This window comes from Hyphomonas jannaschiana VP2 (assembly GCF_000685215.1).
Classification (GTDB): domain Bacteria; phylum Pseudomonadota; class Alphaproteobacteria; order Caulobacterales; family Hyphomonadaceae; genus Hyphomonas; species Hyphomonas jannaschiana.
The window spans coordinates 284,482-394,430 of the sequence record NZ_ARYJ01000003.1 but is presented as its reverse complement, the minus strand read 5'-3'; the positions used below and the strand labels follow the sequence as shown (position 1 = coordinate 394,430).

The following is a 109,949-nucleotide window of genomic DNA, read 5'->3' as shown; positions in this document are numbered from 1 at the left end:
ATGACCAGTCATGATTATAACGGACTATAACTGACTATACCGGACTATACCGGACTATACAGGATCAGAGGCGGCCCTGGACCCATTCGCGAGTGAGGAAGCCGTCGATCAGGTCGCAGACGAGGCCCAGTTCCGACAAGGCCGTCGAGAAACGGCGCGGGTCGACCAGCGGCTGGAAGACCGAGCCGGCCTCGAACTGATTGTCCGCTTCGAGGGCCAGCGTCATGTGGCCCTGATCGAAGAGGCCGCGCAGCTTGCCGCCTGAGAAATGCCGCTCCAGCGCGATGAGCCGCTCCATCCGGTCCGGCGAGAGCAAGGCGCGCGCCTCCACCTGGTCGCTGGAATAGACGGTGAAGGCTTCGTCGAGCTCCCGGGAAATCAGGTCGACCTTTTTGAGATCGCCCGCGCCCTTGCCGCGCTTCCACCAGCCGGACCGGGCCATCAGCGTACGGCCGGAAAAGGGCTGGGGGTATTCAATATGGATGAGGATGCCCTGGAACACGGTCTTGCTGTTCTTGCCGCCGGTATCGAGCTTTGCCTCAACGAGGGCGAATTTCGTACCGGCCCGTTCGCCTTCGATCAGGTCCTCGAATTTGCGCCGGCTGTGCCCCGGCAGGAGGGCCGCGTCTTTCAGGAGCTGGTAGGCCGGGGTCGGCGGCGGCTGGCCGGCCCCGTCATGGGTGGTGACCTGGATGTCCCCGAACAGGGTGGAGATGGTCTTCGCCTCCCCCTTCTGCGGCCCGGCGATGGTTTCCATCAATTCCTTGCCGCGGGTTTTCAGGGACTGGAAATCCTCGATGCCGGAGAGGTCCGGGTGAAGGGTTTCGTAGTTGAAGCCAAACGGCTTGCACGCCGCCTTGAGGATCAGGTCCTTGGTGGCGGACTTCAGGGAATAGACCTTCAGCCAGTCAAAGCCGGAAATGAGGACGACAATGATCGCCCCCAGGAAGAAGGACAGCGGAAAGAGAAAGCCCGCTCCCCCCGACAGCACCATGATGAAGAGCGCGAGCGGCACGGCCACGAGCAGCCCCAGAAAGGTGCGGGACTTCGCCCGGGAAATGGTTTGCTTGCGCACCGCTTCACGCGCGCCAAGTTCCGGGGCGAGTTCGGTCTCCCAGATGCGTTCGGCGTCGGCAAATTCGGGCCGCTGGCTGGCCAGCAGGCTCAGCGGCCGGGCCCTGCGGATCGCATTGTCGATATGGCTGCTGTTACCGATGTCCATGGCGAGTCCCCCTGCACCCTGTCATGCCGTGCAGATGCGCCGGAATCCAGCCCGTCCTGGCCGGTGGGGCGCGATCAGGCCGTCGCGGCGAGGCGCGGCCCGGCATAGGTGATGCGGTTCCGGCCGGTCGACTTGGAGACGTACAGCGCCTTGTCGGCAGACTCCACAACGCGGTCGAAGGCGGCATCCGGGGTCAGCATTTCGTAACCGAAGCTGGCCGTGACCGAGATCTTCTCGCCATTATAGTCGATCTCCGTGTGTTCCAGACGCTCGCGCAGCCGGTCACAGACCAGCCAGGCCTGGTCCCGGTTGACGCTGGACAGGAGCACGACAAATTCCTCCCCGCCCCAGCGGCCGAGCTTGTCGAACGGCCCGCGCAGTTCGGAATAGGCGATTTCGGCAATCCGCTTGAGCAGCGCATCGCCCGCCTGGTGGCCGTAGCGGTCATTGACGCGTTTGAACTGGTCGAGATCGAACAGGATGAGCGCGGCCATGCCGCCCATGCGGCGCTGGCGCTTCATCTCGTCTTCGGCGGAAATGCGGAAGAAACGCCGGTTCAGCAGGCCGGTCAGCGGGTCGGTCGAGGCCAGGGATTCGAGCTGGCGCTGGTACCGCTTCAGCTGAAACTCGTGCTGGGAAGCGATCGTTGCCGTCGGGATGGCCACGCAGGCTGCGACAACCAGGTTTGCGACGAGGAAACGCTGGGGATCTTCCAGCACACCAAGACGGTAGACGAAAACGGAGAAGGTGAACGACAGGCAGAGCGCTGTCGTCGCAACGAAAACGAAAAAGGTCAGCGAGTCTTTTATGTCCCGTGCGTAGGCGCTCATTCGATCCCATCTCCTGGTTATTATGCCCGTCTCCTGCCGGGTTGTGGCGTAGTTATTACATGGAATGGCTACGATGACGCGAAACCGGGCCGGCAAATTTGGCGCCCCGGCTTCAGACTTTTGAAACGCCTCGAGGAAGCGCCAGGAGACGTTGGCACAGGGGTTCCGGCGCTGCCCGGACGTGAAAAAATTTTGCAATTATCCAGTTGACGCTCTTCGGTCCGGGCCCTACCTCCGGTGCACCGCTAGCAGTCGGCAAGGGTGAGTGCTAATTCGCTGCTGCAGGCTGCTGGCTCCCGTGAGATCTATTCAAACTCGCATTCAAGATTAGAGGGCAAACAGCCATGAAACTTCGTCCCCTGCACGATCGCGTCGTCGTACGTCGCGTCAAGGAAGAGGAAAAGACCAAGGGCGGCATCATCATTCCCGACACGGCTAAGGAAAAGCCGCAGGAAGGTGAAGTGGTCGCTGTCGGTAAAGGCACAACCGGTGAAGATGGCAAGACCATCGCTCTGGACGTGAAAAAGGGCGACCGCGTCCTGTTCGGCAAATGGTCCGGCACGGAAGTCTCCGTCAACGGCGAAGACCTGCTCATCATGAAAGAGAGCGACATCATGGGTGTGCTGGAGAAGTAATCTCCGCCCCTGAACGCTTTCCAGAAATACAGCAAATTCAAAGAGGTAACTCGAAATGGCTGCAAAACACGTAGTTTTTGGCGCTGACGCCCGCGAAAAGATGCTCAAGGGCGTCGACACGCTGGCCAACGCCGTAAAAGTGACGCTCGGCCCGAAAGGCCGTAACGTCGTCATCGAAAAATCCTTCGGCGCCCCGCGCACCACGAAGGACGGCGTCACCGTCGCAAAAGAGATCGAGCTGGAAGACAAGCTCGAAAACATGGGCGCACAGATGCTGCGCGAAGTCGCTTCGAAGGCCAATGATGTGGCAGGTGACGGCACCACGACGGCAACCGTTCTCGCCCAGGCCATCGTCCGCGAAGGCATGAAGCGCGTCGCCGCCGGCATGAACCCGATGGACCTGAAGCGCGGTATCGACAAGGCTGCGGCCGAAGTCGTCAAAGACCTCGCTCACCACTCCAAGAAGGTGAAGACCAACGAAGAGATCGCCCAGGTCGGCACCATCTCCGCCAACGGCGAAACCGAAGTCGGTGCGATGATCGCTGAAGCCATGGCGAAAGTCGGCAATGAAGGCGTCATCACGGTTGAAGAAGCCAAGTCGCTCGAAACCGAACTCGACGTCGTCGAAGGCATGCAGTTCGACCGCGGCTACCTGTCGCCGTACTTCATCACCAACCCGGACAAGATGATCGCAGAGCTCGACGACTGCTACATCCTGCTGCACGAATCGAAGCTGTCCAGCCTGCAGCCGATGCTGCCGATCCTGGAGCAGGTCGTTCAGTCCCAGAAGCCGCTTCTGATCATCGCTGAAGACGTCGACGGCGAAGCCCTGGCCACCCTCGTGGTCAACAAGCTGCGCGGCGGCCTGAAAATCGCTGCCGTCAAAGCCCCGGGCTTCGGCGACCGCCGCAAGGCCATGCTGCAGGACATCGCTGTCCTCACCGGCGGCCAGGTCATCTCTGAAGACCTCGGCATCAAGCTGGAAAACGTCGGCATGGAAATGCTCGGCACCGCCAAGCGCATCACCATCGACAAGGACAACACGACCATCGTCGACGGCGCCGGCAAGAAGAAAGACATCGAAGCCCGCGTGTCCCAGATCCGCAAGCAGATCGAAGACACCTCGTCCGACTATGACCGTGAGAAGCTGCAGGAACGCCTGGCGAAACTCGCTGGCGGTGTTGCCGTGATCAAGGTCGGCGGCGCAACCGAAGTCGAAGTGAAAGAGCGTAAGGACCGCGTCGACGACGCCCTGAACGCAACCCGCGCCGCTGTCGAAGAAGGCATCGTCCCGGGTGGTGGTACGGCCCTGCTCCGCGCCTCCAAGAACATCGACGTCGTTGGCGACAATGATGACGAGAAAGCCGGCATCGACATCGTCCGCAAGGCGCTTGAAGCTCCGGTGCGTCAGATCGCCGAAAACGCTGGTGTCGAAGGTTCTGTGGTCGTGAACACGATCCTGCAGACCAAGTCGCGCTCGCACGGCTTCAACGCCCAGACCGAAGAATATGGCGACCTGGTTGCCATGGGTGTCATCGACCCGGTCAAAGTTGTCCGTTCGGCCCTGCAGAACGCCTCCTCCGTGGCTGGCCTGCTGATCACGACGGAAGCTGCGATCGCCGAAGCGCCGAAGAAGGAAGCTGCCGGCGGCGGCATGCCGGACATGGGCGGCATGGGTGGCATGGGCGGCATGGGCTTCTAAGCCCCGCCCGGACACTTATCCGGAAAACAAGGCGGCCTCCCGGAAACGGGGGGCCGCTTTTCTTTTGGGACCGGCACGCCTCCCCCGGATTGGTCAATCCTGACCTCTTACCCAACGGAACGATTGCGGGGCGCCCTTCCACTCCGTAGCATTGGCACAGAGCTGGCGAAGACCGGCAGGAGGAGGAAATGATGAGCTCGCAGGATTTCTGGAATCTCGGTGATTTGCTGGACGCGGTCGGCGCGGCGCTCGGGCCGGACGATATTGCCCTGGTCCATGGCGACCGGCGCATCACCTGGCCGGACATGACGGCCCGCTCCAACCGGATGGCGCGCAACCTGCTGGCACGGGGCGCGAAGACAGGCGACAAGGTCGGCTTCTATCTGCGCAACCAGCCGGAATACATGGAAGGGCTCGCCGCCTGTTTCAAAGGCCGCCTGACGCATGTGAACGTCAATTACCGCTATCTCGAAGACGAGCTGTTCTACATCTTCGACAATTCCGATGCGACGGTCGTGTTCTTCGATGTCGAGTTCATGGACCAGGTGAAAAAGGTTCAGCCGCGCCTTCCGAACGTAACCAGCTGGGTCCAGATCGGCGGCGGCGAGACGGCGGACTTCGCCGTGGCCTATGAAGACCTTGCCACACAGGGCGACCCGTCCCCGCTCGGTTTTCCCCGGTCCGGCGATGACCTGCTCTTTCTCTATACCGGCGGCACGACCGGCATGCCGAAAGGCGTGATGTGGTCCCACAAGATCTGGCGCCAGGCCGGCATGGAAGGCGCCGAAGCGCAGGGCCTGCCGGTGCCGAAGAACATTGAGGAACATGTCATGGCGGCGCAGGCGCTAGGCCGGCATGTCCGCAACATTCCCGCATGCCCGCTCATGCACGGCACAGGCTTGTTCACGGCCATGGGCTCATTGGTCGGCGGGGGCACCATCGTGACCCTCACGGAAAACAAGCATTTCGATCCGCAGAACCTGTTCGAAACCATCGAACGGGAGGGCGTGACCAATATGGCCATCGTGGGCGATGCGTTCGGCAAGCCGATGCTGGCCTATCTCGACGCCAATCCCGGCAAGCACAAGCTGGACACGGTGGTGGGCATCATCTCGTCCGGTGTCATGTGGAGCACAGAAGTGAAGCGCGGCCTGCTGCGCCACATGCCGAACGCTGCCATGACCGACAGTTTCGGCGCCTCTGAAGCGGTCGGCTTCGGCACATCCATCATGACTGCGGACGGCGAGGTGAAGACGTCGAAGTTCACCATCGGCTCAAAGTGCAAAGTGTTCACAGAGGATGGCCGCGAAGTCGTGCCGGGCAGCGGCGAGGCAGGCTTTATCGCCCGCGGCGGCGCGGTGCCGCTCGGCTATTACAAGGATCCGGAGAAAACCGAGAAGACGTTCAAGACGATCAACGGCGTGCGGTACTCCGTACCCGGAGACTGGTGTACCGTGGAACCGGACGGCACGATCACCCTGCTCGGCCGGGGCTCAAATTGCATCAACACCGCTGGTGAAAAGGTCTATCCGGAAGAAGTCGAGGAAGCCCTGAAGGCGCATGACGCCGTGAAGGACGCGCTGGTCGTCGGCGTGCCGGATGACAAATGGGGCCAGGCCATCACGGCCGTGGTGTCGCTCGACGGACAGGCCGACGAGGCCTCCCTGCGGGAGTTCGTGAAAACGAAGCTCGCCCATTACAAGGCGCCGAAGCGGATCCTGTTCAAGGACGATCTCGGCCGCGCGGTGAACGGCAAGGCGGACTACAAGTCCATCAAGGCGTTCGCGCTTGCAGAACTCGGCATTGACGCCTGACCGGTAACGGTCAGGCCTTGCGGCGCCGCAGGGACCGGAAGACCGCATCGGCCCGTGCCACCAGCGCGCCGTCCTCGGTCTTCATGTCCGCCATGACGTGAACAAGGTCGCCATCCACGCCTTTGACCTGCGGGTGCGCTTCCAGCCAGCTGCCTTCCGGCACGATGCCCATGAATTCCATGGTCAGCTTGATTGTCACGGACATGCGTTCGGTCGCAGACCACACAGCCCAGGCCAGCGCGCTGTCGGCAAAGGCGCAGATCATGCCGCCATGCATGAAGCCCATGCCGTTGCAGTGGCGGTCCAGCACCCAGATGCCGCTGCGAAGGTCGCCCTCGCCCGTTGCCAGGTAGGACGGGCCATTATGGATCGAGAATTTGCCGCGCGTGGGGCGCGGCGCAAAGCCGGGCGGCGGCGGCTTCAGCGCGCCGTCTTCGCTCATTCGTCAGCGTTGCCGAAAATGGGGTGGATCACTTTATCGCCGGGTTCGATGCCCAGCTCCTCGGCGCGGCCGCCATTCAGCTCCAGGACTGATTTCACCGGCACGCCGGGCGTGATGGTGCGCAGGGAGCCGGGTACGGTCTCACGTGCGATGGCGATGACCTTGCCTTGCGGGTCCATGAACAGCATGTCCAACGGGATCAGCGTGTTCTTCATCCACATCGCCGCTTCGCGCGGCTGGCCGAAGTCGAACAGCATGCCCGCATCCGGGTCCATGCTCTCACGGTTCATGAGGCCGGTGGTGATTTCTTCCGGTTCGTCGGCGATCTCAACCGTGAAGGCGTGGGCGCCATTCGCGGATTCGATGGTCAGCGGGCTGGTTTCCAGCTCGGCCAGGGCAGCCGGCGCGGAAAGAACGAGGGCGAACGCGGCCATGCCGCTGACAAGAAAGCGTTTCATGCCTCATGGTTTAGCCGCCGCTCAGACCAGCGGCAAGCATTCGTGGCGGTTGGAATGTGTCGTCAGCGCGGCTTCAGGCTGGTGACGTGCTCGCCCTTGGCGCCGTCCTCGATGATGGCCTCCAGAGCGGTGCCCGGCTCGATCTCTTCATGGCCCGCTTTGCGCAGCACAACGGCATGGACGAAAATGTCCTCATCCTTGCCTTCCCGCTGCACGAAACCATAGCCGCGCGCCCGGTTGAACCACTTCAGGGTAACAGGCTCATAAGCCGGCTCCACGCCCAGCTCCCGCGCCACGACGGCCTTCGGACGCTCCATTTCGATAATGCTGGCGGTCTGCCAGCCGCGTTCGGTCTGCATGGCGTTGCAGACGATGCGGGCGCCCTCATCGGCATAGGTTTCGCCATAGGAACGCAGGCAGGTGATGTGAATCATGACATCGCCGGTCAGCCCCGGGTCCGAGGTCGATTCCGCCACGATGAACCCGTAGCCCTTGGCGCTGTCGAACCATTTGACGCGACCGATCACACGCACCGTTTCAGGCGTGGGGGCCGACTCTGATTCTGATCTTGCAGCTATTCCCGTCATCAACCCTAATTCCCCTACGACGCAACGTAAGAAATGTTAACGCGCTTGTCACGCGATCTTCACACGATAATTCGCGCAATCGGCCGGTGAGCGTTTAATGGTCAAATGTGGAGAAAATTGGTGGCCGGCGCAGAGCGGGTCCATTTCCCATCACGCGGACTGGCTGGCCTCTTCCGTTTCGCCTGCCTGTTCGGCAATTTCCGCTTCATGGTTCTTCATCGCGCGCAACTCATCGCGCAGGCCAAGATACAGACTGAAACAGCACGCCAGCAGGATGAAGGTGAACGGCAGGGCCGCCGTGATCGTGCCCGCCTGCAGCGATTGCAGGACATCCGTCCCCCCACCGTAAAGCAGTGCTGATGCGGTCAGCCCCAGCATGCAGGCCCAGAACACGCGCTGGGTTACAGGCGCATCCGTCTTTCCGCCGCTGGTAATCGTGTCGACCACAAGCGCCCCGGAGTCCGCCGACGTGACGATGAAGACGACCAGAAGGAAAATCGCGATGATTGAGGTGATCTGCGCCAGGGGCAGGTCTGCCAGCATCTGGAACAGGACAAGCGATGCGCTGGTCATGCCGTCAGCCAGTTCGCCCGTACCCGATTGGTTGAGGGTCAGAGCCGTTTCGCCGAACGCGGTGAACCAGATGACGCAGATGGTGAAAGGCGCCAGCAGAACCACGCCGAAATATTCCCGGACAGTCCGCCCTTTCGAGATGCGGGCGATGAACATGCCGACAAAGGGTGACCAGGAGATCCACCAGGCCCAGTAGAAGATGGTCCAGTCGTGGAACCACACGATGTCAGGACGATCCACCCAGTTGGTGAGGGCTGGTGTATCGGTGATGTAGGCCCACAAATTCTGGCCGAGGCCTGTGAAGATGAGGATGGTCGGCCCGGCGATGACGACGAAGATCAGCAGGCCAAAGGCAATGCTCATATTGATATTGCTGAGAAGCTTCACCCCGCCATCCATGCCGCGCAGGACCGAAAGCACAGCCAGGCCAGTCATGAAGACGATCAGGGCGATCTGCAGGTAGCGGTTCGGCTCGAACCCGAAAAGATATGCGATCCCGCTCGAGGCCTGGGTCGCACCGATCCCGATCGTTGTAGCCAGGCCAAAGACGGTCGAGACCACCGCGAACATGTCGATGATGTGCCCGGGCCAGCCCCAGACGCGCTCACCGAACACATGGTAACAGGCAGACCGGATGCTGAGCGGCAGCCCCTTGTTATGGGCAAAGAAGCCAAGCGCCAGCCCGACAATGGCGTATATCGCCCAGGGGGCCAGCCCCCAGTGGAAAATCGTGGCACTGAAAGCAAGCCGCTCGGCCGCAGGCGTTTCAGGGACAGCGTTCAGCGGGGTGCCATACCAGTCGGTGTAGTAGGCAAGCGGTTCGGCTGCGCCGTAGAACATGAAGCCCACGCCCACACCGGCCGCAAACAGCATGGCAACCCAGGAATGGGTCTTGAATTCAGGTTCGGCCGCCGCCCCGCCCAGACGAATTTTTCCGAGGGGGCTAAAGGTGAGGTAAAGCACAAAAGCGAAGACGATCAGCGGTGTCACCGCAAACAGCCAGTCTGCCCGTTGCAGCGTCCAGGTCTTGGCGGCTGTCAGATATTGCGTCGCCGATTCCGGGAACAGCAGGCTCATTGCCGAGAACAGAACGATCAGGCCTGCGCTCAGGAAGAAAACCGGGTTGTGAACGTCAAGCCCCGCGATTTCGACATTGTCCTGACCGACTTCGTAATCGGTCTCGTATACAAACAGAGTTTCCTCTTCGGAGGTCTCTGCTTCGGTCGCATCAACATCCGCGGCGTTCGGTTCGAAATCTTGGGCCATAAGCGGCTATTGCCGTAATTACGTCGATAGTCAAATTATCGGACTGCAGACCACCAGCAACCAATCCATAAAATGTGGACTTTGTGTAACAGATTGCACCTAATCCTGAGTTATATTCACCTCCAGCCCTTTAGATTATCGAAATAACCCGTTACCTCGACCCTATCGAGCAGCCACGATTCGAATGCTGCGCGCCGCTTTGTTGTGCGCGCCACGGCTGGAGCTGACCCAAGGGGAAGATAATGAAGAAGTTCAAATACGGTGCGTCGCTTCTCGCGATCGCCGGCATTGCCGCGTCACATGCACAGGCCCAGGAAACCGCACCGGCTCAGCCGGCCGCGAAAGTGAAGCGCCTTCAGGCCGTGACCGTGACGGCCACCAAGCGCGCCGAAAGCGCCCAGAGCATTCCTGTTGCTGTGACGGCGCTCGGCGAACAGGAGCTTGAAGCGCTCGGCGTGAAAAGCTTCAATGACTATCTGATCCAGCTGCCGGGGGTGACCGCTGGCGGCGCTGGCCCCGGCCAGAACACAATCTATATCCGCGGCCTCGCCTCGACGACGCCGAACCTGACGGTTGCTGGCGTTGCGGGCCTTGCCCCGAATGTCAGCTTCTATCTCGACGAACAGCCGCTGGCCCAGCCGGGCCGCAACCTCGACGTCTACGCGGCCGATATTGAGCGCGTGGAAGTCCTCTCCGGCCCGCAGGGCACGCTCTTCGGGGCCAGCTCGCAGGCCGGTACGGTCCGCATGATCACCAACAAGCCGTCGCTGAACGGCTTCGATGCAGGCTTCAGCGCGTCCACCTCGTTCACCGATGGCGGTGAGATGAGCAACAGTGTCGAAGCGATGGTCAATCTGCCGGTCAGCGACAAGTTCGCGGTCCGCGGCGTGGTCTACACCGACACGCAAGGCGGCTATATCGACAATGTCGGCGGCGTTCTGACGGCGGAAGAGTCTGCCCGTTTCCGTCCGGAAGGCACTGTTCGCGCAAACGGCGTTCCGGTGAATGCCCAGCGCGCCGGCTTCCAGGCAGGTGCTGACCTGTCCAACGTCAATTTCATTGCTGCCAACAACGGTACGATCGCCGAAAACGACATCAATGACGTGACCTATCAGGGTTTCCGCCTGAGCGGCCTGTATGAAATCAACGAGGACTGGGACATCCTGCTCCAGCACTCGCAACAGCAGATCGATGCCGAAGGTGTGTTCTCCGCCGATCCGGAACTGGACGATTACGACATCGTCCGCTTCACGCCGGAAAGCACCGAGGACAAGTTCAGCAACACCGCCTGGACGGTGAACGGCCGCCTCGGCGCCCTCGAAGCCATCTACACCGGTGCGTATACTGAGCGGACGACGGAACAGGTGGTCGACTATTCGGACTATCTCTTCGTCGGCCAGTACCTGCCCTACTATATCTGCGACTATTCGGTGACCTATCCGGCCGCCGGTGTTGCCCCGACGGGCACATGCTACGCGCCGAACCTCTATGTGACATCGGACAGCGAAACCAAGGTCCAGACGCACGAACTGCGCTTCAACACGCCGGAACAGTATCGCTGGCGCGCAACCTTCGGCGGCTTCTTCAGCGACCTCGAACTGGCTGAGCGCAACGACTTCGTCTATCCGGGCTCGACCCAGGTCGTGTACACGGACGGCACTGTCGGCTTTGCACCGAACTATCCGCTGACAAATACCGATGCCACCGGCGAAATCGGAAGTGCCTATGCGGGGTATTACAGCGAACCGGGCCCGTTCCCGGCGGGCGTGATCTTCCGCAACGACGTGAAGCGGACGGACAAGCAGTTCGGCATCTTCGGTGAAACCTCGTTCGACATCACCGATCAGTTCTCGCTGACCCTGGGTGCGCGTTATTATGATGTCGAAGTGGACCTCGAAGGCAGCGCCAACTCGTCCTTCTACAACCTGTACACCGAAAGCGACCAGCAGGTCTTCGGTACCAATATCTCCTACATTTACGGCCCGGACAGACCGGCAGGCAACCCGGACAAGGCCGCCACAGACGGCATGATCTACAAGGTCACCGGTGAGTGGACGCCAACGGCCGACCTGCTGTTCTATGCCACCTATTCGGAAGGCTTCCGGGCCGGCCTGCTGAACCGCCCGGGCGGCACGCAGGGACCGGGTGGCTATGTGGTGCCGTATGCGGTGGATACGGACGAAGTGAAAAACTATGAGTTCGGCTGGAAAACGGAACTCTTCGACAATTCGCTCCGCTTCAACGGATCTGCCTTCTTTGTCGAGGTCGACGGCCTGCAGACCACCATCTTCGATCCGTCGATCGTGAACCTGTTCTTCTCGGACAACGCGGCGAATGCGGAAATCAAAGGAGTCGAAGGTGACTTCACCTGGGCGCCGTACTCCATCGAAGGCCTGACGGTCGCCGGTGCCTTCTCCTTCCTGGATACGGAAATCACGGAAGTTCTGGTGCCGACCAACGACGTCGTCAAAGGATCTGACCTGGCGTTCGCGCCGTCCTATCAGGGCAATCTGCGCGTTCGCTATGAGTGGGATCTCGACCAGCAGATCGCCGGCCAGTCGCTGCGCGCGCACGTGATGCCGCAAATCGTCTTCTCGGATGACTCCTTCACGGATGTGATCGAGATCAACAAGATGAAGCTCGACGGTTATACGACGCTTGGCGCCACCGCCGGTGTGACGGGTGACAACTGGACGGCCGAACTGTTCGCCTCGAACCTGACGAATGAGTATGCAGCCCTCAGCGGCAGCTTTGTCTATGACCGCGAACGCGTCACGCCGATGCGGCCACGGACAATCGGTTTCCGCTTCTCCTACGACTACTAGGACAGGCTGAGACTTGATCCTGAAGCAGCGCCCTGACACTTTCAGGGCGCTGTTTTCTTATTGAGGAATACCCGACGCAATGACCGACCTGGCCGCCCCCGAAAATGCCCTGCAGCAGGCGCAGAAAGCCATTCAGGCTGGCGATTTCCAGGCCGCGTCGAAAATCACCGGCGACATTCTGGCAACACAGCCCCAGAACCGGGACGCGCTCTACATGGCGGCGGTCTGCGCCCGCTATCAGAACCGGCATGATGACGCGTTTGCACGCCTGGCTGAGCTGAAAGCCGCCTCGCCGGACTATGGCCGGGCCTGGCAGGAAGAGGGCCACCTGCGCCGGAAACTGGGGGACAATGCCGGTGCCCTGACCGCGTTTGAACGCGCCACACGTTACAACCCGTCCCTCATCGCCAGCTGGAATGCGCAGGCTGACCTGCATACCGCAGCTGGAAACCCTGTTGCAGCGAGCAGTGCGCAGGCCCAGGCCCAGCGCCTGCAAACCCTGCCCCGCGAACTTCTGGCGGTGACCAATCATATCCATGAAGGCCGTATCTTCCGGGCGGAGGAGATCGCGCGCGCCTTCCTCCAACGCAATCCAACCCATGTGGAAGGCATGCGCCTGCTGGCCGACATCGGCTCCCGGCTGGGCGTTCAGGAAGACGCCGACTTCCTGCTGGAAAGTGCCGTGGAGCTGGCGCCTGACAATATCCAGCTGCGGCTCGACTATATTCAGGTCCTTCGCAAACGTCAGAAATTCGCCGCAGCGCTGGAACAGGCGCAGATCCTGATGGACCGCGATCCGGACAATCCGGTCTTCCAGTCCCACTATGCCATTGAGAGCATGCAGGCCGGGGACTATGAGACGGCGCTCGACTACTTCGAACGTGTCCTGAGCGTGCTGCCAGATGATCCGGCCACGCTCGTATCCCGCGGCCATGCCCTGAAGACCTATGGCCGCACAGACGACGCCATCACGTCCTATCGCCGTGCAGCGGAAGTTGCGCCGGGTCATGGTGACGCCTGGTACGGCCTGGCCAATCTCAAGACCTATCGTTTCAGCGATGCCGAGCTTACGGCCATGGAAGCGGCCGCAGCCTCCCCGGATCTGGATCATGCGTCCCGCATTCACATCGCCTTCGCCCTCGGCAAGGCCCGGGAAGACCGGAAAGACTATGACAAGGCGTTTGCGGCTTATGCCAGCGGCAATGCCCTGAAACACCAGACGGTGCGCTACACGACCGAACAGATGCAGGCAGAATTGTCGGCGCAAAAGACGCACTGCACGCGAGACCTGTTTGAAAAACAGTCCGGCAAGGGGTGCCCGGCGCCGGACCCGATCTTTATCGTGGGCCTGCCGCGCGCCGGGTCCACGCTGATCGAGCAAATCCTGGCCTCACACCCACAAGTCGACGGCACGCTGGAACTCCCCAACATCCTCTCGCTGGCCCACCGGCTGCGCGGCCGAAGCCAGATCACGGACCGGGATCGCTATCCGCGCATCCTTCATGAAATGAGCGCGGAAGACCTCTGCGCGCTCGGTGAAGACTATATCGAGAATACGCGCATCCACCGGCAGGGCGCGCCCTTCTTTACGGACAAGATGCCGAACAATTTCCGGCATATCGGCCTGATCCACCTGATCCTGCCGAATGCGAAGATCATCGACGCGCGCCGCAACCCGATGGATTGCTGCTGGTCGGGCTTCAAGCAACTCTTCGCGGAGGGGCAGGAATTCACCTACAGCCTGGATGACATCGGTCATTACTATCGCGCCTATGTCGACATGATGGCGTACTGGGAGTCCGTCCTGCCGCCGGGGCGCATATTACGGGTCCAGCATGAAGACGTCCTTGATGACCTCGAAAGCCAGGTTCGCAAACTGCTGGATTATTGCGGCCTGCCCTTTGACGAGCGCTGTGTGAACTTCCACCAGACGGAGCGCGCTGTCCGCACGGCCAGCTCTGAACAGGTCCGCCGCCCGATCAACAAGGCCGGACTTGAACAATGGCGCCCATATGAGGCACATCTTGGCCCACTGAAATCTGCGCTGGGTCCGGGCCTCGCGCCATCTTAGGTTTGAAGCCATTGAGTACACGATCTGAAGACGCGCTTATCGCCTTGAGGAGGATCCAGCGGATGACCGAGCTGGCATCCAAGCGCCTCGCCCGGACGGCTGGACTAACCCCGTCACAGCTGAGCGTGCTGCGCATCCTGACGGAATTTCCCGAAGTTTCGGCGGGCTATCTCGCCGAAGCCACGCAATTGAAGCACGCTACCATCACCAGCCTGATCGACAAGCTCGAAGCACGGGGCCTTATCTCGCGCCGCAAGTGCGATGAAGACAAGCGCCGGGTCTGGTTACGCCTCTTGCCGGAGGGCAAGGCCGCGCTGGCGGATGCGCCTGATCCGTTGCACCAGATATTCTCAGAACGCTTCAATGCCCTGCCGGACTGGCAACAGGCGATGCTGATTGCCTCGCTGGAACAGGTAACCAACTTGCTGGATGCCGAAAACCTGGATGCGGCGCCCGTTCTTCATGTCGGTGAACTCGACAAGGAGCCCTTGTAGACTGCGGCAGCTCAAATCCTGAACGCGCGCAATTGCATCCGATCAGGCTTCTGGTTTGCACCATGCTGTCTCCGGCATGCCTTTTGGCAAGCTATGCCGGAAACGGTTCTTTTTGCGGCCAGACCAATCCGCCAGCCAACTATTCGATCCGCCGGGCTTGACGTGGCCGCCGGTATGCCAAGTCTTCCGATGAAATCGTGCGGGAGATTCTGGCCTTAAGATGCTGAACAAGCTTTTCGATCTCGACGCCCGGGGAACGACCGCCCGAACGGAAATCATCGCCGGACTCACAACCTTCCTGGCGATGTCCTACATCATCTTTGTGAACCCAGATATTCTGGCCAATGCGGGCATGGACAAAGGCGCCGTATTCGTCGCGACCTGCCTGTCTGCCGCGATCGGCTCCGCAATCATGGGGCTTTATGCCAATTACCCGATCGCCATTGCGCCCGGCATGGGGCTGAACGCCTATTTCACCTATGGTGTGGTGATTGGCATGGGCCTGCCCTGGCAGGTCGCACTGGCGGCGGTGTTCCTGTCCGGCCTGATCTTTGTGGCGCTGAGTTTGCTGCCGATCCGCGAATGGATCATCAATGCAATTCCGCTGGAATTGAAGATGGCAATCTCCGCCGGCATCGGGCTGTTCCTTATCATCATCGGATTGAGCGGTGTCGGCATCATCGTCTCTCACCCGGCGACAATCGTCGGCCTCGGAGACCTGGGCCAGACACCTGCGCTTCTGGCGATCATGTGCTTCTTCCTGATCGGCATTCTGGAAGCCAGGAAGGTGCCGGGAGGCATCCTGATCGGCATTCTGGTCACGACGGTGACGGGCGTCCTGATCGGTGCCGCGCCGCCTCCGGGACTGGTCTCCCTGCCTCCCTCAATCGAGCCGACCCTTTTTGCCCTCGACTGGTCCCAGGCGCTGGAGGTTGGCATCGCGGTCGTCGTCATCTCCTTCCTGTTTGTGGACATGTTCGATACGGCGGGCACGCTTGTCTCTGTCGCGCACCGGGCAGGCCTGCTGGACGAGAAAGGACACGTCATCAACCTTCGCAAAGCCCTGATTGCAGACAGTACCGCGACGGTTGCAGGTGCTGCACTCGGAACCTCTTCTGCGACCAGCTACATTGAGAGCATTGCCGGCGTGAAAGCGGGAGGCCGCACGGGGCTAACGGCCGTGACAGTCGCTGGCCTGTTTTGCCTGGCCCTGTTTTTCGCGCCGCTGGCCAGCGCAGTGCAGCCCTACGCCACCATGCCGGCGCTTGTTTATGTCGGATGCCTCATGACCGGTGGCCTGACCCATGTGAACTGGTCGGATCCGACGTCCTATATGCCCGCAGTCATCACAGCCATTGCCATGCCGCTGACCTATTCCATCGCGAACGGCATCGGCCTCGGCGTCATCGTCTATGTCGTCCTGAAAACCGGCGCAGGCCGGTGGAAAGACATCAGTCCCGGCGCGCTCATCCTGGCCGCAGCCTTCCTGACCAAATTCATCTTCCTCGACTCCGTCTGACCCGAAAGGCGCCCCTTCATGCTGCACGCTCTTTCCGGCAGGTTCGCTGCATGTCTGATGCTCGCGACCATCAGCCTTGCTGGCGCCTGCGCGACGCCACCATCCGAGGCGACCCCCGAACCGGCGGCAAGCGCCGTCCGGATTGTTGCGGATACGCGTGCTCGGATCGCTATCGCCACGGCGTATGGTCCGGAATTCCGGGTGCTCCTGCCCTCACTTGAACAGGCCGAGGAACACAAGGTCCAGGGCGTCTCCTATTGGACCGGGGAGTTGGAGGGTCAGCCGGTTGTCCTGTTCAAAACCGGGGTGAGCATCGTCAACGCCACCATGAACACCCAGCGGCTGGTGGACGAATTCAATATCACGCACATCGTGGTCAGCGGCGTTGCCGGCAGCCTCGATCCGGACCTGTCCATTGGCGACGTCATCGTGCCGGAACGCTGGGCCAAATATGATGAAGCGACATATCTGAGGGAAACGGAACCTGGCATCTACAAGGCACCATTCCCCGGCGTTGCGCCCATGGCCCCCACATTCGGCTTCATGGGAACGCGCGGTGTACGAATTGCCACCGCCGATGACCCGGCACCGGCACCACGCCTGTGGTTCAGTGCAGATCCCGGCCTTTTGAAGATCGCCACCGCAGCATCTTCCCGGACAGAACTCACGCGCTGTGACAAGGAAAGCCAGTGCCTTCCGTCCGAGCCTGTCATCCGGATAGGCGGCGCAGGCCTTTCAGGGTCCGTGTTCATGGACAACAGAACCTATCGCGACTACCTGCACGATACGTTTGATGCGCAAGTGGTCGAAATGGAAACGGCCGCCATTGGCATGGTCGCCTACGCCAATGGCATTCCCTTCATCGCCTTCCGGAGCGTTTCAGACCTGGCCGGGGGCGGAGAGGCCAGCCAGAACGAAATACGGGCATTCGAACACCTCGCCGCGCAGAACTCTGCCGCTCTGGTGTCCGCATTCCTGCGCCAGCTTGCCAGCCCGGAAAGCTCCGGAACCAATTAGGACTTTCGCGTTCCGCTTGTTGGAATGTCCTTGAACGGCACATTCTTGTCGACACGAATATCGCCTGGCAGTCCGAGAACCCTCTCGCCGATGATGTTGCGAAGGATCTCATCCGATCCCCCTTCAATACGGGTCGCCGGAGAGCGCATGAGAATGGACTGGAAGCGGCCGTTCTGCGGACTCGTCTCATCCCACTGGACGCCTGCCTGTCCCTGAAGGTCCAGTGCGTAGATCGCAAGATCCTGCAATGTGGCCCCCGCGACAAGCTTGCCGATGGAGTTTTCCGGTCCCGGAGTCTCGCCTTTGGACAGGGCCGTAATGGCACGCATGCCAGTATATTTCAGGCCGCTCTGCCGGACCGCGAATTGAGCGAGCTTCGACCGGACAGCAGAATCCTCAACCGCGGGCTTGCCATCAATTTCGGCCTCCATGCAGAACCGGAACAGTTCCGGAAAGCCGGTGGACATGCCCGAGCCAATGGACAGGCGCTCGTTCATCAGTGTGGTGAGAGAAACCTCCCATCCCTGCCCGACGGCCCCCAGTCGCTGTGCATCCGGAATGCGGACATCCGTGAAATAGACTTCATTGAACCCTGATGCACCGTTTGCCTGCTTGATTGGCACGACCTTCACACCCGGCGTCTTCATCGAAAGGAAGAACATCGTCAGGCCCTTGTGCTTTGGCACAGTCGGGTCCGTCCGCGTGATCAACAGGCCCCAGTCTGAATTCTGGGCACCGCTGGTCCAGATTTTCTGGCCGTTTATGATCCAGTCCCCGGAGCCGTCATCTGCTTTCACGGCGCGCGTCCGCAGGCCAGCCAGGTCAGAGCCGCCAGCAGGTTCGGAGAAGAGCTGGCACCAGACCTCTTCGCCACTTGCGAGCGGCGGCAACAATTCGCGCTTCTGCTCTTCCGATGCCCAGGCCATGACGGTCGGCCCGCACATGCCGTGGCCGATCGTGAACAAACCGCCAAGAGCCGCGTAGGGCCCTTCTTCCTGGCCCCAGATAACTCGTTCAATCGGGGTGCGCGCGGCGCCGCCATATTCCTTCGGCCAATGCAGGCAGGCCCAGCCGGCATCGAATTTCTTCTTCTGCCACGCCTTGGCTGCAGCAATCGGGTCTTCGCTTTCAACGGCGTTGGACCCAAAATTGGCGCGGCGTAATTCGTCTTCCAGATGCTTCGGTGCGTTCGCATCGATCCAGGCCCGGACTTCCTTACGGAAAGCTGCTTCTTCGGGTGTGTCTTCGAAATCCATGTCCCTGCCCTTCCTTATGCCGCTGTTTCTGCGTTTCTGGCGCCCATGCGCTCAATCAGTTCGCTTTCCCACGTGGAGAGCGATCCGAGCGCCAGGGCCAATGCGTTGGATCGCCGGTAATACAGATGGCAATCGAACGCCCAGGTGAAGCCCATACCGCCATGCACCTGAATGTTGTTCTTGGAACAATGCTGGAAAGCGGTCGTTGCCGACACACGAGCCGTAGCTGCCGCAATCGGCATTTCTGCGGGGCTCGCACCAAGGGCCCAGGCACCGTAATAGCAATTGGACCGTGCCAGCGTGGCAGACACATACATATCGGCCAGCATATGCTTGATCGCCTGGAAAGAGCCGATCGGGCGCCCGAACGCCATACGTTCCAGCGCATAATCGCGCGCCATTTCCATGGTGCGGTCCGCACCACCCAATTGCTCAAACGCCATCAGGATCGCCGCCCGGTCCATCACCTGCGAGGCGATATGCCATCCATCGCCTGAAGGCCCCAGGCGCTCAGCCGGAGTGTTGGTGAACGTGATGCGTGCCTGACCTCGCGTCGGATCAATGGTTTGCAGTTCTTCCCGAACGACGCTGCCATCGTCCAGCGCAACCAGGTAGAGGGATATTCCGCCTTCCTCGTCACGCGCCGCGACAACGGCGAAATCTGCATCGCATCCATCTGCGACCGGCGTTTTCGTACCCGAGAGTTTCCCATTCGATTCGCGGACCATGATCTTGTCCGGACTTGCACGCCCCTGCCCCTCGACCAGGGCAAATGTGCCTATGGCCTCACCGGACGCAAGCTTCGGCAGCCACTCAGCCTTCTGGCTGTCGGATCCGGCCTGCATCAGGAATTCCGCAGCCAGATAGATCGACGAAGAAACCGGCACCGGCGCCAGCACGCGTCCGAGCTCTTCTGCCACAACACAAAGCTCGAGGTGACCAAGCCCTACACCACCATATTCTTCCGGGATGGCGGCGCCGAGCAGGCCCATTTCCGCAAGCCCTGCATAGAGCGGTTTGTCATAGCGCTCGCTGCCTTCCAGTACGGCCCGGACCGTTTCGGGCGGACACTTTTCGGCAAGAAAGCGGCGCACCTGATCGCGCAGCTGCTTCTGCTCGTCTGAGAAGTCGAGGTTCAAGTTTGCCTCCTAATATTATGTTTCATCCAAGTGTCAGAGGCTGCCCGGGATGGGTCAAGCCATGCCGCAAAGGCATAGGCGCGAATTTACTTCGCAGGCCTCAGGAGTAGTTAGGTTTACGCTTTTCGAAAAACGCCGCGATCCCCTCGGCGAAGTTCGGATCGTTCGCCGTGAGAATCTGGTTTCGGTCCTCAATCGCCATCGCAGCTTCCAGACCGGAAACATCGACCGCAATATTCAACCCGTCTTTTGTCAGGCGCAGTCCAAGCGGTGTCGCATGCAGCATGTCCTCGGCGAAGGCGTCCGCTTCTCTGCGCAGTTCGCTGCCATGAACCACGCGGTTTGCCAGTCCGATCTCCATGGCGCGCTGCGCAGTGATAAACCGCCCGGTCAACATGTACTCGCTGGCAAGAGACATCCCGACCATGCGAGGCAGGAAGTAGGAAACGCCCATATCACAGGAGGAAAGCCCGATCCGGATGAAAGCGGCATTCATACGCGCATCTTCGGCCAGAATGCGAATGTCGGATGCGAGCGCGAGCGCGAAGCCGCCTCCACTGGCCGCGCCCTGAACCAGGCTGATAATCGACTGAGGGCACCGCCGCATCGCCACATAGATCTCGGCAATGGACCTCTGATTGTCCAATCCCTGCTCGATACTTCTTTTGCCCTGGCTTCCTGAAGGCTCCTTGAGGTCCAGCCCGGCACAGAATGCGCGGCCGGCACCTTCGAGGATGACCACTCGGACAGACCGCTCGAAATACAGGGATTGGAACACGTCTCTGAGTTCTGAAACCAGTTGCGGGTTCAACGCATTCAGCCGGTCCGGACGGTTCATCCGGATGGTCAGAACCTCACCAGCCTGCTCCAGAATCAGGGCCTGATAGTCGGATTTCATGGTCTTTCACCTTCATCTTTCTTCCCATGAGTGTGAATGGACATACGCCGGGCAAGCAAGACCTGCCCTAGCGGAATGACCTTCCGTAGGCCTACGATCCAGACGAAATACTGGCTCAGCAACATTCCCCAAGGGCAGGTTCCGTCAGTCTTTTCAGATACCGCAAAAGCGATCTAAAAAGCTTGTGATCCGGGGCAGATACTTCGTAACCTTATCTCTGCTCCGACTTGCCCAAAGACTGAGCCCACAGCACGAACAAGACACGATGAGCTTCATGACCAGCACGACGACCAAATACCCTCACCTCTTTTCGCCACTCCGGATCGGCGCCGTGACAGTCAAGAACCGGGCGATCATGGGATCAATGCATACCGGGCTGGAAGAGCAGGAAGACGGGCACATCCGCATGGCGGAATTCTTCGCCGAACGGGCCCGCGGCGGCGTTGGCCTGATCATTACCGGCGGCATTTCCCCGAATGAAGAAGGCGGGTTGGGGGCCAAACTCTCAAACGCCGAGGAAGTCGCCCGACATCGTGTCATCACGGATGCCGTTCACGCAGCAGACCCGGACGTGCGCATCTGCATGCAGATCCTCCATTCCGGACCGCTCGCGCCGCATGACAAATGTGTCGCTCCCTCCCCGGTCAGGTCGCGCATCGCCCGGTTCGTTCCCAACGAACTCGATGAAACCGGAATCGAAAAACAGATCGCGGACTTCGCCAATTGCGCAAAGTGCGCCCAGGATGCGGGGTATGACGGGGTCGAGATTATCGGCTCTGCCGGTTATCTGCTCTCAACCTTCCTTGTCGAGAAAACCAATCTGCGCACAGACCGGTGGGGCGGCTCCTTCGAAAACCGCATGCGGTTCCCGCTGGAGATTGTCCGCCGGAGCCGGGCAGCAGTTGGTGAGGACTTCATCATCATCTTCCGCATCGCCGCCATGGACATGCTGCAGGGGGGCATGTCGTGGGAAGAAGTCGTACAGCTTGCCCACGAGTTGGAAAAGGCCGGCGTATCGGTCATCTCGACCCACTTTACCTGGCACGAATCCGCCGTGCCCACCATTGCCACCATGGTCCCACGCGCGGCCTTCACCAGCGTGACCGGCCGCCTGAAAAAGCAGGTCTCCGTTCCGGTGATTACAAGCAACCGGATCAACATGCCGGATGTCGCGGAGGCCGTACTGGAGCGCGGAGACGCAGACCTTGTCTCGATGGCCCGACCGATGCTCGCCGACTCCCAATTCATGAAAAAGGCCGCTGAAGGCCGCGAAGACGAAATCAATACCTGCATCGCCTGCAATCAGGCCTGCCTTGACCACACCTTTGGCGGAAACCAGGAAGTGAGCTGTCTCGTCAACCCGCGCGCATGCCATGAGACACAGCTTGTCTACAAACCAACGAATGCTCCGAAGCGCATCGCTGTGGTAGGCGCCGGCCCTGCAGGACTGGCCTATTCCACAATTGCGGCCGAACGCGGACACAAGGTGGACCTGTTCGATCAGTCCCCTGAGATTGGAGGCCAGTTCAATCTGGCCAAGAGAATTCCGGGAAAAGAAGAGTTTTATGAAACGCTTCGCTACTTCAAGCGCCAGATCGAGGTGACTGGCGTGAACGCGAAGCTCGGAAAACGCGTGGATGCGGATTTTCTCAAATCCGGCGCTTATGATGAAATCGTTCTGGCGACCGGCATTGCCCCACGGACTCCCGGAATCAAAGGCATCGATCATCCGAGCGTGGTTGGCTATATCGATGCCATTCTCGGCAACAAGCCGATCGGCAAACGCGTTGCCATCATCGGCGCCGGTGGCATTGGCTTCGATGTGGCGGAGCTGATCACCCATGTGGGCAAGTCGTCTGCGCTCGACATCGACAAGTTTGCCAAAGAGTGGGGGATCGATTTCGAGAACCACCCGAGAGGCGGCGTCACAGGCGTGGAGCCGGTGGTTGAGGAATCTCCCCGGGAAGTCTGGCTGTTGCAGCGCAAGGACACTGCCGTTGGCAAAGGACTGGGAAAAACCACCGGTTGGACCCACCGTCTGACGCTGAACCGGAAAGGCGTAAAAATGGTTCCGGGCGTCACTTATGAAAGCATTGACGATGCCGGGCTGCATTGTCTGGTCGATGGGAAGCCGATGACACTGGAAGTGGATACAATCATCCTTTGTGCCGGTCAGGAGCCCCTACGTGACGTGTACGACGCATTTGAAGGCTCCGCCGAGAATGTGTCCCTTGTCGGCGGGGCATACGAAGCTGCCGAACTCGACGCCAAGCGCGCAATCAATCAGGCGGCCAGACTGGCTGCGCAGGTCTGATCTCCGCAGAAGGCCGCATATTCTCTGTACTGTTTTCGCATGTGCTGCCATGCTGGTGTCCGGCTATTATCAAGCCACACACTCACAACAGCGACTTCAAGCGCGACAGAATGGTCCTCGCCTGGCGAAATAACGTCATGAAGGCTTGAGCAAGGCCAAAAACGCCCTATGGGAGTATTTGGTGATCAGGCGGGGTGAGTTGGCCAGCAAGTGCGGGATCGGGGAACATGACATACGTCCTTGCGATGTTTGTAAAAAAAATGATCGATCAGTCGCCAGCTTCGCTGAACCGGTCGGATTTGTTCGCAAGTACAGGCATTACCGAAGCCGAGGCGTCAAATCCGGCCACGATGGTGCGTGACACCACCTATTACACTCTGCTTGAAACCATTGCTGCCGCCGAAGCTCCTGACATCGGCTTTCACCTGAGAACTTCGGCTGCCATGACCTGCGCGGACTTTGGCGCTGTCGGGCTTGCCTGGAAGTCTGCGCCGACCCTGCGCCGGTCTTTCCGGCGGATGGACCGCTATGCGCGCGCGTACAACACAACCGCGACGTTCCGGCTCGTCGAGAAAGACGGGATCTGCATGTGGACCCACCAGCGGACGGAGCCCGAACGGCTGGGCATGCACCTCTCCACCGAGGGAACACTGGGAACCTATGTCGCGATGTGCCGCGAAACGACTTTTCCGGAAAACAAGCCCCAGGCCATCCAGTTTCGTCACGCCGAACCCGCGGGATCTCTTGCGGCCCTGGAGGCCTATTTCCGCTGTCCGGTCACCTTTGGCGCAGACATTGACGCAATCATCCTGCCTGAAGAGCGGCTGGATCAGCCAAATGCCGTCGGGGATGAAAGCATCTGGAAGTTCCTGACATCCCATATTGAAGAAACACTTGTCGAAGAACCGACAGAAAGCGCGCTTGACCGCCGGGTCGTCCTTCAGATCGCCAACATGCTCAGCGAAGGTATCCCCACCCTCGCCGACATCGCCTTATCCCTTGGCATGAGTGCCCGAACCCTGCAGCGCCGCTTGTCCGAACAGGGTTACACATTTCAGGCACTGGTCGACGAGGCCCGCCGGCAGATGGCGGAAAAATTCCTGTCCGACACACGCTATTCCATCGCCGAAGTGGCTTTCCTGACCGGCTTTTCAGAACAAAGCGCTTTTACACGCGCGTTCAAACGCTGGGCCGGTCAGACGCCCGGCTCTTTTCGCGACGGAACACAGGAGCGCAGGATCTGAGCCTCGCTCAGAGGACATAGTGATCGCCTGATGCCCTCACGGTGATGTCCCCGATGGAAACGCCTTTGGGCTGATTGATTGCATGGATGATCTGGTCGGCGATAAATTCAGGATCCAGCACGACATAATTCATCTGTTCGGGATCCACGTTGGAAGCGTCCAGAGCTCCGTCCCGGTACTGTCCGATAAGTTCCACATATTCACCGGCATTCTGGCCAACGATACCGATCACGGCGGCGGGATTGACAACACCGGCACCGAGCCCTGTCCCCGGCACGCCGGTCGGCTTCACGATCGTCACCTTGATCTTGCCCCGCGCTTCAACCCTCAGGGATTCCGACAGGAAGTTCACGGCAGATTTGGTCGCCCCATAGACAGCTGCGCCATAGGTCGGAAAATTGCCGTAGATGGACGAGACATTGATGACGTGCCCCTCTCCCTGCGCCATCATCTGATCGAAGACACAGACAATACCGTTGAGCACACCTTTGAAATTGATGTCGATACAACGATTCCATTTTTCAAGCGCGGCCTGATGGTCAGCATAGAGAGCAAGCGGCATGATGCCGGCATTGTTCAGCATGACATCGACCCGCCCATAGGCGCTTGTAGCGGCGCCTGCCAATGCGTTCATCTGCTCAATGCTGGTGACGTCAGCAGGAACTGCCTGCGCAATTCCGCCTGCGTCGCGTATGTCCACGACGCTTTTCTCTAAAGCTGCTTCGTCAATATCAGCACAGGTGACCTTCGCACCGAGAGCCGCAGCCTTGGCACTCACCAGCTTCCCGAACCCGCCAGCCGCACCCGTAACGATGATCGATTTGCCTTCGACGTAGTTTTTCTTGTCCATTTTGTCCCTCCTGCTGAACCAATGCCGATTTGCGATGGTCAGGAGGTCATATCCTTTTACTATTCCAGGCTGCGGTCCAAGAGGTGTCCTCGCGGCACAAGCCACTCAACTTCCGTTCAGAAACGGAGACGTGAGGGCCCGTGAGACCAGATATAAAAAATTTTGGGCCGCCAGGGAGTGCAATGCCGGAACGATTGGCTTAGTCTTCACCCAAGGGAACAGTGTCAGGAAGTCGGAGCAAGAAATGGCTACTCTCAAGATCAACGGACAGGTAATGACGGTGGATGTTGACGAGTCGACCCCGCTGCTCTGGGTCCTGCGGGAGCAACTTGGCCTGACCGGAACCAAATATGGCTGCGGAATCGCTGAGTGCGGCGCCTGCACCATCCATATCGATGGCCAGGCCGTCCGGTCCTGCGTCTATCCCGTGGGCGCACTCTCCGGAGAAGAAGAAATCACGACAATCGAAGGCCTCTCCGAAGATGGGAGCCATCCGGTCCAGCAAGCCTGGGTCGAACTTGATGTACCGCAATGCGGGTATTGCCAGCCCGGCATGATCATGGCGGCTGCGGGCCTGCTGAACGAAAACCCGGACGCCACAGACGAAGACATCGACGCAGCCATCACCAATATCTGCCGGTGCGGGACATTCACACGCGTCCGCAAGGGCATTCACCTGGCCAAAACGAAGAAAGCCTGAGGAGGATTCGAAACATGACTTCTATAGCAGGCATCTCCCGCCGCGGATTTATCGTCGGCACAGGCGCCACCGGACTGACAATCGGTATTCTCTCAGCTTGCGCTCCGGGCGATAAAGACGCCCCGGCGGACGCCGGCCCGCCACCACCGGAAGTGAACGCATGGGTCCATATCGGCACCGACGATGTGGTCACGATCCGTATCGCCCGCTCGGAAATGGGTCAGGGCACTCTGACCGGCTTGGCTCAGCTGGTCGCCGAGGAGCTGGAATGCAACTGGGACTATGTGAAGACCGAATACCCGACCCCGGGCGAGAATCTTGCGCGTGACCGGGTTTGGGGCGACTTCCTGACAGGCGGCAGCCGCGGGATCCGCACCAGCCAGGACTATGTACGCGAAGGCGGTGCAGCTGCACGCATGATGCTCATTCAGGCCGCCGCCAACCGCTGGGGTGTGCCCGCCGAAGAATGTTCTGCCGCCAAAAGCATCATCACCCATGACCCGACCGGCAAGACCCTGCGATTCGGCGAAGTTGTCGCAGATGCTGCGAAACTGCCGGCGCCGGAGGCTGTCACGCTGAAAGATCCTTCCGAATGGGAGCTGATCGGCAAGCCGGTTAAACGGCTGGACACGGTCGACAAAGTCACCGGGAAACAGCTCTACACCACTGACATGAAGATGGACGGCATGCTGAACGCTGCCGTCAAAGCGGCACCGAAACGCGGCGGAACGCTGAAATCATTCGATGCAGAGGCTGTCAGCTCAATGCCCGGCGTGAAAGCGGTGGTGAAGGTCGATGACACCGCCGTGGCCGTAGTGGCCGACTATTGGTGGCAGGCAAAGACGGCGCTCGATGCGTTGCCCATCGAATGGGAAGCTGGCGAAGGCTCCAACTTCTCAAGCTCTGCCTTCGAGGCAGACCTCATTGAGGGGCTGACGGCCAACGAAGCCTTTGTGGGCAACAAGGTCGGCGATGTCGACGCGGCTTTTGAAGGGGCCGCGCAGGTCATCGAAGCGCGTTACAATGCCCCCCACCAGAACCATGCCTGCATGGAACCCATGAACGCCATCGCGCTGTGGACGGCAGACAAGTGTGAGGTCTGGTGCCCGACCCAGAATGGCGAAGCCGCACTGGCCGCTACATCGGAAGCCGCAGATCTGCCGATCCAGCAATGCGAAGTCTATAAACAGCTGCTCGGTGGCGGTTTTGGGCGCAAAGGCGCCACGGATTACATCTCGCAAACCGTTAAAATCGCAAAGCAGATGCCGGGGACTCCGATCAAATTGCTCTGGTCCCGTGAAGAAGACATGGAGCAAGGCTTCTACCATCCGACCACCAAAGCTCGTTGCCAGGGCGCACTGGATGCGGACGGCAATCTCCTTGGCCTGAAAATCCGGATCTCTGGCCAGTCCATCCTGGCAGGCATCATGCCTCAGGCTCTGGTGGACGGCATGGACATCGTCGTGTTCCAGGGGCTGCTGCCCTCTGGCGTCGATCCCCGCGTCGAAGACCAGACGATCAAGTACACTTTTCCGTCGCTGCTGGTGGATCATGCAATGCGAAACCCGCCTGTCCGGCCGGGTTTCTGGCGCGGTGTGAACGCCAACCAGAATGCCATCTATCTGGAATGCTTCATGGACGAGCTGGCGTATGCTGCAGGCCGCGATCCATTGGAGTTCAGGCTGGCGCACCTCAAGGACAGCCCGAAAATGGCGGCCGTCCTGCAAGCGGTGGCTGACAAGTCCGGATGGGGCGCCGATGACGGATTGTCCCGCGGGCTCTGTGGCTTCTACTCCTTCGGCAGCTATACTGCGGCCTGTGCGGAAGTGACTGTCGATGACGATGGCGCCTTGAAGATGCACCGCATCGTCGCCGCCACTGACCCCGGCTACGCTGTGAACCCGCAGCAGATCGAAGCACAGGTCTTCGGCTCGTTCGTCTACGGTCTTTCAGCGATGCTGCACGAGGAAATCACCTTCGAAGAAGGCGAGGCACAGCAGAAGAATTTCAATACCTACAATTCGATGCGGATTGCCGAAATGCCGGACGTTGAAACCCTGGTCATGCCATCCGGCGGCTTCTGGGGCGGTGTGGGCGAACCCACAATCGCCGCTGCACCGCCGGCCGTGCTAAATGCAATCTTTGCTGCGACCGGCAAGCGTATCCGGCAGTTGCCCCTCAAGGACCAGGCACTGAGATAGAGATGCTCAAGCCGTCAGTAAAGCTGACCGCGTTCGCTTTGTTCACGCTTCTCGTCAGCGCCTGTGAGTCGGCGCCGGCCGGAACGCAGACTGAAGACGCCTCCGGTGAGGTTGCCGATCTCAGCGCGCCAGCCATCCTTGCGCTCTCCTGCTCCGGATGTCACGGGCCGCAGGGCGGCGCGATTGCCAGCCTTGAAGGACGAACGTCAGACCAGATCCGCCTGTCCCTTCTGCACTACAAGTCTGATGTTGACGGCGGCAGCGTCATGCATCGCATGATGCGTGGCTATACCGAAGCAGATATTGACGCGATCAGCACCTATCTTGCGGAGTCGGTTACGGAATGACGGACGCTTTTCTCAACAGACGCGATCTCCTGCTGTCGCTCTCCGGAGTAACCGCCTTTGCGGCTTTGCCTTTTCCGGCCGCCGCACAAGTCCGTGCCCGCCTTGTCGTTATCGGAGGCGGCTTTGGCGGCGCCACGGCAGCACGCTTCCTGAAACGCGCCATGCCATCTGCGTCCGTCACGCTGATAGAGCCGAACGCGGATTATTATGCCTGCCCCTTCAGCAATCTGGTGATTGCCGGCATGCGTGACCTTTCAAAGCAACGCTTCGGCTATGATGCGCTGAAAGCCGAAGGCATAGACATCGTTCCTGACGCGGCCGTCGATGTCGATCCTGTGGCCCGGACAGTTTCGGTAAAATCCGGAGACACCCTTCCTTACGACAAACTCGTCCTGTCACCGGGAATCGATTTTCGCTGGGGCGCCATCGAAGGGTATGACAAGGCCGCTGCCGATCTGATGCCTCACGCGTGGAAGGCCGGTCCTCAGACCGTGCTGCTTCGTAAGCAGCTTGAGGCTATGGAAGATGGCGGCCTTGTCGTTATCTCAGTTCCGCCTGCCCCGTTCCGCTGCCCGCCGGGCCCTTATGAGCGCGCCAGCCTGATCGCCCACTATCTGAAAACGCACAAGCCGAAATCACGCCTTCTGATTCTGGACGCGCAGGACAAGTTCTCGAAACAACCCCTGTTTGAACAGGCATGGAGTGATCTCTATCCGGACGTAATAGAACGATACGGCGCCAATGAATTCGGCCGTGTCGTATCGGTCGCGCCGGCATCAGGCATTCTGTCGACAGAGTTTGAAGACATTCGCGCCGACGTGGCCAATGTCATTCCGCCCCAGCAGGCCGGTGCGATTGCCCACAAGGCCGGTGTGGCCGACATGACAGGCTGGTGCCCGATCGATCCCTTGTCTTTCAGTTCGACGCTCCAGCCTGACATTCACGTCATCGGCGACGCGACAATTGCTTCCCCCATGCCGAAATCAGCCTTCTCGGCCAATCTGCAGGCCAAACTTTGCGCCTTGCAGATCACGGCGATCCTCTCGGGCCAGGCGCCTGAACCGACGACCCTGACCAATACCTGCTATTCCTATCTCTCGGACGACACGGCCGTTTCGATTACGGGTGTCTACACGAATGCCGACGGCACGCTGCAATCAGTTCCCGGGTCGGGTGGCCTCAGCCCGCTGATGGCTGAAGACATCATCCGACATAATGAAGCACTGCAGGCGAGGACCTGGTTCCACACAATTACCGGGCAGACATTTGGATGAAACCGGCCGCTGCAGCCGCCTTGCTGTGCCTCCTTGTCCCGTCTGCGTGCAACCAGGCCTCGAATGACCGGCTGGCAAGTCCGGTAACAATTGTGGGAGACGCCGTTCCAGCCCCGCTTGAGGGCCGGCAAGGTGATGCGCAGCGCGGGCAGCAGGTTTTCACGTCGCGAGACAGCGGGCATTGCCTCCTCTGCCATCAGCTGGCCAGCCTCGACGCTGAGTTTCAGGGCAATGTCGGGCCGCCCCTGACCGGTATCGGCGACCGTCTGGATGCAGGCCAGATCCGGTATCGCATTATTGACGCCCAAACCATTTGGCCAGACACTGTGATGCCATCCTACTACCGGACAGACGGGCTTCGTCAGGTCGGCGAGGCGTACAAAGGCGCACCCGCCCTTAACGCTCAGGAAGTTGAAGACCTGGTCGCCTTTTTGGAAACGCAGACAGACTGATGCAGACAGGCCATAAGAAACAGACAAGGCAGCTCCTGACGCGCCGTGCCATTCTGGCGTCGACAGCCGCCGTGGCTGTGGGCTCTTTTCTTGCTCCAGCCGCCTTTGCCACTCCGGAAGATGCAGATCAGGCCATCCGCGAGCTTTTCGGCGACCGCCCCATCAATGAAGGCCGGGTTACCGTCACCCTTCCGCCGATTGCGGAGAATGGCAATTCGGTGCCTGTGGGGGTCACCGTCACCAGCCCCATGAGCGAAGACGATTATGTGAAGCAGATCGTCATCCTGTCTCCGCGAAATCCCATCGCAACCATCGCCCGGTTCCAGTTGGGTCCGCACGCCGGCCGCGCCGACATCTCCACCCGTGTCCGGATGGCGGGGACACAGACCCTCCGCGTCGTGGCCGAGATGAGCGATGGCACGCTCTGGTCCGGCACGGGCAGCACCTATGTCACGCTCGCAGCGTGCATCATCGGCTGAGGGAGGCGCGCCGACATGATCCGCATATCCGCGCCCGACACGGCCACCGCCGGTGAAATCATCGAACTGAAGGCGATGATCCAGCATCCCATGGAAACGGGCTACCGCCGTGACTCCAAGGGTGAAACAATCCCGCGGAACATCATCAAGCAGTTCCGCTGCACCTATGATGGCAACATCATCTTCGAGGGCGAGTTCTTTCCGGGCATCGCAGCCAATCCCTTCCTGACCTTCCACGCCCGCGCGACCCGCACGGCCATGATCGAATTCAGCTGGACAGACCAGCATGGTGAGCGCTGGAGCGAAGAACGGTTGCTGACTGTGTCATGAGGCGGCTTGTCGCCCTCGCGCTTCTTCTATCGGCCTGTGGCGGACAGAGTGGGGAGTATGCGCAGCAGAGCCAGATTCCTCCAGAGGCTATCCAATCCGGCTACACATTCCTCCAACCTGAGACGCAGGCTCTGCAGGACGATGATTTCGCCAATCCGGGCTTCCTGTGGGTGGACAAGGGCGAGACCTTGTTCAACCAAATCCCGGAGACCGGCGCGCCTGCCTGCGCTTCCTGCCATGCAGCTGACAATCGCCCGCTCTCAGGCGTCGCGGCGCACTATCCCGTGATGGATGAGGAAACGGGGAAACTGATGAACATCGAAGCACGCATCAATGCCTGCCGCGAGCGTCATCAGGATCTTGCCCCGCTCGACCATGAAAGCGATGCGCTCCTCGGACTGACGGCCTATGTTGCAAGTCTCGCGCGGGGCGTGCCCATATCCGTCAATATCGATGGTCCGGCCAGAAACTATTATGAGGCAGGTAAAGACTATTTCTTCCTTCGCAAAGGCCAGTTCAACCTTGCCTGCAGCCAGTGTCATAACGACAATTGGGGCAAGAAACTGCGCGGCGACACGATCAGCCAGGGCCATGGAAACGCGTTCCCGGCATACCGCATGGAATGGCAGACCTTCGGATCGCTTCACCGACGCCTACGCGATTGCGATTCCGGCATTCGCGCAGAGCCCCTGGACTACGGGTCGGCGACTTATATGGCGGTGGAACTCTACCTCGCAAAACGGGCGGAGGGGCTGGCCATGGAATCCCCGGGGGTGAGGCGATGAGGGCAAAGGACAAACCCGGTCTCAGCATCCGGATCAACCTGCCCGGCGGCGGGCGCTTCGGCCCGGGCAAGGCTGCCCTGCTCGACGCGATTGCAGAACTCGGTTCACTCAACAAAGCCGCCAGTCAGCTGGGCATGTCCTATCCGCGGGCGCGCAAACTGGTCGAGGAAATGAACCGGGACTTTGATACGCCCCTCGTCCTTTCCAGCCAGGGCGGTACGGACGGCGGCGGCTCCCGGCTATCCGAGACGGGCCAGAAATTGCGGGACGTATACCGCCAGCTCTGCCAGCGGTCAGACGCGCACAATAAAGCGCTACTTGAACAAATCGGGCAGTTCACAAAAGGGAAATAGGGCTGTCGCATTATAAATGACCGTTTATAATGCCTCTCATGTCCGGATCCGCTCCCCTCTATGCCGAACATCCGCAGGATGTGCTGGGCCAGTGGCTTGCATGGCGGCAGGAAGGGCCGGTTGCACTTGTCATGGTCGCATCGACGGAAGGCGGCAGCGTCCGGGCACCGGGCGCGCTGATGGCCGTGTCGGCATCGGGCCAGAAGTGCGGCTATATTTCCGGCGGCTGCGTGGACGCAGATGTCGTCCTGCAGGCCCGGCAATCCATCGAAGACGGCAAGCCCCGGTCGCTCCGCTATGGCACCGGGTCGCCTTTCATCGACATGCCACTGCCCTGTGGCGGCGCAATCGACATGATAATCCTGCCGGATGCAGACGCGACGGAGATTCGCCGTTGCCACGATGCCCTGGTCGCACGCCAGTGGGCTTATCTCTCCCTGCCTGGTCTGGACGCCCCCTTCTGCTACACACCAAAGCTCCGCATCCGGATCGCCGGGCGCGGCGCAGATGCCCTGGCACTCGCGCGCCTTGTCCGGGCAAGCGGTTACGGGCTCTCGCTTCAATTGCGCGATGGCGAAGACATTGAAGAGGCCAGGCGGGACGGGTTCATGGATGCCGCAGCCTTGCAATCGCCGGACAGTCTGCCGGGGCTCACCGACGACCCATGGACGGCCTTCATCCTGATGTTCCACGATCCGGACTGGGAGGCAGCCCTGCTGAAACAGGCGCTTTCCGGAAAGGCTTTCTATGTCGGGGCGGTCGGCAGCCGAAGGACCCAGGAACGCCGGCGGGCGCGCCTCGCAGAGGAGGGCCTCCCCGCCATCCGGATAGACCGTGTGCGCGGCCCCATCGGTCTTGTTCCCTCCATGCGGGACGCCTCAATGCTCGCCGTTTCCGCACTTGCTGAAATCATTGCGGCCTACAGGGACGCGCAGCACAATCCATTTGCGCAGACGGCAGTCCTCCTCCTCGCTGCTGGGCAATCAGCGCGCTTTTCCAATGGAGATAAACTTCTGGCCGACCTTGACGGGCGAGCCGTCCTCAGCCATCCGGCGAGCCTGCTTCAGGACACCCCGGTCGCAGCACGGATTGCCGTTGTCAGTCCCGGTCAGGAGGGACGGCGGCACCTGCTTCAGACCACAGGCTGGCAGACCGAAGAAAATCCAGACAGCGCTGCGGGGCAATCAACCAGCCTGAAGGCCGGCATTGCCGCCATACGCGCAATCCCCGGGGTCGAACGTGTCCTCATCCTTCTGGCAGACATGCCTTTTGTCTCCGAAGCGCATTTGTCCGCCCTTCACAGGGCCATGGCACCGGAGACAGATGCCGTCATGTCCAGTATGGGAGACGTGTTATGTCCGCCTGCCATATTCTCGGCCCGTACTTTTGATCCGCTCTCGAACATAAGTGGTGATGCCGGAGCAAAAAAAGTTTTCAATTCGCTGAGTATCACCGAAACGGTTTCCATTCCCGAAGACGAAGCCATCGACATTGACACAATTGAAGACCTGGCCCGCGCTGCCAGCGCACAGCCCGCATAGGAATGCACGCCTTGGTCTATATCCTCCCTCTCCTCTTCTTTGTAACAGCAGCCCTCTATGCCAGCGTCGGCTTCGGTGGCGGCTCGACATATAATGCCGTTCTGATCCTGTCTGGTGCGGACTTCCGGATTGTCCCGATCATTGCACTTGCCTGTAACATCCTCGTCGTGACCGGAAATACAATCCGGTACGCGATGACAGGTAATCTCGACTGGCGGGCGCTCCTGCCGGCGCTCGCCTTGTCGGTCCCACTTGCCTGGCTTGGCGGGCGTGTGCCGGTCAGTGAATTTGTGTTCTCCGCCCTGCTCGGAGTCACACTCCTCCTGACGGGACTGTCCATGCTGTTCCAGCGCCGCTGGAAACGCCCGGCGGATACGCCTGTCACTTCCCGCGCCCTCGTTCTGATGCCAGTGGGCGCGGCAACAGGCTTCCTGGCCGGACTCGTCGGGATCGGCGGCGGCATCTTTCTCGCCCCCGTCCTTTACTGGATCCGGTGGAGCCATGAGAAAGCCATCGCAGCTGCCTGCAGCCTGTTTATCCTGCTGAACTCCATGTCCGGGCTCGCCGGACAGGCCGCCAAGCTCAGCAGCGTCGGAACGCTGCAAATGGCCAAGCCTTACCTGCCGCTTCTTCCCGCAGTCCTGATCGGCGGCTGGCTCGGCAACCGCTTTGGTGTTCTGAAAATGCAGCCGGATCACCTTCGTCAGGGAACGGCCGTTCTTATTCTGATCGTGGCCGTCCGGCTGCTTTACAAAGTGTGGAGGACGACCTAGCCCGATGACCTCGACCTCCCCTCCCCCACTGCTCGACAAGTTTGGCCGTCAGGTCACCTATCTCCGGCTATCGGTCACAGACCGGTGCGACCTGCGCTGCAAATACTGCATGGCCGAAGCCATGACTTTTCTCCCGAAGAAAGAGCTTCTGACACTTGAAGAACTGGAATTCGTGACACAGGCTTTCATCCGGCGCGGGGTCCGGAAGGTCCGGATTACAGGCGGCGAACCGCTTGTCAGAAAAGGCATCATGAGCCTGTTCAGCCAGCTCGGCGCTCAACTGGGCCAAGGTCTCGAAGAACTCACCCTGACGACCAATGCCACACACCTTTCACAATATGCAGACGGTCTCGCCAGGGCCGGCGTGCGCAAGGTGAATGTCTCACTCGATACGCTGGATCCGGCGCGGTTTGTCGACATTACACGCCGGGACCAACTGGATCAGGTTCTGGAGGGCATCGCTGCGGCCAAAGCGGCAGGCTTGAAAGTGAAGATCAATACGGTCGCGCTCAAACACCAGAACATGGATGAAATCCCGGACATCATCGCCTGGGCCCATGGCGAAGGACACGACATCTCCCTGATCGAAGTCATGCCGCTTGGAGACACCGGAGAAGACCGGTTCGACCAGTATGTTCCGCTCGACATGATCCAGCAGCAGCTTGAGCAGCGCTGGACCCTGGCGCAGGAAACGGAGCGGGATCCGCTGGCAGGCCCGTCGCGCTATTTCCGCATCCGGGAAACCGGCGGCCGGGTCGGATTTATCACACCCCTGACGAACAATTTCTGCGCCGGATGCAACCGGGTCCGCGTCACTTGCACCGGGCGGATTTACATGTGCCTCGGCCAGAACGACCATATCGACCTTCGCGCACCGCTCCGGGAATCCAGCGATCCGGCAAAGGCGCTGGATGAAGCACTCGACGCAGCGCTCTTCGCAAAGCCGGAGAAGCATGACTTCTCGATCCACTCCCCCGGCCAGGCACCAACCCTGCCGCGGCACATGTCCGTGACGGGAGGTTAGCGATGGCGCGCATCCTCTATTTCGGAAAACTGTCCAGCATTTTTGGCGAAATGTCCGAGACGGCAGACCTCCCTGCTTCAATCTCGGACACGGCAGCGCTCCGCACCTGGATCGACCAGACCCGGGGCTTTGACGGCGTACTCCTGCATCCGAGCGTCCGGATCGCGGTGAACAATGAAATTGTCCCGGACCCGTCGCCGGTTTCAGACACGGACGAAATTGCATTCATGCCGCCGGTTGGGGGTGGGTGATCATGATCCGCGTGATTGACCAGCCCTTTCGGATTTCCGATGCCATTGCCGAGTTTGAAGCACAGGCAGCGGGCGCCGGTGCCATCGTGACATTCTCCGGCCTCGTTCGCCCCCGGGCAAAAGGAGAAGAGGTCAGCACCCTCCACCTGCAAGCCTATTCTCCCATGACAGAGAACGGCATCCGGGACGCCGTAAATCGGGCAAAAGAACAATGGCCGCTGACGGCCGTTCAGGTCACCCACCGGATTGGCAACATGTCTCCGGGCGAGGCGATTGTTTTTGTGGCCGCCGCCTCCGTCCATCGCCGCGCCGCGTTCGAGGCAGCTGATTTCCTGATGGACTACCTCAAGACCGAAGCAGTGTTCTGGAAGAAGGAAGTCACGCCATCAGGCGTCCACTGGATTGAACCGCGAACAGAAGACTACCACGACCGCGAAAGATGGAATGAAGCAAAAGGAAGCTGAGCCCAATGCATGGCATCAATGAAAGCCTCGAATTCAAGCCGGTGCGGATTGCTGTCCTCGTCGTCAGCGACACCCGCACGCTCGACACTGATACATCGGGCGCAACCCTCGTCCAGCGGCTGGAGAGCACGGGGCACATTCTCGCAGACCGTAAAATCCTGCCGGACGACAAAGCCGCGATCCGGGCACAGGTCTCTGCCTGGATCGCCGATCCGGAAATCGATGTCGTGATCTCCAGCGGCGGCACCGGACTGACTGGCCGCGATGTGACACCGGAAGCCATCACGCCGCTGTTCGACAAGACGATCGAGGGCTTCTCCGTCATCTTCCATCAGGTCAGTTTCCAGAGCGTCGGCCTGTCGACGCTCCAGTCCCGCGCGGTGGCCGGTCTCGCTTCAGGCACCTTTATCTTCTGCCTGCCGGGCTCCACCGGTGCCGTGAAAGATGGCTGGGACAAGGTCATTTCCTTCCAGCTCGACAGCCGCCACAAGCCCTGCAATCTGGTGGAGCTGATGCCGCGCCTCATGGAGCATGAAGCATGAGCGAGCTCACCCATATCGGGCCGGACGGTCATGCCCGGATGGTCGACATCGGGGCCAAGCTGGCAGCCGAGCGGGTGGCCGTTGCTCGCGGCCAGATCAGTATGTCCGCCGAAACCCGGGCGCTGGCCCTCAACCGGGAGACAAAGAAAGGCGACCCGATCGCCATCGCCGAGCTCGCCGGCATCATGGCCGCCAAGAAGACGGCAGACCTGATCCCGCTTTGCCATCCGCTGCCGCTGACCAATGTTGAAGTCAGGATCACCCCTGCAGAGCCTGACGCGCTGGAGGCCACAGCAACCGTTCGCACGACCGGGAAAACAGGCGTGGAGATGGAAGCCCTCACTGCGGTCTCGGCGGCCTGCCTTACACTCTACGATATGTTGAAGGCCGTGGACAAGGCGATGGTCATTTCCGGCATCGAACTCCTCAGCAAGACCGGCGGGAAATCCGGCGACTATCACAAGGAAACCCCGTGAGCGGACTCATCAGTGTTGACGACGCCCGCCGCGCGCTGGCCCCGCATGCCCTGGATGCAGGTGAGGAGACGATCGGCATAAACGATGCACTTGGCCGGATCCTGGCGCGCGATGTGCTGGCCGGAACGACCGCTCCGCCGGCGGATGTGTCTGCGATGGACGGCTACGCCGTCCGTCTGGCAGATACGAAAGATACCGGCAGCCAGCTGCGCGTGACCGGAGAAGTTCCGGCAGGTACATTGCCGACCCATGCGATTGGTCCCGGCGAAGCCATGCGCATCTTCACCGGCGCGTCCTTGCCGGACGGCGCCGACCACATCCTGATCCAGGAAGAAGCCGAGCGGTCGGGGAACCATATCCGGGTGACTGTTCCGCAATCGGCACACCAGCATATCCGCAAGGCAGGGCGGGATTTCTCGGCAGGCGATGTGCTCGTCCCGGCGGGCATCTGCCTGACACCGGCGGACCTTGGCCTGACCGCTGCGGGCAACAATGCGACTGTCACCGTGCGCCGCCGACCCCTTGTCGCCATTCTCCCAGGCGGGGATGAATTGCTGCCCCCTGGCAGCGCGCTTTCGCCGGGCAAGATCATCGACTCCAATTCCGCCGCGCTCGCCGCGCTTGTGCGCAGCTGGGGCGGAGAGGCGCTCACGCCCGGCATTGCGGGGGATTCCGTCGCCGCCATCCGGGCAATGATCGATGCCGTAAATGAGGCAGACCTGATCCTTCCGGTGGGCGGCGCCTCCGTTGGCGACTATGACTATATGAAAGCCGCCTTTACGGAAGCTGGTGCGGACATCCTCTTCTCCGGCATTGCCGTGCGCCCCGGAAAGCCGACCTGGTTTGCGCGGCTGGGCCAGCAGCGTGTGCTGGGCCTCCCCGGCAATCCGGCCTCCGCCTTTGTTTGCGCACAACTCTTCCTCCGGCCCCTGATGATGAGCACTACGGGTCCGGCAACTGTCTTCAAAGCGGCGCTCGAAACCGGTCTGTCCAAGGCGGGGTTCCGGGAAACCTATCTGCGCGCCGTCTCCCGGCAGCAGGATGGACAGACGATTGTCGCGCCGCTCGCCGATCAGGACAGTTCATTGTTGCGTCCGCTGCAGACGGCCAATTGTCTGATCCGGCGCATGCCGAACGCCCCGGCATGTGCGGCGGGTGACACAGTGGAATGTGTCAAACTGGATTGAAGCCTCCTTTGAGCTGCCATCCCGGAATTAGCGCCGCAGATCTCCGGGACCCAGCACATCCGCCCGGACACGCTCCCGCGCTCCGGCAAGGTTCCTGATTGTGGCGAGGTTCAACTCGTGTTGAAGCTGGGCCAGTCTTTCAGGGCTTCGATCAGCTGCACGGTCAGCCCGCCTGAGACAATCCCCAAGGCGGTGGGCATGGTGTGGGTTTTCGGGATCGGCGCGATGAAGGGCCGGGCTTCACCGTTAGCCTTCCAGCGCTGGATCGTGCGGGCGAGGCATCTCGCGCGGCGCTGGCGGTATCTCAGCGTGTCGAGCATCGCTTCCCAGCGCGCGATCAGCGGCGCAGCGGGCACGGGGGCACGTGTCGGCACAATGATCGGGCCATGCAGGAAGTCCGGCGCTTCGGTGGCGGGCACGGGCAGGACGGAGAAGAACGCCTTGCGCGGCTTCGGGTCGCCTTCTGTCTTTTCAAAATAATTGCTCACCGGGCGCGGCGTAAGCGGCGCCAGCTCCACCTGCAGCGCCATGAGAAATATCAGACGTCGGAGCAGAATTCCCAACCGTTTCAGTTCCGCCGACACACGGCGCTTCACTGTCTTCGAAATCATCTCCGGCTGCCTGAACAGACCCGCATTCACGCCGGTCTCTGCGACGGCGCGGGCGATCGTGCGAAAGGCATGAGGGAGGAAATCGGTGAGGTCTGTCATGGCGGGGAGACTGCCATGGGCGCTTATCAGGTTGGATAGCCATACAGGATCTGGCCAGGACCAGCCCGCAGCTATTGAAGCAGCGTGGTGGACAAACTCGGCACAATCCGCACCGAGTCATCCGGATAAGCAAACCCGGTTCAGGACGGCGTCATGCCGACGGCAAAACACGTCATGGACAGTGATCCGAGTGTGTATGTCTGCAGGAACGCGCCGGCCGTGCCTTCGCCTTCGGCAGCAATGCCAGCGATGTAAGCCAGCGGCAGGAAATGGTCCGGTGTCGGCACAGCGCGGGAGAAACCTGGATGGCTTGCCACCTGTCCAAGCCCGTCCGGGTCTGCTGCCATCTGGTCGATCACGGCCTGATCGAACGACACAGCCCAAGCTTCCCCGGACTCCGGCTTGGCCGGTTGCAAAAGACGGAGATTGTGAACCACATTGCCGCTGCCGAGGATGAGGACGCCCTCCTCGCGCAGAGGCGCCAGCGCGCGACCTAGCCGGATATGATATTCCAATGGCTGCATAGAGTTGATCGACAACTGAACAACCGGGATGTCCGCATCCGGGAACATATGGGCAAGCACGCTCCAGGTGCCGTGGTCCAGCCCCCACTGATCCCGGTCAAGGCCGGTCCAGTCCGGCTTGATCAGTTCAGCGACACGGCTGGCGAGCTGAGGTGCGCCCGCCGCAGGATATTGGTAGTCGAACAGGGCCTGCGGGAAGCCGTAGAAATCATGAATGGTCCGGGGAACGGGCATCGCCGTGACGGCCGTACTGCCGATAAACCAGTGCGCTGACACACACAAAATGGCTTTGGGTCTTGGAATATCCCGGCCGAGAGTCTGCCAGACTTCGGTATACTGATTGGTCTCAAGTGTATTCATCGGACTGCCATGGCCAATGAACAATGCCGGCATTTTGCTCACGATCTTTCTCCGTGTTCCGGTCCGGTCTGAAGCGGCCGGCTTCGGGGAAGATGGGAGACACGCGCACAATCCACCACTCAAGAAGTCAGTTTAACGGGCATGCAAAAGCGTATATCCCGCACCTGAAGCAGACAGGCGCACAGAAACGGGGCCATACACCTTACGATGCCGGACCGGCCTGCCCCTCCGGATCGAGCCGATGCGCGTTCTCTTCAAATGCCGCGATCAATGCATCCATCGTCGCACGTATGCGCGGCGTTTGCCGCATGTCGGAATGTACGCCAAGCCAGATGTCCCGCCTGAGATCGGGCGAGGCCGGCAGGACCCGCACAAGCCGGTCATCCTGGTCGGCCAGGAATCGCGGCAACAGCGCCACCCCGCCCCCTGAGACCGCGGACCAGAACAGGACTTCGCGGCTGTTGGAACGCATCCTGATCGTGCCGGTTGGGAACTGTTTCTCGATCCAGGTCGCTTCCGGCAGATGGGATTGATCGTCCAGCACGGAAATGAGCCGCGGAGCCGACATGTCCGCGTGCTCCAGATAGTCCGGACTGGCGAAAAAGTTCAGGGCAATCGCGCCAATCTTGCGCGCGACGATCTGGTTGCCATTGAAGGGCACCACCCGGACGGCGATGTCCGCTTCCCGCCGCGCCAGGCTCAGCGCCTGAGACGCCGGTGCCAGTTCGACATTGATGTCCGGATGCTCTTTTTGCAGGGCAACCAGCGCAGGCGTGACGAAGGCCGTCGCCAGCGTATCCACCGTGGTGACACGGACATCGCCTTCCATTTTGATGTCGCCGCCGAAAATCAGCCGCTCTGCGGCAAGCGCTTCCTGCTCCATGCGCTCGGCATTGGCCAGTACGCTTTCACCAATCGGCGTCAGGACGAACCCGCCCGGCGTGCGCTGCAGAAGTTTCGCCCCGAGTGTCTCCTCCATGGCGGCCAGACGGCGGCCGACCGTGGGCTGCGTCAGTCTGAGCGCCCGCGCAGCGCCCGACAGGCTGCCCTGACGCGCGATTTCCAGAAAAGTATGAAGATCATCCCATTGCATCCAGCTGCTATACATAAACGCATAGCCACTAGGCAAACATTTCTCATTCCGGGGGCTGGGTGCCGACCATATCTCTCAGCCAGCAGACACACGTCCAAACATTCAGGAGCTCATCATGTCTTCGATAAAGAAAGTGGCCGTCATTGTTGGCAGCCTTCGCGCAGAGTCCAAAACCCGCCAGCTGGCCAAGGCGATCATCGCCGAAGCGCCGGAAAACCTCCGTTTCGAATTCGTCGAAATCGGCGACCTCGCCATGTATAATGAGGACTTGGAAACAGAGACACCTCCGGCCGCCTGGACGCGGTTCCGTAACCAGATCCGCGAAGTCGACGCCGTGCTGTTCGTGACACCGGAATACAACCGCTCAATGCCCGGCGCCCTGAAAAACGCCATCGATGTCGGATCACGCCCCTATGGACAGGCCGCCTTCGCCGGGAAGCCCGCCGCCATTGTCACCGCTTCACCCGGCGGAATTGGCGGCTTTGGCGCGAACCACCATCTGCGCCAGTCCCTCGTCTTCATGAACATGCCGGTCCTGCAGCAGCCGGAAGCCTATATCGGTGATCTGTGGAACCTGTTTGACGATGCCGGCAATGTGAAATCGGAAGACACCCGGAAATTCCTGGGGACGATCGCCAAGGCCTTCGCCGACCTGATCTGACCTGGAACAATATCCGGAAACGGCGCCGTGCGTGCCGTTTCCGGTTCTCCTGCTCAACGCCATCCGGTATGCCCGGCGTCAGACAAGGCCGGGCTGGCTGCTAAAGGTCAGCTTCGAGGCAGATGCCTGCGCCAGACCAGGTGCGCAATGATGAACAGGCTGAATGAGAGAACGGTCAGGGACAGGGTGCTGACAGATACCCGCAAGAACAGGTCATAGGCTTCGGGAAACAGGCTGACCAGTGCCGGACCAATGCCCATGCCGGCAAATGCGAGAACCGGCAACAGGGACGTCACGCGTTCCGTGGCGTCGACTTCCGAAACGATCCCCATCATCAACGGTAATCCTCCACCCCATGCGAACAGGAAAAGGCCGCTTGCCGCATAGAAGCGTGCCACGCTCATATCATCCGCAAACAGAAACACACTCAGGGCAACTGTGAGGCAGACCGTCAGCACGGGCCCGATCCGTCCAAACCGGGAAGTGATGAGCGCCGCCAGCAGAGATCCGGCGATTGCCGCAATATTCCCGACGGCCAGGGCCAGTCCAATGGGGCCATCTGAAAGTCCGGCTACCGCCCCCAGCACACCCGCGAAGACCCAAAGCACCCCCACTGCGGCTGAAAAGACGAAATAGGAGGCCGCCTTCAACAACGCGTCCGGATGGAGCATCGGCGCCTCTGTGACCGTCCGCACCTCCGGTGCGACCGTGAACGGACTTTGCCGCAACGCCAGACTCGCCGGCACGAGCAGCAGCTGAACCGCCGCCAGGAACAGACCGACAGGCAGGAGCGCAGACGCCCCGCCGAGCGCGGGAATAGCCAGCAGGACAATGACGGCAATCAAGGCCTGCAGGGTCAGGATGAAGGCAAAGCCGCGGTCTGCATTCTTCGATGCGCCGACAATGGCCGCGGACAGTGCAAGCAGGATGCCCGCGCCAACACCGGCAAGTGCTTCCATCAGAACGGCGCTGTTGAAGTCCGGCACCAGGGCCACACCCAGCTGTGTCAGACATGCCAGAAAGGCTGCGGATATGGACGTCAGCCGGAACGGCAGACGTTTCAGCCATATCGTGACACACAAGGACCCGGCCGCCGTGCCGAGCAGATTGGCAAGCCCGACCAGGCCTGAATTGATCTCCGCGGCCCCATAAGCCTCCGCAATCAGGCTCGCCAGTAGCGGCATCGCAACGACCTGCGTGACGCCGAGGCCACCGATCAGGATCGCCGCGAGCACCTCAGCCCGGGCCGGGCCGGAGTGCTGCAGCGCGCCTCTCCCGGTAGCCGCGTTCATCAGCCTGCATCCGCCGGCAGAATCTCACGCCCCAGAATATGGTCGGCAGCCTTCTCCGCCAGCATCAGGGTCGGGGCATTGATATTGCCATTGGTGATATTGGGGAACACGGAGGAATCCACCACCCGAAGGCCTTCCACACCGATCACCCGGCATTCCGGGTCAACCACGGCAGCCGGGTCATCCGGGCTGCCCATCCGGCAAGTACCGCATGGGTGGTAGGCGCTCTCAACTTCCCGCGCGACGAAGGCATCAATGTCGTCATCGCTCATGCAATCAAGGCCCGGGGTAATTTCCCCGCCATTGAAGGCTTTAAGGGCTGGCTGAGAGAAGATCTCCCGCGTCAGGCGGACGCTGGCGCGGAAGGCTTTCCAGTCAGCATCACTGGACATGTAATTGAACTGGATGGACGGGGCGGCCAGCGGGTCTGCTGACGCCAGCCGGACAGCCCCTCTCGCCGCCGTGCGCCCCGGTCCGATATGGGCCTGGAACCCATGAGCCTGCACAGGCTGGCTGCCATCATAGCGGATCGCTGCAGGCAGGAAATGATACTGTGCGTCGGGATAATCCGCCTTGTCGTCCAGCCGGACAAAACCAGCCGTCTCGAAATGGTTGCTAGCCCCGATGCCGGTTTTTGTCAGCAACCATTGCAGGCTAGCGAGGCCTTTGCTGACCGGGTTCATGTAGCGGCGCAGCGTGATGGGCCGGGTGCAACGGGACTGGAGATAGATTTCCAGATGATCCTGCAAGTTCTGGCCCACACCGGAACGCTCGCAGACCATGTCGATGCCATGCGCATTGAGTTCGTCCTGCGGGCCGATGCCTGAGAGCATGAGTAGTTTTGCCGAATTAAATACCGACGCGCTGAGGACGACTTCCTTGCGTGCGAGGAGCACACGGCGCTCTCCCTTGCAGACCAGTTCGACGCCGATTGCCTTGTTGCCCTTCCAGAGGACCCGGCAGGCGAGCCCGTGGTAGAGTTTAAGATTCTCCCGATTCCGGGCAGGCTTCAGATAGGCATTTGCGGCGGACCAGCGCCGGCCTCTCCAGATGGTCTGATCCATCGGACCAAAGCCGTCCTGATGCAGACCATTACAGTCCGCGGTCCTGTTGAAGCCAGCTTCCTGAGCCGCATTCATGAAGGCCTGGTCAAGCGGGTGTTGCTGTTTCGGGACCGTGATGTGCAGAGGGCCTTCGGTGCCGCGAATGGCCGGATCGGCGCCCTCGACGTTTTCGAGCCGCCGGAAATACGGGGCGACATGTTTCCCGCTCCACCCCGCCGCGCCCTGAGCCTCCCAGGCATCGAAGTCCTTGGAATTTCCGCGGATATAGACCAGCCCGTTGATCGAGGATGAACCGCCCAGAACTTTCCCGCGCGGTGCCGCCAGTCTTCGTCCGCCGATATGCGGTTCCGGCTGGCTGCGATACCCCCAGTCGTACCGCTTCATGTTCATGGGATACGACAATGCAGCCGGCATCTGAATGAACGGCCCCATGTCAGAGCCGCCATATTCCAGCAAGGCCACATCGTGATTGCCGCAAGCCGACAGGCGGTTCGCCAGAACACAGCCTGCCGAGCCAGCCCCGACGATCACATAGTCCGCCGTTCCGATTTCGGGAGATCCGGCCATTCCTACTGGTCCAGGATCGCTCTTGGGCTGCCGACTTCATACATGTTTATGACGCCGCCACCCCGGCTGGTGCCGTCATAGATGTCGTAGCCAAGCAGGCTTTGCGCACGTTCCGGCAACTGACGGATTCTTTCCAGAGGAACACCCAGAAAGCTGTTCTCGACCGGTACCAGCCAGCCATGGCAATAAGAGACGGACAGCCCGCGCCGTGGCACGCCACTGACATTCTTCCCGCCGCCATGGAGGGTCTGACCGGTAAAGATCGCCACCGAGCCCGGCGACATTACCGCCTGTGTGATTTCCTCCGGCTGGGGCTCGCGGTCAATGTCCCATTTATGGCTGCCAGGCACGACCACCGTCGCACCGTTTTCCGCCGTGTAATCGCTGAGTGCGATCATCACATTGATTACGAGCGGCGCGGCGCTTTGAGCCGCTCGTGGCCAGGAATCGTCATCCCGGTGAATCGGCTGGGCCGTCTCTCCACCACGGATCTCGATCAGCTCGGCTGCGCTGAGACGATAATCCGTGCAGTTCGGTTTAAGCTGCTGGTCCATGACCTCCAGAATCCGCACATCCGTGAGCACGGGCGCGAAACTGTCGGCTTTGGCCGCAATACCATGAAGACGTACGGTGTAGCCGCCGAGGAAGTCGTCATACATATTGTTCTGAACACGCGGACGGCTGGCCGCAACAAAGGGTTCAAGCTGCTCGTTGAGCGCTTTGATCAGGTCCCCGGAGAAAAAGTCTTTCACGATGACGACGCCATCTTCTTCGAGCGCCTGGTTGATTTCGGCACCAGTTGACGAGCCTGACAGCTGCTTCACGGTCGCACCCATTTGTTTCCCTCCCGGCATTTTCCATTACGAGAACGCACAATCGCAAAATCACCACAAAATGTAAATGGTCAAGCAATTACATTTATGCTTAGCTGTATGTTCCAGCGGCCTCACAGCACAGACTTCCCTTTGGCGGTACGAAAACCTGTGCAAGAGACGATGCACACTACCTTAAGCCAGACAGGGGTCATGACGACACTGCCACGCCAACGCCGCCACCGGAATGAAAGCCAGAGCCATCTGGTCGATGCGACCATTTCGGTGATCTACAAGTACGGGTTCCACGAGGCCACCGCCCAGCGGATTGCCGAGGAAGCCGGACTGTCCGCCGGCAACATCCACTATCACTTCGGATCGAAGGAAGAGTTGTTTGCCGCCGTCATGCGGCAACTGATGTCGGACATCAGCGACACACTCGTTCGCGAACTCGGAAAGGTCGACACACCGCTGGCGCGCGCCCGTGCAATCCTCCATGCCAACCTGTCCGAACCGCTCTACACCCAGCGCAACTGCTTCGTCTGGCTGCAGTTCTGGTCGGAGACAGCCCGGTCGGAAGAACTGGCCCGGCTCGAGCGGATCAACGCCCAGCGTTTTCATCGCAACCTTCTCGACGCCCTGAGCAAACTGCTCGTGCGGGAAGATGCGGAAAAGATCGTGCAGGAACTCGTCGCCATGGTCGACGGGCTCTGGATTCGCAAGGCGCAGGACAATGATGCGGTCACACCTGAAGCCGCCCAGGCCATCGTCTTCGGTTATCTGGAGCGGCGCCTTGGCTTTGCTGCGGCTAAAGGCTGAACGCCATGGGACGAGCCGAGAAAAAACTGCTGCGCAAGCAAAGCCTGATCGAAGCGACGATCATTTGCGTGAACAAGTATGGGTACGCCGAATCCACCATTCAGAGGATCGCGGCCGTTGCTGGTCTGACAGGCGGAACCATTTACCGGCATTTCGACAACAAGCACGACCTGTTCGAAGCCACGATGCGGCACCTGTTAAAACTCGTCCTGACCGAGGAGCAGCGCGCCGTCGCCGTGGCGCAAACGGACACAGACCGTCTGAAGGGCGTCATTTCATCAAAGTTTGCACCAGCTCTCTTCAACTCGGAATTCTGCACGGTCTGGCTGCATTTCTGGGCGCATGCCCAGTCAAATCCGGGCTTCTCCCGGATCGAACGCCTCAGCGACCGTCTGCTGCGGCGCAGCCTGAACCGCTATGCGAAAAGGTTTATGCCGCCGGAAGACGCCGAGGCGTTTGTATCGGAAATCTCACTGATCGTGGACGGGCTCTGGATCGCCCACGCCCAGCGTGGTTCGGAGCTGACCTCCCAAATGGCAGATGAAATTGCCCAGGGTTGCCTGCGATCTCATCTCCAGCCGTAGCGTTGGGAGGCCTCACGCCTCCCAGTGCAGCGGCCAGTCACCCTCCAGGCGCAGGTCTTCTCCCACCGCGTCCTCGATCAGCTTGGCAACATGAAGCTCACCAACGTCGCCGCCATAGGCTTCGGCAGCATCCGCGAAACGTTCGCGTACGCGCGAACCGATCGGGATCGGAACATTTCCGCGCTCCGCCAGCGCAGCGCACAAACGCAGATCCTTCAGGCAGAGATCCAGCGTGAAGGATGGATCATAGTGGCCGGCAAAGATCGACGGGGCGTCATGCCTGGCGACAAAGCTGTCACCGACACTGTCCTTGATTGCATCCCAGAGGACATCCAGCGGAACGCCTGCACGCTTGCCCAGCATCAAGCCTTCCCCGATCACGGCCGCATGCGTGAACCAGAGATAATTGGTCACTAGTTTCACGGCATTCCCGGTGCCGAGCTTGCCACACCGTATCACGCGGCCCATCCGCGCAAGGATGGGTTCGCTGACATCCAGCGCTGCCTCATCTCCGCCTGCAAACAGGGTCAGCTCGCCCCGGCGCGCGCCATCGACGGCCCCGGTCACCGGCGAATCGACCGTCTTCACCCCCATCGCGGCCGCCTGCTCAGCCAGCTCGATGACAAGCCCCGCATCATTGGTGGTCGTATCGACCCAGATCGTGCCTTCACCGAGTCCTTCGAAAACGCCATTCTCGCCGCGCATGACGCGGTCGACCACATCCGGCTTGGGCAGTGAGGTAATGAGGATGTCAACATCTCGGGCACACTCCGCCGGAGTTTCAGCCCATCTGGCCCCGCCATCAATGTGCTGGGCTGCGCGGGCCTTGTCGATGTCGTGCACTTTCAGGTCCAGACCTGAGCGCAACAGCACCATGGCCATGTTTGCACCCATATTTCCGAGACCGATAAATCCGATACGCATGATTCCCCTTTCCTGAACGTGCGGCTGAAAACCCTCGCCAGACGCCGAATTGACGCCCCTGAGGGCAGGTTGACCGTACGCAATTGACAAAATGTAATTGAACGTGCAGTTATTTTTTGTATCGGTAGTCGACCAGACGAATATCCGCAAGGGAAAAGGAAGCGCGACGTGAGCTACGCCATAGACTTGTTCATCGACGGCAAACGTGTGGCCGGTGAAGGCGAGACGGAGTTCGTATGCCGTAATCCGGCAACAGGCGCCGAGATCGGCAAATTCCGTGAAGCCAGCCCGGCGCAGATCGAGGAATCGATCGCATCCGCCACAAGGGCCCAGAAAGTGTGGGCCGCCATGCCCGCCGAGGAACGCGGACGCATCCTTCGCAAGGCCGCGCAGCTGCTGCGCGCACGCAATGACGAATTGGCACGCATAGAAGTTGAGGATACGGGCAAGCCAATCGGCGAAGCGCTGGCGGTCGACATTCAGACCGGCGCCGACGCGATTGAGCATTATGCCAATCTGGCCGGCAGTCTGGCCGGGGAATACCAGGATTTCGGCTACGGCTTCTACTACACACGCCGCGAACCGATCGGGGTATGCGCCGGGATCGGTGCATGGAACTATCCGCTACAGATCGCCTGCTGGAAGTCCGCCCCTGCCCTCGCCGCCGGCAATGCGATGATCTTCAAGCCGTCAGAGCTGACCCCGATCAATGCTGTGCACCTTGCCGAAATTTATATCGAGGCAGGCATGCCGCCCGGCGTGTTCAACGTGCTGCAGGGCGAACGCAATCCGGGCGCGGCGCTGGCCGCCCACCCGGCCGTCGAAAAGGTCTCGCTGACTGGCAGCGCGCCCACCGGGCGTAAAGTCATGGAAGCCGCCTCCCCGCGCCTCAAAGAGGTCTCCCTGGAACTCGGCGGCAAATCCCCTCTTATTATCTTCGAAGACGCCGATCCGGAACATGCCGCCCGGCTCGCCATGTACGCCAACTTCCTGACCCAGGGCGAAATCTGCGCCAACGGCACACGCGTGTTCATCCATTCCAGTATCTATGACGCCGTGCTGGATGAAATTGTGAAGCGCACCAAATCGCTGAAAGTGGGATCACCAGCCGATCCCGAAACGCAGATCGGCTCACTCATTTCCATGGACCATCTGGGTGTGGTGAACGGATTTGTCGATCGCGCCCGCGAAGCCGGCGCGAATGTCGTTTGCGGAGGGCATCGGGCAGAGGTGCCCGGTCACGAGCATGGCGCCTTCTACGCACCCACCGTCATCGCAGATTGCACGGATGATATGGAACATGTCCGTGAAGAGATTTTCGGCCCGGTTATGAGCGTCCTCAAATTCGAAACCGAGGACGAGGTCATCACACGCGCCAATCAGTCGGACTATGGCCTGGCAGGTGGCGTGGTCACGAAAGACCTGACACGCGCCCACCGCATCGCCGCCAATGTGCAGACCGGCATGTTCTGGATCAACACATATCAGGCCCAGCCGATGCAGATTCCCTTCGGCGGATACAAACAGTCCGGCATCGGCCGTGAAAACGGCTGGGATGTCCTCGACGCGTACACACAGAAAAAGAGCGTCTTCGTGCAAATGAAACCCGAAGAGCTTCCATTTTAATGCCGCCAATCGCCGATCTTTCGTGATGCGGAACAGGGAGAGAAAAAATGAAAAAAATTGACCGTTTACCCCTCGTGGTGGGGCTTGCATCCACGATTGCCTTGTCAGCAGCTGCGCCGGCCGTCGCGCAGGAAGCGGAGCAGGCAGACACGCGCAGCCGCGTCCTGCAGACGGTCGAAGTGACCGCCGAGCGCCGGGAAGCCTCCCAGCAGGATGTGCCGGTCACCGTCACATCTGTTGACGCACGCATGCTCACCGAAGGCGACTATCGTACCAGCGAAGACCTTGCCCAACAGGTCCCCGGTCTGCAGATCAAATCTTCTTTCTCCGCTTCCAACCCCACGATCTTCATCCGCGGTGTCGGCATCAATGACTTCAATCCCGCCAATAGCGGCGCAATTGGCGTCATGATTGACGACATGTTCTACAACTCTACCACGGGTCAGCTTTTTCAGTTGTTCGACCTGGACCGCGTCGAAGTTCTCAAGGGGCCGCAAGGAACCCTCTATGGCCGCAATACGACCGGGGGCGTGCTGAGCGTGCACACGAAAAAGCCTGGCTTTGAGCAAGGGGGCTACATCAACGCAACGGCCGGCCGGTTCAATCAGCTGGACCTCGAAGGGGCTGTGACCCTGCCCGTAAGCGACAAGCTGGCTTTCCGTATCTCAGGCGTTTCCAATTCGCGAGACGGAACACGCGATATATCTTTCCCGGATGGCACCAGCGCAAAAAAGAACGATGTCGACTTCCAGGCCGGCCGTCTTCAGATGCTGCTGGAACCGACCTCCGATCTCAGCATTCTCGGGAAACTTGAGTACGGCAAAAGCAGTGCCACATCGCGCTCTTATGAAAGCCAGGGTCTCATCAATTTCGCAACAGGTGAGTATGGCCTGACCGATTATAACGGCGTATGCGGCGGTCGTGGCGCAGCGGTCTGCGCAGATGCCTTCGGCTATACCGACGATGCGGATCCCTATTCCGGTGCAGAAAACCTGAAAGACACGCCTGAAGAGGTCGAAGCCTTTACCGCAAGCCTGCAAGTGGAGTGGGACCTTGGAAACTGGGCACTAACATCGGTTACGGGTTATCTCGACACCGATCGCGAAGCGATCCTCGAAGTCGATGCGTCGCCGAACCGCCTTGTCGAAGAATACATCAAAGACGGCTCGGAGCAGTTCAGCCAGGAACTTCGTCTGGCCTCGGAATGGGACGGGCCCATGAGCTTGATCCTCGGGGCGTTTTACCTGCAGGACGAGCTGAATGGACAGGATTCTTTTGAAATCCTCGCTGACGCCAATCCGACGCCGGATGCCCCCTATTTCGATGCCGCGAATTTCATTCTTCGAACGGATCGCTTCTACACGCAGAAGACAGACACGTTCGCACTCTTTGCCCAGTCCGATTACGAACTGACCGACCGCCTGACGGCAACGCTGGGCGCCCGCTTCACCTGGGAAGAGCGCACGCTGGACCACGTTGCGTATGCCGGGCCGGTCAATGCCGTTCCCCTGGACGGTGACATGCCGGTCTATGCGACCCTGCTGGACACGTCTTTTTTCGAAACAAACAAACTCAGCTTTGAGGAACCGACATTCCGCGCCGCCCTCTCCTATGACGTCAGTGATGACGTGATGCTCTTCGGGTCCGTTTCACGCGGGTTCAAGAGTGGTGGATTTAACACCGGCGCCACATCGGATCCCATCGAAGCCTCTGTTGTCGACCCCGAAAAGCTGATGGCTTACGAGGCAGGCATCAAGTCAGAATGGTTTGATCGGACCCTGCGCGCGAACGCGGCAGCCTTTTACTATGACTATTCCGACCTCCAGGTCTTCGGTCTCGCGCCGGGCGCTGTGCCGACGCAGACTCTGTTCAATGCCAAGGAAGCCGAGATCAAAGGCTTCGAATTTGACGTGACCAGCGTTCCGCTCGCCGGCCTCGAACTTGCACTCGCGGCGACCTATCTCGACGCAGAGTATACCGACTTCGTCACCCCGATCGGGCAGGAATTCTCAAGCAACACAATGGTTGCCGCGCCGGAATGGAGTCTTGTGGCCCGTGGCCGCTACGAAACCGGACCGATCTGGGGAGACCTCGGCCTCGTCGCCAGCGCGGATGCCTCTTATACCGGCGATCAGTACTTCGATACGCAGAATACCGACCGCATCGGGCAAAACGCCTATTGGATTGCCAACGCCCGTCTGGCCTTGCAGCCGGATGACGCACGCTGGGAGCTTGCGGCCTTTGTCAAGAACATGACCGATGAGGAATATCTCGTCGACGCGTTCGACGTCGCAGACTTCGGTTTCGATGAATTGGTGTATGGCGACCCCCGCACATATGGCGTGAGCCTGACCTACCGCTTTGGCGCCGAAAGATAGCCGCTCAACGCCAGCCTTTGAGGTTGCGTGGATGAACATAAGGGAGACTGCTTAGCGAGTAGCAACGCAGTCTCTTTTTTGTTTCAAGTCCAAACAGAACAATTGCTTATCCCGATCACAGTCGTACCGACACCTACCGTGGGCTGACGTTAAACCGGGTTTCCACCGAATTTATTCTGGGCCGCTCTTGTGCCGCTCGGCGTTGTGCCGAGATTCTGCCTGTACACACGGGAGAAATAAGGTGCGCTGTTAAAGCCCCAATTGAAGGCAATCTCGGTGATCGTCATGTGATTGAGTGCGGGGTCTTTCAACGATGACTGGCAAGCCAGTAGTCGCCGCTGTAAAATCCATTCGGATAAGGTGAAGTCTGACGCTTCAAATAGCTTATGAAGATACCTGGGACTGATCCGGAAAACGTCAGCGATCGTCGCGGGCGAAAGATTTGGATCGCGAAGATTATTGACGATGTAGTCCTGAACCCGGCGAAGCATGGTCTTGTGAATGGATGACTTGTATTCACCCGCCTTGTCCGGGCGGATTGCAGCGCTCACAAGGTCCAGCGTAGCCGCTTCCGTGCTGGCATGTTCGATGTCGTCGGACGTTGCCAGGACCACGCTGAGCGCCTGAAGGTGCGAAGCCAGAAGAAGACCGAGCCCAGAGCGCCCATTGATACGCTGGGCGCAAACATCTTCGATATTGGAAGAATAAAGCTTCAACTTGTTATGAGGAACAAGAACCGAAATCTGCCGCACGGCACCGGTAGAACTGAACTGCGCTGGCCGTGAAGCATCCCACACTGAAATGTCTCCAGGCTGAAGGTCAATCTCATGACCATCCTGGATCAGCCGCTGCCCCCCCGCCAACATGAGAATAACCCCGAAAAAGACGTCATTGGCACGCTGGATCTGACTGGCCGTGCGCTGTCCAGACAATCCGAATCCAACCTGAACGTCTGTAAAATCGGTATCGCCCATGCGTGCATGTCGGAACTCGGCATCGCACCCCGGGACATCCGGGCGTTTCAAGTCCCAGTTCGAATGAACCGCACAAAGGCGCTCACAAAAGTCGTTAAAACTCGCATTTTCCAGACGAATTCGGCGCGCCTGCTGAGAGGCGCTGTCCTGCAGCTCCGCCATGAATTCCTCCCGATATCCCTTTTCTTATGAGGCCCACAATAGGGCCAATTCGCCTCGACGCAAAACGCCTGGCCACTTTGTGCGCCTCAAGGACAGACAAACGGCCTTCACAGGCAAGCAGGACGCGAAAATCCCATGGCAAATGAAGAAAATAAGAAAAAATAGGGGAAACAGTGCCTTGGCCGACTATCTGATGCAGGATCTGGAATTGCGTGTACCGGAAATTCTCCGATACGCAGGCCGTAGGCATGGCGACCTGAGCCTGTTCTCACTGGATGAGGATGGCATTGCACGCTCCCAAACCTATGCGGAGACACAGGCCCGTGTCGAAAAGCTGACAGGGGCGCTGGAGGCAATGAAGCTGCCTGCGCAAAGCCGGATCGCCTCCCTGGCGTTGAATACTCGGCGACACCTGGAGCTCTACTACGGCGTGACATCCGCGGGTCATATTCTCCATACGATCAATCCCCGATTTACAACTGAGCAAATTCTCTTCTCAGTCAGCCAGGCTGAAACAGACCTCTTGTTCTTCGACCCGGCTTTCTCGGCACAGGCCGAAGCAATCATTGCCAGCCGTCCGCAGGTGCGCGACTGTATCGTTCTGGCAGAGTCAGGACATCTCCCGGCACAGAGTTCACCCGCACTGACAGACTATGAAAGCTTCATTTCTGATGCGCCCCCCAGCGATGGGCCAACCGGCTTATCTGAACGCGACGGAGCGTTTCTTTGCTACACGTCCGGGACAACCGGCGATCCCAAAGGGGTGCTCTATTCCCACCGCTCCTGCCTGATCCACGCCCTGGCAGCCAGCGCTCCGGGAAACTTCAACATTGCGCCAACCGATGTCATCCTCCCCTGCGCGTCAATGTACCATGCGACAGCCTGGGCCCTACCGATGACAGCGCCGATGAATGGTGCTCGTCTCGTCTTGCCCGGAGCAAGGCTGGATGGCGCCTCATTGCTGGACCTCTGCGAGGCCGAAGGGGTCACGCTCGCGTGGGGCGTACCAACAGTCTGGAAGTCGGTGCTCGACGCCGCGATAGCGCAGGGACGAAACCTGCCCAAGCTTGAGAGGGTATTCATGGGAGGGTCCGCCGTACCACCGGACCTCAAGCGTGCTTTCGCCGACAAGCTCGACGTGGAAGTGGTTCAGGTCTGGGGCATGACGGAAACGAGCCCGATGGGAGTGATCTCTACTCTGAGCAGTCGCGCAGCGGCGTTACCCGACGATGACCGCGCTACCCTTCTATCACAAAAGCAGGGACGCATACCGTTTGGCGTGGATCTGAAACTGCTGGACGAAGCGGACAACGAACTCCCGCAGGACGGACAGACCAGTGGCCGGCTGATGATCCGCGGCCCCTGGGTCGTAAACCAGTATTTCGGACATGAGAAACCGGTTACCACCGAGGATGGCTGGTTCGACACCGGGGATGTCGCAACGATCGATCCGCTTGGCTATATGCAAATCACTGATCGTACGAAGGACATCATCAAGTCTGGCGGAGAGTGGATCAGTTCGATCACACTGGAAAACACAGCGATTGAGCATCCGCTTGTGGACATGGCCGCTGCGATCAGTCTGGCGCATCCCAAATGGGATGAACGCCCTTTGCTCGTCTATACGACACGGCCTGGTACAGATGTCTCCGAAGTCGAAGTACTGGAGTTCCTGAAGTCACAGCTGCCGCGTTGGTGGGTGCCAGAAGCAGCCGTGGTGGTGGATGGCCTGCCACTCACAGCTACCGGAAAAGTCGACAAGAAGACTCTCCGCACCGCCTACGCAAAATTCTATCAAAACAATCAATAACAAAACTGAGAGTCTGGGAGGATTCCGTGAAAAAGACACTGACTGCATCTGCCGCGATTGTCGCTCTGATCATTGCTGCGCCATACTCGGCCGCTATCGCGCAGGATGCACCCGATCAAGCGGGTCAAGCCGACCAACAAGAGGCAGCGCCTCGCCGCCTGCCATCCGTCAGCGTCACGGCGCGCAAGACGTCTGAAGACATTCAGGACGTGCCGCTGTCTGTCTCTGCATTTGATGCCGAGGCAATCGCCGATTTCGGCTTCACGGATTCTCTTGCGATCGACGACCAGGTGCCAAACCTGGAAATCAAGACATTTGGCGGTAATCCAAACATCTTCATCCGGGGCGTGGGAAACAACGACTTCAACGCGACAACCGTCTCACCCGTGAGCATCTATTCCGACGATGTCCTGCAGGGACTGACCGGGGGGCAGATGATGCAGATGTTCGACCTGGAACGCGTGGAAGTATTACGCGGGCCTCAGGGCACCCTGTTCGGGCGTAATACAACTGGGGGGGCAATAAATTTCCACTCCCGTAAACCGGGCAACACCCAGGAGGGCTATGTCCGTATGGGAATTGGCAGCTATAACCGCACTGAGCTTGAAGCTGCTGCGACTGTCATTGCGGTCGATGGCAAGCTTGCCACACGTTTTGCGGGCAAGATGGTTTCGGACGACGGCGACCGCCGGAATTTGTACAATGGCGAGCGGGCCAATGCGACGGATCTCGCCTCGGTGCGCGCAATCACGCGCTACACCCCCAACGATGACGTCGAAGTCCTGTGGAATATCCACTATGGCAAAGACCGTTCAGACTATCAGCAAGGCAAACCGGTCGGCGTCATCAATGGCGGCAATGTGCTTGGTTATGTCGACCCGGTCCCGAATGATGCCAAGTACATCAATGTCAACCGGACGGACAATCGCCACCACGCAGACACATGGGGCACAAATCTCGCTGTTACCTGGGATTTTGGCGACTACACGCTGAAATCGGTGACGGGCTATGAGGATGTCGAAACTGACTATCTCGGCGACATCGACCAAAGCCCGCTAAGCCTGGATGAACTCCGCTTTCAACAGGATGGCGACCAGATCAGTCAGGAATTTAACCTGTCCTATGACGGAGGTGGGGACCTGACCTGGATTTCAGGCGTATACTTCCTGAAAGAAGACTTCCATTATCGCACTTCGGGTCCTCTTTTCGGCGATGTGCCGAGTGCCACACTGCCTCTGGACGCCCAATCCCAGCGTGACACGAAAACTTACGCCATCTATGGCGAGGCATCTTATCAGCTGACCGACGCCTTCTCGATCACGGGCGGTCTCCGGTACACTTCTGAAGAAAAGGATGCGACACTCGACAGCCTGCTGACATATGGTGCCTTCGGCACTCAGCCTGCTGGCCTGACAGTACCGCTCATTCCTGAAACGAACCGTTCCGACGAATGGGACGCCTGGTCTGGCCGGGTGCTGGCCAAATACGAATTCGGCGCAGACAGCATGGTTTATGGGAGCATCTCTCGCGGTTTTCGTTCGGGCGGCTATAATCTCGGGGCATTCTTCGATCCGAATGAGTTCACAAAAGTCGATCCTGAATATCTGACCTCCTACGAACTGGGCCTGAAGACAACGATACTGGATGATCGACTACGCGCGAACATGGCAGTGTTCAGATACGACTATACCGATCTGCAGGTATTTACCTTCACCCAAGGCTCCAGCACGGCCAACCCGATCGTCATCGCTCTTGAAAACGCTGCGGACGCTGAGGTTTCCGGCTTTGAGGGCGAGTTCACGGCCGTCCCAGTCGACGGCATGAACCTCTCGCTTGGAATCGGGTATCTGGATGCAAACTACGAAAACTACATGTCGCTGATCGCTGGGGATCTCAGCGGCAACCGCCTGCCCGGCGCACCGGAGTGGAACATAAATTTCGCGGGCCAGCAGGATTTCACAATTGCAGACCGCTGGGTCGTGACCCCGCGCCTTGAATACGTTTTTGTGGATCAGCGTTACTTCGACCCGAACGAACTGGAAGCCATCAGTTCAGGCGGCTCGCATGAGCTGCTCAATGCGCGCCTGTCCATCGCACCGGAAGAAGGCGGATGGGAAGTCGCACTCTGGGCCAAGAATATCGGCGACGAACAATACGTCGTCGATGCGGCTGACCTGACGGCGACCTTTGGGTTCATCCCCACCTATTACGGCCCTCGTGAAAGCTGGGGCCTTGAAGCCCGCATCGAATTCTAACGACCAAACCTGGAGACCCTGATATGCGCGAAGAAGAAGAACTGCTCTACAGTCCGAAAGACCTAGCTTGGCACAGCCTGGGCAACGGAGCCTATTACCGTCTTTTGCGGGTAAGCCCCGAGACCGGACAATTTTCGATCATTCTGAAGCTTGATGCCGGCGGAATGTTTGCAGGTCACTATCATCTCGGTGCCGGCGAATTCCTGATGCTGAAGGGCGAACTCAAGTACAAGGACAGCACCGCGAAAGCTGGCGACTGGGGCTATGAACCTCTCGGCGCAGTTCATGCGGACACGAATGTCGATGTCGAGACAGAACTGCTCTTCATCGGCTACGGCCCGATCGCGTTCACGGATGAGAATGGCAACATTGCCCAGGTCCTGGACGCGCGGCTCCTGAGCGACGTGGCAGAAGGCAAAATGGAACCGGTGTCCTTTACTGTCGACGCCTGATCCCACGTTTGTTTCCTCCTCGAACTATCCGGGATACCGGTCTCTCTGAATGGCCGGTATCCCTCTTTTCCAATATGGGAGCGCCCGAATGGCAGACCTTACCGGGAAGACCGTCATCATCACAGGAGCAGCCAGCGGCATCGGCGCTGCTGCCGCTCGTGTTTTTACGGAAGCGGGTGCCCGCGTGCTCGGCCTCGATATGAACGGGGAAGGCGTGTCGCGCCTCGCTGATGAAATTGGTGCAAGCTTCATCCCTGAGACCGGCGATGCAACAGACCGGAGTATGCTGGAAATCCTGGCCACAAAAGCCCGGCGGGAATTCGGTGGTCTGGACATCGCGCTCCTGAATGCAGGGGTCGATGGGCCCATGGCGAATATCCTCGAAATTGATCCCGCGGACTTCGACAAGGTTCTCCGCATCAATGTCCGCGCCGTATTCGAAGGGGTTCAGGTATTTGGTGCCACGATGAAAGACCGTGGCGGGAGCGTGGTTATCACGTCTTCCGTTAATGGCTTGAGGGCCTTCGGCAATACCAGTCCCTACACGACGAGCAAGATGGCAGCCATGGGGTTGACCCGCGCGGCCGCGAATGATCTTGCGCAATTCGGGATTCGAGTGAATACGATACACCCTGGTCTGATCAATACGCCGATGCTGCAACGTGCCGAGGAAGGCTTGGCCCCAGGACATCAGGCGGAATTGCGGGAGACGCTCTCTCAGACTGTTGCGATGAAACGCGTGGGACATCCGGAAGAGATCGCTCGTGCCATGCTGTTCCTGGCAAGTGATGAGGCGAGCTATATTACCGGCGAATCCCTGGTTGTGGATGGCGGCTTTACACGCTTGCTGAGCATGTAGGATCAGCGTCGGCCATCATCGCACTCACCCAGTCATTGGCAAGTGCTGCCGGATCCTCACCTGCCCGACCTGTCGCTTCCTCCAATGTAATGCAGGCGGATTCCGGGTAGGCTTTGTGCGTTCCCAGATGGGTCTCGAACACTTCCACAGCGTGAAGCGATGGCGCAAGCGGGCCGTTCAGCCACAGACAGGCATGTGCGAGGGTCGTGTCCATCCCGGCCCGGCTCCGCCGGCGCATGGCCGTGCCCGCGAGCTTGCGGTCTCCGGCGAGAAGATTGAACCGGCCGTCACAGGGCGCATCTGGTGCTGCACCGGTCCGGACACCCGTAACACCGAGCCTTTCCGCGGCACCAGAAAGTGATGCCGTGAAGCTGCGATAATGAGCATCAATCCCGCTTGTTCCGCGAGGTTCGCAAATCAGCCGTGTCACACACAGCACCTGACGTCCATGGAACACACACGAGCCGCCGGAAGCACGGAACAGAACACTCCAACCAAGGTCGCCCGCCGCCGCCATGGCCGCGTCAATCCCGGTATGCCGGCTGTAGGCGCGGGGCACGACCAGACATTGCGACTGCTGCCAGAAATATAGTTGCGCCTGCGGCTTCCCCTCGTTCGCCACGGCCTCAAATTGCATGGCTTCGAAGTCCAGCCCACCCGGCGTCCGATAATACCTGACGCAGTTACGCTCAGGGCTTTGCACGGAACTGCTCAAGATGCCGGCAAAGCTGGTCTAGGAACTGACCGGCCGGCTCTCCATCCACAATCCGGTGATCAGCTGTCAGGGATAGCGGCAGCATGCGGGCCGCCTTGGGATGACCAACTTCATCAACAACAGCTGTCTCCACCAGGCGACCAACGCCAAGCAGCGCGATCTGGCCCGCATTCAGGATCGGCGTGAAATAGCGCACACGCGTATGCCCCAGATTGGACAGCGTAAAACTGCCCCCCTTCATTTCGGACACAGCGAGCTTGCCGACCTGCGCCCGCTCGATCAGATCGCGTCGCCTGTCAGCTATGTCACCAAGTGGCATGGAGCCCACATCCCGCAGAACAGGCGTCATCAGCCCCATCGGGGTCGAGATTGCCAGCGAGAGGTCGATGGATTCATGCCGCGTGATCGAAACATCATCGGCCACACCGTTGAAGTCCGGATATGCTTCCAGTGTCCGGGCAATGGCATGTATGAGGCAGTCTTCGAGGCTGATAGCCTGCCTGGCCGTCTTCCACGCACTGCGGCGAGCCATCAGATCCGTGACGTCCGCATCTCCATGATATGATAGCTGGGCGGTAGAATGCAGAGAGGCGAGCATACGCTCAGCAATAATCTTTCGTACACCGCCGATGCGCTTTGGCAGTCCTGGCTCTACGGGCGGCATGTCAGCTACTCACCGAAGCAATCACGGCACCTTTCTTTACCGGCGTTTCTGCCGGCACCGCAATTTTCAGAAGGCCTGAGGCAGGCGCAGTAATCTCCGTCGATACCTTCTCGTTCATGACCTCACAGACAACATCGCCACTCTCGACCTTGTCGCCATCATCGAAATACCAAGTGGAGATGGCACCTTCGCTGTCATCATCCCAGCAGTCTTCAGGAATACGGATCTCAGACATGTGCGCTCTCCTTGAGTAGTTTGCGAGCCGCAGTCACGATCTTGCCCGCATTGGGCAGTACGGCATGCTCCATTTCGGGTGCAAACGGCACTGGAATGTCCGGATACGATATACGCTTCAGCGGTGCCTTCAGGTGAAGGTCATCCTGCTCTGCAACGTTGGCGAGGATCTCAGCGCCAACGCCATAGGAATGATAATCATCGTCCACACTGATAAGCGCGCCGGTTTTGGCAACGGATCTGATAATTGTTTCCCTGTCGAGCGGCGCGATGCTCCGCAAATCGATGACTTCTGCCTCGATCCCCTCTCCTTCCAATTCGGCCGCGGCATCAAGCGCCAGGTGCACAGTGTGCCCGAGACCGACCAGTGTAATATCCCGGCCTTCGCGGACAATGTGCGCATGGTCCAGCGCTATCGTATAGCGCTCTTCTGGCACGTGCGTAATCGAACGCGGAACAGTCCCCAGCCACCCCATACCCTGAAGCGCCTTGTGGAACATGAAAACCACCGGATTCGGATCAGAGATCGCAGCCGCCATCATGCCCTTTGCATCATAGGCGTTAGACGGAATAACTACCTTGAGACCCGGCAAGTGGCCGAAGGTTGCAAAAAGCGCCTGCGAGTGCTGGCCGGCGTCTCCATAGCCGCCACCGACAGACGTCATCAGAACCATCGGACATGTGACATTGCCGCCCGAGAAATAGCTTTGCTTGGCAGCCAGATTGTATATCGCGTCCATGCATACGCCAAAGAAGTCAACGAACATCAGCTCGACAACTGGCTTCATGCCAGCGGCTGCCATTCCGACCGCCGTACCGATAAATGCCGTCTCGGAGATCGGCGTGTCACGCACACGGTCAGGGCCGAACTCATCAAGCAACCCCTGCGTGTTGCCGAACACACCGCCCAGTTTGGCGATGTCCTCCCCCATGACCAGCACTTCCGGACTCGTACGCATTTCCAGGGCGATGGCCTCAGACATGGCTTTCGCGATTGTCAGTTTACGCTTCTTTTCCATCACTGTGGCTCCTCACGCAAAGACAGTTGTGAAGGCATCTTCCGACACGGGTGCAGGAGACTGGCGCGCATGTTCGAAAGCGGCGGAGACGCGTTGCTTCGCAACCTGCTCAATCTTGTCCAGATCAGCAGGCGGTATGTCCTGGTTTTCCAGGCGGGCCCTGTAGAGCTTGATCGGATCACGCGCATGCAGGGCGTCCTTTTCGCCTTCGGGACGATAACCTTCCGCATCTCCCATAAAGTGCCCTTCCAGGCGTATCGTTTCGATCTCTATCAGGCTCGGCCCTTCCCCGGCACGCGCACGAGCAACGGCTTCACCGGCAACATCGAACACCAAGTCCGGGTCGTTGCCGGGGACAAACACACCCGGCATGCCGTAAGCAACTGCCCTGTCAGCATTCCGTTCAATGGCCGTGGCAGCACGTTTGGCAACCGAAATACCATATGCATTGTCTTCAATGACAAAGACGACCGGGGCGTTCCAGACAGCGGCCAGATTCAGCGTTTCATGGAAGGCACCCTGATTGGCCGCGCCCTCGCCAATGAATGCCACCGCCACATGTTGTTGGCCACGCAGCTTTGACGCCATGGCAGCGCCAACGGCTGGCCCCATGCCTTGCGCGATGATGCCCGAGCAGCAGAAATTCACTGCCTTATCGAACAGGTGCATATGTCCGCCACGGCCTCCGGACAGCCCATTGGCGCGCCCAAAGATCTCACTCGCCATGGCATTGAGATTCACCCCCTTGGCGATGGCAGTATGATGCGGCCTGTGTGTCGCGGTGACACTGTCTTGCGGCGCCAGATGCGCACACACGCCAACAGCGCAAGGCTCCTGCCCGTCCGACAGATGCATCTCACCTGGAAGAGGCCCCTTGGCCATGTTGAAGACAGGCTGTTTTCCTTCGAAATAGGCCCGTTTGATGAGATCTTCGAAATGACGGCTTTCGACCATCTTCTCGTACATCCAGAGTTTCTGTTCCTGTAACGGCTTCAATGCGTCCTCCACGCAGAATGGTTACAGCAGCATTAGATGTTGTACGGGAACTTGCTGTTCCGAGAGAGAACTGACGTTGAACCAAAGTGCAGTTTGTTCTGGCTGGACGATTCTTTCGTCTCGCAAATGATAGTGATGGTTACGTGGACCTAGCCGTCAGGGGAGACATCACCTCCTGGACAACCATGACACATATTGATCGAGCCAGTCTTCCGCAGTGCTTCCCTTTCGCAACGTGCCGAAGCCGTGACCACCGCCTTGATAAAGATGGAATTCCAGACGTCCCGTTTGGCCATACCAGTTTTCGGGCAGGGTAAAGCCACCTTGTTGAAACAGCGGATCGTTCGACGCGATGGCGACAAAAAGCGGTGGTGTGACAGCAGCATGGATCGGCCGCATCATTGGTGGATAGAGCAGCGCCGCCGAGCTGATCTCGAGATCAGCTGGCGGTGCTTCCAGCGCCTTGATGACAGAAAGTCCGCCAGCAGAAAAACCGATCAGGTTCACCTCGCCGGTCGTGCAGCCATAGTCCGGGCAATGACGCGAGACGAATGTCATGGCGCGTTGCAGGTCTTCTATGGCAGGCGGATAGGCAGGCAGCTCGCGCTTGCCCATACCGGCAAATTGCTGCGCCATGAGGGTCAGGAACTCTTCAGGATCTGCAGGGGTCGAGCGGGTTCGATAATTGAGGACAAACGCGGCATAGCCCTCGTCAGCCAAACGCTGAGCCACAGGGAATCCTTCATTCTCCACGGCAACGAAATAGTACCCGCCGCCAGGCACCACGATCACTGCCTTGCCGTTGGCCTTCTCCGGTTCCGGCAGGACCGGATAGAGCTCTGGCCGCGTTGTGTTTCTCACAGTCAACTGGTCAAGGAAGTCTTCCCATTGCGCCTTGTCTTCGACATTCTGCAGCAAGGGGAGGCTTGCTGTGTCCGGTGCCTGAGCGGGCACGGGCGGCGACGGCAGTTCCCGGCCAGCTGGCGTTTCAGGCACTTCCTGCGATGCAGCGTGGCATGCGGAAGAAACCGCCACAACAGCAGCGATCATAAGTATGTGCGTCCATGCCTTCATCTTAATTTCCAATATCTTCCGTTTTGTTCGAACTAGCGCTTTCCCCGGCACACCTCATGGCGATGTCGCTTTCTTTGTAGCCATAGCGGATAGCGCGGGCCTCGACGCAGGCCGTCTCCGGAACGCGGATGCCTTCGGTGTAGATTCTCCATCTGACTGCAGCATCTTCCGTATACCGCCAGGCAAGGGAAGCCCCTGGGGTATTCCCGATCAACTTCAAACCGACTGACGAATCGGATGGTGCTTCAAAAAAAATATCTGGAACCGCAGTCACCGGCTGCTCGCCACCCGGCCACATTTGCTCAACCATTTCAGCTTCAGGCATAGCGGACATGTCCGGCGTGCGCGCGAGCCAGCTATCCATGGCAGAGGCAAGACGGGTTTTCACATCTGCATAGGCAGCGTTGTCCGCCAGATTGACAGTTTCTTCCGGATCATTCCTCAGATCGTAGAGTTCAGTTGGGGCACGCGGCGTATCGAAATAGGTTTGCTGTATTTCTGTAAGACCGTCCGCATCTCGCAAGTGCTCCAGAGCATGCATCGATCTAAGGTTCTCCCGGAAGGCGACTGGCTGTAGGAGCGGCACGTCAGGCTGATAATTTCGGATCAGCTTGTAACGGCTGTCCCGGACTGCCTTGCTACGGTCCATCCAGGCGTCCATGCGATCGCTGGCTGCAAAGACATAGCGATTGTGCGCGTTCAGTCCGGATCCCAGGAAATCGCGTCCTTGCAACCAGCCAGGTGTTGGTGCGCCTGCCGCTGACAGGATTGTCGGCGCCAGGTCCACGAAACTGACCAGATCGCTTCGTTCGTGCCCCGCATCGTGACGATCCGGGAAGCGGATCATCATCGGCACACGAATACCGGAATCGTATATCGACCGCTTCGCCCTTGGAAAGCCATCACCATGGTCGGTCGTGACGATCACAACCGTGTTGTCCGCCAACCCGTCACGCTCAATATCCGCAAGGAGCAGGGCGAGCTTTTTCTCCGTGAACGCAATATTATCGTACTGTGTTGCAATCTCTGCCCGGACTTCCGGTACGTCTGGCAGCCAAGGCGGCACGATGACCGTTTCCGGGTCCGTAACGTGCTTCTTTCCCGCCAATAGTCGTGCGTTTCTGGCAGCCACTGTGCGGGCAAGCTCTGTGTCATGAATCGGCGTTTCCGGAAAAAGAAAGGACTCATGTGTTGTCGCGAGCGTGACCATGCCGAAGAAGGGTTGCCCGGGGGCCCGCCCCTGCCAGCTGGCCGTCTCACTGTCCTCATCCCAGATCGTGAAGGGCGTGCCGAACTGGTAGTCCTTCTTGTTGGAGATCACCCAGCCGCCATAGCCCACGAAGGTATAATAGCCCGACTGGCGCAGCAGTTCCGGAAACGCCTTCACATCTGGTGGCGGCACCGCGCTGTACCCGATTTCAAAACCGGATGGTGCGCGCTCGGTTCCAAATGCGTGGGTTCGCATATGCTGCGCACCAAGCGTCTGCTGATGCACGCCTGTAATCAGGGACGCTCTGGAAGGCGCGCAGACCCCTGCAGTCGTGAATGTATTTGGAAAGCGGACGCTTTCTTCAGCCAGCGCATCAAGCACTGGCGTCGTTGCAATCGGATCACCGAACGCACCGACCTTCAGACTCATGTCCTCAAAAACAACTAGCAGGATATTCGGACGCTCCGGCTCTGCCCGGACGGGAGGTGTCGCCTGCTGGCATGCAGCGATGCACACCAGAGTGAATAATATCAGCAAACGAATAAACACGCCTATGCTTCCCCCTGTCTCAGCGACTCGACAATTTGACCATGTTGGGCACCCTTCATGGGATAGAACTGCACAATAAGCGCCGCGGCGACCATTCCAATCACTGGCAGGCCGAAACTGAGTGTTCTCAACCCTTCCAGGGTCTGCGGCGTCTGCTCTGCATTTGCGACATAGCCAATGGCCTGGAGGAAAAGTCCAACTGCGCCAACCCCCAGCCCGGATGCAGCCTTCTGCGAAAACTGGAAGAGTCCGAAGAAGATGCTCTCATCCCGCACGCCTGTCTTCCACTGCCCATATTCAACCGTATCCGGAAGCATCGCCCAGAAGGCTACAATCGTGGCGGCAGTACCGACCCCAGCCATGACAACGAACGCGCAGAAGAGAGGTTTGGCTTCCGGCACAATTATGTACAGAGACAGGAAGGCAATCGCATTGATGCCAAGCCCCAGAGTCAAAACCAGTGGCTTGGATGTACGCCGGGCCAGGAACGTCCAGCCAAGCACAGCCGCAGCTGCGGCTATGGTGTAGAGTGTCAGGACCTCCCGCACCATACCGGCCTCGCCGATCACATAGCGCGTGTAGTAGACGATCGATTTCGTAAAAACGGTTGAGGCGAGAACATTGACGACCACGCTGGCAAACAGCACCCAAAAGGCAGAATTTCCTTTTATGGCCTTGAGGGTCGACGTCAGGTCCAGATTGATCCGGTCTGTATTGATCTGCTCGCTAACGGACAGGAAAGTGAAGATGAAAACGATCTCCGCAAAAACTGCATAGACGAGCGCCGTCATCATGTAGCCTCGTACGAGGTCGCCACCACCAAGTTGTCCCGCAAGCCATGGGGTAAGGAAAGCAGTCGCGATGGCGCCCAAGGTTGCAAACTGCATCCGCGCTCCCGAGAGAGACGTTCGCGTCTCACTGTGCGTCGTCATAGCGGCACTGAGAGAAGCATAGGGCACGGCGAAAACCGTGTAGACGGTCCGGAAGAGGAGATGCGTCAGAAGGCAGGCCAGGACCGGCGTCCCCGGCCAGAAAACCGGCGCTGCGAACAGCAGCACGAAACTCGCCCCCAACAGCGGGCCGCCGAACAGAATATAGGGCCGGTAGCAGCCAAAACGGGTCCGCGTGCGCGATGCAATCGCCCCCATGACCGGATCTGTCACCGCGTCCCACAAAAGCGCAACCATGAAAAGCGAACCCGCAATCCCCGGCGCCAGGCCAACAACATCGGTGTAGTAGTAGAGCAGATAAAGGTTCAGGCCCGTGTAGAACAGATTCAGCCCGAAGTCCCCGGCACCATAGCCGATGATGGCCCCTATCCGCAGACTTCCTGCCTTGAACGTATCGCCCATCTGCGTTGCCTTCCCACTTTCTTATCGCACCGCTCTAGCGCAATTGTTCATCCAATTGGAAGATTTTTGTGTTCAGATATGCAGAATTCTGAGTTTCGGGCTAAGTGTCTGCCTTCTCGCCCATTGGTAAATTGGAGAAAACCGGATGCCTGACAAGAAGGCCCGCAAACCCGTACAGGCAAGAGCAGAAGCGACAAAGGCGCGGATCCTTGAAGTCGCCCGGTATCATTTCGCAGAAAGAGGCTTCGACGCCGCCAACACGCGCGACATTGCAAACGATGCGGAAGCCTCGCATGCGATGATCCGCTATCACTTCGGAACCAAAGACAATCTCTGGCGGGAAGCGGTTGCTGACATGTTCGAGCGTTTGCGGGCCGAACTCGGCTTCCAGAATGGCGCACCGCCCGAAATGGACACGATCGACGGATACCGGGAGTTTCTCCGGCGCTATATATACTATTGCGCAAAGCACCCGGAACACGCCCGTATAATGATCTCCGAATCTGTGCGTGGCGGCGAGCGGCTGCACTGGATGGTGGAGAACTTTATTCAGCCCGGCCATGCCGCATATGCTGGCCCCACACGCAAACACATGGAAGAGGGCCGCCTGCCGTTCGCCTGGCACCCTTCCCTGATCTTCATGATCACCTCAATCTGCCAGATGCCTTTCGTTCTCGCGGCTGAAGCCCGCGAACTCTATGGCGTCGATATGCTTTCCGCCCCAGCGATCGAGGCCCACATCGACTCGGTCTTTGCCTTCCTTCTGCGGGATCCTTCGCGAAAGCGCGCCGATTGGCCTGTAACACCGGACTGGCTGAATAAGTAAAAAGTGCGGGACCGGGGCGTTGACAAATCTGCGCCCGCATGAAATCCATCCACTTGGATGAAAAACTGGATGAAGCCAGTTTGCCCGGGAGGATATTCATGCTTCATTATCGACTGGCCATCACGGCCTCTTGCATCGCACTTGGCACTTGCCTTGCCGCCCCCGCCTACGCCCAGGACGAAAGCGGAGAAACAGAGCGCAAGCTCGACACAGTGATGGTTACGGCGACCAAACGCCCCGAAACCCTTCAGGACGTCCCCGTCGCAGTTTCCGCCCGTTCTGGCGCTGATCTGGAAAATTCGGGGGTTTCTTCAATTGAGGGCCTTGCCACTCTCGTCCCGTCCCTGACATTCACGCAGAGCTCAAACGAACTGAATAGTTCGGTACGTATCCGCGGTGTCGGAACTGAAGTCTTCTCTTCCGGCGTCGAGCCGAGCGTTTCCTTTGTGGTAGATGATGTCGTGCTGGCGCGTCAGGGCCAGGGCTTCCAGGACCTGGTCGATGTCGAACGGGTCGAAGTCCTGCGCGGGCCGCAGAGCACCCTGTTCGGGAAGAACGCCTCGGCCGGTGTCATCTCGGTCACCACCCAGGCCCCGACACGAACCCTGAGCGGCAAATTCGACGCTCTGATCGCCGAAAACGAGGAATATGCGCTCCGCGGTACTGTCGCAAGCCCGATTTCTGAGACGGTCCTCGGCCGGCTGACCGCTTTCACAAAGTCCCAGAAGGGTCACATCAAGAACGTCTCCGACGGGCGGAACCTGAACGGCTATGACAATTGGGGCGTACGCGGAAAAATTCTGGTACAACCCAGTGACGCACTAGATCTCACCTTCATTGCGGATTACCGCGACACGCAGCAAGATTGCTGCGCCTATCAGATCCGCGATACTTCAACGGCCCTGAACCCGGTTGTCGGCGCCACTCTCGACGCACTGCTCGACCCGGTCGTTGCAAGCCCGGAGAATCGCCAGACCAAACTGAACGCCCCGGTCTACAACAATTCCGAACAATGGGGCTTGTCCGGCAAAGCAGAATACCGGTTTGGCAATGGCTACACTTTCACCTCGATCACAGCGTATAGGGAGTGGGATTTCGAAAATAACATCGATGTGGATGCATTGGATTTCGAAGATCCGATCCCGGGCGTCATCACTTTCGATCTGAACAGTGGTCAGACCAGCCTGTCCCAAATCTCGCAGGAATTCCGCCTCGCCTCTCCCCAATGGGATAATTTCGACTATGTGATTGGTGCCTACTTGTTCCAGCTGAATCTCGACCGGTCTTTCCGGCGCCGTATCGAAGCCAGAACCGCCTTAGGCGTGGTAGGCCAGAGCGGCCAGTTCAACGGCTCGGTCGGTAACAAGAACTATGCGGCCTTCGCCAGCGGAAACTATCACTTCGGTCAGGGCACGACGCTCTTCGGCGGCTTGCGCCTGATCAACGAAACACTGGACTACAAAGTCTACCGCGATCCGACGAATGTCCTCCAACCGGGTGACTTCCCGCTGGGTGGCTCTGCCGGCACACCGGCGGACATTGATGGCGATACATCCGATACGGCTCTCGTCGGGGACATCGGCCTCCGCCAGCAATGGAACGAAGATGTCATGACCTATGTTCGTTATGCGCGCGGATATAAGGGCCGGGCCTTTGACGTGATCTTCACCGCGCCACAGAACACGCAATATGTGGATGCAGAGCAATCCGACAGCTATGAGGCCGGCCTGAAAGTGCAAACCGCAAATGGCCGTCTGCAGTTCAATGCTGCCGCTTTCTGGACAGATTATGAAGACTTTCAGGCTCAGGAACGCGATGTTGCCGCGTCTACGGTCGTTGTGGCCAATGCTGGCAAGGTCAGCACCAAAGGGATCGAACTGGACGCGACCGCACTGCTGACGGATACGACTCTGCTGCAGGGCGGGATCGCATATACGGATGCCAAGGTCGACAGCTTCCCTTTTGCACAATGCTACCGGGGGCAGACGGTGGCTGAAGGCTGCATCAACGGTGCACAAGACCTTTCAGGTGAAGACCTTCCGAACTCGCCAGACTGGCGCTTTACGGCCAGCCTTCGGCAGGACATTCCGCTGGCAACCCTGCCCTTCGATGGATTCTTCCAGCTCGATGGCAGCTGGCAGAGCGATGTCCAGTTCCAGATCGATCAGAACCCGAACACGACGCAGGATGGCTACGGCCTGCTGCATCTGAGTGCAGGGATCGAAGACGACGATGGAAGCTGGACTGCCTCGATCTATGTCCGGAACCTGCTGGATGAAACATATGCGTCCAACATCTTTGCGGACCCACTCTATCCAGGCGTGATCAGCCAGTATCTGCCGCGCGACTCCGAGCGCTACTTCGGGGCCCGTCTGACAGCTTCCTTCTGACACCTCCGAACTCTCACCGGGGCCGGGTCACTCCGGCCCCGTATTTCTCTCTGATAAGAAAGCACCCGGATGCCAGACAATACGAGCTGTCACGGCGACATCTTCCACTCGATGACCATTGAAGAAATCGTAGCGGAGTTAAGCCTCGAAGAAAAAGTCTCCATGATGTCTGGCAGCGGATTCTACAGTATACACGCAGAATCCAAACAATGGGGCGCCAAGCCGTATCCCGCCGGTGGCGCAAATGAGCGTCTTGGCATTGAAGGATTGAAATTCAGCGACGGGCCGAGAGGTGTTATCGTTGGACATTCGACCTGCTTTCCTTGCTCCATGGCACGCGGGGCAACCTTTGACCGGGATCTAGAATGGCGTGTCGGTGAAGCGATGGCGCTGGAAGCGCGCGCCCAAGGCGTCAACCTTCTCGGACAGGTCTGTGTAAACCTGCTGCGTCATCCAGGCTGGGGACGTGCGCAGGAAACCTATGGAGAAGACTCCTACCACCTCGGAGAAATGGGCAGCGCTCTTTCGCAGGGTACGCAACACCACAACGTCATTTCAACGGTGAAGCATTTCGCTCTGAACAGTATAGAAAACACCCGCTTTAACCTGGATGTAAGAACAGACGAGCGCACGCTCCGGGAAATCTATCTTCCGCATTTCCGAAAGGTGATCGAATCCGGCTGCCTTTCCGTTATGAGCTCCTACAACAAGGTCAACGGTACCTATTGCGGACAGAACAGATACCTCCTGACGGATATTCTTCGTAACGAGTGGAACTTTGAGGGATTCGTACACTCCGATTGGGTGCTCGGTGTCTACAGTCCCCACGGTGCGGAAGCAGGACTGGACATCGAAAATCCGGAGCCGGCATGGTTCGGCGAGAATCTTCTGAACGCAGTTCGCAATGGTGAGATCCCTGAAGAAGTGGTCGATACCTCTGTCTGCCGTATTCTCGGTATTCTGAAGAAAATCCATATGACGGACGACCCGCACAAGAGTTATCCGGCAGATCTGGTTGCCTGCTCCGATCATGCAATCCTCGCCCGTACCGTTGCTGAACAGTCCGCCGCACTATTGTGGAACCGTGATGTTCTGCCCTTCAACAAGGACAAAGTGCACCGTGTTGGCGTCTTTGGCAGATTGGCGGCGCTGGAAAATACAGGCGACCGCGGTTCTTCAAGGGTCAGTCCACCGCATGTCATCACGCCACTCGAAGGCCTTGAGGCTTATCTAGGCTCCGAAAACGTTACCTACGCAGGCGATGAGCTTGATGCGCGCGCCGCCGGAGAAGCCGCTGCGGAATTCGATGCTGCAATTGTCATAGCCGGGTACACGGCTGTTGAGGAAGGCGAATACATTCCAAGTGACATTAATCTTGGTCAGGAGGAACTTCCGGAGAACCTCTCCTCCATCCTGGACGGTGCCAGAAAACGTGGCCAGAGGAATCCGATTGGAGGAGACCGCAGGAGCCTCTCCTTGCCGGACGACCAGATTGAACTTATCCGCCGGGTTGCTTCGACAAACCCCAGAACCATCGTGATCCTCGTTGCCGGCTCTGCTGTCATGGTTGAAGAATGGATCGATATAGTGCCGGCTGCTATGCAAACATTTTATGCGGGTATGGAAGGAGGCGCGGCCCTGCCTCGCCTTCTGTTCGGCGATGTCAGTCCTTCCGGCCGCCTGCCTTTCACTGTGGCGCAGGACGCCGATCACTACCCGCCCTTCGACATCAGCACGCACAACATCGAATACGGATACTGGCACGGATACTCCCTGTTCGATCGGGACGAACATGAACCCCGGTTTCCCTTCGGCCACGGCCTGACATACAGCGAATTCAGATATTCGAACATTCGCGCGATACGCCGGGACGACGGCGGGCTTGAGGTCAACGCCACGGTAGAGAACACCGGCAGCTGGACAGCCATCGACACCCCGCAACTCTATATATGCTGGCCCGGACAAAGCGCTGTCAGGCCGCGGCAAAGTCTCCGCGGATTTAGTCGTTTAAGGCTTGCCCCTGGTGAAAAAGCCGAAACGACATTCACGGTGGCCCCGAGAGACCTTGCGTGGTTCGATCCCGACGCGCGAACATGGCGAATTGAATCAGGACATCACAAAATCAAGGTCGCCTGCTCGGCCCGCGATACAGCTTCTCTTGAAACGATCCTGGATTTTGAAAAGGAAATAGACCTTGGCATCTAGACTGTTTGTCCTGCTTCTCTGCCTGCTCATGGCGGCTTGCGCCAAGGCGCCGCCTTTGGCCGACCTGCCACTTTCAAAACAGGACGACACACTGGTCAGGACAGATGCAGGCGCATATGTCGGCGGTATCTCTGAGAACAAGGCACGTACCTGGCTCGGCATTCCTTATGCAAAGCCCCCCATCGGCGACCTGAGGTGGCGCGCGACGGAGCCGCTTCCCTATCAGGACAGCACGCGCACTGCCTTGCAGCATGCGAACTGGTGCCCTCAGCTCACCAATGGTCTGGACGGCCTGTTTGGAATCCCCAAGGGCGAGCTGCGAGGGAATGAAGACTGTCTTTATCTTGATATCTACGCCCCTTCAGACGCGACAAGCCGAAGCAACCTGCCCGTGATGTTCTGGATCCATGGAGGATCGAACGTCTGGGGACGGGCAGCCCAATATGACGGCTCTGCTCTCGCACAATCCGAAAATGTCATCGTCGTAGTTGTCCAATATCGCCTGGGACCACTGGGTTGGTTTGCCCACCCAGCCCTGGAAGATGGCATTGCCAATTTTGCGCTGCTGGATCTGGTGCAGGCACTGAAATGGACACGACAGAACATCAGAAATTTCGGCGGGGATCCTGACGCCGTCACCCTGTTCGGGGAAAGCGCTGGCGCGAATAATGTGCTTGCCCTGCTGGCTATGCCGGAAGCCGACGGGCTTTATCGTGCAGCCATCGCACAAAGTGGTTTGCCGATGAGTGTTCCACTTGAACTGTCTTCAGACGGAATGGCGGCTTCGATCACCGGCGCAGTACCTGCCGCGCAAGCTTTTTCCGGTCTGAGCGAGCCTGACTCAGTCGCGCTTCGCCAGGCTGCGCTGGAACGCATTTTTGATGCCTACCGCACTGGCCGCACACCGGTCGTGATCCGCGATGGTGTAACGCTGCCTGATGAGCCTCTCGCTGATGCCATTGCAAGCCACCAGTCTGGCGCGAACCTGCCGGTGATAATCGGCTCCAACAGAGATGAAGCGAAATACCTCCTCGCATTTGATCCGCAGATGATCAAAAAGACCTTCTTCGTCTTTCCCACCCCCCGGGATAGTGACCATTATTCAGCCGTGTCCCATTACATGACGGGCCTGTGGCGAACGCTCGGCGTGTCGGAATTTGCGGGCCAGCTCCTCGATGCAGACACCGGCCCTGTACGGACGTACCGGTTTGATTGGGATGAGGAAGCCCGTGTCGGTCCCAGCGACCTGAGCGAGATGATTGGCGCGGCTCACAGCCTGGAAATTCCATTCGTGTTTGGAAATTTCGAGAACTTTATGGGCAAGCTCGACAAGCGTCTGTTCACGAAAACGAACGCACCCGGCCGACAAGCACTTTCTCAGACCATGATGTCCTGCTGGGCGCAATTCGCCCACGGCCAAGATCCGGGTTCGGTTGCGGGTGAGCCGTGTCCGCACTGGCCCGAAGTCACAACAGACGCACCGACGCAGACCATGATGTTCGACACGCCGGAGGATGGTGGAAGCCGCGCTGAGATCGAAACTGAAACCACCAGAACACTTATCGCTCAACTTGCAACCGATCCGGTTCTGAATGACGGTCGCCGCAGGTGCGAGTTGACAAACCGGTTATCTCGAACGTTCTTCCTGCTTCGTCCGGAACTCACCGATGAGCTGTCGCTTCTATGCACGCAGTGAGTGGGGCTGAAGACAAGCTGAGATTTCTCTCTCCGGCCCACCACTGACCCTCAGGAGTCAAGCTGAGAGTAGTATGTCACCATCATTCTGGCGAGATCGACACAGATTTGACGCCCGTCACGCGACGGTTCCTCAAGGATCATTTCCATTCCGCTATAGGTCAGTTCTGTCGTCAGACAAGCGGCTTCCAACAATCGCTCACGAGATGCCGTGTGCCCGGCCGCAACCATGGCATCCGCCATCCGTTCGGCGACCATATCCCTGGAAGCGATGCGCACCTCACGCAGAAGTGGGATCGCCCGCAAAGCACGCAGAACGAAGATATTGCCGGGGAACTGCCGAGTAATTTCATTCACGCGCTCTTGCAGGCGGACATTGCTCGCAACCGCAGCATCGAAATCTTCGGTTTCAAGTCCTCCTTCATCAATCCAGGAAAGCACGGCTTCGTCCTGCAACGCCATCAGCCGGTCGCCCAGTTCGCGCAAGATGGCATACTTATTCGGGAAATAACGGTAGAGCGCCGGCGGCGTCAGCCCGGCACGGCGGCAGACAAGATTGGTCGACAGGCGTTCCAGGCCGACTTCGTCCAACAGGTTGCCTGTCGTTTCCAGGATCAGTTCATATGTATCCTGAGACCGCGTCTGTTGCGGTTGCTGTTTGGCCGTCGTGGAGACCTGCTTTCGCTTTTCGACCGTCTTGCGGGAAGGCGGTCTTTTTTGAGGGCTCATTATTTGTCTATCTCCATGCGTCCATTGCTCATAAATCACTCATCTCAAAGAAACATCACAAAACGGTAATTAAAACTATTGTAAAATCGCTAGTGATCGCTATCCATTCGTTCCGATAGGGATGGAAGGAAAGGACACTGTCATGAGAAACCTCTTGATCGGTACGGGCGCTGCAGCGCTCCTGTGGAGCGGTACGGCCGCCGCGCAAACAGCTTCGGAACCACAGGAAGACGAAACAGCGCGCCTCGAAAGCATAGTCGTGACAGCGCAGAAACGCACTGAAAACGTGCAGGACGTGCCGATCGCCATCACGGCCCTCTCTGCCTCGACCCTCGAAAAGCAGCGTGTCGAGAACGTCACCTCGCTCGACAATCTCGTCCCCGGCCTGCGCATTGCTGCGGCTGACGCGGCCGCGAATCCGAAGATTTTCATCCGCGGCGCTGGCCTGAATGACTTTAACCCGACCTCTTCCAGCGGCGTCGGCCTCTATGCGGATGGTGTCTATATCGGTTCACCGCTTGCCCAATACTCAGCCTTCTATGACCTTGATCGTGTTGAGGTTCTTCGCGGACCACAGGGAACCCTCTACGGCCGTAATACAACGGGTGGCGCCATCAACGTGATCGCCAAGCGTCCAACCTTCTCGCCGGAAGGCTATGCATCGATCGAATACGGCAGTTTTGACGCGCTGGACGCAACGTTCGGCTTCGGCGGCCCGGTTGTCAGCGACAAGCTCGCATTCCGCCTTGCCGGCCAGTATTCCGAGGACGAAGGGTATTCCACCAATACTGTCACAGGGAACAAGGTAAACAATGCAGAGCACTATGCCCTGCGCGGTTCACTTCTCTATACGCCGGACGACAAGACTGACGTACTGCTGACGCTCAACACTTTCACCAACCTTGGCGGCGCAGTACAGCCGAAATCACGCCAGCTGTTTCCGGCCGATCCATCCGCCGCTGGTGCTGACGGTGTCTGCGCACCGGCCTACTATCGCAGCGGTCTCTGCACCGACGCGCTCGGCTTTGCAGACACGAATCCCGATCCGTACAAAGTGACTGCCGATATCGAAGGCAAGGACAAGATCTCCCTGTGGAGCGCTGCCCTCACCGTTGACCGCGAAATCGGCGACCTGACACTTACTTCCATTACGGCTTATCAGGACGTCGAGCGCAGGGCGCACGAAAACACCGACTCCAGCCCACTGCAGATGCTGGAAGCCTACTATTTCAATAATCAGAAACAGCTCTCTCAAGAACTGCGTCTGGCATCTGACGGCGAAAAGCTGAAATGGGTGGTCGGCGCATATTACATGAATGACGAAACGACCAGCGATAGCGCCTACGACATCCTTCGCATCCTGCGTCCTCTGTTCGTCTCGCCAAGCAACCCGACGGGTGCCAGCCCGGAGAACTCGGTCATCTTTCTCGGCTATCCGTATACGCAGGAAACAGACTCCTATGCGGTCTTTGGCCAGGCAGACTATGAGATCGCACCCCGGCTCTTCCTGACGGCAGGTCTTCGCTGGTCTGCAGACGAGAAGTCGATGGACTACTCAACCATTGCGGAACAGGCGGTCACGCTCTTTACCTACCAGGCCGACAAGACCTTCAGCGACTGGTCAGGAAAAATCGGATTGAAATATGACCTGACCGATACGACGAACCTGTTCGCAAGCTATAGTCGCGGCTATAAATCCGGCGGTTTCTTCGGCGGTAATGCGGACAGCCCGGAGCAAATCGAGCCGTACAATAACGAAACGGTCGACGCTTTCGAAGTCGGCTCAAAGAGCGATCTGCTCGGCAACCGCCTTCGGATGAACCTGTCTGGCTTCTACTATGACTATCAGGACATCCAGGCCTATTCGACAGTCGAACGTGGCGGCCTCACCGTTCAGGTGCTGGACAATGCAGCCTCCGCCGAGATGTACGGCGCGGAAGCAGAGTTTGTAGCCCGTCCAATCGCCAATCTTGATCTGTCGCTTGGACTTGCCTGGCTGCATGCTGAATATGGCGACTACAAATCGCTGGGCGACGACTATTCCGGCAACAAGATGCCGCAAGCTCCAGAGTTCAGCCTGACAGGCCGCGGCGCTTACACGATTGATCTCGACTCCGGCTTCCAGATCACACCGAGCGTTGATGTATCTTACCGATCGAAGGTCTACTTCGACAGCACCAACCGGGAGCGTCTGTCCGATCCCGAGCTGTGGCTCGTCGGTGCCGAACTGTCGATCCTGACACCGGGCGGCCATGTCGAAGGGGGCCTCTGGGGCCGCAACCTGACGGATGAGGCTTACCTCACTTCGGCCAACCCGATCGACAGCCTCGGCGTTGACCTGCTGACCTATTCGCGCCCGCGCAGCGTGGGTGTGTTCCTCCGCTACCGGTACTAGTGCCATGGCGATCATGTCCGCCGGACCGGAGGTAACGGACACCTCTGACGCAATCTCCGGTTCGCGGAAATTGGACCGTTCCGCCTGGTCATGGGCAACCTACCAGGCGGGGCGAGATCCCTATATCGGGCTCGTCAACGGCTTCCTCTTCGCGCCTTATTTTGCAACCACGGTTGTTGGAGACGGCGTGAAAGGCCAGGCCATGATCGCCCACATGGGCATGATTTCCGGCCTCACCGTCGCGTTTGTGGCCCCTGTGCTCGGCGCAACGGTCGACACGCTCGGTCCACGGAAGCCCTGGCTAGCACTCGTCACAATCATCCTCCTGCCGCTGATGATGAGTCTCTGGTTTGCTGCCCCCGGAGGTACAATCCTCCCGCCCTGGATCGTTGTCTGCATCTTTGGAGCAATCTCGGTTCTGCTCTCGTGCGGAGAGGTCCTGTTCTCTTCCATGCTGACATCAGCAGCAGCTCCGCGAATGCGGCCTATGGCGTCCGGACTTGCCCTGTCGCTCGGCAATGTCACGTCGATTGCGCTCCTTCTGTTTATCCTTCTGGCTCTGATGCTGCCCGACAAGCCGATGTTCGGTCTGTCCAAGGAGGCCTACGAACCCGACCGTATCGTGCCGGTCCTTGTAGCACTGAACTTTGCCGTCTGCGCCATTCCGCTGTTCCTTTTCAGCAAAGATGCAGACCATACCGGCAGCAAGGCAGACGGTGCCTCAGTGAAGGCGGGCGTTGGCGCGCTCTTTTCGCTGATACGGAACTGGAAGCAGAATTCCGACGCGATGATCTACCTGCTCGCCCGTACGCTGGCGCAGGATGCCGGCGGCGTGCTGCTTATTCTCTGTGGCGTCTATGCCGCGGGCGTTATGGGATGGGATGGCACGCAAATGCTGGTTTATGGACTTCTCGGCTGTGTTGCCGGCCTGATTGGCGGTGTTCTCGCTGGCTGGCTAGACGAAACATTCGGGCCGAAGATTGCTTTCCAGATCGAGATCGCCGGTTCCGTGATTGGTCTGATCGGAATCATCGGCGCATCGCCCGCGCGAATTCTGTTCCTGCCGATAGCAGATCCTCAGCCCGTCTGGAACGGACCGATGTTCACCACCCTGCCCGAACTCGTCTTTGTCTTCTTCGGCTTCCTCGGCTTCGTGTTCCAGATCGCAGCCTGGTCTTCCAGCCGCACATTGCTAACCCGGCTCGCGCCGGCTTCCCAGATGGGCGCTTTCTTCGGACTTGCTGCGCTGGCCGGCAATTCCACGAGTTGGCTGGGGCCCATGTTTGTAGGGATATTCACCAGTATCTTCCATTCGCAGCAGGCCGGGTTCGTCCCTGTAACCATTCTGTTCGCGGCGGGGTTTGTCCTTCTCTTCTTCGTGAAGGGAGGCGGAGCCATCGAAAAGACCTGAGTTTCATTTCGGACTCTCCAGAATACAAAAAAGGCGCGGGAGAACCTCCCGCGCCTTTGAGTTTCCCAGGAAGAGGTATGTCTATCCGACGACCGAAGAAGTCACATATTTCGACTTCGTGACCCCAAACCGGTTCAGGACATTTCGGGTAATGGTTTCAATGAACGGATCCTTCGCCGCCAGGCCGTGCGCCCACTCGGTCGTACCGGTATTGAACACTTCGCCCTTGCCGCGCTGGAAACTTGCCAGCATTGCGTGGCCGCGCAGAAGGCGTTTTTGCATTGCTTCCGAACCGTCGCCATAGATGGCCTCGGCAATCACATCCAGTTTTTCCGGCGGGATCATGGGTGCATAACCGCTCTCCGGATCTTCACCCAGCGTCACCGGCGCAATTCCGATAATTTCAAGATTGGCCGGAACACCTCCCACGGTCAGCGCTTTCGGCAGGCCATCCTCTCCGAACTCAAAAAGGCAACCATCACTTTCGTACCCGATCAGCGGAACATCGGCACCAAGCTGGTCACCATAGAACAGGTCTGTTCCTTCCAGTGCCCAGTGCTTGTCATCGTAGATCGTAAAGCCCGATGAACCACGCGACACGCACATGCCGAGACGATGGTAGCCGCCGAAATTGAAGCTAAGCCCTGTCAGTTCCGCTTCCGGCGCCTTGAAGGCCGGATGCGACCAGAGATGTGTGGCCTTCTCCGCACCGACATCTTCCGATGTGAACCCTTTCCATTTGTGGCAGACATAGGTCTTGCCATCATCCTCCCAACGAACCTTCCAGAAGCAGGTGTTGCCCGAAAGGATCGCCGCATAGCCGCCATTGTCGACGAAGCGTTCGACCTGCGCCCGTTCGTTGCCAGACCAGTATTCCGAATGGCCGACAAAGAATGCGGATGTATAAGCTGAAAGAAGATCCGGGTCCGTATCAAGATCGTAATCGGTCACATAGTCGAATACGTAGCCTTCGGACTCGGTCCAGGCCGCAAAGGCGTGCTCCCACTTATGAAGAAAGCCAGCCGAGCCGTCATAGGGCGAAATATGATGCTTGCGCATCCACTCCGGATTTGCCGCCCACGGTTTTTCCCTGAACTCTCGCTTGCGCATATTGATCAACCGCGGGGCGCCTTCCGGCGCGGCGATAATCATCTGCGTAAAAGGCCGCTGGGTGGAAAGGACGCCGATTGCCTGATCCATCGCCTCGTCGAATGGCACCTTGCCGGTCATCAGTCCGGTGACATTGGAATAGGCGTTCGCACCGCCCCACCAATTGTAGGAATGGTAAGTATTCGTCGCGAGCACCAGGACAGCCTTCGACCCCGTCGTGCCGGCCTTCGGTTTGATGCAGACAAAATGGTGTGTCTCTTCTCCCGATGCCTCGGTCAGCAGAATATCATAATAGCCACTCCGCCAATCCTCACCGGCGGTGAGTTCCAGTGCCACTGGCCAGCCGCAGCCATCGCGATCTGCGTGCGGCGGCACCGGGTGATGATCCGCCACGACACCTTCCATCGTCAGGACAACATCGCGCTCCATGCCGACACGAGCGATCTCCAGACGGCAGGGCCCATGCTCCACACTGATATGGAGAGCAAAAGCTTCACCGGGGCAAAGGCTCAGGCGGTCTGTATAACATGCGAGCATATGAGGTTCCGATCATTCCTTATGGACCAATAGTAGCGATCATTACCATATGTGAAGATACGCTCAAGACATGCCCCGAAGGTCATTTCTTCTTCTGCCCATAGGATCGAAACCGGTCAGCAATGCGCACCATTTCATCATCCGACAGCAAGCTTGGGCCACCGATCGCAAGTGTGCCCCAATAGATGGCCGCCTGCTCCTCGACCTCTTCGGCGATGAGCAAAGCTGCCTTGAGGCTTGGCGCCGCAACGATCTGGCCATGATTGGCCATCAGCGTCGCATATTGACCGGCCAGCGCCTCACAGACGGTTTCCGCAAGTTCCGCCGAGCCGAACGTCGCATAAGGCGCAACAGGGATCGATGCGCCACCGCTGACTGCAACCATATAATGGAGGGCTGGTATGGGGCGATTGGCACAGGCGAGTGTCGTTGCATAGCGCGAGTGGCAATGCACCACGGCATTGGTGTCCGGGCGAAGCTGCAGCAACTTCAGATGCATCAGCCACTCGCTGGACGGCTTCATGCCCGCCGGATCATAGCTGCCATCGGCAGCCAGTCGCACAATATGTTCGGGCTTCAGAGAGGATGGCGGCACCCCCGTCGGCGTCACAAGCGCGCCATCGCCCAGTCGTGCCGATACATTGCCGGACGTGCCACGGTTCAGTCCCCGGGCATCCATTGCCGCCATGACCTCGACGATCTGTTCGCGCAGTTTTGCTTCCTGTTCGTCCATTACTCGGTGACCTCCAAGACTGGCAGCGTTTTTGTGGCTCCCTCCACCTGCTCGAAACTTTCTAACTTGCCATAAGTCGCGAGCCCCTGTGCCACCATCGCGGCAGTCGCGGCAGCGAATGTCAGCGCGTCGACATCGTTCAGTCCCCGTAAATGTGCAGCAATGAAGCCGGCGCAGAAGGAATCTCCGCAGGTCGTTGTATCGACGACCTCCACCTTGAAGGCCGGCAACCGTCCACGCAGCGGACCAGCGGCCATGACAGCGCCGCGGCCACCGTCCTTGATGACGCAGTTCTTTGCACCCATAGCCACAAAGGCATCGGCAGCTTCCCGCAGGTCGTCTTTCCCGGTCAGCATGCGGGCTTCGTCCGCGCTCGGCAGGAACCAGTCAACATAAGGAAGGAGACGGGCGAGTTCGTCCTTTGCATCGGGACGCGGCGCGATGAGGTCGCAGAACACCTCTGCACCGCCTTCTTTCGCCGCTTTCAGAAGCTGTTCCCCAGGCCCACCATCAAATGTCGGCGCGCCGATACCTCCATAATGGAGACAACGTACCGAAGCGGCTGCCTTCATCAGGGCATCCGTCAGGGGAGGCACAGAGCCTGCCCCCGGCGCATGCAGGGTCGGCCGGCGCCCTTCATGATCAATCGGTAGAATTGTGGTAGAAGTCGGATACCCCTCCAGTGTGTTCAGGAGGCTTGTGTCCACACCGCCGTCGTCAAAAGCAAACCGGACAAACTTTCCTGTGAGATCACTTCCGATAGCCCCAGCGACACCCGTGCGGACGCCAAGCCGGGCCGCAACACAGGCCGCCCCGCCTGCTGTTCCAGCCGGTGCGCAAGCGATCTGCTCGATCAGTCGCCCTTCTTCATCCGGCGGAATTTCCGTGATTGGCCGCCCTACAACATCCAGCGTCGTCAGGCCGACACACAGAAGATCGAGTTTCATCCGGTTTTCTCCCAAATCTATCTTGCGAACATATCCGTCTCGAGTATGATAGTCAAAACTATCTTATTCGGATGCGCAGTGAGGACAACATGTGGACCAACTCTGAAGACAAGTCGCTTCGTGAACGCGCAGAAGCCGTAATTCCCGGCGGTATGTATGGCCACCAATCGGTTCGACTGCTGCCGGATGACTATCCTCAGTTCTTCGAGCGCGCCTCCGGCGCTTATCTGTGGGACGCTGATGGCAATAAATATATCGACTATATGTGCGGCTACGGCCCGAACCTGTTTGGATACGGCCATGAAGGCATTGATGCCGCCTATATCGCCCAGCTGAAGAAGGGCGACACGATGACCGGCCCATCCGGTCTGATGGTGGAACTTGCCGAACAGATGACCTCCATGGTCTCCCATGCGGACTGGGCGATGTTCTGCAAGAACGGTACAGACGCGACCACCATGGCACTGATGATCGCCCGCAACTTCACCCGGAAGAAAACCATTGTCCTCGCCAAAGGTGCCTATCACGGGGCCGCGCCCTGGTGCACACCGCTGAAGAATGGCACCACACCCAACGACCGCGCCAACCAGATCTTCTACACCTATAATGACGTCGAAAGCCTCGAGGCTGCCGTGAAAGAAGCGGGCGACGACCTTGCCGCTATCTTCGCTGCGCCGATCAAGCACGACACATTCATCGACCAGGAAGATCCGACACCTGAATATGCCCGCCGCGCCCGCGAACTCTGCGACGAAGCCGGCGCGTTGCTGGTTGTGGACGATGTCCGCGCAGGTTTCCGGCTCGCCCGCGATTCCAGCTGGTCACGTGTCGGTGTGAAACCCGATCTCTCCAGCTGGGGCAAGGCGATTGCCAACGGCCACCCGATCTCGGCCCTGCTGGGCGCGGAAAAAGCCCGCAATGCGGGCGCCACCATTTATGCCACCGGGTCATACTGGTTCTCCGCAGCACCGATGGCCGCGGCCATCGAGACGATGAAGCTGATCCGCGAGACCGACTATCTCGAGCGCACACAGGCCCTCGGCCAGCGCCTGCGCAAAGGCCTCGACGAAGCCGCGAACCGCAACGGCTTCGCCCTGCGCCAGACAGGCCCGGCGGAGCTGCCGCTGATAATGTTCAATGACGATCCGGGCTTGTCCAAAGGCTATGCCTGGAACCAGGCCCTGATGAAGCGCGGCGTCTACTTCCATCCGTGGCACAATATGTTCATCTGCGCTGCCATGACCGAAGCGGACATCGACCATACGCTGGACGTCGCGGATGAGGCGTTCAGGGTTGTGCGTGATGCCGGTCCGCTTCCGCCGGTCGAGAAGCTCGCCATTCTGGGCATTCTCGCGGATGACAACTGAGGCAGCCTTTCCCGCCCCCTGCCTGCCTGACCAGACCGTTTCGAACCGACCGCCCTGCAGGGATGAGGCCGGGCGGCTGATCGTCGATCTCGGCGCTGTTGCGGAAAACTGGCAGAGGCTGGGCCGGATGCACCCGGCATCACGCGTCGGCGCCGTGGTCAAGGCGAACGCCTACGGCCTTGGCGCAGAACGGATTTCTCCGATGCTGGCAGAGATCGGCTGCCGTGAGTTCTTTGTTGCCCACCTGGCTGAAGCGCTTGTTCTCAAATCCCTGCTGCCGGGCAGCGCCGCGCTCTATGTGCTCAACGGACTGGCGCCGGGCAGCGAAGCGCTGTGTGCCGAGGCCCGGATCATTCCGGTGCTGAACACGCTGGAGCAGGCCCTCGACTGGGCGGCCACGGCGCGCGAGCTGGGCCGGACGCTTCCGGCGGCACTTCAGGTGGACACGGGCATGTCCCGGCTGGGTCTCAGTGCGACGGAACTGGACCACCTCATGACTATGCCGGACTATACCGGATCAGTGACGCATCACCTGCTGATGACGCACATGGCCTGCGCGGACACTCCGGACGCCCCGGCGAACGCCCGCCAGATCGAACGCTTCCGGCACTTCTCCAACCGCCTGCCCGGCGTCCCCTGCTCGATTGCAAATTCGGCCGCCACGCTCAGCCTGCCCTCGTCGGCGGGGCATGTTCTCAGGCCCGGCCTTGCCCTCTATGGCGTCGCGCCCGGCCCAGGCATGGGGGCTGACCTGCAGCCTGCCGTCTCGCTGGAGGCACGCATCATCCAGATCCGCCGGATCGAAGCCGGCACGGGCGTCGGCTATGGCCTCGACTATGTCGCGCCGGGTCCGCGGCGGATCGCGACGATTTCCGCGGGTTATGCCGATGGCTGGCCTCGGGCGCTCAGCGGCAAAGGCGGCGCCGTCTGGTTCCGCGGTCATCGCCTGCCCCTGGTCGGACGGGTGTCGATGGACAGTTGCGCGGCCGATGTAACGGACGTTGCTGACCACCTGATCCGCCCCGGTGACACAGTCGAACTGATCGGCCCGAACCAGTCGGTTGCGGATCTCGCGCAGCTGCTGGCCACAACGCCCCATGAAATCCTGACAGGTCTCGGGCGCCGTTTCGCCCGGACCTATTTGCATGAGCCGCCCGCGGGCGCAGAGGAGACACCGGAATGAAAGTCGTCGTACTTGGCGGCGGCGTGGTGGGCATCACCACGGCCTATTATGCGGCGCGCGATGGCCACGAGGTGACCGTTATCGATCGCATGCCCGGGCCTGCGCAGGAAACCAGCTTTGCCAATGCCGGCGAAATCTCGCCCGGCTATGCCGCCCCATGGGCATCACCCGATGTGCCTGCGAAAGCCCTGAAATGGCTGTTCATGGAGCATGCGCCCCTGATCCTGCGCCTGCAAAGCATCGACCCGGCCATGGTGACATGGGGGCTCGCCATGCTGCGCAACTGCACCTCTGAACGCTATGCGGCAAACAAGGCGAAGATGGTGCGCCTGGCGACATACAGCCGTGACATGCTGCAGTCACTACGGGCCGAGGAAGGCATCGAGTACGACCAGCGCTCTCAAGGCACGCTGCAGGTATTCCGTACCCAGAAGCAATACGAAACGGCTGCCCGTGACATCGAAGTCCTGAAAGCCAGCGGCATTACTTTCGAGCTGCTGGACCGTGCGGGCTGCTGCCAGGCGGAACCGGGCCTTGCCGGCGCCGCCGAACCAATCACCGGCGGCCTGCGCCTGCCGGGGGACGAGACGGGTGACTGCTTCAAGTTCACAAACGCCCTGGCAGAGATTGCGCAGGCGCGCGGCGTACAGTTTCAATGGAACACGATGGTGGACGGCCTGAGCGAACATGATGGCATCGTCACCGCACACATCGGTTTGCAAGCCGTGGAGGCGGACGCGTTTGTGCTCGCCGGGGGCAGCTGGTCGCCCCAGCTGACGCGTCAGGTCGGCATCCGGCTGCCGATATATCCCGTGAAGGGCTATTCCATCACGCTGCCGGTCGTGGATGAACAGTATGCACCGCAATCGACTTTGCTGGACGAGACGTTCAAAGTCGCAACGACGCGTCTCGGTGATCGTGTGCGTGTCGGTGGCATGGCCGAGCTTGCCGGGTTCGACCGCAGCCTCCATCCAAAACGCCAGCGCACACTCGAGCGCTCCGTGTTCAGCCTGTTCCCCGGACTCGCCGAAACGCAGGAACGCAATTTCTGGTGCGGGCACCGCCCGATGACGCCGGACAGCGTGCCCTTTGTCGGCCGGTCGAAGCACCGGAACCTCTGGCTGAACACCGGACATGGAACGCTCGGCTGGACCATGTCCTGCGGATCGGCGCGCATGATTGCCGATGGGATTTCGGGGCGCCATCCCGAGATGAACCTTTTGAATTAGGCACTTCTGCCATCCGCCGGAATACGATTCCCAAGATTGACAAACCATGCGCGCCCAATAAGATAGTTATTACTACTTTTTTGAGGAAGGCCATTATGACTTCGATCAAGCCACGGAATTTAAGCTTTGACCTCGGTTCAGCGCTTGCAGCCGAGTGGAATGATGACGATTGGTTCAGAACGGCTTTCTTCAATTCGATGTCGATCCTTTTTCCGTATGGGGAAAAATCGTTCATCGACAGCGTGCGTGCGCACGAGGCGTGCGTCAGGGATGAATCCTTGCGCGAGGCCGTCCGCGGCTTCATGGCACAGGAATATGTTCACCGCCGGGAGCATCAGCGGTTCAACGAACGTCTTTGCGAGTTGAGAGGATACGACCTCGACTATCTGGAAGGCGCGATCCGCGGCGACGCCAAAACGCTTCAGGATATGGATCCGTTATTCTGGCTGGCCACGACCGTGGCCTACGAACACCTCACTGCGACCATCGCAGGCCAGTTGCTGAAACAGGACGGCTGGATCGAGAACGCCAATTCGGATGTCGCCCAGGTCTGGCGCTGGCATGCTGTCGAAGAGATCGAGCACAAGTCCGTGGCCTTCGACGTCTATAAGGCGGCTGGCGGCACTCAGGGCATGCTTCGCAAAGCCATGGTGCTCATGAGCTGGGAGTTTCTGGTCCGCTACCAATTGCGCAGCCTGCTGCACATGTACCGGCGGGATAAACCGCCATTCTGGCGCACCGTCGGTCAGGCCATGCGTTTTCTTTTTGCGCGCGGCGGCCTTATTCGCGGAAACTGGACGCACTATTGGAAGTTCTTCCGCAAGGACTTCCACCCGAATGACATCGACGACACCGTCGTTCTGGACCGTGCGATAGATCTCTACGGCCTCGCGCACTGAGGCTTTGATTTCCTGAGCTGAAGCGTGGGATCCCCTCGTAAGGCTGTCTTTCGTCTCAGGTCAGCTGAGGGTGGGCTGACACGGTGGATGGACATACCGCCTCACAGCTTTTCGGAACGTGCGCCGCCACAGCCATGCCGCGGCTCACGGACAGCGCACCGCCTGCAGGGCCTTTACAGACAACTTATCCAGCCGCCCGTAGCTCGGCAGGGCAGCCTCTTGTCCATCGCAGACAAGACTGCCTTCCTGTCACGATTGACTTCACTCACTTTTGAGTGAATATCTTGCGACCACGTCCGCAACCTTTTGACTCGCCTATCTCATCGCCTGCGCTCGTTCCGGATAACCGGGGCCCCTGTCCCCCAGCCGAAGCAAGCCCCCTTCTCGCACGGGAGACACCCTGCACGTTCGCACTCTTCAGCCGCAGCAAGCGGCGCACAAAAAATTCCACATGGGAGGAAAAAGTGACGGCCGAAAACATTCAGTCCGCACAGACGGGCGCGCCCGGACCACAGCCAGCGACGGATCAGCCACGGACCGCCTACTCAAGCGGGCCTTACCGGATTTACGTCCTTCTGATCCTGACAACCGTTTACGTTCTCAACTTCGTGGACCGGCAACTGCTGGTGATCCTGCAGGAGCCGATCAAGGCCGAACTGAACCTGTCGGACACTCAACTCGGCCTGCTGACCGGCTTTGCCTTCGCGCTCTTCTACGTGATTTGCGGTATCCCGATCGCCCGTTGGGCGGATCAGGGAGTCCGCCGCAACATCATTGCACTCGCACTGACCGTCTGGAGTGCGATGACGGCCATATGTGGTCTCGCCGGGAATTATACACACCTCCTGCTGGCCCGTATTGGCGTCGGCGTCGGCGAGGCAGGCGGCAGCCCGCCAGCCCACTCCATGATTTCGGATATTTTCAAGCCGAAGAACCGCGCCCTTGCGCTGTCTGTCTATTCCATCGGCATCTATATCGGCATCCTGATCGGCTTTGCCCTCGGCAGCCGGATTGCCGAAACGTTCGGTTGGCGCCTCGCTTTCTTCGTGGTCGGCTTGCCCGGCATAGTGATTGCGCTGGTGGTACGGCTGACGGTCCGCGAACCCATTCGGGGCTGGTCCGAGGGCACTGAAAAGAAGAGCATCGCGGCCCCGCCGGCGCTCGATGTGGCCCGCCTCCTCTGGACCCGGGTTTCTTTCCGGCACATCGCCATGGCGGCCAGCCTTCAGGCCTTCCTCATCTATGGCATCGGCAACTGGTTCCCCTCCTACTTCCTGCGCAACTTCGAGCTAAGCCTCAGCACGGTGGGCACCTGGATGGCTCTGACGAACGGCATTGGCGGTGCGCTGGGATCCTTCTTCGGCGGCTGGATGGCCGACAAGTTCGGGGCGCGCGACGCTCGCTGGTATCTCTGGACACCGGGCATCCTCACCTTCCTGATCGTCCCGGTCCTGCTCGTCGCGCTGACGTCGGACTCTGTTCTCGTCGCACTGATCCTGACGGCGCCGTTCCACTTCCTGACGGCCGCTTATCTTGGCGCGGTCATTGCGGTCTCGCACAGCCTGGTCAACGCCCGGATGCGGGCCCTGACCTCAGCCATCCTCTTCTTCATCCTGAACCTGATCGGCCTTGGCCTCGGCCCGCTGATCGTGGGCACGCTCAGCGATATTTTCGCGACCTCCGGCTTCAGGTCCCCACTCGCGACAGCCATGCTGATCTGCGGCGTGATCGGCGCGCTCTGGGCTTGCCTGCACTATGTGCTCGCCGCAAGAAATATCCGGGCAGACATTGAGAGGCTGGAACTGTGAGGAAGACACCGGACACCCGCGCACTCTTTCGCAGATCGCTTTTGCTCGGCTCCGCCGTGCTGGTGACATCGGCCTGCCAGTCAGCGACCAGTCCTCCTCCGGCGGACATGCCGCCTGCGATCCTGACCGTCGCCGACACACCCAGCGACGCGCAGGCACCTGATGGCCGGTATATTTCGTGGCAGGAACATACGGTCGACGATGAGCAGGTAAATGGCGGACTTCCGATCCGTGGCGGCGACGGCCTTGCCATGGCGGATCTCGACGGCGACGGATACCTCGACATCGTGTCGGTTCACGAGGACTCGAACCATCTGCGTATCGCCTTCGGAACCGCCGATCCTGATACCTGGATCAACATCACGGTCGCGGAGGGCGCGGAAGTCGGCGCCATCGAGGATATTGCCATTGGAGACATCGACGGCGATGGCTGGCCAGACCTCGTCGCGGCCTGCGAAGAGGCGCATCTGCTCTATGTCCAGAACCCCGGCAAGGATTTCCGCTCGGCAAGATGGGACCGCATCATTCCGCAAGTCACGGAGGGACGCGGTTCGTGGCTGCGTGTTTTCATCACGGATATGGATGGGGACGGACGGCTGGATGTGCTTGCCGCCAACAAGGGCACAGCCGACATTCTCGACCCGAACCACCCAGGCGCGGCGCACCCGACATCCCTGTTCCGTCTACATGGCGACCCGCTGCAGCAGGACAGCTGGCAGGAACAGGCCCTGTCATGGGAAGTGGTGCCGAATACGGCCATGCCGGTCGACATCGACAATGATGGCGACCCGGACGTGCTGGTCGCGGCGCGGCAGATGATGGAAATGGCGGTCCTCGAAAACACCGGCACACTGCCGGACGGCAGCCTCGCTGTTACAGCGCACCCGATCGCGATCACGGCAGGCTTTCCTGTTCCGCCCGGCTGGACCGGTATGTCCAATGCCTTTCAGTCCGCTTTCGCAGACCTTGATGGCGACGGGCGCAAGGACCTGATCGTGTCGGTTCACGAAGCATCGCCAGAGGAATCCGGCAACCCGATGATCGGCGGGCTCGGCTGGCTGAAACAGCCGGAGAACCTCGACCAACCCTGGACCTTCTACCGGATCGGCAACACCCTCCCGGATCTCATTGCAGGCATTGCGATGGCAGACATCGATGGCGACGGCGACCTCGACGCCATTACAGGCGGGTATTCCGGTCTCAACATTCTCGCCGGGGCCTATTCAGGGGCCTCCCGCGCCGAGGACAGTCCCGGCGTCACGGCCAGCTCCACCGTGGGACGCATCGCCTGGTTCGAGAACCCCGGCAACGTACGTAAGGACTGGAAAAGACACGACATTTCCCGGCGCGTGCGGGGCATGTATGACGGTTTCATCCCGCGGGACATGGACGGCGACGGTGACGTCGACCTCGTTTCAACGCGGGGGAACAGCGGTGTTTATGACGGTGTCTTCTGGCTGGAACAGATGCGCACGCCAGCGCCGCAGAAGGCGTTCACTCCGGCTCGCAGCGAAGACAGCCGGGCCCTGCCCTTACCGCCCGGGAACTGGCGTGATCATTACGATACCGGGATCACCTACACCGCGCCGAACAAGACCGAACACGAATAGGTTCTCTTATTCTGCGTCGTCCCCTGCGGCATCCCTCAGGGGCTGCGCTCCCAGGCCGATATTCAGGAACCAGGGCTCACCGGCCGCCTTGCGTTGGGCGACCAGTTGCTCGTGCAGTTCGAACATTCCGGGCATGGGATCGGTGCGACTTCTCAGGGTCTGACCAATATCAAGGTATGACTGATCCTGATCATAGGATGACCATACCGGACCATAGACGCTCTCCGGCCGGCCTGTTGCAGCGAAGGACGTCCAGTAATCCAGCAGGGTGTCGGAGATGGCCCGATCCTGGTCGCCGTCCGGAACGGGCCAGTTCGGAGGCAGGATTTCCGAATCCAGATTGCCGAACACGAACGGCAATTCACTCGCATGGAAGGCACAGAGATCCGCGGCCTCTGCAGCCGGGTAGCAATAGTCGAAGACATACATGAACGCCGGCTGTCCCGCTGCGGCTTCCTTCCGGACGATCCGCTCAGCCGCCCAGCCATAGATCGCGTCGCGTAACGTGGCGAGGATCGATCCCTGCAGGTCGTCAGCGGGATATATGTCGAGGAACGCCTCCGTCATGTCGCCATACCGCGCGGCGATCTCCGCTTCGTAGGTCTCGGCGGAATCCGGCGGGCGCGGCGCGAAGGCACGCTGGGAGCGGACTTCACCGCTGTTGAACCCGGCGAGGACGGGCACTTTTGCGAAACGGCCCGTATCGAAAGCATCGACAATCTGAAGCGGCAGCACTTTGCCGTCGATCGTGCCCTGCGCGAAAAATCCCGCCCGGTTGGTCAGGTCCTGAGCGTCCATGGCGCGGGCAGCGTCCAGCGTTTCCAGGCCAAGGCTCTCAAAGACTGAAGCCCCCGTCGCTTCTGCCGATGGCAGGCCGTAAGCCGCTGTTTTGAGCTCCGGGAAATTCCGCGCATTGGGGCTCTCGATAATCGCCTTGTGGAAAAGGCCTTCAGCCTGCGGACTGGTCAGGAGATAGGAGACGCTGAGGGCACCCGCCGACTCCCCCATGATCGTCACATTCTCCGGATCGCCGCCAAAGGCGTGGATATTGTCCCGGACCCATTGCAGCGCTGCGATCTGGTCGCGCAGGCCGTAATTACCGGATACCCCGTCAGGCGCTTCCGCGCTGAGATCTGCATGGGCCAGATAGCCCAGCACGCCGAGGCGGTAATTGACCGAAACGAACACGACGCCGCGATCGGCAAATTCCGATCCGTCATACATCGGCTCAGCGCTACTTCCGATCCGCAGGGATCCGCCATGGATCCATACAATGACCGGGGCTGTCTCTGCATCGGCGCCAGCCCACACATTCAGGGTGAGGCAGTCCTCTGAAATTTCCGTAGGCGGATCGTAATAGAGGCTGGTTTCGGGAACCGGTGGCTGGATGCAGGCCGGACCGAAAGACGAGGCATCACGCACGCCTTCCCAGGCGGGGGCCGGCCCGGGCGCGATCCATCGCGCGCTCCCGACCGGAGGCGCCGCATAGGGGATGCCTCGAAACACATCGAGTTTGCCTTCATATTCACCCGCCAGCACGCCCTGCCGGAGTTCGACCAGGGGCCGCGCCGAGACTTCAGGCGCCGGATTGCCGCAGGCAGAAAGAGCTGTGGCTGCAATGGCCAGAAGGAGAGTCCGGAACCGGGTCTGCGAAGCCATGGTCACTCCCCTTAGCCGCCGGCAACTTCCGGGGCACTGTAGATGCTGCGCAGGCGCTTCTTGTCGATCTTCCCGGTCGGCGCCAGAGGAATCTCGCTCAGGCGAATAATGTCTTCCGGAATCCACCAGGATGGCACCTGCCCCTTCAAAGGTTCCAGCAGCGCCTGATCGCTCAGAGCGCTTCCATTGCGGAACTCAACAAGAAGCAGGGGCCGCTCGCCCCATTTCTCGTGCGGCTGGCCGATAACAGCCGCAAGCGCGACTTCCGGCAAACCGGACACGAGCGTTTCGATTTCAGTCGGATTTATCCATTCTCCGCCGGACTTGATCAGGTCCTTGGCACGTCCGGTAATGAAGAGCTGGCCGTCATCATTCAGGCGAGCGAGATCGCCTGTCGAAAACCAGCCATTGCGTGTCGCCGGTTCCAGATGGCCGAAATATCGCTCTACAACAGATGTCCCCCGGACCCAGAGGTGACCTTCCTGCCCCCTCTGTTCTTCCAGCGGTTTGCCTGTGCTGTCCGCGAGCATGAGATCGATCCCGATCGCGGGCCGGCCAGCCGTGTCCGGCGAGCGCGCATCCCCCGGCGGCGCAGCGGTGCCGAGCGGAGACAGTTCCGTCATGCCCCATGTCGTCTGCACACTGATACCGCGATCTTCAATCCGCTTCATAAGGGCTGGATGCATCGGGGCGCCCCCGACCATCACACTTTTCAATGTTGGAAACGCCAGGCCAACCGCATCGGCATAGTCGAACACGCCCAGCCATACCGTCGGAACCCCGACGGCGATGGTGACCCCCTCATCCACGATCAGGCGTGCCAGCCGCTCGCCATCTGTATGACGGCCCGGAAAAACGAGTTTTGCCCCCGTGGCAGGTGCCGAAAATGGAAGCCCCCATGCGCTGGCATGGAACATGGGAACAACGGGCAGCACGACATCATGCGATGTCATCCCAGAGACATCAGCCTGAAGCTGGCGCAATGTGTGCAGGAAGTTTCCCCGGTGCGTGTAAGTCACGCCTTTCGGATCACCCGTCGTACCCGACGTGAAACAGAGGCCGCAGGGGGTCGTTTCCGGAAACGTTCCCCAGGGCGGGTCGTCATCATCGTCCGTGAGCAGCTCTTCCATGAGCTGAGCTGACGGCAAGGCACCCAGGGTGGGCAAGTCCGCCTGCTCCGGATCGATCACCAGAATTTTCCTTATATGCGTCGCCTGCTGCACCACTTTTGACGCAAGGGGCGCAAGGTCTGCACTGACGAACAGGATCTCTGCTTCGGACTGTCCGAGCATCCAGGCGATCTGCTCCGCCGTCAGGCGCGGGTTGAGCGTATGGCAGACCGCGCCCATGCCCATGATGCCATACCAGCATTCCATATGCGCCTGCGTATTCCAGCAAAGCGTCGCTACCCGGTCGCCTTGCGACACGCCAAGCCTCTGGAGCATCGCGGTGACCCGCTTTGCACGGCTTCGCAGCCCCGCATAGTTTATGCGGCTCGTGCTGCCATCTGCGTGGGCCGTCACGACTTCCTTCCCGGAATGCCATTTGGCACCATGGTCGAGAAGCTTGTCGAGGGTCAGCGCATAGTCCTGTATCGAACCGTCGATCATTCGCATGCGGCTTCCTTTGGCGGCAGAGGGGGAGAGAGGATGCCGACATTCCAGTTCCATGGAATGTCACCGGCGGCGCGGCGGCGGCAAACCACCTCTTCGTGCAAGTCGAACCGCTCTCGGGCGAGCAGGTCCCAGGTCTTCGGCTCTTCGGCGAAAATCATGCCTGTGGCCGTATTGCCATAAGCGGGCCAGTCCGGGGGCCCATCGGCGACCGGCTGGCCATTCCGCGCGAAGCTGGCCCAATATTGCATCATGTCTTCCGATAGCGCCCGCTCCTCGTCGGTATCCGGAATCTCCGGCCATGGCGCGACGGCTTTTTTCATGGTTCCAAACACGTAAGGAATTTCGGAAGCATGGAAGGCACGCAGGCCAAGCCGGTCGGCCTCAGGATAGCTATGGTCGAACAGGTAGAAGAAGGAAGGATGTCCGTATGCGGTTTGGGATGCGGCGAGGCGCTCCGCCGTCCAGCCATACATGGCGTCACGTGTGGTGGCCAGCATGCTCGCATCCAGATTGTCGGAGGGGTAAAGCTCCAGGTAGCGGCCGGATAGTTCGCCATAGCCGTTCCGGATCGCGGCCTCATAGGCCTCGGCACTCTTTGGTATCGGCGGCAGGAGGAAACGGAGGGAACGGATCTCACCTTCATTGAAACCGGCAAGGACCGGCACAGGCGCTTGCTCGCCCTTGTCGAAAATCTCGACCATCTGGCCGGTCTCGTACACGCCGTCGATGACCGGGAACGGGAAGTAGCCCGCCTTGCGGGACAGGTTGACCAGCTTGTCCGCAGACATCGCGCGAAGGGCGCCGACATCGTCAGCGCCCATTTTACGGGCCAGCGCCTCACCGGTCGCCTCGGCAGACGGCAGGCCGCTGCGCTCTTCCTTCAGCGATGCCATCGTCACCATGTAGGCGCTTTCCGCAACGGCCTTGTCGAACAGGCCTTTCGCTTTGGGCGAGGTCATCAGCATGACGACGCTGAGGGCGCCGGCTGACTCTCCGGCCACCGTGACATTGTCGGCATCACCGCCGAAGGCAGAGATGTTCCGCTTGACCCATTCCAGCGCCAGGATCTGGTCCATCAGGCCGTAATTGCCGGAGATGCCCTGCCCGGACTCGGCGCTCAGCCCCGGATGAGCGAGGTAGCCAAGTACGCCGAGACGGTAGTTGATCGTGACGACCACGAGGCCCTGCTCGCTAGCCAGCCGTGCGCCGTCATACATGTCGAGACTGCCGGCGCCGCTGGTCAGCGACCCGCCATGAATCCAGACGAAAACCGGAGCCTTCTCTGCGTTTGCGGGTGCCCAGACATTGAGGCTGAGACAATCTTCATCGGTCGCGCCGAGTTCGGTCGCGTAGATATTCCCCGGCAGGGAGGCCGGTTGCGGACAGGCTGGCCCGAAGGCCAGCGCGGAGCGTTCACCTTCCCAGTCAGGAACCGCCTGCGGCGGCGCCCAACGACGCGCACCCGTGGGCGGCAGAGCGTAGGGGATGCCGCGATAGACTGCGACATCCCCCATGACCCGCCCCCGAACCATCCCCGCGGGCGTGTCCGTCACGATTTCGCCAACCGGCTTTCCAGCCTGTTCCGTTGCGCACCCCGCCACCAGCAGCGGCATGCACACAAGAATGAGCAGAGCAAACACAACCGCTTTCGGCATCATCTGCCACCTGCCGGCCGGAAAACCTGTCAGCATCGGTATCATCTCCGGTCTGCCTAGTACTCGTAGCTGAACCGGACGCCGACCGTCTGCGGGCGCACACGGGCATAGCGGCTGTCGAGGAAGCCTTCCGGATGGACGTAGGTGATCGAGCTGTCGTCAAACAGGTTCTCGACATAAGCGACGACTTTCCAGTCGTTTTTCGAGATTCCAGCCTGCGCATTCACGACCGTGTAGGCATCGGTGTAATCGAACGTCGCGGCTGGAACACCCGGCTGGCCCGGCACGTTCGGCAACATGGCCGGGAAGTCGCCGACATAGGCGGCCGTGGCGGTCACGAAGGCGTCCTTGTCGCCAATATCAAAATCGTAGCGCGCCGTGAGGGCTCCCTGGAAGTCGGGCATGGCGAGTTGCAGCCCTTCCTCGGCCCCCGAGATCGCGGCTTCCTCATCGGTCAGGTCCGTGATCTCTGTGTCGCTGATCGAACCGTTGGCGAACAGGCTGAAGCCATTGCCGGGATAATAGCCGATCTCGAATTCGAGCCCCTGGCTGACTGCCTTACCGATATTGGTCGCGAACTGGGCCTGGTCTGACAGGCGGTTGGCCTGAACCTGGATGTCTTCCCAGTTGATATAGTAGGCGGCGAGATTCGCGGTCAGTTTGCGGTCGAAGAAGGCGCCCTTCATGCCGACTTCATAACTGATGAGCGTATCCGAATCCGCGCCGTTCGGGATGATGATGTCGTTGGGGTCCACACCGCTGGCGAGGCCAGCACGAGCGTTCGCCACCGGCGAGCGGAAGCCCGTCGCAATCGACGCGTAAGTCGTCACATTGTCCACCGGCTTGTAGGAGAGGCTGCCCTTGTAGGACAAATTGTCGGCTTCGACCTTGAGCCCGTCCGCCGCAACAACCGGCGTAATCGTGAGAGCCGTATTGGTCAGGCCGTAGAGCGCAGCGACCAGGTAGTTGGAGTTGTAGCCACCGGCAAGGGTGTGAGACTGAACCGAGGTTTCGGTATAGCGCAGTCCGCCCGTCGCCCACAATTTATCGGAGAAGTGATAGGTCAGTTCACCGAACGCCGCCGATTCGATGGCGTCGAAATAGCCCTTGAAGCGATAGTAGTACTCATCCGGAAGGCCCGTCAGACCACGCGTATCGAGGAATTCCTGCGAAGAGCGGTAGTCGTAGTCGATGTCACGGCGCTTGTTGAAGTAGAAGCCGCCGACGATCCAGTCCCAGTTGCCGCCATCCGCAGACGCCAGACGGACTTCCTGCACGAAGTTTTCGTCATGTCCGACGGCATCAAGTGCAAAAGGAATGGTTCCGCCGAACGTGCCCGCCAGGTCGACGATGAACTTGCCGTCGATCTTGGAATAGTTCGAGGAACTGGTGAGAGTCGCGAAGTCCATGTCCCAGTTGGCCGTCAGGTTGTAGCTGGTCATGTCGGACTGGAAGAGGTCAGGACGATCCGTATAACGAATGAATTCACCCCGGTCCGGATTGGTGAGACTCGAATCCGCAGGCTCGTTATCCTCACGGATGATGAGCAGGCCGAGGTCGAATTTGTCGGTCGGCTCCCACAGCAGGTGCGCGCGGCCACCGACCGCCTTCAATGAGTTCGCCCCTTCGATACCGGTCCCGAGATTATCGACCCAGCCGTCCTCATCGCGGTAAAAACCAACAACCCGCAGCGCCAGTTTGTCTTCCATGAGCGGGATATTGACCATCCCGTTATAGCGCTGGCGAAGGGCATCTCCATCGGTCAGGCCGAAATCGACCAGGGTGGACGCTTCAAACTTGTTCGGATTGGGCTTCTTGGTGAGAATGCGCACAGCGCCGGACAGCGAGTTCGCGCCGAACAGCGTACCCTGCGGCCCGCGCAGAACTTCCACCCGCTCCACATCGAACAGGGTCGGGTCGAGAATGGTCGAGTTGCCGTTCGAGGAGATCGGAAGCTCGTTGATGTAGATCGCGGTGGCAGCCTGCAGGTTGGCGCCGTAGCCGTTGGTGGCGATGCCGCGCGTGGTGATTGTGTTGAAGTTGGCCGTTGGCTGGTTCAGCACGATGCCGGGTGTTTCGCGGGCGAGGCCGTCATAGCTGACGATACCTTTTTCCGACATGGCTTCCTGCTGGAAAGCTGTGACCGCCAACGGCACATCCTGCAGGCTTTGTTCCCGCCGGGTTGCCGTCACGATGACCTTGTCCTGACGTGCCTCACCCTCGGGTGTTTCACGTGAAGTCTCATTATTCGTTGCATTATCCTGCGCGAACGCCGGAGCCGCCAAAACAGAAATCGAAATTGCTGACGCGGAAGCGAGAAGCCGTAGATTCATATTTTCCTCCCTAGGCGAAGACGTTTGGTCGCCTTTCGGGGGGCACTTGGAGACCAGTTGGAAGCGCATGTCAATAAAATTCACTCTCGTGTGAATGAAAAAAGTAAATCGCGTGACTTTGCCTCCGGATTTGCGGCCCCCTCGGAAAGAAACAGAAGAAAGACGGCTCGCGAGCGGGCCCTGCGGCACGCTCCGCCAAAGTTGGGTCAATTTCCTTCAGGTGGCAGACCGTGCTTCCGGAAATTGGATGCAACTGGCGACGCCAAGGCTAATCAGAAAGAAGCCCCCAATGCTTCCGGTCCGTGCAACTCAGTGTGAAGGTTGACTGAAAACACGTTACACCATTGATAAAATGGAACCGAGACAAGTGAATACCGTAGTGACCAAGCAAACGAACAACCGTCGTCGAATGTCGAAAGCCGAACAACGGGCGGAGACGATGGAACTCATACTCGACGAAGCCGAATACCTTTTCTCGAAAAACGGCTTCCACGGCGTGACCCTTAAAGACGTGGCCAAACGCGCAGGTGTCCACCACACGCTGCTGCACTACTATTTCAAGGACAAGAAACAACTCCTCGACAAGGCATTCGGCCGTCGTGCCGTCATCACGAGCACAACCCGGATCGAGGCCCTGGACGCTTACGAAAAATCCGCGAACGGGAAACCGACGGTCGAAGGCGCCCTGCGGGCCTTTCTCGACACCGACCTAGACCTTTACAGCCAGGGTGGCACAGGCTGGAAAAATTACGGCGCTCTCAGCGCGCAGATCGCAAACACGCCCGAATGGGGCGCCGAAATGATGGACGAGCATTTCGACCCGGTCGTCCTTCGACTGATCGATCTCCTGAAGAAGGCGATGCCGGAGTGCTCGGAAGAAGACATTTTCTGGGGATACCACTTCGTGAGTGGTGCACTTCTGCTCACGCTGGCACGCACAGGACGTATCGACAAACTGTCTGGCGGTATTTGCAAATCCGATGACTTCGAATCCATCAAGGAACGAATGGCGAAATTCATGGCTGCAGGCTTTCGCGAAGTCTGTAATCCACCCGGAAAAGCTGACCAGTAGGCACGTCAGACGGATTTGAATGAGTCTTTGTCCATGTAGACAAACGGCTCTCAGACACCGCGTCCTCCAAGATCTGCGGGGAGGCCTTTAAGCCTCTGAAGAGCGTTTCCCCCATCGTTCTACGCCACATACCAAGACAGATCACCTCAAGGCCCGTTCCCTTCAAAGGGTTATCCACACCGAAGAAGATATTGAATTGACTATTTAGTTAGGCGCCTTATCTTATTCGATCATAAGCACAGCAGCCCCCACGCCGAGCCTTCATCAATCGGAACACCAGGGGGGAACAGGAAACGTGTGCGTCAGGGAGACAAGGGATGCGCCCCAACTTCGAGGACATTTTCTCGGTCACCGGAAAGACTGTTCTGGTAACCGGCGGATCACGCGGCATAGGAGAGATGATCGCTGCCGGTTTCCTGGCCGCTGATGCCAAAGTCTACATTTCATCCCGCAATGAAAGCGCCTGCGCCGAGACCGCCTCGCGATTGGAGGAAACCTATGGCGGGGAGTGCATTCCCATACCTGCCGACTTGTCTGGTCTTGACGGCGTCCGGCACCTGGCAGCCGAGATGGCGGAGCGAGAGTCGGGGCTGGATATTCTCGTCAACAATGCCGGCGCCTCCTGGGGCGGCTCAATTGATGAATTCCCGGAAGCGGGCTGGGACAAGGTCATGAACGTCAACGTCAAGAGCGTCTTTTTCCTTATTCAGAAGCTCCTCCCTCTACTCCGCGCTGCCGGCACGGAACATGATCCGGCGCGCATCATCAATATTGGATCGGTTGATGGCCTGAAATCCTCCCGCTTCGACGTATTTTCCTACGGAGCTTCAAAAGCGGCTGTGCATCACCTGACACGCTTTCTCGCTGCACACCTCACGCGAGAACACATAAACTGCAACGCAATCGCACCCGGAGCCTACCCCACCAAAATGCTCGCATCCGGATTTGGCGGACGTATGGACGACACGCTCTGGAAAACGTTCGGTGACGCCAATCCCCGCGGACGCGTCGGCACACCGGAAGATATTGCTGGCCTGGCCATCTTCCTCAGTTCGCGCGCCGGCGCTTACGTCGTCGGCGAGGTCATAACCAGCGATGGCGGCGTGGTCGGCACAAGTTAGGCCAAACGGGTCTGCTGTCTGTTGACATATTCGTTAGGCGCCATATCAATATGAGTCACTCAGGCCGCTCCGGCGGAACAACAGGAGTTCTGGCGATCACGCCGAATTCGAAAAAGCTCTCCAAGGATAACAAGGATAAAGGGATGGAACCTCATACCGGCGCCGACATCATTGATGTCCGCAATCTTGTCTATACCTACCCGAAAACCACGAAGCCCGCAGTCAACGGCGTTTCCTTTGCCGTGCGCAAGGGAGAGGTGTTCGGCCTGCTCGGCCCTTCCGGTGCGGGCAAAAGCACCATCCAGAAGGTTCTGACACACCAGTTCCGGCGGCTGCAGAGCGGCTCCGTGACAATCCTCGACCGGGGGATCGAGAGCTGGGGAGCAGATTATTACGAACGGATCGGCGTCGGGTTTGAATTACCAAATCACTTCCTGCGCCTGACCGGCGCAGAAAACCTCCGCTTCTTCGCGTCGCTCTACAAGAGCAAGACTCGTGATCCCATGGAACTTATGGAGATGGTTGGCCTGGGAAAAGCAGCAGATGTGCGTGTCTCCGACTATTCCAAAGGCATGATGATGCGCCTGAATTTCATCCGTGCCCTGCTTCACGATCCTGATCTTCTCTTTTTTGACGAACCAACATCCGGCCTCGACCCCGTCAATGCCCGCATCGTCAAGCAAATCATCCGCGACCAGCAGGCCATGGGAAAGACCGTCGTGCTGACCACGCACAACATGTTCGATGTGGAAGAGCTGTGCGACCGGTGTGGCTTCATGGTGCGAGGCAACATGGCGGCGCTCGATTCGGTGGAGGCCCTCAAGGCGCGCTACGGCCAACGCAACGTGAAGGTTACCTACCTGAATTCGAACGGACAGCCGCACAATGAGGTCTTCCCGCTGGACGGCCTGGGCGCGAATGCCTCCTTCCAGAGCGCCCTTCGGGACCACGAAATTCAGACCATCCACAGCCAGGAAGCAACGCTTGATCAGGTGTTCGTTGAAGTCACCGGCGTGAACCTTGAAGCAGACAGCGAAGAGGTGGCTCCATGAGCCAGCTCATCAACATGCTGCGCTGGGACATAACCCTGCAGGCACGCAACTATATCTATGTCGCCAACGTCATCAGTACGGCGGCGATCATTGTGTTCGTTCTGCTCCTGCCGGTCGATCCGCTACCTGTTCCGGCCGCCTCCTTCTTCATCTTCACCGATCCCGCCCTGATCGGCCTCAGCTTCATTGGCGCCATCGTCATGATGGAAAAAGCCAGCCGGGTCCTGTCGGCCCTCGGGGTCACCCCATCTCCACCAAGCGTCTATGTGGCGTCAAAAACGCTGACCATGTCTGTTAACGGAATCCTCTCGGGTCTTGCAGTCGCCTGGTTTGCCCTGGACGGCAGCTTTGACTGGCCGCTGATGATCCTGTCGCTCATCCTCTCAAATACGGTTGCCGTTCTACTGGGCCTTGCCCTTGTGGCGCGCGCGCCCTCCATGAACGGGCTGATGATCATTCTCCTGTTTTCCACAACCATACTGTTCACACCGCTCCTGGCGCATTTCGGCCTCATCCCTGAGCCCGCGCGCTGGGCGTTTGCCTTGCTGCCCTCCTACGCCATGCTGATGGCGTTCAATGGCGCCGCAGACCCCAGCCTCCTTTCTGCTGCAGAATGGGGATATGCGCTTGGATACCAGGTTTTCTGGATCGCCCTTGGCTGGGTGTGGGCCCTTCGCGAATTCAAGCAATCCATCATCTCAGAAGGCCGGTAAGGCCAGGAGGTTCATCATGCGTGCCTTTGCCTCGATCATCTCACTGGATGCGCGCGGAATCATGCGCGACGGCGTCATGCTCATCAATGTCGGCCTGTCCGCGGTCGTTGTGGCGATCATCACAGTTGTCGGTTACTTCAATCACGACAATGCCACGATGGTGGAATGGTTTCCCTTCCTGATCATCATGTCTGTAATGACTGGCCCAAGCGGCTTTGGGTTCCTGTTCGGCCTGCTGATGGTAGACGAGAAAGATACCGGCGTACGCAGCGCGCTCGCGATTACGCCAATCCAGCCATCGGCTATGCTGCTGACCCGCACGGTTCTGATGACCATCTATCTTCTGCTCTGGCCGCTTCTGACCGTCCTTGTGATGAACATCACCTGGCACGCCCTGCCCATTACTTATAGTGAACTCGTTGTCGTGGCTGCCAGCCTTGCATTGATGGGCCCGGTCACGTCGCTTGGCGTCGCGTCCTATGCCGCCAATAAGGTTGAAGCGCTCGCCCTGTTCAAATTCATCAGCTTCATCATCATCTCCCCCCTTGCCCTGAAGTTTATCCCGGAAGATGCCGTTTATCGCTATTTCTTCCTGCTTTCGCCATCTGGCTGGGGCTATATGTCATTCGACGCTTTCGTCTCCGGCGCGCAGATGCCTGGCTTTATCTACGCGATAGGAGGCACACTGTATAACATGATCCTGCTTTATGCATGTGTCCGGTATTACCAGTCGACGCTCTACAAGACAGACTGAAAGTTTATCTCAGCTCGTCGCCGGCGCGGCACTTCCGGCGACAGCTTTCTCCTTTCGGCCATCCTTCGCAAGGTCGGCGGACCTCACTTCCAGTTCAGCGAGAATCTCCTGGTGCCGCGCGCGGGTCAGCGGATAGGTCCACATGACGGCGCATCCCACCAGGAACAAGATCCCCGGCACGATCGCAAATGCCAGACGTATACCGAGACTCGCAACCGCGCTCTGGCTTCCGGCCGCGGCGTCATAGCCGGTCAGGTCAAGCAGGAAGAAGGCAGCGGCCCCTCCAAGGGCGGTATTCAGTTTCACTGCGAACAGGAACACCGCGAAGTAAGCGCCGGCACGGTCCTCCCCCGTTTTCCAGCGGTCAAAATCGATGATGTCTCCCAGCAATGTGTAAGGCGCGATCAGGCCCGCACCGATGGAGAGAACCATGCCGGCGAACATTACCATATAGGGGATCAACGCCTGCTCGCCCGGCGCGAGGAGCGCAGGTGCGAGGATCCATCCAGCGCCCAGCGCCAATGAGATTGCCCAGGCGCGATGCTTCTGCATACGCAGCATCAATAGATACCAACCCGCGATGCCGAAGATGCCGAGAAAAACACCGCTGCCAAGCGCAACGGACACGTGCTCACCAAGACCAAGATAGGAATCGAGGAACACGAACTGCAGCGTTCCGTTCATGCCTGCCGCGAGACCACTAATGACGAAAGCAAAAATGAAGCGCGCGAACGGTCCATTTTCAAACATGGAGAACAGGAATTCCGGCCCGAGCTTCATGCCGCTCTGCCGCGGCAGCGACTCACCACTTGGGGCGAAGCGAACAGCAGAAATGACGCAGACCAGACCCAGCAGAACGAATATCACGGCCGCCACACGCATTGTCTCGAACGTGAACTCAGTTGTCTCAAACAGAGGCAAAAGTGGCACAAGAGCAAAGACAAATGCCCCAACGGCCGCAAACATGGTCTTCGCGAAAAATACGGTGGTACGGCGATTGTAGTTTTCCGTGATTTCGGCAGCCCACGCGTTGTGCGGCACCTCGATCATGGTCCAGCCAAAATAGAAAACAAGACTCCATACAGCGAAATGAATGAGTCCGGAACTTTCCGGGGGCGAAGACACGAACCAGGCGGCAAGCGCCGTAACGACAAAACCAAAAACGAGCCAGGGCTTCCGCGTTCCCCATTCCCTTTTGTATCGGTCAGAAAGAAGACCGATAACCGGGTCAGTAATCGCGTCAAAGATACGCGAAAACAGGACTACAGCGGAAATCGACGCCATGGACAGACCTGCATACTTTGCATACAGACCCGGCACAACGCCAATAAATGGTGCACTGATGAACTGAGATATAAGGGACGGTGCCGCAAGCGCGATCACTGCGAGTATTGTTATTGGCTTCTGACTGCTCACCCGTAGACCTCCTGTGCAACCGCTCTCTTCCCGTCCGCCCTAATCCGGCCACAAGCTACGGCGCTCGACTGATACGTCAGCTGCAGGTTTCCAAAGAAAATTGCACCTTGTCCTGCCAGGAATTCCCACTATTGTTAGCCTCCTTACTTTATGGTCGCAAGAAACTTTTACGGGAGGCACCCATGACCAATATTCCTTATCCTGAAACTGAAGGTCTCGATCCGCGTGTGCAAAACATGATCAATGTCTCGCCAAAGATAAACATCATTAAAGTGATGGCCCACGCGCCGGGAAACATGGAAAGTGTTCTGCGGCTCTCAGACAGCGTGCTTAACCGCGGTACCCTGGACCCCGTAACGCGTCAGGTGGCGCTCATCCGCATGTGCACTGTTGTTGGCTCGAAATACGAGCGCATCCTTCTCGAGAGCGTCTCGCGCGGCGTCGGCCTGACTGAAGAACTGATCCTTTCGGCCCGGCAGGGAAGCTCCTGCGAAACCTTGTCAGAACATCACCGCATGGCAGCCCGGATGGGCGAAGAACTTGCCGCCGGCCCGCGCCCTTCCCCCGAAACGTTCGAGTATTTTCGCCAGAGACTTCCCCTGAGAGAGCTTGTCGAGCTTGTGCAGGCAATCGGCTTTTACCTTATGCAGACCCGTCTGATCGAGACATTTGACATCTCGCCTGAAGATCCTCCGGTTGACCTTTCCAGCCGTCCGGATCCCAACAATGAAGCGCTCAAAGCCTGGCGGGAGGGACGCGGGTGACGAGCCGCGCGACGGCCCAGCCCTGCCCTGTTAGCGGCCTTTAAACAGGGCACCAGCAACGTACAGGACTGCGCCGCCCGCTGCGGCGGAAAGGCCTGCCATGACGGTATTCGCCGGATCGATCAGTCCCAGTAGCGTTCCGCCCTGCCAGGCGGCGACGGCTCCGATGACGCCCAACACGGGCCCAGCCACCGGGCCTGGGTCACGGCGCTTCATCAGAAGCCCTAAAAATTTTGCGACAACGGACCCTGTGACCACGACAATGATCCAGGACAGAGTTGTTGGTTCCATGTTCTACTTGCCTGCTATGAGTGATAAATGGGTTTGAAAGCGGACCTTCGACAGAGCCCCTTCAAACCAACCTTCTCCGCCATGGCGGAGCGGAGGAAGGGACCCGTCGCCCCATTCAGAAGGGTCGATTGGCCTCTTCCGGTACACGCTCCAGATCGTCAATCTGCGCTTCCACCAGCGCCCGCCTGAGCTCTCTGGAAGTCGAGGAATTCTTCCGGACTCATGGAATCCATGAGCTTGAACACTTCAAGATTTAGCTCGAAGGATTCGCCATCCTCACCATGTAGTTCCAGAAAACGCCCATCCTTATTGATCGCTGTCAGGATCACCAGAACGTCGGCAACATTCCCATCGGAAGTCATCGGCGTGTGGGTGGATTTGTAAGGTTCATAAGCCAGCGTACCTTCTGGAATTTCGGTATCATCATACTTCCAGGTGCCCGACAGTGTATAGGCGATCGCCGTGCAGTGATGGGTGTGCATGTGGTGGCGAGTATCGGCGCTGAAGCGTTGTACAAAGACAACCTGCTGAGCTGTTTCATCTACGTGAAGCAGTCTGATTGCATCATCCGGATTTTGAATGAACCGGTACCAGGGCTTGTCATCCATCGCATACAAAAAGCTGCCGTCATCAAGTTTTGCCACAGGTCTGTCCTCCCACTGCTCGTATCAGGTGCCGTCGCATGGACGGTCCGGCATATTAATAAGCCTCCTAACTTTTATTCGCAACGTATTTCCATAGGCAATATGCCCCAGGTCGAAAATTGTGCCCGAAACAGAAAGTTCCAAAGAAGGCGAATCAACGGCTTTCCGGTCGAGCAATGCTTGGCCGGTCCGTCCGTTCCTGCTACGTGGATTTATATCAGCCTGCCGCGCGAGATTTCGGACGCATGGGCTTCGTCTGCGGCTTGGACAGAGCGGGCGCCGCAGCACGCAATCGACGCAGGAGACCGATCAGCTGCATCTTCTCTGCCTTGCTGAGCACCTTCATTGCCTGCGTAATGTTGAGGTAATGGGGTGGATAGACCTGCTCGACCTTCTTGAGCCCTTTCGCCGTCAGGAAGACTGAGATTTTACGCCGATCGTCTTCCCGGCGCTGCCGGATGATCAGCTTTTCCTTTTCCAGAGCGTCCAGCAAGCCGGTTATCGTCGCCCGGGTAACACCCAGCTGCTCGGATATTTCAGCAGGCGTAATCCCCTCATCCGCGCCCAGCACAGCCACGCACCAGAGCGTAACATGACGCCCCATCGTCAAATTGTGGGCTGAAAGGTCCTTGTCCAGCTCGAGCTCCAGGGTCCGGGCCGTCCGCAAAAGCTCGTTCATCGTGAAGATCGCCAGAGCATCCAGTTGCGGATAATCCCGAATTTGCTGGCTGATTTCATCCAGCGCGGGCAGGTCCTTAGGTACCAGAAGGTCACTCATATCGATTTTCTCATTAAATCCGCTGCAATACGCAATTCTTATCGTATTTCTCAGTTAAATGGGAGATTCAGAAATTGCAAATATTTGCCCGCACATATAGTTAGGTAGTAAACTATTATTGGGGTATCCATTGAATACGCATATTCTGAAGGACAAGCTGTTTCTCGCCATTATCAATCTCCTTGGAAAGCCGTTCTTCAGCGGAAGCGCCCAATCTGCGGCCTTCCTGGATCACCTGGATGCCATTTCGCTGGACCTCCCGAAGCTGGAACGAGATGGAAGCTTCATCAAAGTGCCCGCACATGGCCTCGCAGGCTTCATGGAGGCGGGCCTGCGCGTGATTCACGATGCGGGCGCAGATGCCCCAGTCGTTATCTATCACCAGGGTGGCGGCGAAATCCCATTCGACCACACAATCAGCGCGGCCTACCCCTCCGGTTCCTCATCAGGAACGACCGTGATCGCGGTGAAAACCCCCTTCCAGACCACACAGGAAGAATTGCGAGACCGCTTTGTGGATTTCAATAATTACGTCGCGATGATTGCCTGTGTCGTGAAACTGACAGAAGCCCTGCTACAGTCAACGGAACTCACCGGGGCCGCCTGCAAAGTCGTGGCAGGCTACAGCCTTGGCGGCTTTGTCTCCGGACGCCACCACATCATTTACAATACGGCCGATGCCTACATCCCTTTCGTTTCAGGCACAGCTCACGCGGAGATCTTCTTAACGACCGTGAAGGCAGCCGCGAAGGCCCGGCGGAACCCTGAAATGCTACGCTCACGGCTTAACTTTACTGAAGCGTGGAAAAAAGCGGACAACTCAAACGTCTTCCCGGTTCTCGGCCGATATGACCAGCTAAACCGACTGACTGTCCAAGGCCCCTCCTATTGTGGAACCCCATTCGATCTGTGGCCAGGAGGGCATCTTTACGGTGTGCAAAACCCGCAATTGATCCGGCAGAAAATAGAAGCCGTGATTGCAAGGTTCTGCCCCTCACGCGCAAGAGCGTGATCCCAGTTCACGCTGTCTATTCAGGAAGCCCGATGATGACACACCGCGCAATTTCCATTCTCTGCGTCCTGCCGGATCAGTGGCGCGACTACTATCTGGACACATTCAGGGAAAGGCTCCCGCAAGCCCGCTTCTTTGCACCTGAAGACGCGCCCGTACCGGAAGACATTACCTACGCTTTCGTACTTCAGCCACCGCATGGCTATCTCGCACGTTTTCCCAACCTGAAAGCCATCATGCCCGTCGGCGCAGGGGTTGAGCACGTGCTTGCTGATGATGCCCTGCCTGACGTTCCAGTCATACGCATGATACAGCCAGATATGGCGCAAAGAATGAGCGAGTACATCGTACAGCATGCCCTGAATCATCTGCGGCGACTAAGACAAATTCAGGCAGCGCAAGCGAGGTCGGAATGGAAACTGTTCGTCTGTCCGGCCGCAACAGAAGTGACTGTCGGCATCCTCGGTCTCGGCAGGTTAGGCACCCATGCGGCCGGGTATCTTTCCGCGGTCGGCTTCAGGGTACGAGGCTGGTCACGAACACCGAAACCCGATTGCGACTTTCCTGCCTTCGCGGGTCGGTCTGAACTGCCAGCCTTTCTTTCCGAATGCGATGTCCTTGTCAGTCTGTTACCGCTCACACCAGACACGAGCGGCCTTATCGATCAGAATTTCCTCAGCCTACTGACGCCTGGGGCTTCCATTATCAACGCATCAAGAGGCGGCATCATCAGGGACGAAGACCTGATGGCCTCCCTGAATTCCGGACACATTAGCGAAGCCACACTTGACGCGTTCGCTATCGAGCCCCTTCCTGCGTCCCATCCATATTGGTCTCACCCGAAGGTGACCGTGACGCCGCATTGCGCCAGCGCGGCCCTTGCGGAAGCAGTTGCCGATCGGATGCAAGTGATCATCGAAACCATCGAAAGCGGCGGCACACCATCGCCTGTGGTAGACCGGGCATCTGGATATTAATGCTGCTCCTAGTCTAGAAAGACTCTTTGCCAGACATCAATGTCCGATACTCAGGCCTTTCATTCCATGGGACTGCTTGATGTGGAACTTGGTCACAAATCTCCCCGATCCACGCTGCCATAGCATGGCGGCTGGCCCTGATGATGAGTGTTTTTGACCTTCCCGCACGCTGCTGAAGTTCGTTGTGTTCAGAAAATAGCTGGCTGCGTCGGTTATGGCGCAGCCAGCTGAAGGTTCTGAACGAGAGGAACGCTCAGTACTTCGCCGAGAGGCGGATACCATATGTGCGCGGCACGCCGAGCGTGACATTGGTCCCGATCTGGTCCGGCGCCCTGCCGACATCATAGTCTTCGTCCGCAAGGTTTCTTCCCCACAGAGCAACAGACCAGTTTCCGGTCTCAGACTGGATCCCGATGGTCGCATCCAGCAGCGTCGCGGACTTTCCCTGATAAAGCGGGTTGTTGGTCACATCGTAGTACTGCTCACCGCGATAGGTTGCTCCAATCCGCGAGAACAGCCTGTGACTGTTGCCGAGGGACCGCTCATAATTGATTCCCACAGACGAGGTCAGGTTCGGCGCATAGACGAGTTCCTTGCCGTCACAATCCGTCATCGGTGCACAGTCCGGATAGTCTGTGAACTCGGTCTCGTTATAACCAAGGCCGAAATCGATCGAGAGATTGTCGGTCAGTTCGGCATTCAGCTCCAGTTCCGCACCATAGGATTCCGCATCTGCATTGCCCAGGATCTGAACCGTCGACGCCAGAAGCGGCAACGTCCTTTGTGTCTGAAGGTCCTTGTAGTCGATGAAATAGATCGCACCCGCATAGTTAAAGATTCCCAGCCGCCCTTTCGCGCCGATCTCATAATTCCACGAGGTTTCGGGCTCCACGCGCAGGAATTCGACATTGTCGTTGATGCCGTTATTGTTGCCATCGCTGATGCCGAGAATGTTCGCAAAGAATGTCCCGGACTTTGAACCTTGCGCCGCCGAGACATAGATATTGTTCTCATCGTTCACGGAGTAAGTCAGCGCGACGCGAGAGGTCCAGACGTCATTCTCGATCGTATCGGTGTAGGGAAGCGGGGCACCGAAGTCCGGATTTCCCCGGCCGGCAATGAACACAACCCCATCCGGAATGAAGCCCGGCAAACCAGGGATGGCCGTATTGACGAGCGAGTCATAGACGAAATCCTTGCTTTCGCTTGAATACCGGGCGCCAAGATCCAGCGTCAGCCTGTCAGTCAGTTCGATTCCAGCCTGCCCAAAACCGGCAAGCGACGTGGTCTTGAACGTCCAGTTGACGACAGCCGGCACCGTGCCCACGCACGCGGGAGCCTGAAGCGGACAAGGGTCGCCGCCAAAAAATGGAACATCGCCGGCCAGATTACCCGGCGCGCCGAACAGTTGCGCCGTCGGCCCGAACAGCAGCCCGTAGATGCCGTCAATGTCGACATCATACTGGCCGTCGAAGGTCAGCTGCTGATTCAGGTAAAAAGCGCCGGCAACCCAGTCGATGCGATTATCACCAACCGAACTAATCTGGAATTCCTGAGTAAACTCACTGGACTCCTCGACATTCAAACGGTCAACGAAAGACTGACCGGCAACAGCCAGATTCGAATCCAGTTCATGGGTTGTGTAAGAGCGTTGAGAGGTGATCGAACGGGCCGAAACTTTCCCGAACTCCTTGTCGACCGTCAGAGAGTAGCCCCGCATGTCACGGTCTGCCAGCGGCCGGTAGGGCACACTCGTCAGCTCACGATCGATGGGCTCCAGCGCATCATCCTGCCCTCTTTGCTGGGAAAAGTCGTCTTCCTGGTACTCGGCGATCAGGCGCAGGTCCCAGTCAGGTGCTGGCGTCCAGCGCAGCTGCCCGCGCAAGCCCTTGGTATCCCGCGTGTTGACGTCCTCTCCTGTCGCGGCCAGCGTCTCGTAGCCGTCGCGCTCGACGCTGATGGCCGAAAGGCTGGCATAGAACTTGTCTTTCACCAGCGGGCCGCGGACATATCCCTTGAGCAGCGTGTGATCATAATTTCCGTACTCCGCCGTCGCGCTTGCCTCGAACTCGTTGCCCGGCTTTGTGGTGAACACATTGATCACCCCGGCGGCTGTGTTGCGGCCATAGAGCGTACCCTGCGGACCACGAAGCACTTCAATGCGCTCGATGTCAGCAAGATCGAATGTCAGTCCTGCCACACCCGCGAGCGAGACGCCGTCGACAACCACGCCAACAGCCGACTCTGAGCCAGCAAAACGGGTATCGGACGAGATGCCCCGGATGATAATACGCTGGTTGCGCTGCGACTGAACCTCCTCGAACTGCATGTTCGGTACGGAGCTGGCGATTTGTGTGTAGTCGGTTATCCCACGCTCTTCGAGCTGCTTGGCGCCGAAGGCTGTAACGGCAACCGGAACATCTACGAGATCCTGCTCCCGGCGCTGTGCCGTAACCCGGACGACGTCCATACGCGATGTTTCTTCCGATTCGGCGACCGGGGCGTCGTCAGCGGTTTGCGCTGACGCGATCAGGCCCCACCCCGATATCCCCAAGGCTGTTGCAGCAAGCAGCCGCCAGCCGAGGCGAGCCTTTGTGGTTCGTTTCATACTCTATCCTCCCATTTATTATTATCCTTATAGTTTGGTTCCTTATTATTATTTGTCAATCTGTCCGATTGGGTCAGATCATTTTTTTAATGAGGCTGTTGCGAGGGATATCGCCTGTGAGGAAGAGCGCCAGTTATCCGAAACGGAACAATCCGCTCGAATGGGAAGGACCCCACCCGCTCAATCCGAAACCAGGGAAGATGTGGATCAGGGCTGGACCACGGCTGCGCTTGCCATGTCAGCAAAGTCGTAGAGCGTATCCCACTCACGTGTTCGCTCATTCGGCCAATACTGAGAAAGTATCACTGCAGATATATCGCGGCTTGGACTCACAAA

At 59.2% G+C, this 109,949-nt stretch carries 96 protein-coding genes (1 of these 96 running past the window's edge); 56 read left to right on the top strand and 40 right to left on the bottom strand.

All coding sequences use genetic code 11. The annotated features are described in order from the left end of the window. Positions 1-64: 64 nt before the first annotated feature. Both HJA_RS06560 and HJA_RS06555 read right to left on the bottom strand, forming a co-directional pair. Entirely contained in the window at positions 65-1,222 is a 1,158-nt protein-coding gene (locus HJA_RS06560; protein WP_035579638.1) for a DUF3137 domain-containing protein, read from the bottom strand. Positions 1,223-1,296: 74 nt separating this feature from the next. Then, positions 1,297-2,052 carry a GGDEF domain-containing protein gene (locus HJA_RS06555; RefSeq protein ID WP_051597440.1) on the bottom strand — a complete coding sequence of 252 codons (756 nt, stop codon included), beginning with the start codon at positions 2,050-2,052 and terminating at the stop codon, positions 1,297-1,299. Between the two features lie 344 nt (positions 2,053-2,396). Here HJA_RS06555 and groES point away from each other — a divergent pair, with 344 nt between their 5' ends. From groES to HJA_RS06540, 3 genes are all read left to right on the top strand, one after another. After that, complete coding sequence (gene groES, locus HJA_RS06550; RefSeq protein WP_035579636.1) at positions 2,397-2,687, top strand: co-chaperone GroES; 291 nt, start codon at positions 2,397-2,399, stop codon at positions 2,685-2,687. A gap of 55 nt (positions 2,688-2,742) precedes the next feature. Next, the gene (gene groL, locus HJA_RS06545) at positions 2,743-4,389 is read left to right on the top strand and encodes a chaperonin GroEL (protein ID WP_035579634.1); all 1,647 of its coding nucleotides are present in this window, start codon (positions 2,743-2,745) and stop codon (positions 4,387-4,389) included. Between the two features lie 188 nt (positions 4,390-4,577). Beyond that, positions 4,578-6,203 (top strand): acyl-CoA synthetase, encoded by a 1,626-nt coding sequence (locus HJA_RS06540; protein WP_035579632.1) that lies wholly within the window; start codon positions 4,578-4,580, stop codon positions 6,201-6,203. Positions 6,204-6,213: 10 nt separating this feature from the next. Here HJA_RS06540 and HJA_RS06535 read toward each other — a convergent pair whose 3' ends face one another. From HJA_RS06535 to HJA_RS06520, 4 genes are all read right to left on the bottom strand, one after another. Continuing rightward, a complete protein-coding gene (locus tag HJA_RS06535; RefSeq protein ID WP_035579630.1) occupies positions 6,214-6,645 on the bottom strand; it encodes a PaaI family thioesterase in 432 nt (143 codons plus the stop codon). Beyond that, complete coding sequence (locus HJA_RS06530; RefSeq protein ID WP_035579628.1) at positions 6,642-7,103, bottom strand: DUF192 domain-containing protein; 462 nt, start codon at positions 7,101-7,103, stop codon at positions 6,642-6,644. Before HJA_RS06530 ends, HJA_RS06535 begins: the two co-directional genes overlap by 4 nt. 62 nt (positions 7,104-7,165) lie before the next feature. Then, positions 7,166-7,690, bottom strand: a complete 525-nt coding sequence (locus tag HJA_RS06525) for a cold-shock protein (RefSeq protein WP_035579626.1) — start codon at positions 7,688-7,690, stop codon at positions 7,166-7,168. A 150-nt stretch (positions 7,691-7,840) separates the two neighbouring features. Next, the gene (locus HJA_RS06520; RefSeq protein WP_081814572.1) at positions 7,841-9,529 is read right to left on the bottom strand and encodes a BCCT family transporter; all 1,689 of its coding nucleotides are present in this window, start codon (positions 9,527-9,529) and stop codon (positions 7,841-7,843) included. A 242-nt stretch (positions 9,530-9,771) separates the two neighbouring features. Here HJA_RS06520 and HJA_RS06515 point away from each other — a divergent pair, with 242 nt between their 5' ends. From HJA_RS06515 to HJA_RS06495, 5 genes are all read left to right on the top strand, one after another. Further along, on the top strand, positions 9,772-12,354 hold the full coding sequence (locus HJA_RS06515; RefSeq protein WP_035579624.1) for a TonB-dependent receptor: 2,583 nt from the start codon (positions 9,772-9,774) through the stop codon (positions 12,352-12,354). 79 nt (positions 12,355-12,433) lie between these two features. After that, the gene (locus HJA_RS06510; RefSeq protein WP_035579622.1) at positions 12,434-14,425 is read left to right on the top strand and encodes a tetratricopeptide repeat-containing sulfotransferase family protein; all 1,992 of its coding nucleotides are present in this window, start codon (positions 12,434-12,436) and stop codon (positions 14,423-14,425) included. Positions 14,426-14,487: 62 nt separating this feature from the next. Further along, complete coding sequence (locus tag HJA_RS06505) at positions 14,488-14,919, top strand: MarR family winged helix-turn-helix transcriptional regulator (protein WP_051597439.1); 432 nt, start codon at positions 14,488-14,490, stop codon at positions 14,917-14,919. A 220-nt stretch (positions 14,920-15,139) separates the two neighbouring features. Beyond that, positions 15,140-16,438, top strand: coding sequence for an NCS2 family permease (locus HJA_RS06500; RefSeq protein ID WP_035579618.1), 1,299 nt, complete (start codon positions 15,140-15,142; stop codon positions 16,436-16,438). 18 nt (positions 16,439-16,456) lie between these two features. After that, on the top strand, positions 16,457-17,455 hold the full coding sequence (locus HJA_RS06495; RefSeq protein WP_081814571.1) for a 5'-methylthioadenosine/S-adenosylhomocysteine nucleosidase: 999 nt from the start codon (positions 16,457-16,459) through the stop codon (positions 17,453-17,455). Here the strand turns inward: HJA_RS06495 and HJA_RS06490 are convergent. From HJA_RS06490 to HJA_RS06480, 3 genes are all read right to left on the bottom strand, one after another. Beyond that, positions 17,452-18,711 carry an acyl-CoA dehydrogenase family protein gene (locus HJA_RS06490; protein ID WP_035579616.1) on the bottom strand — a complete coding sequence of 420 codons (1,260 nt, stop codon included), beginning with the start codon at positions 18,709-18,711 and terminating at the stop codon, positions 17,452-17,454. The two genes, HJA_RS06495 and HJA_RS06490, sit on opposite strands and share 4 nt — an antisense overlap. A 14-nt stretch (positions 18,712-18,725) precedes the next feature. After that, positions 18,726-19,850 carry an acyl-CoA dehydrogenase family protein gene (locus HJA_RS06485; RefSeq protein WP_035579614.1) on the bottom strand — a complete coding sequence of 375 codons (1,125 nt, stop codon included), beginning with the start codon at positions 19,848-19,850 and terminating at the stop codon, positions 18,726-18,728. Positions 19,851-19,950: 100 nt separating this feature from the next. Then, positions 19,951-20,748, bottom strand: a complete 798-nt coding sequence (locus tag HJA_RS06480; protein ID WP_035579612.1) for an enoyl-CoA hydratase/isomerase family protein — start codon at positions 20,746-20,748, stop codon at positions 19,951-19,953. A 265-nt stretch (positions 20,749-21,013) separates the two neighbouring features. Between HJA_RS06480 and HJA_RS06475 the strand changes: the two genes are divergently transcribed. Together HJA_RS06475 and HJA_RS06470 are read left to right on the top strand one after the other, a co-directional pair. Further along, positions 21,014-23,062 (top strand): NADPH-dependent 2,4-dienoyl-CoA reductase, encoded by a 2,049-nt coding sequence (locus tag HJA_RS06475; RefSeq protein WP_422119968.1) that lies wholly within the window; start codon positions 21,014-21,016, stop codon positions 23,060-23,062. Positions 23,063-23,289: 227 nt separating this feature from the next. After that, complete coding sequence (locus tag HJA_RS06470) at positions 23,290-24,306, top strand: AraC family transcriptional regulator (protein WP_035579610.1); 1,017 nt, start codon at positions 23,290-23,292, stop codon at positions 24,304-24,306. A gap of 7 nt (positions 24,307-24,313) precedes the next feature. Here the strand turns inward: HJA_RS06470 and HJA_RS06465 are convergent, their stop codons facing one another. Further along, on the bottom strand, positions 24,314-25,156 hold the full coding sequence (locus HJA_RS06465; protein ID WP_035579608.1) for an SDR family oxidoreductase: 843 nt from the start codon (positions 25,154-25,156) through the stop codon (positions 24,314-24,316). Between the two features lie 244 nt (positions 25,157-25,400). Between HJA_RS06465 and HJA_RS06460 the strand changes: the two genes are divergently transcribed. From HJA_RS06460 to HJA_RS06380, 17 genes are read left to right on the top strand one after another with little or no spacing between them, the layout of a single operon-like run. After that, a complete protein-coding gene (locus HJA_RS06460; RefSeq protein WP_035579606.1) occupies positions 25,401-25,856 on the top strand; it encodes a (2Fe-2S)-binding protein in 456 nt (151 codons plus the stop codon). Between the two features lie 14 nt (positions 25,857-25,870). Beyond that, positions 25,871-28,057, top strand: a complete 2,187-nt coding sequence (locus HJA_RS06455) for a xanthine dehydrogenase family protein molybdopterin-binding subunit (RefSeq protein WP_035579604.1) — start codon at positions 25,871-25,873, stop codon at positions 28,055-28,057. Positions 28,058-28,059: 2 nt separating this feature from the next. Further along, entirely contained in the window at positions 28,060-28,404 is a 345-nt protein-coding gene (locus HJA_RS06450; RefSeq protein ID WP_051597437.1) for a c-type cytochrome, read from the top strand. Further along, entirely contained in the window at positions 28,401-29,678 is a 1,278-nt protein-coding gene (locus HJA_RS06445) for an NAD(P)/FAD-dependent oxidoreductase (protein ID WP_051597436.1), read from the top strand. The genes HJA_RS06450 and HJA_RS06445 overlap by 4 nt, the downstream gene beginning before the upstream one ends. Then, positions 29,675-30,130 (top strand): sulfur oxidation c-type cytochrome SoxX, encoded by a 456-nt coding sequence (soxX, locus tag HJA_RS06440; RefSeq protein WP_035579602.1) that lies wholly within the window; start codon positions 29,675-29,677, stop codon positions 30,128-30,130. Before HJA_RS06445 ends, soxX begins: the two co-directional genes overlap by 4 nt. Continuing rightward, positions 30,130-30,609, top strand: a complete 480-nt coding sequence (locus HJA_RS06435; protein WP_051597435.1) for a thiosulfate oxidation carrier protein SoxY — start codon at positions 30,130-30,132, stop codon at positions 30,607-30,609. Before soxX ends, HJA_RS06435 begins: the two co-directional genes overlap by 1 nt. A gap of 15 nt (positions 30,610-30,624) precedes the next feature. Then, the gene (gene soxZ, locus HJA_RS06430; protein ID WP_035579600.1) at positions 30,625-30,939 is read left to right on the top strand and encodes a thiosulfate oxidation carrier complex protein SoxZ; all 315 of its coding nucleotides are present in this window, start codon (positions 30,625-30,627) and stop codon (positions 30,937-30,939) included. After that, complete coding sequence (gene soxA / locus HJA_RS06425; RefSeq protein WP_035579598.1) at positions 30,936-31,724, top strand: sulfur oxidation c-type cytochrome SoxA; 789 nt, start codon at positions 30,936-30,938, stop codon at positions 31,722-31,724. Before soxZ ends, soxA begins: the two co-directional genes overlap by 4 nt. After that, positions 31,721-32,077, top strand: coding sequence for a winged helix-turn-helix domain-containing protein (locus HJA_RS06420; RefSeq protein ID WP_035579596.1), 357 nt, complete (start codon positions 31,721-31,723; stop codon positions 32,075-32,077). The genes soxA and HJA_RS06420 overlap by 4 nt, the downstream gene beginning before the upstream one ends. A 38-nt stretch (positions 32,078-32,115) precedes the next feature. After that, positions 32,116-33,618 carry an NTP transferase domain-containing protein gene (locus HJA_RS06415; protein WP_035579832.1) on the top strand — a complete coding sequence of 501 codons (1,503 nt, stop codon included), beginning with the start codon at positions 32,116-32,118 and terminating at the stop codon, positions 33,616-33,618. A 2-nt stretch (positions 33,619-33,620) separates the two neighbouring features. After that, positions 33,621-34,391 carry a sulfite exporter TauE/SafE family protein gene (locus tag HJA_RS06410; RefSeq protein ID WP_035579594.1) on the top strand — a complete coding sequence of 257 codons (771 nt, stop codon included), beginning with the start codon at positions 33,621-33,623 and terminating at the stop codon, positions 34,389-34,391. Between the two features lie 4 nt (positions 34,392-34,395). Beyond that, a complete protein-coding gene (gene moaA / locus HJA_RS06405; protein WP_035579592.1) occupies positions 34,396-35,415 on the top strand; it encodes a GTP 3',8-cyclase MoaA in 1,020 nt (339 codons plus the stop codon). A gap of 2 nt (positions 35,416-35,417) precedes the next feature. Further along, positions 35,418-35,666 (top strand): MoaD/ThiS family protein, encoded by a 249-nt coding sequence (locus HJA_RS06400; protein ID WP_035579590.1) that lies wholly within the window; start codon positions 35,418-35,420, stop codon positions 35,664-35,666. 2 nt (positions 35,667-35,668) lie between these two features. Further along, on the top strand, positions 35,669-36,130 hold the full coding sequence (locus HJA_RS06395; RefSeq protein ID WP_035579588.1) for a molybdenum cofactor biosynthesis protein MoaE: 462 nt from the start codon (positions 35,669-35,671) through the stop codon (positions 36,128-36,130). Positions 36,131-36,135: 5 nt separating this feature from the next. Beyond that, complete coding sequence (gene moaB, locus HJA_RS06390) at positions 36,136-36,672, top strand: molybdenum cofactor biosynthesis protein B (RefSeq protein WP_035579585.1); 537 nt, start codon at positions 36,136-36,138, stop codon at positions 36,670-36,672. Further along, entirely contained in the window at positions 36,669-37,148 is a 480-nt protein-coding gene (moaC, locus tag HJA_RS06385) for a cyclic pyranopterin monophosphate synthase MoaC (protein WP_035579582.1), read from the top strand. The genes moaB and moaC overlap by 4 nt, the downstream gene beginning before the upstream one ends. Beyond that, on the top strand, positions 37,145-38,335 hold the full coding sequence (locus HJA_RS06380; protein WP_035579579.1) for a molybdopterin molybdotransferase MoeA: 1,191 nt from the start codon (positions 37,145-37,147) through the stop codon (positions 38,333-38,335). Before moaC ends, HJA_RS06380 begins: the two co-directional genes overlap by 4 nt. 110 nt (positions 38,336-38,445) lie before the next feature. Here the strand turns inward: HJA_RS06380 and HJA_RS06375 are convergent, their stop codons facing one another. From HJA_RS06375 to HJA_RS06365, 3 genes are all read right to left on the bottom strand, one after another. Continuing rightward, on the bottom strand, positions 38,446-39,045 hold the full coding sequence (locus HJA_RS06375) for a hypothetical protein (protein WP_035579576.1): 600 nt from the start codon (positions 39,043-39,045) through the stop codon (positions 38,446-38,448). A 140-nt stretch (positions 39,046-39,185) separates the two neighbouring features. Continuing rightward, positions 39,186-39,962, bottom strand: a complete 777-nt coding sequence (gene ygiD, locus HJA_RS06370; RefSeq protein ID WP_035579573.1) for a 4,5-DOPA-extradiol-dioxygenase — start codon at positions 39,960-39,962, stop codon at positions 39,186-39,188. Positions 39,963-40,131: 169 nt separating this feature from the next. Continuing rightward, positions 40,132-41,037 (bottom strand): LysR family transcriptional regulator, encoded by a 906-nt coding sequence (locus HJA_RS06365; protein ID WP_081814570.1) that lies wholly within the window; start codon positions 41,035-41,037, stop codon positions 40,132-40,134. Positions 41,038-41,137: 100 nt separating this feature from the next. On the opposite strand from HJA_RS06365, the gene HJA_RS06360 reads away from it, so the two are divergent. Beyond that, positions 41,138-41,683: an NADPH-dependent FMN reductase gene (locus tag HJA_RS06360; protein ID WP_035579569.1), complete on the top strand. Its 546-nt coding sequence runs from the start codon at positions 41,138-41,140 to the stop codon at positions 41,681-41,683. Positions 41,684-41,790: 107 nt separating this feature from the next. Here the strand turns inward: HJA_RS06360 and HJA_RS06355 are convergent, their stop codons facing one another. Genes HJA_RS06355 through HJA_RS06345 form a run of 3 tightly spaced genes read right to left on the bottom strand, consistent with a single transcriptional unit; the run spans position 41,791 to position 45,442 of the window. After that, on the bottom strand, positions 41,791-42,975 hold the full coding sequence (locus HJA_RS06355; RefSeq protein ID WP_035579565.1) for an MFS transporter: 1,185 nt from the start codon (positions 42,973-42,975) through the stop codon (positions 41,791-41,793). Next, on the bottom strand, positions 42,975-44,606 hold the full coding sequence (betA, locus tag HJA_RS06350) for a choline dehydrogenase (RefSeq protein ID WP_051597434.1): 1,632 nt from the start codon (positions 44,604-44,606) through the stop codon (positions 42,975-42,977). The genes HJA_RS06355 and betA overlap by 1 nt, the downstream gene beginning before the upstream one ends. A 2-nt stretch (positions 44,607-44,608) precedes the next feature. Then, positions 44,609-45,442 (bottom strand): phytanoyl-CoA dioxygenase family protein, encoded by an 834-nt coding sequence (locus tag HJA_RS06345; RefSeq protein ID WP_035579561.1) that lies wholly within the window; start codon positions 45,440-45,442, stop codon positions 44,609-44,611. Between the two features lie 189 nt (positions 45,443-45,631). Between HJA_RS06345 and betI (HJA_RS06340) the strand changes: the two genes are divergently transcribed. Next, on the top strand, positions 45,632-46,237 hold the full coding sequence (gene betI, locus HJA_RS06340) for a transcriptional regulator BetI (protein WP_051597433.1): 606 nt from the start codon (positions 45,632-45,634) through the stop codon (positions 46,235-46,237). A 5-nt stretch (positions 46,238-46,242) separates the two neighbouring features. Continuing rightward, positions 46,243-46,821: a transcriptional regulator BetI gene (gene betI / locus HJA_RS06335; RefSeq protein WP_035579558.1), complete on the top strand. Its 579-nt coding sequence runs from the start codon at positions 46,243-46,245 to the stop codon at positions 46,819-46,821. Positions 46,822-46,833: 12 nt separating this feature from the next. Here the strand turns inward: betI (HJA_RS06335) and HJA_RS06330 are convergent, their stop codons facing one another. Next, on the bottom strand, positions 46,834-47,745 hold the full coding sequence (locus HJA_RS06330; protein ID WP_035579556.1) for an NAD(P)-dependent oxidoreductase: 912 nt from the start codon (positions 47,743-47,745) through the stop codon (positions 46,834-46,836). Between the two features lie 168 nt (positions 47,746-47,913). Between HJA_RS06330 and betB the strand changes: the two genes are divergently transcribed. Both betB and HJA_RS06320 read left to right on the top strand, forming a co-directional pair. Next, positions 47,914-49,371 (top strand): betaine-aldehyde dehydrogenase, encoded by a 1,458-nt coding sequence (gene betB / locus HJA_RS06325; RefSeq protein ID WP_206741686.1) that lies wholly within the window; start codon positions 47,914-47,916, stop codon positions 49,369-49,371. Positions 49,372-49,418: 47 nt separating this feature from the next. Further along, positions 49,419-51,749 carry a TonB-dependent receptor gene (locus HJA_RS06320; RefSeq protein WP_035579552.1) on the top strand — a complete coding sequence of 777 codons (2,331 nt, stop codon included), beginning with the start codon at positions 49,419-49,421 and terminating at the stop codon, positions 51,747-51,749. 149 nt (positions 51,750-51,898) lie between these two features. On the opposite strand, the gene HJA_RS06315 is transcribed toward HJA_RS06320, so the two are convergent. Then, positions 51,899-52,885, bottom strand: a complete 987-nt coding sequence (locus tag HJA_RS06315) for an AraC-like ligand-binding domain-containing protein (RefSeq protein WP_035579550.1) — start codon at positions 52,883-52,885, stop codon at positions 51,899-51,901. Between the two features lie 178 nt (positions 52,886-53,063). Between HJA_RS06315 and HJA_RS06310 the strand changes: the two genes are divergently transcribed. The 4 genes from HJA_RS06310 to HJA_RS06295 all read left to right on the top strand — a co-directional run bounded on the left by HJA_RS06310 (position 53,064) and on the right by HJA_RS06295 (position 58,261). Then, entirely contained in the window at positions 53,064-54,695 is a 1,632-nt protein-coding gene (locus HJA_RS06310) for an AMP-binding protein (protein ID WP_162177035.1), read from the top strand. Between the two features lie 26 nt (positions 54,696-54,721). Then, positions 54,722-56,950, top strand: coding sequence for a TonB-dependent receptor (locus HJA_RS06305; RefSeq protein ID WP_035579548.1), 2,229 nt, complete (start codon positions 54,722-54,724; stop codon positions 56,948-56,950). A 23-nt stretch (positions 56,951-56,973) separates the two neighbouring features. After that, on the top strand, positions 56,974-57,402 hold the full coding sequence (locus HJA_RS06300; RefSeq protein ID WP_035579546.1) for a 2,4'-dihydroxyacetophenone dioxygenase family protein: 429 nt from the start codon (positions 56,974-56,976) through the stop codon (positions 57,400-57,402). A gap of 88 nt (positions 57,403-57,490) precedes the next feature. Further along, a complete protein-coding gene (locus HJA_RS06295; protein WP_035579543.1) occupies positions 57,491-58,261 on the top strand; it encodes an SDR family NAD(P)-dependent oxidoreductase in 771 nt (256 codons plus the stop codon). On the opposite strand, the gene HJA_RS06290 is transcribed toward HJA_RS06295, so the two are convergent. The 8 genes from HJA_RS06290 to HJA_RS06255 all read right to left on the bottom strand — a co-directional run bounded on the left by HJA_RS06290 (position 58,239) and on the right by HJA_RS06255 (position 66,074). Then, positions 58,239-58,898: a lipoyl protein ligase domain-containing protein gene (locus tag HJA_RS06290; RefSeq protein WP_035579541.1), complete on the bottom strand. Its 660-nt coding sequence runs from the start codon at positions 58,896-58,898 to the stop codon at positions 58,239-58,241. The two genes, HJA_RS06295 and HJA_RS06290, sit on opposite strands and share 23 nt — an antisense overlap. A 52-nt stretch (positions 58,899-58,950) precedes the next feature. Further along, positions 58,951-59,640 carry a 2-oxo acid dehydrogenase subunit E2 gene (locus HJA_RS06285; RefSeq protein WP_035579539.1) on the bottom strand — a complete coding sequence of 230 codons (690 nt, stop codon included), beginning with the start codon at positions 59,638-59,640 and terminating at the stop codon, positions 58,951-58,953. A 1-nt stretch (position 59,641) separates the two neighbouring features. Next, entirely contained in the window at positions 59,642-59,875 is a 234-nt protein-coding gene (locus HJA_RS06280) for a lipoyl domain-containing protein (protein WP_035579537.1), read from the bottom strand. Next, positions 59,868-60,893, bottom strand: a complete 1,026-nt coding sequence (locus HJA_RS06275) for an alpha-ketoacid dehydrogenase subunit beta (protein ID WP_081814564.1) — start codon at positions 60,891-60,893, stop codon at positions 59,868-59,870. Before HJA_RS06275 ends, HJA_RS06280 begins: the two co-directional genes overlap by 8 nt. Before the next feature lie 12 nt (positions 60,894-60,905). Continuing rightward, a complete protein-coding gene (locus HJA_RS06270) occupies positions 60,906-61,859 on the bottom strand; it encodes a thiamine pyrophosphate-dependent dehydrogenase E1 component subunit alpha (protein WP_035579536.1) in 954 nt (317 codons plus the stop codon). Positions 61,860-62,057: 198 nt separating this feature from the next. Next, entirely contained in the window at positions 62,058-62,963 is a 906-nt protein-coding gene (locus HJA_RS06265; RefSeq protein WP_035579534.1) for an alpha/beta hydrolase, read from the bottom strand. Between the two features lies 1 nt (position 62,964). Beyond that, complete coding sequence (locus HJA_RS06260) at positions 62,965-64,689, bottom strand: sulfatase family protein (protein WP_277813099.1); 1,725 nt, start codon at positions 64,687-64,689, stop codon at positions 62,965-62,967. Positions 64,690-64,724: 35 nt separating this feature from the next. Continuing rightward, complete coding sequence (locus HJA_RS06255) at positions 64,725-66,074, bottom strand: MFS transporter (RefSeq protein ID WP_035579532.1); 1,350 nt, start codon at positions 66,072-66,074, stop codon at positions 64,725-64,727. A gap of 145 nt (positions 66,075-66,219) precedes the next feature. Here HJA_RS06255 and HJA_RS06250 point away from each other — a divergent pair, with 145 nt between their 5' ends. The 4 genes from HJA_RS06250 to HJA_RS06235 all read left to right on the top strand — a co-directional run bounded on the left by HJA_RS06250 (position 66,220) and on the right by HJA_RS06235 (position 73,191). After that, a complete protein-coding gene (locus tag HJA_RS06250) occupies positions 66,220-66,900 on the top strand; it encodes a TetR/AcrR family transcriptional regulator (RefSeq protein ID WP_051597429.1) in 681 nt (226 codons plus the stop codon). A 98-nt stretch (positions 66,901-66,998) separates the two neighbouring features. Next, complete coding sequence (locus HJA_RS06245) at positions 66,999-69,290, top strand: TonB-dependent receptor (protein ID WP_035579529.1); 2,292 nt, start codon at positions 66,999-67,001, stop codon at positions 69,288-69,290. A gap of 69 nt (positions 69,291-69,359) precedes the next feature. Next, positions 69,360-71,495, top strand: a complete 2,136-nt coding sequence (locus HJA_RS06240) for a beta-glucosidase family protein (protein ID WP_051597428.1) — start codon at positions 69,360-69,362, stop codon at positions 71,493-71,495. After that, a complete protein-coding gene (locus HJA_RS06235) occupies positions 71,485-73,191 on the top strand; it encodes a carboxylesterase/lipase family protein (RefSeq protein ID WP_035579527.1) in 1,707 nt (568 codons plus the stop codon). Before HJA_RS06240 ends, HJA_RS06235 begins: the two co-directional genes overlap by 11 nt. A 50-nt stretch (positions 73,192-73,241) precedes the next feature. Here the strand turns inward: HJA_RS06235 and HJA_RS06230 are convergent, their stop codons facing one another. After that, positions 73,242-73,958, bottom strand: coding sequence for a TetR/AcrR family transcriptional regulator (locus HJA_RS06230; protein WP_206741684.1), 717 nt, complete (start codon positions 73,956-73,958; stop codon positions 73,242-73,244). A gap of 103 nt (positions 73,959-74,061) precedes the next feature. Here HJA_RS06230 and HJA_RS06225 point away from each other — a divergent pair, with 103 nt between their 5' ends. Together HJA_RS06225 and HJA_RS06220 are read left to right on the top strand one after the other, a co-directional pair. Further along, positions 74,062-76,314, top strand: coding sequence for a TonB-dependent receptor (locus HJA_RS06225; RefSeq protein ID WP_035579524.1), 2,253 nt, complete (start codon positions 74,062-74,064; stop codon positions 76,312-76,314). Between the two features lie 4 nt (positions 76,315-76,318). Beyond that, a complete protein-coding gene (locus HJA_RS06220) occupies positions 76,319-77,725 on the top strand; it encodes an MFS transporter (RefSeq protein ID WP_035579523.1) in 1,407 nt (468 codons plus the stop codon). An 81-nt stretch (positions 77,726-77,806) separates the two neighbouring features. On the opposite strand, the gene HJA_RS06215 is transcribed toward HJA_RS06220, so the two are convergent. The 3 genes from HJA_RS06215 to HJA_RS06205 all read right to left on the bottom strand — a co-directional run bounded on the left by HJA_RS06215 (position 77,807) and on the right by HJA_RS06205 (position 81,052). After that, positions 77,807-79,264, bottom strand: a complete 1,458-nt coding sequence (locus tag HJA_RS06215; RefSeq protein ID WP_241764305.1) for a N,N-dimethylformamidase beta subunit family domain-containing protein — start codon at positions 79,262-79,264, stop codon at positions 77,807-77,809. 190 nt (positions 79,265-79,454) lie between these two features. Beyond that, positions 79,455-80,105 carry a class II aldolase/adducin family protein gene (locus HJA_RS06210; RefSeq protein ID WP_035579519.1) on the bottom strand — a complete coding sequence of 217 codons (651 nt, stop codon included), beginning with the start codon at positions 80,103-80,105 and terminating at the stop codon, positions 79,455-79,457. Further along, entirely contained in the window at positions 80,105-81,052 is a 948-nt protein-coding gene (locus HJA_RS06205; protein ID WP_035579517.1) for a carbohydrate kinase family protein, read from the bottom strand. The genes HJA_RS06210 and HJA_RS06205 overlap by 1 nt, the downstream gene beginning before the upstream one ends. Before the next feature lie 89 nt (positions 81,053-81,141). Here HJA_RS06205 and HJA_RS06200 point away from each other — a divergent pair, with 89 nt between their 5' ends. From HJA_RS06200 to HJA_RS06175, 6 genes are all read left to right on the top strand, one after another. Next, a complete protein-coding gene (locus HJA_RS06200; RefSeq protein ID WP_035579804.1) occupies positions 81,142-82,419 on the top strand; it encodes an aminotransferase class III-fold pyridoxal phosphate-dependent enzyme in 1,278 nt (425 codons plus the stop codon). Further along, positions 82,409-83,602, top strand: coding sequence for an alanine racemase (gene alr, locus HJA_RS06195; RefSeq protein ID WP_035579514.1), 1,194 nt, complete (start codon positions 82,409-82,411; stop codon positions 83,600-83,602). Before HJA_RS06200 ends, alr begins: the two co-directional genes overlap by 11 nt. Continuing rightward, on the top strand, positions 83,599-84,831 hold the full coding sequence (locus tag HJA_RS06190; protein ID WP_035579512.1) for a D-amino acid dehydrogenase: 1,233 nt from the start codon (positions 83,599-83,601) through the stop codon (positions 84,829-84,831). The genes alr and HJA_RS06190 overlap by 4 nt, the downstream gene beginning before the upstream one ends. Before the next feature lie 95 nt (positions 84,832-84,926). After that, positions 84,927-85,730 carry a metal-dependent hydrolase gene (locus HJA_RS06185; protein ID WP_035579510.1) on the top strand — a complete coding sequence of 268 codons (804 nt, stop codon included), beginning with the start codon at positions 84,927-84,929 and terminating at the stop codon, positions 85,728-85,730. 464 nt (positions 85,731-86,194) lie between these two features. Beyond that, a complete protein-coding gene (locus tag HJA_RS06180) occupies positions 86,195-87,538 on the top strand; it encodes a spinster family MFS transporter (RefSeq protein WP_206741683.1) in 1,344 nt (447 codons plus the stop codon). Between the two features lie 41 nt (positions 87,539-87,579). Next, positions 87,580-89,148: an FG-GAP repeat domain-containing protein gene (locus tag HJA_RS06175; RefSeq protein WP_206741682.1), complete on the top strand. Its 1,569-nt coding sequence runs from the start codon at positions 87,580-87,582 to the stop codon at positions 89,146-89,148. A 6-nt stretch (positions 89,149-89,154) separates the two neighbouring features. Here HJA_RS06175 and HJA_RS06170 read toward each other — a convergent pair whose 3' ends face one another. The 4 genes from HJA_RS06170 to HJA_RS06155 are packed head-to-tail and all read right to left on the bottom strand — an operon-like array spanning position 89,155 to position 96,411. Then, on the bottom strand, positions 89,155-90,807 hold the full coding sequence (locus tag HJA_RS06170; RefSeq protein WP_035579508.1) for a carboxylesterase/lipase family protein: 1,653 nt from the start codon (positions 90,805-90,807) through the stop codon (positions 89,155-89,157). An 11-nt stretch (positions 90,808-90,818) separates the two neighbouring features. Then, positions 90,819-92,417 (bottom strand): long-chain-fatty-acid--CoA ligase, encoded by a 1,599-nt coding sequence (locus HJA_RS06165; protein WP_035579506.1) that lies wholly within the window; start codon positions 92,415-92,417, stop codon positions 90,819-90,821. Next, a complete protein-coding gene (locus HJA_RS06160) occupies positions 92,414-94,114 on the bottom strand; it encodes a carboxylesterase/lipase family protein (RefSeq protein WP_206741681.1) in 1,701 nt (566 codons plus the stop codon). The genes HJA_RS06165 and HJA_RS06160 overlap by 4 nt, the downstream gene beginning before the upstream one ends. 20 nt (positions 94,115-94,134) lie before the next feature. Further along, positions 94,135-96,411: a TonB-dependent receptor gene (locus HJA_RS06155; protein WP_035579505.1), complete on the bottom strand. Its 2,277-nt coding sequence runs from the start codon at positions 96,409-96,411 to the stop codon at positions 94,135-94,137. A 439-nt stretch (positions 96,412-96,850) separates the two neighbouring features. Between HJA_RS06155 and HJA_RS06150 the strand changes: the two genes are divergently transcribed. From HJA_RS06150 to HJA_RS06130, 5 genes are all read left to right on the top strand, one after another. Next, positions 96,851-97,483, top strand: a complete 633-nt coding sequence (locus HJA_RS06150) for a TetR/AcrR family transcriptional regulator (protein ID WP_081814579.1) — start codon at positions 96,851-96,853, stop codon at positions 97,481-97,483. A gap of 317 nt (positions 97,484-97,800) precedes the next feature. After that, positions 97,801-98,604: an SDR family oxidoreductase gene (locus HJA_RS06145; protein WP_035579501.1), complete on the top strand. Its 804-nt coding sequence runs from the start codon at positions 97,801-97,803 to the stop codon at positions 98,602-98,604. A 143-nt stretch (positions 98,605-98,747) separates the two neighbouring features. Then, positions 98,748-99,656 carry an ABC transporter ATP-binding protein gene (locus tag HJA_RS06140; protein ID WP_035579792.1) on the top strand — a complete coding sequence of 303 codons (909 nt, stop codon included), beginning with the start codon at positions 98,748-98,750 and terminating at the stop codon, positions 99,654-99,656. Next, on the top strand, positions 99,653-100,369 hold the full coding sequence (locus HJA_RS06135; RefSeq protein WP_035579499.1) for a fluoroquinolone export ABC transporter permease subunit: 717 nt from the start codon (positions 99,653-99,655) through the stop codon (positions 100,367-100,369). Before HJA_RS06140 ends, HJA_RS06135 begins: the two co-directional genes overlap by 4 nt. A gap of 16 nt (positions 100,370-100,385) precedes the next feature. Next, complete coding sequence (locus HJA_RS06130; protein WP_035579498.1) at positions 100,386-101,123, top strand: hypothetical protein; 738 nt, start codon at positions 100,386-100,388, stop codon at positions 101,121-101,123. Between the two features lie 9 nt (positions 101,124-101,132). Here HJA_RS06130 and HJA_RS06125 read toward each other — a convergent pair whose 3' ends face one another. Beyond that, on the bottom strand, positions 101,133-102,539 hold the full coding sequence (locus HJA_RS06125) for an MFS transporter (RefSeq protein ID WP_081814562.1): 1,407 nt from the start codon (positions 102,537-102,539) through the stop codon (positions 101,133-101,135). Between the two features lie 107 nt (positions 102,540-102,646). Between HJA_RS06125 and HJA_RS06120 the strand changes: the two genes are divergently transcribed. Next, positions 102,647-103,303: a carboxymuconolactone decarboxylase family protein gene (locus HJA_RS06120; RefSeq protein ID WP_155839879.1), complete on the top strand. Its 657-nt coding sequence runs from the start codon at positions 102,647-102,649 to the stop codon at positions 103,301-103,303. 30 nt (positions 103,304-103,333) lie between these two features. Here the strand turns inward: HJA_RS06120 and HJA_RS06115 are convergent, their stop codons facing one another. From HJA_RS06115 to HJA_RS06105, 3 genes are all read right to left on the bottom strand, one after another. Beyond that, positions 103,334-103,594 (bottom strand): hypothetical protein, encoded by a 261-nt coding sequence (locus HJA_RS06115; protein ID WP_035579492.1) that lies wholly within the window; start codon positions 103,592-103,594, stop codon positions 103,334-103,336. 158 nt (positions 103,595-103,752) lie between these two features. Further along, positions 103,753-104,238 carry a cupin domain-containing protein gene (locus HJA_RS06110; protein ID WP_035579491.1) on the bottom strand — a complete coding sequence of 162 codons (486 nt, stop codon included), beginning with the start codon at positions 104,236-104,238 and terminating at the stop codon, positions 103,753-103,755. 217 nt (positions 104,239-104,455) lie between these two features. After that, a complete protein-coding gene (locus HJA_RS06105; RefSeq protein ID WP_051597423.1) occupies positions 104,456-105,016 on the bottom strand; it encodes a MarR family winged helix-turn-helix transcriptional regulator in 561 nt (186 codons plus the stop codon). Positions 105,017-105,134: 118 nt separating this feature from the next. Between HJA_RS06105 and HJA_RS06100 the strand changes: the two genes are divergently transcribed. Both HJA_RS06100 and HJA_RS06095 read left to right on the top strand, forming a co-directional pair. Further along, on the top strand, positions 105,135-106,028 hold the full coding sequence (locus HJA_RS06100) for a hypothetical protein (RefSeq protein WP_155839878.1): 894 nt from the start codon (positions 105,135-105,137) through the stop codon (positions 106,026-106,028). Positions 106,029-106,060: 32 nt separating this feature from the next. Next, positions 106,061-107,005 carry a 2-hydroxyacid dehydrogenase gene (locus HJA_RS06095; RefSeq protein WP_051597422.1) on the top strand — a complete coding sequence of 315 codons (945 nt, stop codon included), beginning with the start codon at positions 106,061-106,063 and terminating at the stop codon, positions 107,003-107,005. Between the two features lie 253 nt (positions 107,006-107,258). Here HJA_RS06095 and HJA_RS06090 read toward each other — a convergent pair whose 3' ends face one another. After that, positions 107,259-109,613 (bottom strand): TonB-dependent receptor, encoded by a 2,355-nt coding sequence (locus HJA_RS06090; protein ID WP_035579487.1) that lies wholly within the window; start codon positions 109,611-109,613, stop codon positions 107,259-107,261. Between the two features lie 207 nt (positions 109,614-109,820). Continuing rightward, positions 109,821-109,949 carry the final stretch of a serine hydrolase domain-containing protein gene (locus HJA_RS06085; RefSeq protein ID WP_241764308.1) on the bottom strand. It continues 1,071 nt past the right edge of the window, so 129 of the gene's 1,200 nt are visible here — the last part of the coding sequence; the start codon falls outside the window, past its right edge; its stop codon occupies positions 109,821-109,823.

Bases quoted from the DNA above. Each gene is read 5' to 3' on its own strand.
- HJA_RS06560 (WP_035579638.1), bottom strand. From the start codon at position 1,222: ATGGACATCGGTAACAGCAGCCATATCGACAATGCGATCCGCAGGGCC.
- HJA_RS06555 (WP_051597440.1), bottom strand. From the start codon at position 2,052: ATGAGCGCCTACGCACGGGACATAAAAGACTCGCTGACCTTTTTCGTT.
- groES (WP_035579636.1), top strand. From the start codon at position 2,397: ATGAAACTTCGTCCCCTGCACGATCGCGTCGTCGTACGTCGCGTCAAG.
- groL (WP_035579634.1), top strand. From the start codon at position 2,743: ATGGCTGCAAAACACGTAGTTTTTGGCGCTGACGCCCGCGAAAAGATG.
- HJA_RS06540 (WP_035579632.1), top strand. From the start codon at position 4,578: ATGATGAGCTCGCAGGATTTCTGGAATCTCGGTGATTTGCTGGACGCG.
- HJA_RS06535 (WP_035579630.1), bottom strand. From the start codon at position 6,645: ATGAGCGAAGACGGCGCGCTGAAGCCGCCGCCGCCCGGCTTTGCGCCG.
- HJA_RS06530 (WP_035579628.1), bottom strand. From the start codon at position 7,103: ATGAAACGCTTTCTTGTCAGCGGCATGGCCGCGTTCGCCCTCGTTCTT.
- HJA_RS06525 (WP_035579626.1), bottom strand. From the start codon at position 7,690: ATGACGGGAATAGCTGCAAGATCAGAATCAGAGTCGGCCCCCACGCCT.
- HJA_RS06520 (WP_081814572.1), bottom strand. From the start codon at position 9,529: ATGGCCCAAGATTTCGAACCGAACGCCGCGGATGTTGATGCGACCGAA.
- HJA_RS06515 (WP_035579624.1), top strand. From the start codon at position 9,772: ATGAAGAAGTTCAAATACGGTGCGTCGCTTCTCGCGATCGCCGGCATT.
- HJA_RS06510 (WP_035579622.1), top strand. From the start codon at position 12,434: ATGACCGACCTGGCCGCCCCCGAAAATGCCCTGCAGCAGGCGCAGAAA.
- HJA_RS06505 (WP_051597439.1), top strand. From the start codon at position 14,488: ATGACCGAGCTGGCATCCAAGCGCCTCGCCCGGACGGCTGGACTAACC.
- HJA_RS06500 (WP_035579618.1), top strand. From the start codon at position 15,140: ATGCTGAACAAGCTTTTCGATCTCGACGCCCGGGGAACGACCGCCCGA.
- HJA_RS06495 (WP_081814571.1), top strand. From the start codon at position 16,457: ATGCTGCACGCTCTTTCCGGCAGGTTCGCTGCATGTCTGATGCTCGCG.
- HJA_RS06490 (WP_035579616.1), bottom strand. From the start codon at position 18,711: ATGGATTTCGAAGACACACCCGAAGAAGCAGCTTTCCGTAAGGAAGTC.
- HJA_RS06480 (WP_035579612.1), bottom strand. From the start codon at position 20,748: ATGAAATCCGACTATCAGGCCCTGATTCTGGAGCAGGCTGGTGAGGTT.
- HJA_RS06475 (WP_422119968.1), top strand. From the start codon at position 21,014: ATGAGCTTCATGACCAGCACGACGACCAAATACCCTCACCTCTTTTCG.
- HJA_RS06470 (WP_035579610.1), top strand. From the start codon at position 23,290: ATGACATACGTCCTTGCGATGTTTGTAAAAAAAATGATCGATCAGTCG.
- HJA_RS06465 (WP_035579608.1), bottom strand. From the start codon at position 25,156: ATGGACAAGAAAAACTACGTCGAAGGCAAATCGATCATCGTTACGGGT.
- HJA_RS06460 (WP_035579606.1), top strand. From the start codon at position 25,401: ATGGCTACTCTCAAGATCAACGGACAGGTAATGACGGTGGATGTTGAC.
- HJA_RS06455 (WP_035579604.1), top strand. From the start codon at position 25,871: ATGACTTCTATAGCAGGCATCTCCCGCCGCGGATTTATCGTCGGCACA.
- HJA_RS06450 (WP_051597437.1), top strand. From the start codon at position 28,060: ATGCTCAAGCCGTCAGTAAAGCTGACCGCGTTCGCTTTGTTCACGCTT.
- HJA_RS06445 (WP_051597436.1), top strand. From the start codon at position 28,401: ATGACGGACGCTTTTCTCAACAGACGCGATCTCCTGCTGTCGCTCTCC.
- soxX (WP_035579602.1), top strand. From the start codon at position 29,675: ATGAAACCGGCCGCTGCAGCCGCCTTGCTGTGCCTCCTTGTCCCGTCT.
- HJA_RS06435 (WP_051597435.1), top strand. From the start codon at position 30,130: ATGCAGACAGGCCATAAGAAACAGACAAGGCAGCTCCTGACGCGCCGT.
- soxZ (WP_035579600.1), top strand. From the start codon at position 30,625: ATGATCCGCATATCCGCGCCCGACACGGCCACCGCCGGTGAAATCATC.
- soxA (WP_035579598.1), top strand. From the start codon at position 30,936: ATGAGGCGGCTTGTCGCCCTCGCGCTTCTTCTATCGGCCTGTGGCGGA.
- HJA_RS06420 (WP_035579596.1), top strand. From the start codon at position 31,721: ATGAGGGCAAAGGACAAACCCGGTCTCAGCATCCGGATCAACCTGCCC.
- HJA_RS06415 (WP_035579832.1), top strand. From the start codon at position 32,116: ATGTCCGGATCCGCTCCCCTCTATGCCGAACATCCGCAGGATGTGCTG.
- HJA_RS06410 (WP_035579594.1), top strand. From the start codon at position 33,621: ATGCACGCCTTGGTCTATATCCTCCCTCTCCTCTTCTTTGTAACAGCA.
- moaA (WP_035579592.1), top strand. From the start codon at position 34,396: ATGACCTCGACCTCCCCTCCCCCACTGCTCGACAAGTTTGGCCGTCAG.
- HJA_RS06400 (WP_035579590.1), top strand. From the start codon at position 35,418: ATGGCGCGCATCCTCTATTTCGGAAAACTGTCCAGCATTTTTGGCGAA.
- HJA_RS06395 (WP_035579588.1), top strand. From the start codon at position 35,669: ATGATCCGCGTGATTGACCAGCCCTTTCGGATTTCCGATGCCATTGCC.
- moaB (WP_035579585.1), top strand. From the start codon at position 36,136: ATGCATGGCATCAATGAAAGCCTCGAATTCAAGCCGGTGCGGATTGCT.
- moaC (WP_035579582.1), top strand. From the start codon at position 36,669: ATGAGCGAGCTCACCCATATCGGGCCGGACGGTCATGCCCGGATGGTC.
- HJA_RS06375 (WP_035579576.1), bottom strand. From the start codon at position 39,045: ATGACAGACCTCACCGATTTCCTCCCTCATGCCTTTCGCACGATCGCC.
- ygiD (WP_035579573.1), bottom strand. From the start codon at position 39,962: ATGCCGGCATTGTTCATTGGCCATGGCAGTCCGATGAATACACTTGAG.
- HJA_RS06365 (WP_081814570.1), bottom strand. From the start codon at position 41,037: ATGTATAGCAGCTGGATGCAATGGGATGATCTTCATACTTTTCTGGAA.
- HJA_RS06360 (WP_035579569.1), top strand. From the start codon at position 41,138: ATGTCTTCGATAAAGAAAGTGGCCGTCATTGTTGGCAGCCTTCGCGCA.
- HJA_RS06355 (WP_035579565.1), bottom strand. From the start codon at position 42,975: ATGAACGCGGCTACCGGGAGAGGCGCGCTGCAGCACTCCGGCCCGGCC.
- betA (WP_051597434.1), bottom strand. From the start codon at position 44,606: ATGGCCGGATCTCCCGAAATCGGAACGGCGGACTATGTGATCGTCGGG.
- HJA_RS06345 (WP_035579561.1), bottom strand. From the start codon at position 45,442: ATGGGTGCGACCGTGAAGCAGCTGTCAGGCTCGTCAACTGGTGCCGAA.
- betI (WP_051597433.1), top strand. From the start codon at position 45,632: ATGACGACACTGCCACGCCAACGCCGCCACCGGAATGAAAGCCAGAGC.
- betI (WP_035579558.1), top strand. From the start codon at position 46,243: ATGGGACGAGCCGAGAAAAAACTGCTGCGCAAGCAAAGCCTGATCGAA.
- HJA_RS06330 (WP_035579556.1), bottom strand. From the start codon at position 47,745: ATGCGTATCGGATTTATCGGTCTCGGAAATATGGGTGCAAACATGGCC.
- HJA_RS06320 (WP_035579552.1), top strand. From the start codon at position 49,419: ATGAAAAAAATTGACCGTTTACCCCTCGTGGTGGGGCTTGCATCCACG.
- HJA_RS06315 (WP_035579550.1), bottom strand. From the start codon at position 52,885: ATGGCGGAGCTGCAGGACAGCGCCTCTCAGCAGGCGCGCCGAATTCGT.
- HJA_RS06300 (WP_035579546.1), top strand. From the start codon at position 56,974: ATGCGCGAAGAAGAAGAACTGCTCTACAGTCCGAAAGACCTAGCTTGG.
- HJA_RS06295 (WP_035579543.1), top strand. From the start codon at position 57,491: ATGGCAGACCTTACCGGGAAGACCGTCATCATCACAGGAGCAGCCAGC.
- HJA_RS06290 (WP_035579541.1), bottom strand. From the start codon at position 58,898: ATGCAATTTGAGGCCGTGGCGAACGAGGGGAAGCCGCAGGCGCAACTA.
- HJA_RS06285 (WP_035579539.1), bottom strand. From the start codon at position 59,640: ATGCCGCCCGTAGAGCCAGGACTGCCAAAGCGCATCGGCGGTGTACGA.
- HJA_RS06280 (WP_035579537.1), bottom strand. From the start codon at position 59,875: ATGTCTGAGATCCGTATTCCTGAAGACTGCTGGGATGATGACAGCGAA.
- HJA_RS06275 (WP_081814564.1), bottom strand. From the start codon at position 60,893: ATGGAAAAGAAGCGTAAACTGACAATCGCGAAAGCCATGTCTGAGGCC.
- HJA_RS06270 (WP_035579536.1), bottom strand. From the start codon at position 61,859: ATGTACGAGAAGATGGTCGAAAGCCGTCATTTCGAAGATCTCATCAAA.
- HJA_RS06265 (WP_035579534.1), bottom strand. From the start codon at position 62,963: ATGAAGGCATGGACGCACATACTTATGATCGCTGCTGTTGTGGCGGTT.
- HJA_RS06255 (WP_035579532.1), bottom strand. From the start codon at position 66,074: ATGGGCGATACGTTCAAGGCAGGAAGTCTGCGGATAGGGGCCATCATC.
- HJA_RS06250 (WP_051597429.1), top strand. From the start codon at position 66,220: ATGCCTGACAAGAAGGCCCGCAAACCCGTACAGGCAAGAGCAGAAGCG.
- HJA_RS06245 (WP_035579529.1), top strand. From the start codon at position 66,999: ATGCTTCATTATCGACTGGCCATCACGGCCTCTTGCATCGCACTTGGC.
- HJA_RS06240 (WP_051597428.1), top strand. From the start codon at position 69,360: ATGCCAGACAATACGAGCTGTCACGGCGACATCTTCCACTCGATGACC.
- HJA_RS06225 (WP_035579524.1), top strand. From the start codon at position 74,062: ATGAGAAACCTCTTGATCGGTACGGGCGCTGCAGCGCTCCTGTGGAGC.
- HJA_RS06220 (WP_035579523.1), top strand. From the start codon at position 76,319: ATGGCGATCATGTCCGCCGGACCGGAGGTAACGGACACCTCTGACGCA.
- HJA_RS06215 (WP_241764305.1), bottom strand. From the start codon at position 79,264: ATGGAGCGCGATGTTGTCCTGACGATGGAAGGTGTCGTGGCGGATCAT.
- HJA_RS06210 (WP_035579519.1), bottom strand. From the start codon at position 80,105: ATGGACGAACAGGAAGCAAAACTGCGCGAACAGATCGTCGAGGTCATG.
- HJA_RS06205 (WP_035579517.1), bottom strand. From the start codon at position 81,052: ATGAAACTCGATCTTCTGTGTGTCGGCCTGACGACGCTGGATGTTGTA.
- HJA_RS06200 (WP_035579804.1), top strand. From the start codon at position 81,142: ATGTGGACCAACTCTGAAGACAAGTCGCTTCGTGAACGCGCAGAAGCC.
- alr (WP_035579514.1), top strand. From the start codon at position 82,409: ATGACAACTGAGGCAGCCTTTCCCGCCCCCTGCCTGCCTGACCAGACC.
- HJA_RS06190 (WP_035579512.1), top strand. From the start codon at position 83,599: ATGAAAGTCGTCGTACTTGGCGGCGGCGTGGTGGGCATCACCACGGCC.
- HJA_RS06185 (WP_035579510.1), top strand. From the start codon at position 84,927: ATGACTTCGATCAAGCCACGGAATTTAAGCTTTGACCTCGGTTCAGCG.
- HJA_RS06170 (WP_035579508.1), bottom strand. From the start codon at position 90,807: ATGGCTTCGCAGACCCGGTTCCGGACTCTCCTTCTGGCCATTGCAGCC.
- HJA_RS06165 (WP_035579506.1), bottom strand. From the start codon at position 92,417: ATGATCGACGGTTCGATACAGGACTATGCGCTGACCCTCGACAAGCTT.
- HJA_RS06160 (WP_206741681.1), bottom strand. From the start codon at position 94,114: ATGCTGACAGGTTTTCCGGCCGGCAGGTGGCAGATGATGCCGAAAGCG.
- HJA_RS06155 (WP_035579505.1), bottom strand. From the start codon at position 96,411: ATGAATCTACGGCTTCTCGCTTCCGCGTCAGCAATTTCGATTTCTGTT.
- HJA_RS06150 (WP_081814579.1), top strand. From the start codon at position 96,851: ATGGAACTCATACTCGACGAAGCCGAATACCTTTTCTCGAAAAACGGC.
- HJA_RS06145 (WP_035579501.1), top strand. From the start codon at position 97,801: ATGCGCCCCAACTTCGAGGACATTTTCTCGGTCACCGGAAAGACTGTT.
- HJA_RS06140 (WP_035579792.1), top strand. From the start codon at position 98,748: ATGGAACCTCATACCGGCGCCGACATCATTGATGTCCGCAATCTTGTC.
- HJA_RS06135 (WP_035579499.1), top strand. From the start codon at position 99,653: ATGAGCCAGCTCATCAACATGCTGCGCTGGGACATAACCCTGCAGGCA.
- HJA_RS06130 (WP_035579498.1), top strand. From the start codon at position 100,386: ATGCGTGCCTTTGCCTCGATCATCTCACTGGATGCGCGCGGAATCATG.
- HJA_RS06115 (WP_035579492.1), bottom strand. From the start codon at position 103,594: ATGGAACCAACAACTCTGTCCTGGATCATTGTCGTGGTCACAGGGTCC.
- HJA_RS06105 (WP_051597423.1), bottom strand. From the start codon at position 105,016: ATGAGTGACCTTCTGGTACCTAAGGACCTGCCCGCGCTGGATGAAATC.
- HJA_RS06095 (WP_051597422.1), top strand. From the start codon at position 106,061: ATGATGACACACCGCGCAATTTCCATTCTCTGCGTCCTGCCGGATCAG.
- HJA_RS06090 (WP_035579487.1), bottom strand. From the start codon at position 109,613: ATGAAACGAACCACAAAGGCTCGCCTCGGCTGGCGGCTGCTTGCTGCA.